The following is a 104,831-nucleotide window of genomic DNA, read 5'->3' on the forward strand; positions in this document are numbered from 1 at the left end:
ATTCCTCACCCGTCCGCCACTCGCCACCCATAAGAGCAAGCTCTTACTGTGCTGCCGTTCGACTTGCATGTGTTAGGCCTGCCGCCAGCGTTCACTCTGAGCCAGGATCAAACTCTTCACTTAAAATTACATGCCCGAAGGCAAATACTTTAGCTGCAGAAGTCCAACCACTGGCAACTTATCGCTTGCAAAGCAATTAATATGTTGCTTGATTAAACGTCTGCAAGATGGACAATCATCCTTCCTGCAGGCGTCCGCACAAATTACCTGCGCACACTGTCAAAGAACATTGGGAAGTGGCCTCAGCGCCGCTCCCGTCAGCTTCGTCGTTTCCGCCGAAGCGAGCCGCCCATTATAGCGGACTTTTTCTTGCCGTCAACACCTCATTTCGAGGTGGTTGACGCTGCTTCGTTTGAACCCGAAGGTTTTCTGCGAAGCGAGCCGGCCATATTAGCAGGCTTTTCGTCCTCGTCAACCCCTCGTGAAGAGGACGTTGCCGCCGCTGCACCTCCATCCGCCGTAGCGTCTTTCCGTGTAGCGAGCCGCCCATCATAGCCGGCTTTTTCGTTTCGTCAACACCCTGTGATGTTTTCGATTCGCCTCGTTCGTTGTTGCGATGCTTCGAGAAGCGCCGCCGTGCTGAGCGAGGCCGCGCAGTTTATCGAGACCACGCAGAAGTGCAAGCACTTTTTTGACATTGGCATGACATCGACTCCTATCCACGCGGGTACGGCACGCGCTGCGCACTCTGGCCAGTTCCCGCACGCATGCAGGCTGCAAGTTCACCGATCGACATCCAGAAACGTGACGCTGCGGTATCGATCGCTGGTTGGCTAGATGAAAATGCATGTGTCTAGACAGAGAGCGCCCTCATGCCCGCTTCCCGCAATCTGCTTCGCGATCTATCCCTGCCTGCGATGGCCGCCGGTTTTGTCACCGTGCTGGTGGGATTCGCCAGCTCTGCGGTGATCGTGTTCGAGGCAGCGCGCCATCTGGGCGCCGACCAGGCACAGCTTGCGTCGTGGATGTGGGCGCTGGGCATCGGCATGGGCGTGACGTGTATCGGCTTGTCGCTGCGCTACCGCGCGCCGGTGGTCACGGCCTGGTCCACGCCGGGTGCGGCGATGCTGATCGGCAGTGCGGCCGGGGTGCCATTACGCGAGGCGGTCGGTGCGTTTGTGGTGGCCGCGGTATTGGGGATGGTGGCCGGGTTTTCGGGATTCTTCGAACGGGCGATCCGGCGGGTTCCGATCTCCCTTGCCTCCGGGATGCTGGCCGGCGTGCTGTTGCGCTTCGGCCTGGACATCTTTGTGGCCATGCAGAGCCATGTGTTGCTGGCGCTGGCGATGTTGGCGACCTATCTGGGCGGGCGGCGCTGGTTTGCGCGCTATGCGGTGATTGCGACCTTGTTGGTGGGTATTGCGATCGCCGCCAGCAGCGGACTGCTGCGGCTGGGGGCCGTACACCTGCAACTGGCCCACCCGGTGCTGGTGGTGCCGTCGCTATCGTGGGCGGCGCTGTTCGGCCTGGCGATTCCGTTGTTTGTGGTGACCATGGCCTCGCAGAACGTGCCGGGCGTGGCGGTGATCCGGGCGTCCGGCTATGCGGTGCCGATCTCACCGACGGTCGGCTGGATCGGTGTGGTCAATGCAGTGCTGGCGCCGTTCGGCGGCTTTGCATTGAATCTGGCGGCGATTACTGCGGCGATCTGCATGGGCCGCGAAGCGCACGAAGATCCGGCTCGGCGCTACACCGCTGCGGTCAGCGCGGGCGTGTTCTACGTGGTGGTGGGGTTGTTCGGTGCGACCGTGGCAGCGGTGTTTGCGGCCTTCCCACGTGAACTGGTGATGGCGATCGCCGGGATCGCGCTATTAGGCACTATCGGAAATAGCCTGGCGGCGGCATTGCGCGAGGACAGCGAGCGCGAAGCGGCGTTGATCACCTTTCTGGTCACCGCCTCCGGGCTGACGCTGGGCGGGATCGGCGCGGCATTCTGGGGCTTGGTGGCCGGAACGATCACATTGCTGGCATTGCGGACGAAAGCAGCGCCTTAGCACGCGTGCCCGCTGATGGAGCGAGGTGCGGCAGGCGCATGCGCTGGCCATGCGGGTTGATCGCAGCGCCCTTAGCCCTTACTCCGGGTCGCGCAACTGCAGCAGCCAGTGCGCGGTGATGCTGCTGGGGCTGGGCAAGGGTTCGAGATGGAACTGGCGATACACCGGTGCGCCATCACGGGTGCGCAGCGGCAAGGTGACATAGGCGGCGCGGCCCAGGCGCAGCGCCTCTTCGAGCAGTTCGACCTTGCCACGGGCGGCATCGTCGTCCAGCAGGGCAAGGATGTCGCAACCGATCAAGTCGGCCACTTCGGTCTGGCTGAGTTCGGCGAACGCCGGGTTGACGAACATCAGCCGGTGCGCGGCGCCCTTGGCACCGCGTTCGATAATGGCCACCCCGTCGCGCAGCCGCGACAGCGAGGCTTCGAGCAGGGTGAAGTCCTGCTGGAAGCGCTTGCGTTCCATCAGTTCGATCAGCACGCGCAGGCTGCGCGCCGATTCCAGATGCAGCGGCGACCAACGCCGTGCGCGGCCGCGCACGGTCTGCTGCCACAGATCGAAACTCTTGCGCGGCGACAGCCGCGAATTGGGGATGTCCTGCAACTTGGCCAGCTGCGGGTTGCCGGCCCATTTGACCTGCTGCACCTGCTCGCGGCGGGTCCACAACAGGGCGCTACGCGATTGCGGCATCAGCGGCACGAAGATGAAACCGGCTGCCAGTGGGGCGAGGTCGGCCAACTCCGGGAACACCTCGCCGATGGCGTCCACATGCAGGGCGCCGACCGCATCCTCGCGCAGGGCGTCGTGGTGTTCGGATTCGAGATGTTCGCGGATGCGGCGCAACGCCTCTGCATCCGGCACGCTGCCATGACGGCTGATTTCATTGCCATGGAAGATCGCCACGCCATCGGCGTCGACCACGTCCATCAGGTCCGGGGCCATGTCGGCGAGCATGTCCACGGTCAGGTGCTCGGCGTCGTTGAAGTCGGTGATCAATTTTTCGCGGATGGTCAGCAGCACCGACTCCAGCCGCGCCCGCCCCACCGCCTGCAGCGCGCCGATGCGCCCGGCCAGCGCGCGGGTCACCGCATCGGTGGCATCGCGCATGGCATGGCTGGTGAAGTGCGGGCTGTAGTGGTGACAGGAAATCAGCCCCCACAGCGCATCGTTGACCACGATCGAGGACACCAGGGTGGCGCTGACGCCCATGTTGGCCAGGTATTCCAGATGCACCGGCGAGACGCTGCGCAGGCTGACATCGCTCAGATCCACCGGGGTGCCCAGGCGCGGATGCAAGGTGGGCTGGATCGGCGACGGCTGGTACCGCACATCGGCGATCTGGCGCACGCGGTTGCGCAGGTATAGCGCACGTGCCTGCGCCGGGATGTCGCTGGCCGGGTAGTGCAGGCCCAGATAGGCCTCCAGTTCGGGCTGGCGCGCTTCGGCGATGACGTCGCCATTCCACTCTTCGTCGAAGCGATACACCATCACGCGGTCGAAGCCGATCATGCTGCGCAGGCCCTTGGCCGCGCGCACCGCCGCTTCGTCGATGCCGGCATCGCGCTCGATGCTGCGCAACAGCGGCAGCGCTTCGCGCAGGGTGACATCCATCAGGCGCGCGTCGCGCGGCTCGATCTCGACCAGCCATTGCTCCGGATACAGATGCCAGGCGGCCACCCAGGGGTGGTCGGTCGGCGCGCTGCGCTGCGGGAAGCGCACATCGGCGTGCAGCAGGTGCTGCGGTTGATCGTCCACTGCGAACGGTTGCGCGTCGGGCAGTTCCAGCACCTGGGTGTACGGCGTGCCCAGCAGGGCATCCATCGGCACGCCGAGCAGGTCGGCGGCGGTGCTGCTGGCCTGCACGATGCGGCCATCGGCCGGTTCGATCACCAGCAACACGCCGTAGGGCTGGATCAGTCCGGGAATATGGATCGGTTCCTGCGCGCAGACATCCATATCCAGAGGTTCGGTGGGCTGATTCACGGCTGCGGCTCCGCTGCGAGGCAGGAATGGAAGTGGGCGAACATGGCCTGCGCGCCGCCGATGGCAGCGTCGCGTGCGGATGGGGTGGCCAGGCGCCGATCCAGCGCTGCCTGGAAGCGGCGCCAGCCGGCCGGGTCGCCGTCGGCCAGCTCGAAATAGCGCAGGGCGCCGGCCAGAGCGGGCTGCTGCTTGCGCAAGTTGCGCGCGATCACCCGTCCACCAAGCTGCGAGCCTTCGATGACGTACAACATGCCCCAGCGCGCGGCATCGTCGGCGCTGGCGGGCAGTGCGGCCGGCAGATCCGGTTGCTGGCCGAGCGCGCGCAGGTCATCGCGCAGTGCCGGCACGCGACGGCGGTAATGCCAGCCGTTGCCGACCAGGGTGGTCAGCCAGTTGCCGAGCTGCGCTTCGAAGCCGGCCAGCAAGGCGTGGTGGCGACGCAGGATCTGCCCATAGGCAGCCGAATCGACCTGCCCCTGCGCTAACGCCTGCATCAGCGGCACCGCTTCGACCAGGCGATGGGCATCCTGGGTGGCATGGCGCAGCGCGAGCGCAGCCGAGGGCGGAACTGCCAGGACGTCGGAAACCATAGGGGCTCAAGGCGGTGCCGCGGCACGAAGGACACCAGACTAGCAGTGCCTGCGCAAATCAGAAAAAGCAGACGCGAGCGCAAGCTGAATAGGTTGGCTTCACGTCTGCGCCGCGGGTGTGGTGCCGGCGCCGCGCGCGGCCCGTTTCCAGGCCATGCCCCAGCCTGCGGCCAGCAGGACAGCAGCCAGCAACCACGGCGCGCCCGGCAGATGCAGCGGCGCACCGCTGCCGATGAACCAGGCGAAGACATTGGCGAACAACAGTGGACCGACGATGCCGGCCAGGCTGACCAGACCGGTGAGCGCGCCCTGCACGCGACCTTGCGCGTCGGCGCCGACCTCACGGGTGATCAGGGCCTGCGCGGACGGTGCGGCAATGGCCCACAACGCACTGATCGGCACACCGATCAGGAAGGCAGTGCCGCTGTCGGCCAGCCCATAGATGATGAAGCCGATCACCCCGCAGCCCAGCCCCAGCAGCAACGCGCGGCGTTCGCCGAGCCGGCGCACCAGGCGGCCGACCAGCAGCGCATTGACGATGATGCTGCAGATACCGACCCCGGCCAGTACCCAGCTCACTTCGCGCGGGCCCCAATGGTATTGGTAACCGGCGAACAGCACGAAAATGCTGGGATAGACGTAATGCGCCAGGTTGGCCAGGAACACCACCGACGCCAGGCCGAACACCTGCGGGTAGCGGCGCAGCAGTTTGAGCGCGCCCAGCGGATTGGCGTGCGACCAGTCCAGCCGCGCGGTGCGGCGTTGGGCGGGCAGCGATTCGGGCAGCACGAACCAGCCATACAGCACGTTCAACAGGGCAAGCCCGGCGGCAAACCAGAACGGCCAGCGCAACCCGATGCTGCCCAGCCAACCGCCGATCAACGGGCCGGCGACAAAGCCGATGCCGAAGGCGGCACCAAGCATGCCGAATGCGCCGGCGCGTTTGTCCGGTGGGGTGACATCGGCGATGTAGGCATTGGCGGTGGAGAAGCTGGCCGAGCACACGCCGGAGATGACCCGCGCCAGCAGCAGCATCGGCAGGCTGTGGGCAATGGCCATCAGGATGAAGTCCAGGCCCAGGCCAAGGCACGAGAGCAGGATCACCGGGCGGCGACCGAAGCGGTCGGAGAGCGCGCCCTGCAACGGCGAGCAGACGAACTGGATGGCAGCGAACAGGAAGCCGAACCAGCCGATCCAGCCGGCGGCCACGACGTAGTCGCCACCGGTGAAGTGGCGCACCAGATCCGGGAGTACCGGAATGATGACCCCGAAGGACAGCACGTCGATCAGGACGGTGATGAAGATGAAGATCAGCGCGGCGCGGCGGCGCCCCGGGACGGGAGCGGAATCGGGAGAGAGGGACATCGCGCGGCGCAGTTGGGCGAAGCGGCGAGTGTAGCGAGGGATTGGGTGGTCGATGCTGGTGGCACGTGGTTGCTGGGAAACCTGCTGTCGTTCGGGCTGCATCAGGCTGCACCCAGACCCTCCCCCCCCCTTCGGGCCACCTTCTCCTCCATGAAGGACGACAATGTCCCGGTGGGAGAAGGATGCGTCGTTCGAGCCCTTCTCTCCCCGGAGCGAGAAGGCACGGCTGGCGCGCCACTGGCGCGCGTGCCCTGGAACGCCCGCACCGTAGGCGCGGCCGGGGCGCGGAGCGGGGGTTGGGGCGAGGGTACGGGGAAAAGCCACCGCAATGATTCCGAGTGCACGAGGCTTCGCACGCACCCTCATCCGCCCTACGGGCACCTTCCCTCCCCATGAAGGGGACAATGTCCCGGTGGGAGAAGGAAGCCTCTGCTGCTTTTATTGGCGTAGAAAGCAGCGCGGGCCTGGGCGGCTACTCGACGCTGATGGTCTGGGTCAGGGTGTGGCTGGCGCCGGGGGCGAGCTCGATGACGTCCGGGCCGGCATTGGCCGCTTCCAGGCAGACGTAGTCGCGCCAGCCCTCGCCCACGTCGGCCATCTTCTTGCCGGCGTCTTCGCCCGGGTTCCAGGCCACCAGCGAGCGGCTGCCTTCGGTGGCGATGACGATGCGGCGACCGAGCACCGGGTCGGTGAGCGTGTAGCGGCCGCCGGCGTTGGTGTAGATGCGGTCGCTACGACCGGGGTCGCGTGGGTCGCGCAGGCTCCAGTCGCCTTGCTGGCGGTGGGCGGTGGCGTAGTTCTCGTATTTATCCAGATAGTCCAGGCCATCCAGGCCCTGCACGCTGACCTTGAGCGCGTCGCCGACACGGAAGTAGTTGTGCAACGCCTGGGTGAAACGCACCGGGGCGACGCTGGTGTTTTCAGTGATCAGGCGTTGCTCCAGCGTGCGGCCGATGCGCAGGGTCATGCGCAGGCGCAGCGCCAGGTCGTCGAAGCGCGGCGGGGTGAGCGTGAGCACCACGGTGCCGTCGTCTTCGCGGTGGCTTTCGGTGAGTTGCCAGGCCACCGTGCGCACGAACCCGTGGGCGGGAACGTCGCCGGCCTGGTCCTGGCGGCCGAAATACGGCCAGCACACCGGCGCACCGCCGCGGATCGGGGTAGGCGGTTGCTGGGCGCTGGGCGAAAGCCACATCACGTCCTGTCCGCCCTCGGGCACGAACGAGAGCAGCTGGCCACCGAACAGGCTGATGGCGGCGGTGGAGAACGGGGTGTCGATCAGCAACGACGGAAACCCATGGAAATCGCCTGTGGTCAGGCCGGTGGTGTCGGACATGGGGGATGCCTTTTGGACGCTGGGGGATTGGGCGAAGGCCGGGTATGCGGCCGGCAGCTTGAACGCGGTGGCGCGCATGGCGGCGGCGCCGGCGACCGGCGGGGCGGCGCGCAACGCGGCGAGGATGCGTTGGCCCGGACGGCCGTCGGCCGGTTGCAGGCCCAGGCGGGTCTGCTCGACCTGGATGGCGCGGCGGGTGGCGCTGCCGACCATGCCGTCGGCCTCGCCGATCTGGTAGCCGCGGGCGAGCAGCAACTGCTGCAGTTCGCGTCGTTCGGGCCGGCCCAGGCCGGGATCGTCGGTAGGCCAGGCCGCGATCAGGCCCGCGCCGCCACGCAGGCGATCGGCGAGCAGGGCGATGGACAGCGCGTAACTTTCGGCGGCGTTGTAGGCGTAGATCGCGTCGTAGTTGCGGAACACCAGGAACGCCGGGCCGGTGGCGCCGGCCGGCAGCAGCAAGGCGGCCGGCGTTTCTGCCGGCAGCCCGGTTGGTGCCAGCGGTTTGCCGTCGGTGCCGAGCAGGCCGGCGCTTTGCCAGGCCTGCAGCGGTTGGCGGCGGGTGCGCCCGGCCTTGCTGGCGTCGAAACCGCGCGGCAGGGTGACTTCCATGCCCCACGGACGGGCGCGTTCCCAGCCGGCCTTGACCAGGTAGTTGGCGGTGGAGGCCAGTGCATCGGGAATGCTGGTCACCAGATCGCGGCGGCCGTCGCCGTCGCCATCCACCGCGATGCGGGCGTAGGTCGAAGGCATGAACTGGGTCTGCCCGAACGCGCCGGCCCAGGAGCCGGTGAGGCCGTCCGCCGACAGATCGCCTTGCTGCAGCAGGCTGAGCAAGGCGAGGAATTCGCCACGAAAGAACGGCTGGCGACGGCCCGCGCACGACAGCGTGGCCAGCGATACCAGCAGCGGGCGCTTACCGGTGACGCGGCCGTAATCGCTCTCCACGCCCCACACCGCCACGATGGTGGCTGGGTCCACGCCGGTTTGATCGGACAGGCGGCTGAGCAGTTCGCGGTGGGTGACCAGCATGGCCTGGCCATCGGTGACGCGCTGGCTGTCGACCAGGCTGGCCAGGTAGTCCCAGATGGGCGTGGTGAATTCGGGCTGCGCATCCAGCAGCGGCAGGACGCTGGAATCGGGCGCCAGCCCGGCGGTGAAGCGCTGAAAGCTGGCAGCGTCCACGCCCTTGGCAGCGGCCTGCGTCTGCAGGCCAGCCAGGCAGCGATCGAAGGCCGGATCGGCGCAGGCCGCCAGCGGCAGCAGTCCCAACACGAACGGCAACGCGCCCCGGGACAGCGTCATGGCGCGATGGCCGGCGGGTGGGCAGACGTCATGCGGTGAAGCGCTCCTGCGCGACAAGTCGGGCCGCCGAGCATAGCCAACCTGGGTGGTGGCAGGCGTGCAGGATGGCGATGCGTGATGCGTGATGCGTTCCTGGGTGAGGCCGGAGGCTCGATGCGAGCGATCGTGCCGCCGCTCCGACTGGCTCAGCTGCCGTCGCCGGCGATCCCGGTCAGCATCGACAGGGCCGGCGCGGTCGGGGCGTTTTCGGTCACTCGGCGGGTGCGGGCATGGCGCGGTGCATCGTGGCGCGGGCCGAAGCGAATCAGCGCGGTGGCCACGCACGCCGGCAGCACGATCGCGAACACGACCGCCGCCAGAAGCACCCATTGCCAGAGATTGAAGGTTGCCATGATCCAAGTCCCCCGCGGCGGAGTTCGCCTGGGCGGCAAGCTTCGGCGATCGGCTGCGAACGCGGCGTCGACAAGTAGGGGAGTGAAGACCGTTCGTCGGGCGAAACAGGCCTGGTGGGCCGCGCATCGAGGGGCGCGCGGCGGCTGGCGACGTCTGGTTGGGTGGGGGGCAACGGTCGACGTGGAGGATCAACGTGCGTCGAGGTAGAACCAGTGACCTGCCTCGCGCACGAAACGGCTGTGTTCGGTCATGCGGACTGCGCTGCCGCCACCGATGCGATAGCGTGCCAGGAAGACCACCTCGGCTGTTTCGGGGCCGGTATCGAGGGTGCGCTGCACGGTCAGGCCAAGCCAGGTGGTGCGCCCGCCTTCGTCCAGCGACAGCGCGGCCGGGCGCGTGGACGGATGCCAGCTGGCCAGCAGGTACGCAGCATCGCGGCGCACGTAGGCGCTGTAGCGCGCGCGCATCAACGTCTCGGCGTCGGGCGCGGCGGCACCGGCGTGATATGGGCCGCAACAACGTGCGTAATCGGCCGGGCGGCCGCAGGGACAGGGGTCGGTGGGTGTGGTCGGCATGCGGGGATTGTGCGGGATGGGATTGGGGATTGGGGATTGGGGATTGGGGATTGCGTTGCGAAGCGGGAAGCGGGAGCGGCGGCTATGCTGTCGCCCCCGTTGCGCGGAGCGTGGTCTTGCTGGAATTGATTCCCACCGAATTGCCGTGGCTGCTGTGCATTGCGTTCGTGGCCGGGTTGGTGGATGCGGCGGTCGGCGGTGGCGGATTGATCCAGTTGCCGGGGCTGTTTGCGACGCTGCCGCAGCAGGCGCCGTCGCTGATTCTCGGCACCAACAAGTTCAGCGCAATGTTCGGCACCGCTGCGTCGGCGTGGCGATACGCGCGCACGGTGCGCTTTCCGTGGCGGCCGGTGCTGTATGCCACCGCCGCGGCGTTTACGTTCTCGTTCCTGGGCGCGACCGCCGTCAGCCTGATGCCCAGGCAGGCGGTGCGGCCGCTGATTCTGATGCTGCTGATCGCGATGCTGATCTACACGCTGGTCAAGAAAGACTTCGGCGCACTGCATCGGCCACGTCAGGTCGGCCGGCGCGAACTGGCCACCGCGCTGGCGATGGGAGCGGCCATCGGCTTCTACGACGGGTTCTTCGGCCCCGGCACGGGCAGCTTCCTGATCTTTCTGTTCATTCGCTTTTTCGGACTGGATTTCCTGCGCGCCTCAGCGGCGGCGAAGGTGGTCAACCTGGCCACCAACCTTGCGGCGTTGTCGTTCTTCTTGCCCAGCGGGCAGGTGATGCTGGCGATCGGCCTGCCGATGGCGGCGGCGAACGTGGCCGGCGCGGTGGCCGGCACACGGATGGCGTTACGCGGAGGCACGCCATTGATCCGCAAATTGTTCCTGGTACTGGTGATCGTACTGATCGGCAAGATGGGCTGGGATCTGCTGCACTAATCACTGGAACCCGCTGCCAACGCAGCGTAGTCGAAACGGCGACGCCACCTGCAGATGGCGTCGCCCGTGCACTGTCTTCAGCGCTTGCCGCGCGACCGCGGGGCGCCTGCCTTGGCGCCGCGCGTTGTGGCCGGTGACGGTTTAGCCACCGCGCGCGTCGAGGTTGTCTTGCCGGCGCCGCGCGCTGGCTGACCAGTCGATGCGGCTGTTGCACGTGGCTTGGCTGCGGCAGTTTTCAATGCCGCAGATGCGGCGGCGACCTTCCTGGATGTGGCGTTGGATGCGCTTGTGGCCGCAATCGGCTTGCCCGGCGTTTTTGAAGACCGAGTGGTCTTGCCCACGTTGGACCTGGATGCGACTCCTGACGACACCGCCGGCACGCCCGCTGGGCGTTTGTCCGATGCCGGCTTGCCAGCCAGAGCAGGAGTGCGCGAAGGCGATTTCTTCGGGCGTTTTGCTTGAGGCTGTGCCGCAGCGCGCGTGGAAGATGCGGTCTTGGCGGTCTTGTTCTGCTTGCTCGTCGTCGCGACTGCCGGCTTGCGCTGACCAGTCTGCGTTTCCTGCGCTGCGGGCGGGGTCTCCTCCGTCGCAGGCGATGCCGTGTGCATTGGGACGCCGTTGGTTGCCATGCCATCTGCGCTTGCAGCGCCCTGCACTCCTGCTGACTCGGCCGCAGCCTCGATCGACGGCGCAGCGTCAGTGGCATCGGCAACTGCCGGCTCATCGCCGCGCGAGCGCTCCGGCAGCTTCAATCGCTGTGCCTGCTCGTCGTATTCGATCAGCAACACGCCGGAGTTATGACGGCCGCTGATTTCGACAAAGCACGCACCACCGATGAAGGGCTCCAAGGTCATCACCGACTTCAACGGCGTGGCCACCACCATCTGGAAGCCGAAGTTCTCGAAGATATTCATCGCCAGTGCGGTGAATTCGTTGTCGGCCTTGTCGAAGGCTTCGTCCAGCACTACCGCGCAGTAGCGCGGCAGTTCGCCGTCTTCGCCGCCGAGCTGGTAACGCAGCGCGGCCGCCAGGCACGTGGTTGCCAGTTTCTGGCGCTGACCGCCGGACTTGCCGGCGCCGCTGCGGTAGATCTCCACCTGCGCGCGCGTCTGTGCGTCCAGTTCCACACCGATGAACTCCACATGCAGGCGCACATCCAGCACCTGTTCGCGCCAGCGGCGTGCCTCCGGTTCCTGCGCGCCCAGGCGTGCCACCAGCGCACGCAAGGTGGAAAACTGCGCTTCGGCCAGGGCACGGTCTTCGGTCTGTTGATGCGACAGCACCGCGCGCAACTGCTGCTGGAATTCCTGCACCTCGGCCAGGCGGCGGTCGCCGACCTCGATGGTCAGCACGGTGTCGCGATTGAACGGCACCTGCTCCAGACTGGCGTTGACCTCGTCCATGCGCTGCTTGATGCCCTTGTGGGCTTCGGCGGTGTGGCGCTGCAAGGCCAGCAGGTTGTTCTTGCTCTGGGTCTGCAACAGGTCGAAGAAACGATGCTCGTGACGCGGCAGGCCATCGCTTTCCAGCCGGTCCAGACGCGCTAGGAAATCGTCGGCGCTGGCAAGGCTCACGGTGAAATCGCCGCTGTCTTCGGGCCATTGCTGGCAATACTTGCGGAAGCACTCCAGCAACTGCGCGCTGAGCCGGCTGTCGCGGCCCTGGCTGTCGGCCAGCTGCTCGGCCAGGCCACGTTCGACCACGCGGAAATGCGCTTCCAGATTGTCCAGCGACAGCGGCGTCAATGCGGCAAGCCGTTCCCGCAAGCCCTGCAACTGGGTGGGCGTGAGCGTGGCGGAACCTGCGCGGCCCGCGCAGGCCGCCTGCTGCTGTTCGAGCCGCACGCGCTCGCGCGCCAGTTGCGCGCGCTCCAGCCGCACATCTTCGTAGGTGCGCTTGGCCTGTTCGCGCAGGGTGCGTGCGGTGTCGATGGCCTGGCCGAGCGCACGCAGGCCGCTGTTGCCTTCGCGCAGCTGCACCAACTGTTCGTCGATATCGCTCAGGCGCTGCAGCTTGGGGCCGACGTCGATCTCGTCCCAGTCGCGCTCCACCAGGGTGTGCGCGGCCAGTTGGCGTTCCTGGTCCTGCTCACGCTGCTTGCGCAGCGCTGCCACATCGGCATCGCAGCTGGCGATGCGCTGAGCCAGCGTCTGCGCTTCGCGTTCGAACACCTTGAGCTTGTCGCGGTTGTCGTGACCGAGCAGCCAACGCTTGCGGTCGTTGACCGCGTGGCGGTCGTCCTTCTCATAGCGATCGCCAGGATGCTTGACCTGGCCCTCGCGGGTGATTGCGCGGTCGGCGTTGCGCAGCGCTGCGGCGTTGTCCACGCAGGCGTAGTCGAAACGGCGGGTCAGCTCGTTGCGCAGCCATTCGGTAAAGGCGTGCTCGCGCAATTGCAGCTTGCCGGGCAGCGCGCCGGGATCGACCCGCCGCGAATGCAGCTCGTCGTTGCGGCGCACACGGAAGTACACCAGGCGCGTACCGATATGGGTGCGGTTGACCCATTCGCTGACCTGCGCGTAATGCCGCTCGTCCACCAGCAGCGATTGCGCAAAGCCGTGCAACACACGCTCGATCGCGCCGCGCCAGGCCGTCTGGTCCTCGCGTACCTGCACCAGCTCGCCAACGAACGGCAGCGCGGCCTCGGCAATGCCGGTGTCTTCGCACAGCCGCGCGCGCAAGGCCTGCATCGGTGCCGGCATGCTCGATGGCGCGCGTTTCAGGGCCTCCAGTTCGGTGCGGATTTCGGCAAAGCGGCGCTCGTCGTCGCGCCGCGCACCCATGCGCTCGGCGATGGCGTCATCCAGCGCGCTGGCGTCGTGCTTGCCGTTATCCAGCACGGTCTGCGCATGCGCAATCTGCGCGGCAAAGCCGCTGGCGCCGGCCGCCAGGGCGGTACCGAGCTGGCGGCAGGCCTGTTCGATCTGTGCACGGCGGCGCAGGCGTTCGTCGCGCTCGCGCTCGACGCGTGCGCGTTCGCGTTCCAGTTCTTCGACCTGCTCGCCCCCGGCGGCGCGCTGCTCGCGCTCCAGGCCGACCAGTTTTTGTTCGTGGTTATCCAGCGATTCGCGGCGCTGGCCTTCTTCGCCGGCCAGTCCACGGTCCTGGTTGTCCAGCTCCTGCAGCCGCTCCTCCAGCAAGGCCAGCCGCTGCTGCTCGCGGTAGCTGTCCACGCCCAGCTGCAACTCGCGCAACTCGCCGACGCTGTGGCGCAGCGCCATCAGCGCCGCGTGGTGCTCGCGCGCAGGGGTCAGGGTTTCCACCTGGCGCCGGGCGGTGACCACCGCATGGTGCGCGCCATCGAGCTCGGCAAAATCTTCCACCAGCCGGTCGGCCGCTTCGAAGGTCCGCGGCTCGTCCAGCATGAAACCGCGCAGGAATGCATTGAGATCGCCCAGGTTCTTGGCCGACTGGGTCTTGTGCAACAGCCGCAGCGCCATCTCGTTGCCGATGCCCAGCGCATGCCGGAAGCGTTCGGCATAGCCGGCGAAGCCGTCGAAATGCGCAACTTCATCGCCCAATCGCGCCTTGAGCTTGCGCAGGTCGAGATCGAAGCCATCCAGCTCGGTCGCCACGTCGAAACGGCGTGGCGCGACCATGTAGTGACGCCGCACATCGGCCGCCGCGTTACCGCTGCCGGCGATCCAGAACAACCGGATCAGGCTCACCGTCTGGCCATGCGCGTTCGCGTACTCCAACACCAATGCGGTCCAGGTGGCGCCCTTGCGCAGGTATTGCGTGGCGATTTCGCCGGACGCGCTGTCCTGCTGATCGGCCCACGCACCGCGTACATACGACACCAGACTCCGATCGCGCCCACTGCGTTCGGCTTCGCGCGCGGCAGCGTTGAAGTCGACGATGCTCGGCGGCGTCAACAATGCCGACATCGCATCCAGCAAGGTGGACTTGCCCGAGCCCGAACGCCCAACGAACAGGAAGCCCTTCTGCGCGATTGGCACTTCGGTCAGCCCATTGAAGGTGCCCCAGTTGTGCACCTGCAAGCGCCGCATGCGGAACTGCTGCGCACGTTGCTCGGCGAGCGTCTCGGCAAACAAGGAGGCACCCGGCTGCGCCGGCGACAGATTGGACTGGGAATTCATTGCTCACTCACCAAAAACGAAACGAAAGAGACGCCAAGGACAGACCATCACGAGCGGTGAAGCAGTTCCTTGTGGTGCGGTGTTACGGGAAGAACTTGAGCAGGGTAGCGAATGGAGTGCATGGACGGCCTCGCGACCAGGGTCGTTCCTACACAAACAGGTGCCTTGGACCGGGTTGTGCGAAGGTCGCGCGCATGCGACAGAAAATTGCGGTCCTTGGAGCACCTGCACCACCCACTTTTTCGACATCGGCCGATCGCGACCACCATCACCCCGTCTCCGTTACCGCATCCCAGCCTTACTGCTTTGCTGTTGCTGTTGCTGTTGCTGTTGCTTCTGCAGTTTGCATGTCGGGGCCCCATGCCGCAGCGGCAAGGCCGGCAGAGACAACCCGCAGGGCGGCGCGCATGGATGCGCGACGTTTTTGTAAGGGACATGGATGTCCCTTACAAAAATTTCTGCCGGACTTGCGCACCCGCAGCGCCGCAGGCGCGCAGGGCGCGAGGACGGGGTGTGCTTTCTTTTGGTTACTTTTCTTTGCACAAGCAAAGAAAAGTGACTCGCGCCCGCAAGGGCGTGAAAGCTTTGCTCTACCAAATACAACCCGTAACACTTCAAGTACCGCCTGACACCAGCCCCTCATCCGCCCTGCGGGCACCTTCTCCCCCATGAAGGAGGACAATGTCCCGGAGAGAGAAGGGAGATCCAAGAGGCATCAATCCAGCGCAACCTCGCCCTCACGGAGCTCCCGATACGCCACCACCAAGGCCTGCACATCTTCTGCCGAAAATAACAGCTTCAACACCGGCGACACTTCATAGCGCTCCTCGCTGCCGCGCAAGCGCGACAGCAACTGGTTGTCGCGCATCTTGCCGATCGCCGTCATCACCCGCCGCGCGAAGCCCGCCCGATCGGTGGATACGTTCTTTTCGTACACCGACAAGGCTTCCACCAACTGCGCCTCGTCCACCACTGCACGCTCGCCGCGCGTGTCGGCCTCGGCCAGTTGCTGGCGCAGGAACAGCAGCAACACCGACTCGATAAACGTCAGCGGCGCACTGCGCAGCAGCGTGGGCGATTCCAGCTCTGCGGTGTCGGCCTGACGGGTAAAGGCCACCCCGCCCTCGCGGTCGAGCACCAACTCCAGAAACAGTTCGCACAGCACCTGGCGGATCGCCACCTCGTTGCGCAACAACGCCGGCCACAGCGCGCCGTGACGTTGCGCATCGATGCTGGGCCCTGCCAGCAACTGGCACAGCGCACGCCGCGCATCGAACGGCAGCGTGCCGGTGTCGCCCAAAAACAGCTCGCCGCGCGGCTCGGCACTGGATGTTTGCGCCATCGGCATGCGGTCGTCGATGGCCGGCGCCCCGGTGTCCTCGTCGGTGTATAGGCCAGTGTCCTCAGACCAGTTCATTGCGTTTCTCCCGGGTAAACCACACCAAGGGAATGCGTGCGCGCCGCACGGCGCCGTCGCTGCCTTCCCATTGCACCGTTTCCATCTGTCCTTCGATCACCATGCCGTGGCGCGTGCCCAGCGACAGGTATCCGATCACGCTGCCCAGGCCCTGCACGGCCGGGCGTTGTTGCAAGGCGTCGCCGATGGTCAGCCGCGGGCGTTGGCCGAGCAGCTCATGCAGGTCGTTGCGCAGGCTGCGCACATCGATCTCCGATTGCGCGACCAGATCGCCCACGCTGTCCAGCGAGATCTCGGCCGCGTCGGCGGCCTGCACGCGTCCATCGACCTGGGTGAGCCGTGGATCGTGCAGCCGCCATTGCGACAACGAGCGCAGGCGGCTGCTGCTGAGCGGCTGCGTATAGCCGGTGGCGGTGGTGGCGTGCAGGCTGTCGCGCAATTGCAAGGCTTCGCCCTGCGCCTGCTTGAGCAATTGATTGAGCCGGCGCTGTTCCAGATACCCACGGCTTTGCACGAAACCGCGCAGGCTGCGCGCGAAATGCTGCATCACCGTGTGCACCTCGCCACCGCGCTCCAGCAGCGTGCCGGTCAGCCCGCGCAAGAAGGCGCGTTCGCGGCGATCGAGCTTGCGGGCAAACCCACGGGCAAGCAGCGCATCCAGCGCCTGGTCGAGTTGGCTGCTTTGCTGGGTGTCGTTGAGCAGGCTCCAGAACGCCTCGAAGGTGCGCCCGGCTTCGCTGTCTGCAATCACGTCCACGCCGTCGAACAGTTGTTCGAGCACGTCGCCGCGCGCGCCTTCGTCGTCGATGATGCGCTCGCGGAATTGGCGGTTGAGCTGCTCGAAGTCGTCGCGCACGCGATGGAAATCTTCGGCCAGCTCGTCGGAGAGATGGATCAGGTCGCGTGCACGTTCCAGCGCGCGCTTGCCGTCCAGCGCCGCCACGCGGCCGGAGGCCACGCGTTCGATCTCGGCATCGATGCGCGCACGTTCGTCGCGCAGCGCGGCCAGCCGGAGCTCTGGATCGGCTTCGGTCTGTCCGGCCAACTGCACCAGTTGCTGGATCACCAGCGACAGGCGGCTTTCGGTGGCGCTGCTGCTGCTTTCGCGCAGGCCGACGATGAAGCGGATGGCCTGGGTCGCGGCACGCGAGAGTTCGTATTCTTCTTCGGCTGCGCCTTCCGGCAGGCGGCGTTCCAACCAGCCCTGTGCCAACCAATGCGCAAGATACGCCTGTGCGGTGCGCGGCAGTTCACGCGAGAGCTCGTCGGCGCGCAAGGCGTCGAGCTGGCGCTGCAAACGCGCGTGCAACACCGCCGAAGGCAGGCGGCGTTCGCCATCCATCAGCACCGTCTGCAGCAGGCCGATCAGTTCGGGTGCGTGGTCGGCGGCAAGCAGTTTCCATACCGGCTGCTCGCGCAGTTGCCGATAGCCGGCGATACGGGCCTGGTGCTTCATGGGCGCTGCCGCGACTGCCTCAACGCTTGCCGCCCACTTCGATGAACTGCAGGAATTCGGCGCGGGTGCGCGCGTCCTCGCGGAAGCTGCCCAGCATCTTGGAGGTCACCATGCTGACGCCGCGCTTGTGGATGCCGCGGGTGGTCATGCACTCGTGCGCGCCTTCCACCACCACGCCCACGCCAAGCGGCTGCAGCACGTCCTGGATGCATTGGGCGATCTGCGCGGTCATCTTTTCCTGCACCTGGAAGCGGCGCGCATAGCTTTCCACCACGCGCGCCAGCTTGCTGATGCCGACGACCTTGCCACGCGGCAGATAGCCCACGTGCACCTTGCCGATGATCGGCGCCATGTGGTGCTCGCAATGGCTTTCGTAGGAAATGTCGCGCAGCACGATCAACTCGTCGTAGCCGGCCACTTCCTCGAACGTGCGTTCCAGGTATTCGCGCGGTTCGTCCCGATAGCCGCTGAACCAGTCGCCGTAGGCTTCGGCCACCCGGCGCGGTGTGTCCAGCAGGCCCTCACGCGTGGGATCTTCGCCCGCCCAGCGCAACAGGGTGCGCACGGCCTCTTCGGCCTGGGTCTGGGTCACGGGGGAATCGGGCTGGTTGGACTGGCTCATGCGCAGGTTCACCCAAAGGGGGCGAGCATGGTACCTGAGGACTGCCCGGCCGCCCCAGTGGCGGTTGCGCCAGCATGCGGATATTCAGTGACTACTGATTCATTTATGAATTGATAGCATCCTATCTATTATGAAAACCGCTCTTTCTCCACGCGCCCAGCTCAGTTCCGGCCTGCTGGTGGCCGCCCGTCAGTGGCAACGCTTGGCCGACCAGGCGTTCTCCGAGTTCGACCTGTCCAGCGCCTGCACCGGGCCATTGCTGATGATCGGGCGCTCCGGCGGCGGCATCCGTCAGGTGGCGCTGGCCCAGCAACTGGGCATGGAAGGCCCCTCGCTGGTGCGCTTGCTGGACAAGTTGGCCGCGCAGGGCCTGCTGCGCCGCGAGGCCGACAGCAGCGACCGCCGCGCCAACCAGCTGTGGCTCACCGATGCAGGCCAGGCGCTGGTTGGCCAGATCGAGATCCGCCTGGACGCACTGCGTGCGCAGGTGTTTGGCGCACTCAGCGATGCCGACGTGCAGGTGGTACTGACCTTGTGGGAGCAGATCGCGCAGGCGCATGCGCGGCTGAGCCAGGCCGACTGAGTCGGCTGTCGGCGTCGCGCGCGACGCCCGTTGTGCCCTTTCCGATGCCCGTGCGCGCTGCATCGGGTGTTGTGGTTCTTTCTCCAGGATGTGCCCGATGTACGGCGAATTCAGTCTCTACGGTGTGTTCGTACCCACCTTGCTGGCGTTGATGACGCTGGCCTATCTGCTCAACAGAGGCATCGCCGCGCTGCTGACCCGCGCCGGCGCCTACCGCTACATCTGGCACCCGGCGCTGTTCAACCTGGCGCTGTACATCGCACTGCTGGGCGGCCTGTTCTTCCTTACCCGTTGGATGCAATCGTGAAAAAGCTGATCAAGACCGCGGGGCCGGCACTGCTGACCCTGTCAATGGTGGTGGTGGCCGCGTTGGTGTTGCAGCACCTGTGGCGGTATTACATGCAGGCGCCGTGGACGCGCGATGCGCACGTGGGCGCCGATGTGGTGCAGGTGGCGCCGGATGTCTCCGGGCTGGTGGAGTCGGTGGCCGTGGCCGACAACCAGCCGGTGAGGCGCGGGCAATTGCTGTTCGTGGTGGACCGCGCGCGCTACGCGATCGCGCTGGAACAGGCGCGCGCCGCGCTGGCCGAACGCCGGGCCACGCTGACGCAGTTGCGCCGCGAGATCGCGCGCGACCGCAGCCTGCAGGACCTGGTCGCCGCCGAAGATGCCGAAGTGCGCCGCTCCAACGTACAAAAGGCGCAGGCCGCAGTGGCCACCGCGCAATCGGCGGTGGATCTGGCCCAGCTCAACCTGGACCGCACCCAGGTGCGCAGCCCGGCCGACGGTCGCGTCAGCGACCGCACCGTGCGGGTGGGCGACTACGTCAACGCCGGGCGTCCGGTGGTGGCGGTGCTGGACACCGGCTCGTTCCGTGTCGATGGCTACTTCGAAGAAACCCGCCTGCAGGGCGTGCACCCCGGCCAGCGCGTGGACGTACAGCTGATGGGCGAGCCGGTCACGCTGCAGGGGCATGTACAGAGCATCGCCGCCGGGATCGAAGACCGTTACCGCAGCGGCAGCGCAGGCGCATTGCCCAATGTCACGCCGGCGTTCGATTGGGTACGGCTGGCGCAACGCATCCCGGTGCGCATCGTGCTGGATCGCGTACCTGCGCATGTGCAGTTGATCGCAGGGCGCACTGCCACGGTGAGCATTCTGCCCGACACGGCCAATACGGCTCCGGCAACCCCGGCCGTCGCGCCTGCCCGTGTGCAGGCCAAGGCGGCGCCATGAACCGCACGATCTTGCGTCCGCTGGGAGTGGCCGCACTGCTGAGCATGCTCACTGCCTGCAGCACGGTCGGCCCGAACTACGCCGTGCCGGCCGAGTCGGCCTACCGGCGGCCGGCCGCCAATGCCGCCTTTCTGGACACTGGCAACGCGCAGGTGCAACCCGGTGCCGCGCTGCCGGCGCGCTGGTGGGCGCTGTATCAGGACCCGATGCTGGATGGCCTGATCGAGCAGGCGCTGCGCGACAACATCGAGCTGAAGGTGGCCGGTGCCAATCTGCGCCGCGCCGCTGCGGTCTACGAACAGGCCATGGATGCCGGCGGTTTCGATTACGAAGTGGAAGCCGGCGTCAGCCGCGCGCAGGTGTCGGCCGAGGCGTTTTTGCAGGAAGAAAAATTGCCGGTGTTCAACCTGGCCGATGGCAAGTTCGGCGTGTCGTACCAGTTCGATCTGTTCGGCAAGCTGCAACGCGGTGCCGAAGCCGCGCACGCCGACACCCAGGTGGCGCAGGCGGCGATCGATCTGGCGCGCGTCAGCGTGGCCGCGCAGGTGGCCGGCAGTTATGTGGAGATTTGCCACGCCAACCATGAGTTGCAGGTGGCCGAGCATTCGCTGCAGTTGCAGCAACACAGCCGCCAGATCACCCAACGCCTGATCGCGGCCGGTCGCGGCACGCCGCCCGATCTGGCGCGCGCCACCGCACAGGTGGCGATGCTGGAAGCGTCGCTGCCGCCGCTACGCGCGCGCCGCCAGGCCGCCGGTTACCAATTGGCCGCGCTGCTCGGCAAGACCCCCGGCGAGGTGCCGGCCGGCGTGGACAGCTGCGCGCACGCGCCTGCATTGCAGCAGCCGATCCCGATCGGCGATGGGCGCGCGCTGCTGGCGCGCCGCCCGGATGTGCGCCAGGCCGAGCGCCGGCTCGCCGCCGCCACCGCACGCATCGGCGTGGCCACCGCCGAGTTGTACCCGGACATCCGCCTGGGTGGTTCGATCGGCGCCACCGGCCTGCTGGCGGATTTCGGCGAGCCGGCCACGCACGCGTGGTCGTTCGGCCCGCTGATTTCCTGGACGCTGCCCTCCAGCGGCGCACGTGCGCGGGTGCGCGCCACCGAAGCCGGCGCCGACGCTGCGCTGGCGCAGTTCGACAACACCGTGCTGCAGGCCTTGCGCGAAGTGCAGACCACCTTGTCGCGCTATGCGCAGGATCTGGACCGCCTGCATCTGCTGGAACAGGCGCAACAGCAGGCCGAGCTGGCGTCGGCGCAAAACCGGCGCCTGTATCAGGGTGGGCGCACGCCGTACCTGTCCAGCCTGGACGCCGAGCGCACCCTGGCCACCGCCGACATGACCCTGGCCACTGCACAAGCGCAGGTGTCGCAGGACCAGATCCAGCTGTTTCTGGCGCTGGGCGGCGGTTGGGATGCCGACGCCGGGCGCAACCACACCAAGGCTGCGCGATGATTCCGTTGCTGCGCGATCGCCAGGCCTGGCTGTTTTCGGCCAAGACCTTTGCCGCCTCGATCGCGGCGCTGTATGTCGCGCTGGCCGGCAATCTGTCGCGACCGTACTGGGCAATGGCCACGGTCTACATCGTCTCGCAACCACTGCTCGGCCCCACCCGTGCCAAGGGCGTGTACCGCGTGCTCGGCACCTTGCTGGCCGGCGTGGCCACCTTGGTGATGCTGCCGAATCTGGTGGAAACGCCCTTGCTGCTGAGCGCGGCGATGGCGCTGTGGCTCTCGGCATGCCTGTTCCTGGCGCTGCTCAATCGCGGCCCGCGCGGCTATGCGTTTCTGCTGGCCGGCTACACCACCGCGTTCATCGGGTTTCCTGCGGTCACCTCGCCGGAAAGCATCTTCGACACCGTCGTGGCCCGCAGCGAAGAAATCATCCTGGGCACGGTGATGGCGGTGCTCTTCGCGTCGCTGCTGTTCCCGGCCTCGGTCAAGCCGATGCTCACCGCGCGGATCGGTAACTGGATGCAGGACGCGGCGCAGTGGTGCCGCCAGGTGCTGCAGCGCGGCCCATCGCAGGCACCGCGCAATCGGCTGGCGGCCGATCTGGTGCAGTTCGAGGCCTTGATCGCCTTCGTGCGCCACGACGACCCACGCCATGCCGGTGCCGTACCCACGCTGGAGCAGCTGCGCGCACGCATGCTGATGCTGTTGCCGGTGCTGTCGTCGATGGCTGATCGGCTGGATGCGTTGCAGCGCGATGGGTCTGCGTTGCCGCTCGCCACCGCCGCGCTGCTGGAGGACGTCGCAGCCTATGTGGACCAGGGCGAGGAAGCACCCAGCGATGCGGACGTCGGCGCCTTGCGCGCACGCATCGCCGCACTACGCCCGGTGGTGGATCAGGACATCGAACATCTGCTGCTGGCCAGCCTGCTGCTGCGGCTGGAAGAGTTGCTCGACCTGTGGCAGGACTGCCGCGCGCTGCAGCAGGCGGTGGTGCACGGCACGGCGACGCCGGTGCTGCGCGCGATGCCGGCTGCGGCGAGACCACCTGCCACGGCCGAATCATCCGAACTGGCTGACACTGCACAAAGCGAACCTGCTGTGCGTTCGCGCATGCAGCCTTCAGTGCTGCAGCGCCTTACCTGGTCACCGCGCAACACAACCGACGCGCCGGGAGCTGCCAGCACCACCCGCCATATCGATTTCGGCATGGCCGCGTTTTCCGCGCTGAGCGCCGGCTTCGCGCTGATGGCGTACTGCGTGTTGTGGATCGGCATCGGCTGGGAAGGCGGCGGCAACGGCGCGATGATGGCCGCGGTCACTGCTGCGTTTTTCGCCGCCCAGGACGACCCTGCGCCGAGCATGCTGTCGTTCCTGACCTGGGCGGTGGTGGCCAGCGTGGTTGCCGGCATCTATCAGTTCGGCATCTTCCCGGCCATCCACGATTTCCCGACGCTGGTGTTGGTGCTGGCGGCGGGCTTCCTGCCATTGGGCGCGCTACTGCATCGCCCCAAGAGCATGCTGATCGCCTTGCCGCTGGTGGTGAACCTCACCGCGCTACTGAGCCTGCAGAACACCTACAGCGCCAACCTGCAGAGTTTCGTCAACGCGGCGGTGGCGATGGTGCTGGGGATTGGATTTGCCGTGGTGCTGACGCGCTTGTTCCGCTCGGTGGGTGCCGAATGGAGCGCGCGCCGGCTGGTGCGCCAGGGCTGGCGCACGCTGGCCGATGCCGCCGAGGGCCGCGGCGCGCAGGACCGGCAGCACTTCGCCGCCCGCATGCTGGACCTGCTTGGCCTGCTCGCGCCCCGGCTGGCATTGACCCCGGAAGGCAGCGAGCTGGCCTCGGTGGATATGCTCAACGAAGTGCGCGTGGGCTTGAACATCCTGCAGCTGCGCCGCGCACGGCATGGTTTGCCGGCGTCCAGTCGCGATGCGGTGGACGCGATTCTGCGCGATGTGGCTGCGCACTACCGGCGGCAGGTTGCGCAGAAGCGTCCGTTGCATGGGCCGGAATCTCTGCGTGATCGTCTGGATGTTTCCCTGGCGCGCGTGGGCAAAGTGCCGGCAGGCGCGCATCGCGATGAAGCGTTGTTGGGGTTGATTGGTTTGCGTTACAGCGTGTTTGCGCAAAAGGCGCCGCATACCCATGGGAACGCCGACACTCGGCCGCCGTCAGCCCCTCTTCCTACGGGAGAGGGGTTGGGGTGAGGGTACGGGGCGAAGCCCTTGTGTCGTTCCAACTACACGAGGCTTCGCTCGTACCCTCATCCGCCCTTCGGGCACCTTCTCCCGCAGGGAGAAGGAAACAGCCAGCCCGCGCGCACTCATCACCGCTTGCGCTGATGCATCGCCGTTTCGTCGTCCAGCCAGTTGCTGCCCTTGTTGGTCAGGAAGAACATGTAGACCACCAACGACACCGCAATCACCGCCGTCGCATAGATCACGAACTCGGTCACTTGGTTGGTCTTCAGCGAGGCCTGATACAGCAACGGCGCGGTGCCGCCGAACGCCGAATTCGCCAACGCGTAGCCAAGACCGACGCCCAGCGCGCGCACATGCGTAGGGAACAATTCCGCCTTCACCACTGCATTGATCGAGGTGTAGCCGGTCAGGATCACAAAGCCCACAGTGAGAATCACGAACGCGGTCAGCCAGTCGGTCTGCTTGGGCAGTTCCATCACCAGGAACCAGGTGTAGAGCACGCCGCCGATGCCGAAGAACACCAGCAAGGTCTTGCGCCCGACGATGTCCGACAGCCAGCCGCCGACCGGTTGCATCAGCATCAGCACGGTCAGCGCGACCAGGTTGATGATGGTGCCGGCCATCACGTCGCCGCCGGCGAACGCGGTCTGGATCATCTTCGGCCCGGTGACCGAATAGGTGTAGAACGCGATCGTGCCGCCGGCGGTGATCAGGAAGCACAGCAGCAGCGGGCGCCACTGGTTGACGAACAGCTCGCGCATCGAGCCCGACGCCTTGGCCTTGCCGGTGCGCGAATCGGCGATGGATTCGGAGCTCAGCGACTCGTCCATGGTCTGGCGCAGCCAGAACACCACCAACGCACCGATGCCGCCCAGCCCGAACGCCACGCGCCAGCCCCATTCGGAGACCTGCGAGGCATCGAAGAAATGCAGCATCACCAGCAAGGTGGTCTGCGCCAGCACGTGCCCGCCAACCAGCGTGACGTAATGGAACGAGGACAGGAACCCGCGCCGGCCCGGAATCGCCGCTTCGGACATGTACGTGGCGCTGGTGCCGTATTCGCCACCGGTCGCAAAGCCCTGCAGCAGGCGCGCCACCAGCAAGATGATCGGCGCAGCGATGCCGATCGTGGCCACCGTGGGCGTGATCGCAATGACGAACGAGCACAGCGCCATCACCGACACCGAAATGGTCAACGCCAGGCGGCGGCCATAACGGTCGGCGAAACGGCCGAAATACCAGGCGCCGATCGGGCGCATCAGGAACGTCATCGCGAAGATCGCCCACACGAACATGGTGGCGTTCTTGTCTTCCTTGGAGAAGAACTGCGACTCGAAGTAGGTGGCGAACACCGAATAGACGTAGACGTCGTACCACTCGACGAGGTTGCCGGCCGAGCCCTTGAGCGTGTTGGACACCGAGCGGCGAAGGCTACCGGCAGCGGTGCCAGAACCGGCAGCGATCGGAGACGATGGGGGTGCGCTCATGCGGTCAGAACCTCTTCGGTGGGACAGCCCCGGAGTATAGGTGCGCGCTTGTGTGACGCATGTAAGCATTTCGGCGCATATACAGGCCTGGCAACGGCCGGCAGCGGCGCGCGCTTCAGCCCGCTTTCGACGGTCGTCGGTGTGTCGCTTGCGGCTGCGGGCAACAGCACGCACGACCGGGCGACATCGGCAGGCGCCGCAGATTCCGGCAGCGCAGCCTTGAGGCGAATGGGCGCGGCGATCATGGCCGAGGGCTTGCGCCCAGGCCAGCGCCACCATGTGCATCTGTCCGAACAGGCAGACCGCCGCATCGGTGGGGCAGCGCTACGGCGAGCCGGTGGTGCTGCGGGTCGACGCCGGGCGCATGCATCGCAACGGCCTGCCGTTCTTCAAGGCCGACAACGGCGTATGGCTCACCGCGCAGGTTCCGGCAGCGTTCCTGACCCGCCCGCGCTGAGCTGAGGCGCGCCGCTGGCCTGCCGGCCAGCACCTGGGCCGGCACGGAGACGCACAGACGCCGGACGCATCCCCCTTCACGGCCCCCATGACGCCCGGCTTGCCAGAATGCCGGCCGCTTGGGGCTGTCGATGGCAGGGGAACCGGAGTTGGATGCATGACATGGATCATCGTGGCCGCCGTGGCGGTCACCTTGCTGGTGGGGCTGCTGCTGCTCAACTTCGCCACGCCGGAGAAAAAGCTCGAGCACATCCCCAAACACCTCTACGACGTTGCCGATCCGCAATTCAAACGCGAGATGTCGGTGTTGCTGGGGCCGGCCATCCTGCCCGGCAACAGGATCGACGTGCTCAATAACGGCCGCGAGATCTTTCCGGCCATGCTGGAGGCCATCCGCAGCGCGCAGCACACCATCACGTTCGAAACCTATATCTATTGGTCGGGCGAGATCGGCCGAGAATTCAGCGACGCCTTGTCCGAGCGCGCGCGCGCCGGGGTGGATGTGCGGGTCACCATCGACTGGGGCGGCAGCCTGAAGATGGACCATGCACTGGTAGACACCATGACCGAGGCCGGCGTGGACGTGCACCGCTACCGCCCGCTGGCCTGGTACAACCTGCACCGCATCAACAACCGCACGCACCGCAAGCTGCTGGTGATCGACGGCCGTATCGGCTTCACCGGCGGCGTGGGCGTGGCCGACCAGTGGATGGGCGACGCGCAGGATCCGGACCATTGGCGCGACACCCACTACCGCATCGAAGGCCCGGTGGTGGCGCAGGTGCAGACCGCCTTCAACGACAACTGGATCAAGACCACCGGCCGCGTGGTCAATGGCGCCCGGTACTACCCGGCGCTGGAGGCGGTCGGCGACAGCGATGCGCAGTTGTTCGTGGCCTCGCCGGCCGGCGGCAGCGAAAGCATGCACCTGATGTATCTGATCGCCATCGCCGCCGCATGCAGCACCATCGACCTGGCCGCGGCGTATTTCGTGCCCGATGCGCTGATCACCCGCGCGCTGCTGGAAGCGCGCAGTCGCGGCGTCAGCATCCGCGTGCTGCTGCCCGGCAAGCACATCGATGCGGTGTCGGTGCGGCTGGCCTCCAAGGCCAGCTGGGAGCCACTGCTGCAGGCCGGCATCGAGATCCACGAATACCAGCCCACCATGCTGCATACCAAACTGCTGATCATCGACGGCCTGTTGGTCTCGGTAGGCTCCACCAATTTCGACATCCGCTCGTTCCGCCTCAACGACGAGGCCAGCCTGAATGTCTACGACCGCACGCTGGCTGCACGCATGACCGAGGTGTTCGAGCGCGATCTGCAACGCGCCGAGCAGTATTCGCTGGAGCGCTGGCGCGCGCGGCCGTTGCGGCAGAAGCTTGGCGAGAAACTGGTGTTCCCGTTCCGCTCGCAGGTGTGAGCGCGCAGGGCCGATAACGGCGGTGTTAGCGTGCCGCCCCCGCCGCGCCTGCCTGCAAGCGCAGCTGACGCAGGCGCCACCACAGCCCGCCCACGTGCACCAGCGAGTACAGCACCAGTGCCGCGGCGATTCCCAGCGTCAGCGGGCTGGCCTGCGAACCGGCCGCCGCCGCACCGGCAGTGAACGCGCCATCGGCCCAGCGCCAGGCCAGGCGCCCCAGCAGCACCAGCATCAAACCGCCGCCGATCCAGGGATTGGGCGTGTACCAGCCTTGACCATCCACCCATTCGGCATGCGTGTAGCGCAGCGACAACGCACCCAGGCCGATGCCCACCAGCGTGCCTGCGGCAATACCGAGCCGCACCTGCGGCAAGCCGTACACCGCGAACGCCAGTGCTGCCACCGCGATCAGCAGCACGGCGCTGCGCACCGCCGTGGCCACCGGCTTCCATTGCTGCCGGCCGAAGCTGCGCCGGATGCGCCGGTAGTAGAGGTAGCCGATGGCGGCCATCGAGAGATACGGCGTCAGGGGTGCGATGGCAGCGGCGGGCATGGCGAGTCCTTTGCGGATGAGTGGAGCGACCCGCGCAGAATGAAACCAGCCATGGGCACGAACAAGGTGCCAAGTGTCACTTTCTACAGGCGGCAGCACCGCCGGTCGCTGCCCAGACCGTTGCCGCGCAGGCGCTTGCCGCCTGTCCGGTGAACGCCGCGCGGGCACGCCAGCGCCTGCCACACGCGAACAGGAGCGGCGCGGGTAGACTTGCGCAGTGCTCCCCCTCCGCCGTGCCATGTCCGCCATCAAGCAAGACGCCCATACGCTGATCGACACGCTGCCCGAGACGGCTGGATGGGGCGAGGTGGTCCGCGTCGTGGCCGACGCCAGCTTCCTGGCCGCGGTGCAGGAAGGGATTGCCGCTGCAGATCAGGGCGCGTTGACGGCTCCGGCACAGGTGAGCGCACTGTTCGCCGGATGGGGCGTTGATGTTACGGCGTGACTGGACCGTCCCGGCCGCCACGCAGCTTGCACACGCCCAGGATCACTACCACGCGCTCAACCCGACCGCCGCTGCCGCGATGGCGCGGCAGGTGCTGGAAGCCACCCGCACTCTGGCCGAGCAACCAGGCCGCGGCCGCGTTGGCCGCGTGCCCGGCACCCGCGAATGGGTGGTCAAGCAGACCCCGTATGTGTTGGTCTACCGCGTGCGTGACGGCGCCCTGCAGGTGTTGCACGTCCATCTGGATGCCAGCGACTGGCTGCCACGCACCGAACCGCTGATCGAACGCATCGAACCGTGGATTGCCGCGCTGATCAGCGCGCTGCTGCACGTGCTGATGTTGCTGATCCTGCTGTCGGCCTCCACCCCCACCATGACCCCGCCGCAGGGCTCGGCCAGCGGTGGACGCATCAAGGTGGATTTCGTCGGCGACACCTCGCAGCCCGATGAGCCGGTGCCCTCGCCCACCCCGGTGCCACCGACACCCACGCCCGTGCAGCCGCCACCGGCTGCCTCGCCGGTACAGTCCACGCTGGTGCAGCAAGCCAAACATCCGGTGCCGCCGCAGGGCGATACCGCGCAAGGCAGCCTGGCCGAACGCCGCCAGCCGCGTCGCCAGCAACGGCCCACGCCGCCGCAACCGCCCGCACCGCCGGCGGCATCCGCCCAGCGCCGCCCGGATACCTGGACCGGCCGCCCGCCGGGCATGCTCGACGAACCCGCCGACGGCGCCGAAGACGGCATGGCCAACACCCCCACCATCAGCCAGGGCCGCCGCAACGACCGCAACAACGCCCAGCCCAGCCTGGATATCGGCGGCTTCCAGGTCTATTACGACGTGCGCAGCGAAACCCAGCTGCGCGCCTGGAAAGAACAAGGCATGCAGGAAATCGCCATCATCCTGCCCGGCACCCAGCAACGCATGATCTGCCCGCTGGATGTCGCGCTCAAACGCGGCTCCAGCAAATGCCGCCTGCTGCCACCGGATTCGCCGGAGCTGAAGACCATCGGCGACGCGCGCGAGGTCATCAACATGATGGAGGTCTACCGCCAGGGCGAACCGGTCTGGCGTGGGCCGGGGCCGTATCGGTGAGGGGTGGGGTGGGGCCAGGTTGGCCCCGGATTCCACTTACCTGCTAATGCGGGAATGACTGCATCCGATACCGGGCGTGCTGACGTTGCCTGAGTGCTTGCACTTCTCTAAAGTGCAAGCACCCTGATGTCACCGGGAGGGCCATATGCCTTCTTTCACCGTCCGCAATATCCCAGACGACGTGCATCGCGCGATCCGCGCGCGGGCTGCACTTCATGGCCGCAGCACCGAAGCGGAGATCCGCGCAATCCTTGAATTGGCGGCCAAACCCGCAGACCGGGTCAAACTCGGCTCACTGCTGGTGAGCATCGGCCGCGACGCCGGCCTGACCGCAAAAGAGGCCAATGCCTTCGACAAGCTGCGCGGCAAGGCGGCGATCAAGCCGATCGGTCTGAAGTGATCCTGCTCGATACCAATGTCATCTCCGAACTTTGGCGGCCTCAGCCTAATCCGCAGGTCGTCGCCTGGATCGATGCACAAGCTGTCGAGACACTGTTCCTGTCGGTCGTGACGGTGGCTGAACTCCGTTTCGGTATTGCCGTGATGCCCAAGGGCCGAAAGCGATCCACCTTGCATGCTCGGTTGGAGGGCGAGGTATTGCCACTGTTCGACGGGCGCCTGCTCGCATTCGATCTGGATGCATCACACGCATTTGCGGCGCTTGCATCGAAAGCCAGAACCGCAGGACTCACACTCGGGCGCGCCGATGCCTACATCGCTGCAACAGCAGCCGCGCAAGGATTGACCGTTGCCACTCGCGACACGGCACCATTCGAGGCGATGGCGTTAGACGTCATTAACCCTTGGAGTTGATACGACATTTTCGGTCATAAATCGGCATTCGGCATTCGATTTCATTCTCAGACGTTGCCATTAAATACATGATTTCCTTTAATCCGTTGATAAGGGCGTCTAGCTTGCAACCGAACGTTCGTCATCGAATTTTTAGTGCGCTTTCTTTTAAGTGCGCGGACGGAGCAAAGGCGCTTACCGCTTCGCGCACAGCATCTTTATCTGCGGGAGAGACTTTTGGGCCAAGCATCACCTCCATTTCTTCGAAAGCCTCCTCAGAAATCGGAATGTCGATGTAAAGGGATTCTGAGGGATCTGAATGCCGCCCTCCTTTCTCCTGCATCATTTTGAGCAACGCGCTCCTATACTCTGAAGGAGCGCGGGCAAAGCTTAGTTTTGGCCCTTCGGACGCCATTAATACGTAATGCTACTCTTCTTGATCCTCCCATTCTTTGGATTTAATACGCGCAATATCAGAGGCACGTCCAAATAATGTTGTTGATGTTGGGTCGCTGCGAGAAATTTAGCAACTCTACTTCCGGATCATCCACATAAGAAACTGCCCCGCCAAATTTCTCTGCATCCGCAGACGGATCTGGAACAAGTATGTGCCCATTGCCGAAAGGTGTTGTTATGCCAAACGGCGCTTCTACACCATGAATCTTGAATCCATAGCTCTGCGGCACAGATCGCATCCTGCCGTTTTGATGCGTGAACGATTTCGTTCCAAATCACTCCGTTATTGTTGACCACACAAACGGAGACTTTAAGAACCCAATCCGAACACCTCGACTCATATCACCGTAACGGTACCATTTAAGAAAAAGCAGATCGGATGCGCTGACCTCACCTCGCCCACAGGGCGCGCAGCGTCCCGGAAACTGGCTACAGTCCGCACAGGGCCACCAAGCCCACCCCACCCATCCGCTTCCAAGGATCTGCATGTCCCTGCATCGTCTTGCCCCGCGCCTGGGCCTGGCCGTTGGCCTGCTGTGCGCCTGTGCCGTACACGCCGCCGAGCCGGCGCCGGCGCATCGTCTGCTGCGCGTCACCCTGGGCGGGGCGACCGACCAGGCCACGTCCGGGCGCCTGTTGGTGTTCGCCACCCTGGCCAAGGATGCCCAGGCGCAGGCCAAACAAAGCGGGAAAGACGGCAAGGTGGAGGAGGTGAATATGAATCCCTTCCGCCCCACCGCAGTGGCGGTGGCCGCGCAGGATGTCACCGCGCTGGCACCCGGCGGCAGCGTCCAGATCGATCTGGACAATATCGCCTTCCCGCGCGGGTTTTCTGCGCTGCCGGCCGGCGATTATCTGTTCCAGGCCGTGCTCGACCCGGATGGCAGCTATGGCTACAGCGGCCGCGATGGCGGCGATCTGCTGAGCGAGGTCACCGCCGTGACATTGGCCAAGGGCAAGCCGCTGCCGGCGCTGACCTTGAGCAAGCAGGTGCCGGTCTCGGACGATCCGTGGCAGGTCTCGCCACGTGCGCCGCAGGCGGTGCGCGATGCGGTGCCCGAAGCCAGGCTGCATAGCGCCGATGCCTCGATGGTGAGTCCGTCGCTCAGCGCGTTCTGGGGCCGGCCGGTGTCGCTGCGCGCCCGTGTGCTGACCCCGCCCGGCTACAACGCCAAGGCCGCCACGCGCTATCCCACCGTGTATGTCACGCATGGCTTCGGCGGTAACTACAACCGCTTCGCCGGCAGCATTGCATCCACCTGGAGCCTGATGGCGGCCAAGCAGATACCGCCGATGATCTGGGTCTTCCTGGATCAGTCCACGCCCACCGGCACCCACGAGTTCGCCGATTCGGTCAATAACGGCCCGTGGGGCACTGCGCTGACCGAAGAGCTGATTCCGGCGCTCGAGCGCCAGTACAAGATGGACGGCAAGGCCAGCGGCCGCTTCTTGAACGGGCATTCGTCCGGCGGCTGGGCCACGCTGTGGTTGCAGACGCGCTACCCCAAACTATTCGGCGGCACGTGGTCTACCTCGCCGGATTCCAGCGATTTCCGCGACTTCACCGGCCCGAACTTGTACGCGCCCAGTGCCAACGTCTACCGTCGCGCCGATGGCAGCCAGTTTCCGCTGATCCGCGACCACGGCAAGGTGCTGGCCGATCTGGAAACCTTCGCCAAGCTCGAACGCGTGCTCGGCCCGTACGGCGGGCAGCTCACCTCGTTCGAGTGGGTCTTTTCGCCGCGCGGTGCCGACGGCCGCCCGCTGCCGATGTTCGACCGCGACACCGGCAAGGTGGACCCGGCCGTGGTGGCCTACTGGCGTACCCACTACGACATTTCCGCGCGCGTGGCCGCGCAATGGCCCACGCTCAAGCCGGATCTGGACGGCAAGATCCATCTGATCGTCGGCACCGCCGATACGTTCTACCTGGATGGCGCGGCGCATCAATTCCAGGCGGTGCTGGATGGCCTGGGCGCCAGGAGCGATTTTCGCTATCTGGAAGGCCGCACCCACTTCGATCTCTACACCGAGGGCGATGACAACGACGCGCTGATGAAGAAGATTGCCGCAGAGATGTACGCAGTGGCGCGACCGAAGCGGTGAGCGGCTGAGATCACCGCGTTGCACGCAGCGCTACGCGCGTGCACCGCCTGCCGCAACCGCACCGCGCCTGCCAGATCGCATGCGCGGCATTGTCGGTCGGGCATCAGGCAGAGCGCGGCAATTCCCATTCCACCTGCTGGCGCAGCACCAGCAGCAGCACCTGGATGCGCCCGCCACGCACCATCGCTGCAGGCGTCTGGCCGTCGAGGGCATTCATGGGTTGGCGAAACCAGCGGATCAGCCCCTCGTTATTGCCACCGTTCAACGCCCATGCGTGGCAGACGATTTCGCCCAGGTTTTCGATGCCGGCGGTGCCAAGCAACTTGAGGTGTTCGGGGGTGAACGCAAACATCGACAGCACCAGCTCGGCGTCGGCCGCGTTGCCGTGGTCCACCTGCATCTGCTCGCTGTGCGCGGTGCTGTAGAGCGAGCCCTGCGCGCGAAAATCTTCGGCGCGCCGCATGCCTGTAAGCACTGCTGCGATGAGGTCGGCGCGTTCCATGGGTCGTCCAGCTGAGTACGTGCGCGCACGCTAACCGGGCCGCTGCTGCCGCTCAATCGGGAGACTCCTGACAGCCGCCAGGCGCGTCAGCGGCCGTTGCGTCATGCAGCGCGGCGCGGCGGCCGGGCATGGACTGCACGCGCAGGGCCAGGGCATCGCCTGCACGGCGTCGCCCTCACCCGCCTTCTCGGCGCTTAACGCAGGGGTTGCTAGCATCCGGGCGCGTCACTGGCAGCAGCCTGCACGTGAATGGCTGCAGTGTTGGAGTCTCACCTCATGAGGAGTTGTCAGATGCCCTGGAAATCCACCCTTGCCATGCTTGCCCTGTCCACCGCCGCGCTGCCGGCGCTGGCGCAGTCCGACCGTCAGGTGGTCGAAGACATGCTCACCCGCTCGGCCAATGTCTGCCCCGGCCACAGCACCGAACGCACCACACCCACCGTCAAGGCCGTCCCGGTCGGCGCGCTGCGCGTGATGCTGGAACGCGGCCTGGTCATGTGCCCAGACCGTCGCCTGGACGCCGCAGCACCGGCCGTGTTCTACGGGCGCCTGGGCGTGTTCGCCTGGAACCCGGAAGTGAAAGCCGGATCCACCGTCATCGCCAAACAGATCGACAGCATGACCCGCAAGGACGACTACCCCACCGACACCCTGGTGTGGGACGCCAAGGGCAGCGCGCTCACGCAGCAGACCGTGCCGATGTTCGAACCCAGGCCGGGTGCGGCGGTGTTGTACAAGGTGCGTTGAGGCCGACGCGATTGCGCGCGGCGCCCAGTCAGGCCCTGGCGCCCCGCTGCACGCGCGCATCGGCTGCATCGGCCGGGCCATCGCCGCCGAGCCGCCGTTCGTAAATCTCATCGACCACACCGCGCACCGCACGGGCGGCATTGAAGATGCTCTCGCCAAGCACCGAGAGGCTGGTGGCGTCCAGTGGCTTGCCGCTGCAGACCGCCACCATGTCGCTCTGCGCGGTGATCGTGCGCAGCAGTGTGTGGAAACGGTCGATCTGCTACAGGGTCACGCCGAAGGTGAAGGGTTCTGCGTGCAATGGTGCCCGAGCATGGTGCCGGCTGTGGGTTGCAGGGGCTTTCGGAGCAGTCATGGCGTCCGTCCTCGACGTGAGCGGACGGGATGTCCGCAAGGCCACCGTAGCGCGCTTTTTCGGATATCTGAAAACCAGATATCTCGTCTGATTTCTTAGCGAAGCAGGCGCGCGCGTCTCACGCCGATTTTGTCGGTTCGGTCGTGGCGGTGAAGCGCCGCGGCTCACCGGTAATCGGGTCATCGAACGCCAATGTATGCGCGAACAGCTGCAGCGGGCGTCCCGGGTCGTCGGGCCGCTGCGCTTCCAGGGCGGGATAAAACCGGTCGTGCAGGATCGGCGCGCCCAGCGCGGCCATGTGCACACGCAGTTGATGCTTGCGCCCGGTCACCGGCTCCAGCCGATACGTCCAGGTGTCTGCGTTGCGTGCGACCACCTCGATCACTGTCTCGCTGTTCGGTTCGCCCACGCCCTCGCGCATGCGGAAGAACGGCTCGCCCGGCTCCAGCCGGCTGCGGTGCACATACGGAAATCTCAACTCTGGCAGCGGCGCTGCTACCGCCAAGTAGTGCTTGCGGATGCGCCGTTCGCGAAACAAGGCCTGGTAGATCCCACGCGTGGCAGGGTTGGCCGAGAACAGCACCAGCCCCGCGGTTTCGCGATCGATGCGGTGCAACGGTACGAGCGCTGGATTGTCCAGCCGCCGCACCAGTCGCGTCAGCAACGTCTCACGCACGTACGCACCGGCCGGTGCGACCGGCAAGAAGTGTGGCTTGCAGGCCACCACCAACTGCGCGTCGGCATGTACCACGGTCTCGACATACGGAATCACCGGTTCATCGGCGACCTCGCGAAAATAGCGGATGTCCGCACCCACGCGATACGGCGCTGACAGCGCCAGGGCCTGGTCGTTGGCATCGCGCACCAGACCACGCTCAAACCGATTGCGCCAACGCTCGGCCGCGATCGCCGGAAAACAGGCGCACAGCGCATCGAAGACCGAGACCCACGGGCCGGCAGGCAGCTGGAAGCGGCTGGCCGGCGTGCCATCGTGGGTGCGGGGTGCATCGGGCATTGCCGGGATCGCGACAGGATCGAGAGTGCAGCATGGTAACGCGCGATGCGGCAACGCATTGCATGCAGCGGGCGATTGCATGCAGCACTGCAGCATCGGTCGATCGCTGCAGTGGCCAGCTTCCGCATGCGCGAAGCGATGTGCGGCCACGCGATGGCGCCGCATCGACGCGTGGTGTTCTGGAACTTGGGTTGGCATCGCGATGCGTGTGATCGCGCACCATGCCACGCCTCGGTAGCGACGCTCCGGCTTGCAACACATCTGTCATCACCCGTTGACGTTGCGTGCGGGCAACGGACTCCCCTTCGATCCCTTTCTCCAAGCAGGAACATCACCATGCGTTCGACACTTCATGCCACCGTCGTGACGGCAGGGCTTCTTGCCCTGATCACCACCAGTGCGGCCATCGCTGCCGTGCCATCGGTGGCGCAGTGCACCACGCCGCAGCCGTGGGCGCACTCCAATGCCGGCGTGGTGGTCGGCAACGGCACGGCCGCCAGTTGTACCGCCAGCGCACTCGCCACTGCGGTGGCGCAAGGTGGCTATGTCACCTTCAACTGCGGCACGCGTGCGGCCAGCATCGCCGTCAACCAGACCATCAACATCAGCGCCAGCACGCCAACGGTGATCGATGGTCAGGGCAAGATCACCCTGGATGGCCGCCAGGCCGCGCGTATCTTCCAGGTGCAGAACGGCAATGCGCTGTCGGTGCGCAATCTCAAACTGCAGAACGGCAGCTCCGTGCAACCAGCATCCAACACCCAGTACGCGCCCGGCACCTGGGGTGGCGGCGCGATCAAGGTCAGCTACCGCGGCAAGCTGGAAGTGATCAACAGCCAGTTCCTGAGCAACCGCAGCAGCATTGGGGGTGGTGCCATTTTCGCCGGCAGCGATACCGACGTGACCATCGTCAAGAGCTCGTTCTCCAAGAACACCTCATGGCTGGGCGGCGCGCTCTACACGCAGCTCAGCCGTCTGACCATCGTCAATTCCGAATTTGTCGGCAACCAGGCCATCAATGCGCCGGCCGGCTTCCCGGATGCCGACCAGTTCGGCAACAGCGGCGCGATCGACACCGACGGCGCCTCGCTCGCCGGCTACCTCAACGCCACCGCCGGTGGCGCCACGCTCTCGGTGTGCGGCACGGTGGTGCGCAACAACAGCGCGGCCAACAGCGGCGGCGGCGCCACGTTGTGGGCGTATGCACCGGACACCATCGACGTGCGCTACTCCACCTTCGCCAACAACATCGCCTATGGCGGCCCGGCCGGCGGTGCGCGCATCAGCCTGGGCTTCGGCGATACCACACACTCCGGCACCACCATCACGACGCCGGGCATCATCAACGTCGAAGAAACCAGCTTCATCTCCAACCGCGCCGAAAAGAGCAACGCCGGTGCCTTGTACATGGACTGCTACGGCCCGTCCTGCAACGTCAGCAACAGCACCTTCTACGGCAACTACGCCAAGGGTGTGGGCGCGGCGATCCAGCATGTGGGCTGGCAGCCATCCAATGGCGACCAGGGCAAGACCACGGTGCGCTTCAACAACGTCACCTTCGCCGAGAACACACCCGGATCGACGTTGTTCGGCAGCGGCTTCGACATCCGCAACAGCATCTTCTACTCCAAGACCGAGCGCACCTTCTGCAGCGACCAGAGCAGCAACGGCAACAACCTGATCGAGTACTCCGCTGCGGGCGGCTTGTTCCATAGTTCCCTCACCGCCGGCCTGGCACGCGCCACCGATCCGCTGCTGGGCGCACCGGCCGCCAATGGCGGCCCCACGCTCACCCAGTTGCCGGCTGCCAACAGCCCGGTCCGCAACCTCGGCAGCGGCTGTCGCACTATCGACCAGCGTGGTGTTGCGCGTGATTGATACGCCCAGGATTTCCTAGACATCTCAAGGCCATGGAAAATGGCTGATTCGGAGGTGTCCATGAGCAGTAAGCGGTATACGGATGAGTTCAAGATCGAGGCGGTCCGGCAAGTGACCGATCGTGGGTTCAAGGTGGCAGAGGTCGCCGAGCGACTGGGTGTCACCACGCACAGCCTGTACGCTTGGCTGCGCAAGTTCGGCAAGCCCGGCGTAGTACAGCGCGCTGAGGCGGACCAGAGCGCCGAAGTCCGGCGGCTGAAGATCGAGTTGCGCCGGGTGACGGAGGAGCGCGACATCCTAAAAAAGGCCGCCGCGTACTTTGCCAAGGGGTAAAGGCAAAGTACCTCTTCATGCAAGTCCACCGCGAAGAATTCAGGGTGTGCGCGATGTGCCGGGTTTTGCGGGTGAACCGGGCTGGATACTACGCGTGGCTAAAGTCGCCCGACAGTGAACGCGCCAAGGAAGACGAACGCCTGCTGGGGCTGATCAAGCACCACTGGTTGGCCAGCGGCAGTGTCTATGGGCATCGCAAGATTGCCAAGGATCTACGCGATCTGGGTGAGCGTTGCAGTCGCCATCGGGTGCATCGATTGATGCGCACCGAGGGACTGCGTGCCCAGGTGGGCTATGGCCGCAAGCCGCGCTTCCATGGCGGAACGCCGTGCAAGGCGGCAGCCAACCTGCTGGATCGACAGTTCGACGTGACCGAGCCGGACACGGCCTGGGCGAGCGACTTCACCTTCATCCGTACGCATGAAGGCTGGATGTACCTGGCTGTGGTGATCGATCTGTTTTCCAGGCAGGTCGTCGGCTGGGCGATGCGCGATCGAGCCGATACCGAGTTGGTCGTGCAGGCCTTGCTGTCGGCGGTGTGGCGGCGCAAACCCAGCGCTGGTTGCCTGGTTCATTCGGACCAGGGGTCTGTCTACACCAGCGATGACTGGCGCAGTTTCCTGGCGTCCCATGGCTTGGTGTGCAGCATGAGTCGGCGTGGCAACTGCCACGAGCGCGAAGCCTGCCCTTGGGGCACAACGCACCGGTGGAGAGCTTCTTTGGTCTGCTCAAACGCGAGCGGATCAGGCGGCGGATCTACCCCACCAAGGACGCCGCACGCGCCGAGGTGTTCGACTACATCGAGATGTTCTACAACCCACAACGCCGTCATGGTTCAACTGGCGACCTGTCCCCTGTAGAGTTTGAACGGCGCTACGCGCAACGAGGGTCTTGAGTGTCTACGGAACCCTGGGCGTATCAACCACTGCCAAGGGCTTTCATCTCATTCGCGTACACCCACTCACATACCCAAATCAGACAGCCCCGGATGGTCATCCGGGCGACGGCCCAGCGGCCAGTGGAACTTGCGGTCGCTTTCCTTGATCGGCATGTCGTTGATGCACGAAAAGCGGCGCTCCATCAGCCCATCGGCGCCGAACTCCCAGTTCTCGTTGCCGTAGGAGCGGAACCAGTTGCCTGAGTCGTCGTGCCATTCATAGGCGTAGCGCACAGCAATACGGTTTTCGGTAAAGGCCCACAGCTCCTTGATCAGGCGATACTCCAGCTCCTTGTTCCATTTGCGCGCAAGGAACTGCCGCGCTTCTTCCCGGCCGTTGGTGAACTCGGTACGGTTTCGCCATTGGGCGTCGAGCGAATAGGCAAGCGACACTTTGTCTGCATCGCGGGAATTCCAGCCGTCTTCGGCAAGTCGTACCTTGTCGATCGCAGTAATAACGGGGTCAGGTTGACTTTCTGAGTGAACTTGACCCTATTTCCTTGCAGCCTCCCCTGCATGCCAATGACGCGGGCCCGAGCGAGACCGGAGAAACGGAGTCAGGTTCTTAGGTATCCCCACGTTTTTAAAGCACCAGCGTCATCTGCTCACGCACTGCTTCGGGCAGTGTACGTAAGCGTTCTAGCCAGCGTGAGACAGGTTCCATCGGCCAGCGCCTGGCCAGCGCCTGGCGGCCGACACGCAGTGTCGAGTAGAGCTTGCGTGTACTGCTGCGTGGCGATAGCCACTGGGCGATACCGGTGGCTTCGCATCCCAGTCCTGCCAGCCAACTGGCAAAGGTGGCCAGTGTGTTGAGCAACAACAGGATCTGCAACCGCTCGCCGCGACGGGTCAGGCTGTCTTCCATCGCCTGACCGTAGCGATGCGACTTCAGATCACGAAATGCCAGCTCGATCTGCATCCTTCGTGCGTACAGATTGACCAAGTGTTTCGCGCTGGGTGCTTGTAACTGTGGGGAGGCAACGATCAACCACGGCTCGCGTTCACGCGCCGCTGCTTTCAAGCTGGAGGATGCACGCGAGACCTTCGCTGGCGAGCGGCGGTTGCGTTGCTGACGTCCCAGACGTGTCTTGGCATAGAGCACCAGACGGCAATCGAGTGGATCACTGCGATTGGCCTGCATCGGTGGCAATTCGCATGCACGGTTGGACGCCAATGCATGCAGGCGTCGGCTATCGATCCATTGCGCTGCATCATCGGGCACGTCTTGCGGTTTGACCTGCGTGCGTCCGCGAAGACGCCCGACCCAATCCCAGCCCATCGCCGACACCGCGCGAAACCATGGCGTGCGGAATCCGGCGTCCGTGACCAGGATCGGACGCACATCGTCTGGAATCATTCGCCTGAGCTGTTGCAAGAAGCGTTTTTCCGCGCCGGGCGATCCCTGCTGTTTCCCGGCAACCACCATGTCCAGCAAGGTGAGTGTGCGTCCACCGATCGGCACGGCTGCGCGCAGCAGACACCATGACTTGTCCGGCTTCAAATCGCTCCAGTCGATGACGATCACCGGCTGGTCGCCGCGCAACAGCCAATGCGCCATGTCCCGCTCGATCATGGATCGCTCGGCCTGCAACGTGCGATTGCACAGCAGGCGGTCGCATGCCTTGAGGGGCGCACGTACCCGCGTCGCGCCAGGCCACGCGCGTGCGATGTCGATCAGCGTCAGTCGGCCCCCGTGCACTAGCGCTTCAACCGCGCCCAGCAAGGTACGTTGGCGTAACGCATGCATCCCGGAGAGTGAGTTAGACAGGCACTTCTGCAATACTTCGCTGGCGCGCATGGTCGGCACTCTTCTCTGGCTTAATCACCTTGAAGCGTGCCCCATGCGCGCACCTTCTTCCACCGCCTGGCCCACCAAGCGCTTGATCTCGCAGGAAGAAATGTGGGGAAACCTCAGAGTCAGGTTGACTTTTCAGTGAACCTGACTCCGTTTCTTGACTCCGTTTCTTCATTGATACGCGCAGGGTTCCACAGGTACACACCACCCTCATTGCGCGTAGCGCCGTTCAAACTCTCAGGAAACAGGTCGCCAATTGAACCTGGGTAGCGTCGGGAGTGTTGAACATTCCGATGTAATCGAGCGCCTCTGCGCGTACGGCGCCCTTGGGCAATAGGAGCGTCGCCCGATCCTCTCGCGTTCGGGCTGGCCGAAGAAGCTCTCCACCAGGGAGCACTGGCGCTTCCCGCTGGTGGCGACGTCACAGGCATACCGACCGCGGCGCACCCCCATCACGCGTAAGGCACAGTCGCAGCCACAGGGTGCGGTCGAATCACCACCAACGCGTCTCCCGCGGCGACAGGCTTGCCCGCCTTGCAATGCAAGGCCGCGATCGTTCCTGCCTGACTTGCGGCTACCTGGAACTCCATCTTCATGGCTTCCAGGATCACCAGCGGTTCGCCGATCTGGACTTCCTGCCCGACGTCGACAAGAACCTTCCACACATTGCCCCACATGTCGGCCACCACCGCGCTTCCGTCGACAGCCTGCATGACTGCCTCCTCGGCATCCTCCACCGCCTCGACCTTGGGGTCGTTCTGCCACAGCGCCACTTCAGTGGCATAGGCGGTCTGCTGCCGCTCCCGGAATGCTTCGATACTGCTTGCGTCTTGAGCTAACAGCCGCTCGTGCTCGGCCAGATCAAACACGGCATCTTCGACTTTGATGTGCGTGCGGCCGGCACGGAAATCGGCCCGGAACTGATCCAGTTCAACCTCGGTCACCGGATAGAAGCGCACCCGGTCGAAGAAGCGCAGCAGCCAGGGCTCCGCGCCGAACTGGCGGTTTCTCAGGAACTTATTCCAGATCGGCACCGTACGGCCCACGAGCTGGTAGCCGCCGGGCGAGTCCATGCCATAGATGCACATGTACACGCCGCCAATGCCCACCGTGCCTTCAGCCGTGAAGGTGCGTGCCGGGTTGTACTTGGACGTGAGCAGCCGATGGCGCGGGTCCAGCGGCACGGCACAGGGCGCGCCCAGGTACACGTCGCCCAGGCCCATCACCATGTAACTGGCTTCGAAAACCGTCGTGCGAACATCCTCGCGGCGGCTCAGGCCGTTAATGCGCTGGATGAAGTCCACGTTGTTGGGCAGCCAGGGGGCGTCGGCCTTCACCGTCTCGATGTAGCGTGTGACTGCACCCAGCGTGGCCGAATCCTCGAAGGCCATGGGGAGATGCACGATGCGGCTCGGGACCTGAAGACCCTCCACGCCGGGCAATTGCGTTTCCAAGGCGATCAGGCGTTCGACCAGCACCGACTGCGCGATGACGCGGCTGTCGTAGTGAATTTGCACAGAGCGCACGCCGGGCGAAAGCTCATGCACGCCGTCCAGCTTCGCGGCCTTGAGCGCTTCCATGAGCAGATGGACGCGCAGGCGCAGCCGCAGGTCCAGCACGTTGGGGCCGTATTCGAGCAGGATGTACTTGTCTCCAGCCTGCCGGTAGGCCACGGCCGGGCGTTGGCCTTCGGCAGGCAGCTCGGCCAGCACGCATTCCGAGACCGTCGCCGGTGCAGCGGGAAGATCCCGCGCTGACAGGTCCGGCAGCGGGCGCAGCAGGCGGATGGCCTTGTCCTGCGCCTGCTCCAGCGCCAGGGCTTCATCGAAGCCCATGCGCCTGAAGCGGATGGTGTCGCCCGGCTTGACCTGACCCACCTTCCAGAGCTCGGCCTTGGCGATGGTCGCCGGGCACACGAAGCCGCCCAGGCTGGGGCCATCGCAGGTCAGGATCACCGGCGTATCGCCGGTGAAGTTGATGCTGCCGATGGCATACACGCAGTCGTGCACATTCGATGGGTGCAGCCCGGCCTCGCCGCCGTCGCTGCGCGTCCACTTGGGCTTGGGACCCACCAGCCGCACGCCCAGGCGGTTGGAGTTGTAGTGCACCTGGTAGTCGGTCGTGAAAAAGCGGGCGATGCTGTCTTCGCTGAAGAAGTCCGGCGCGCCGTGCGGGCCGTACAGCACGCCGATGTCCCAGTGTTTGCCATAGCTGGGCACCAGTTCGTGCGGTGGCGTGGCCGGCACGCAGGCCGGCGCTGGCGTGGTGCAGACCGCCAGCTCGGGCCGGCTGATGGGCAGCACGTCGCCCACGCGCAGCGTGCGCCCGGCATGGCCGCCGAACTGGCCGAGCACGAAGGTGGATTTGCTGCCCAGGTACTCAGGCACATCGATGCCACGCCGGATCGCGATGTAGCTGCGGCAACCGCTGCTGGCCTTGGCGATGCGCAGCACCTGGCTGGCGCGCACCGCGATGGGCTTCCACCAGGGCAGCGGTTCACCGTCGTCCAGTGTCGCCAGTGCCGGCGCGCCGGTGAGCGCGATCACCGCATCGCCATGGAACTTGAGTGTCGGCCCTTGCAGCGTGCATTCCAGGCCGGCAGCGCTCTCGTGGTTGCCGACGATGCGGTTGGCCAGGCGAAAGGCGTAGTCGTCCATCGGTCCGGAGGGCGGCACGCCGATGTCCCAATATCCGGTACGTCCAGGGTAATCCTGCACGGTGGTGTAGGTGCCCGATTCCAGCACCTCGACCACGGGCGAGACATAGTCGTAGCGGTCCAGCAGCAAAGTGGACACCGTCCCGGCCGAAAATTCCCTGCTTTGCAGGATGCTGCGCAGGTAGTCCAGGTTGGTGGCGCTGCCGTGCAGGCGCGTCAGCTCCAGCGCCATCAGCAACTTCTGGCGGGCTTCCTCGCGGTGCGCCCCGTAGGCGATGACCTTGGCGATCAGTGGGTCGTAGTTGGCAGACACCTCGGTGCCGGTCTGCACCCATGTGTCCACGCGCACGTCTTCGGGGAACTGAACATCGGTCAGTATGCCGGGCGCAGGCTGAAAGCCGCGCACGGGGTTCTCGGCATAGACGCGCACTTCGATGGCAGTGCCCCGCGGCGTGGGCAGATCATCGAAGGATGGCGGCTCGCCAGCGGCAATGCGTACCATCCATTCCACCAGATCCAGCCCGGTGACCGCCTCGGTGATGGGATGCTCGACCTGCAGGCGCGTGTTGACCTCAAGAAAGTAGAAGGCATCGCGCGCAGCGTCATAGATGAATTCCACCGTGCCGGCCGAGACATAGTTCACCGCTTCGCCCAGCTTCACGGCGGCGTCCAGCAAGGCGGCGCGGGTCGCGTCCGGCAGGTGCGGCGCAGGTGTTTCCTCGACCACCTTCTGGTGCCGCCGCTGCAGCGAGCAGTCGCGCTCGCCCAGCGCCACAACGCGTCCCTTGCCGTCGCCGAAGATCTGCACTTCGACATGGCGCGCATTGGCAACGAAGCCTTCGATGAAGACGCCGCTGTCCTTGAAGAAGTTCTGGCCAAGGCGCTGTACCGAATCGTAGGCCGTGGCCAGTTCGGCTGCGTTATCGCAGCGCGAGAGACCGATGCCACCGCCGCCGGCCGTGCTCTTGAGCATGACGGGATACCCGATGTGCTGTGCAGCGACTTTCGCATCGTCCAGACTTTGCAGCAGGCCGGTGCCAGGTGTCAGCGGCACGCCAGCGGCCTCGGCGATCGCGCGCGCGGTGTGCTTGAGGCCAAAGCGGCGCACTTGCTCGGGTGTGGGACCGACGAAGACGACGCCGGCCTCCGCACATTGCTCGGCGAACGTGGTGTTTTCGGACAGAAAGCCATAACCGGGGATGACGGCCCCGGCACCGGTCTTCCGGGCAATCTCCAGGATGCGATCGCCACGCAAATAGGTTTCGGCGGCGCTGCTGCTGCCGCCGCTGTTCAACGCCACAGCTTCGTCGGCGACGCTCACGTGCAGGCTGTCATGGTCAGCGTCGGAATACACCGCGACCGACGTCACTCCCATCTTCTTGAGCGTGCGCGCGATGCGCACCGCGATCTCCCCACGATTGGCGATGAGGATTTTCTTGAACATATGGCGTGCTCCGGGCGATGCAGCGGCTTGGCCTCCGACCGGAGCCCACTGCGAATGGGTAGGTGAAGTTCGGGCGCGATGGCCTAGTTCTTCCGGGCCACGTAAGCACGCCAACCGCCTAGCGCGGTGATGTCCTCCGCCCCCCGCGTGGCCCAGGACTCGCAGATGAAACCCTGGACCGTGCGGCCATCGATCAGATCCAGGCTGCCGATCCCCAAGGGCGATGGGATCAAGGCGACGAAGGAGCCGTAGCGCTCGACCGGCATGGCCCACAGTTCGACCGCGATGGGCGCGCCTTCGCCCGTGCGCAGCATCCCCGGCTTGGGCGGCACGGTCCCGGGCAAGGCATAGAGGCGATACGCCGCCGAGGTGTGCGTGCTCTCCAGCAGCGTGGCGCCGCGCTCGGTGAGCTGCCCGTTCAGAGGCATGCCCGATAGGTGCGCGCCGACGACCGCGACGATGACGTGGCCATCGAGGCTTGGGGCGGCTGGCACATCGACCGGTGGCAGCTCCTGCTGCGAAGCACCGCGCTTCCAGGGCGCTGCCGCCTGCCAGCGCCGGCCGAACGCGATCAGCCGCGCCTCGTGCCAAGCCGGTGCGATCAGCGTGATGCCTGCCGGCAACCCATCGGCGCGCATGCCAGCCGGCAGCGCAATGGCGCTAAAGTCGAGTAGGTTCACGAAGTTTGTGTAGACGCCCATGCGCGCGTTCATCGTCACCGGGTCGGCCAGCAACTGTTCAATGGTGTAGATGCTGGGCGCGGTGGGCACCAGCAGGCCGTCGAGGCCCTGCATCAGCGCTTCGGCCTTGCGTGCCAGCGCCATGCGGCGGTACTCGGCCTTGTAGGCGTCCACCGCGCTGAAGTTCGTCGCCTTTTGAACGATGGCGCGCACCACCGGGTGCACGACTTCTGGCTTGGCGTTCATCAGCTCCTCAATGGCGGCGTAGCGTTCGCCCACCCAGGGGCCTTCGTAGAGCAGCGCAGCGACCTCGAACAGCGGCGCGAAGTCGATCAGCTCCAGTTCCACGCCGATGGTTTCCAACCGTCGCAGCGCATCGGTGTAGACGCGCTCGGCCTGGATATCGCCAAACCAGTCGGGCGAGGCGGGAATGCCCAGCACCGGCTTGGCGGGCCAGCTGGCAGGACGGACCGGTGCCTGACGCGAATACGCATCGGAGGCATCGAAGCCGCCCATCGCGCGCAGCGCTGCATCGGCGTCGTCTACGCTCAGTGCCAGCACCGTGATGCAATCCAGCGTGCGGCAGGCAGGCACCAGTCCGCGGTTGCTGACCATTCCGCGTGTAGGCTTCAGGCCTACCAGGTTGTTGTGGCCGGCCGGCACGCGGCCGGAGCCGGCGGTATCGGTCCCCAGCGCAAACGGCACGAGACCACGAGCCACCACGGAGGCCGAGCCCGAGCTGGATCCACCACTGATGTACTCGGCTTTGAAGGCATTGGGCACCGGGCCATAGGGCGAGCGCGTGCCCACCAGGCCGGTGGCGAACTGGTCAAGGTTGGTCTTACCGATGACCACCGCGCCAGCGGCTTCAAGCCGATCGATCACGGCGGCGTTGTGTGTCGGCTGGTAGGCGAACTCCGGGCAGGCGCAGGTCGTAGGCAACCCCGCGACATCGATGTTGTCCTTCGCGGCGAAGGGCACGCCATAGAGCGGCAGCCTAGACAGGTCGCCGCCAACCTGCATCAGTTGTTGGGCAAGTCCGGCAAGCCGGGACTGCAGGCCGTCCAGGGAAAGCCGGGAAATCCAGGCGACATCACCTTGCGGCAAGCCGGCGATGAGGCAAGACAGCAGTTCGGCAGGAGCGGCGCCCTGCGCATACGCGGATTGCCAATCGGCCAAGGTCCAAAAAGCGGTGTGGGTCATGGTCGCTCGACAAGTTGGATGACCGCGGGAAGCTCCCCGGCATGCGCGGCGACTGGTCGACTCCAGCAACTGATATCCATCTGAGAATTCTTGATGTGATCGCGCATTCCGAATTCCATAGATACGTCAGGTAGCGTAGGAACGGGATTTTTTGCCAGAAGTGGCGACGTTCTTTGCGAAGGGAATCCTCCTGAGTTATCGGAAATGGGGTCAGGTTCTTAGGTATCCCCACGTTTTTAAAGCACCAGCGTCATCTGCTCACGCACTGCTTCGGGCAGTGTACGTAAGCGTTCTAGCCAGCGTGAGACAGGTTCCATCGGCCAGCGCCTGGCCAGCGCCTGGCGGCCGACACGCAGTGTCGAGTAGAGCTTGCGTGTACTGCTGCGTGGCGATAGCCACTGGGCGATACCGGTGGCTTCGCATCCCAGTCCTGCCAGCCAACTGGCAAAGGTGGCCAGTGTGTTGAGCAACAACAGGATCTGCAACCGCTCGCCGCGACGGGTCAGGCTGTCTTCCATCGCCTGACCGTAGCGATGCGACTTCAGATCACGAAATGCCAGCTCGATCTGCATCCTTCGTGCGTACAGATTGACCAAGTGTTTCGCGCTGGGTGCTTGTAACTGTGGGGAGGCAACGATCAACCACGGCTCGCGTTCACGCGCCGCTGCTTTCAAGCTGGAGGATGCACGCGAGACCTTCGCTGGCGAGCGGCGGTTGCGTTGCTGACGTCCCAGACGTGTCTTGGCATAGAGCACCAGACGGCAATCGAGTGGATCACTGCGATTGGCCTGCATCGGTGGCAATTCGCATGCACGGTTGGACGCCAATGCATGCAGGCGTCGGCTATCGATCCATTGCGCTGCATCATCGGGCACGTCTTGCGGTTTGACCTGCGTGCGTCCGCGAAGACGCCCGACCCAATCCCAGCCCATCGCCGACACCGCGCGAAACCATGGCGTGCGGAATCCGGCGTCCGTGACCAGGATCGGACGCACATCGTCTGGAATCATTCGCCTGAGCTGTTGCAAGAAGCGTTTTTCCGCGCCGGGCGATCCCTGCTGTTTCCCGGCAACCACCATGTCCAGCAAGGTGAGTGTGCGTCCACCGATCGGCACGGCTGCGCGCAGCAGACACCATGACTTGTCCGGCTTCAAATCGCTCCAGTCGATGACGATCACCGGCTGGTCGCCGCGCAACAGCCAATGCGCCATGTCCCGCTCGATCATGGATCGCTCGGCCTGCAACGTGCGATTGCACAGCAGGCGGTCGCATGCCTTGAGGGGCGCACGTACCCGCGTCGCGCCAGGCCACGCGCGTGCGATGTCGATCAGCGTCAGTCGGCCCCCGTGCACTAGCGCTTCAACCGCGCCCAGCAAGGTACGTTGGCGTAACGCATGCATCCCGGAGAGTGAGTTAGACAGGCACTTCTGCAATACTTCGCTGGCGCGCATGGTCGGCACTCTTCTCTGGCTTAATCACCTTGAAGCGTGCCCCATGCGCGCACCTTCTTCCACCGCCTGGCCCACCAAGCGCTTGATCTCGCAGGAAGAAATGTGGGGAAACCTCAGGGTCAGGTTGACTTTCTGAGTGAACTTGACCCTATTTCCTTGCAGCCTCTTCCTCTTTGCGTGCCAAAGACGCAGGCCGGAGCCAGACAAAAGCACCGGTGCAGAACCACTGCCGAGGGCTTTCATCTCATTCCTTGGACCCCTTACATGCCCAGATCAGACAGCCCCGGATGGTCATCCGGGCGACGGCCCAGCGGCCAGTGGAACTTGCGGTCGCTTTCCTTGATCGGCATGTCGTTGATGCACGAGAAGCGGCGCTCCATCAGGCCATCGGCGCCGAATTCCCAGTTCTCGTTGCCGTAGGAGCGGACCCAGTTGCCTGACATGGCATAGCCTCCAATCGAAGTGGATACATCGTCGTTTGAGATTGCGGCGGAGCGTCAGGCCGCTAGCGGGTGGCCTGTTTTAGCAATAACTGCGCGATATCTCTTGCGGTGTCTGCGGCGGCATCGACGTTGCGCACCTGGAGCGCCTGCTTCGTGGGCTGATCGTGCATAGCAGCAATACATAGAACCGATCGATCTGCCTCAGCGTGGCGCCGAACCTGTCGCGCGCTAGTTAGTGAACCCTGGCCGCGGTTTTCCCGCCTTTTTCTGTTTGGGCCATGTCGCGCACTCCAGCCGCCTAACGAACGGTCGTCGTAAGCGCCTGGAATGTAGTCCAACGGTCGATCACGACGCCGAACGCTCTACCGTGCAGCGCTGAGACGCTAACTTGTGGCAACAGCTCGGCAGGTGATGCGTTTTCGGCCTTGGCGGGATAAGGCGCGGGAGCAGATGCACAATGGACGTCAACAAGAGTCGGGGCGACTTCTTCTAACCTCATCAACGCTTGCATCGGAAGGCTGGGCGAATGCTCCTTGACCTCCCATACATCCCCCACCCGCCATCCTCGCTGCGGCCTCAACTGGAGAACGCACGATGATGAAGTGGATGGGCACCGCGCTGGCCGCGGCACTGTTGATGAGCGGTTGCGCCAAGGTGGAAGGCGAGAAGTTCGTTGGTCACTGGGTCAACCTGCAGTCGCAGGACGAGACGATGGACATCGAGCGCAATGGCGAGACCTTCATGGTCCGCAGCACCACGCCGAAGTTCTTCAGCCGCCAGCCCAAGACCGAGAGCTACCCGGCGGTCTACAAGGACGGCGCGCTGCAGGTCACCAACGATGGCGAGACGGTGAACTTCGCCATCGACGAGAGCAACGGCCATCTCAACACCGGTGGTGAGCAGTACGAGCGCGTGCCGGCCAAATAAGGCCGCAGCTGTCAGCGGCGCCCGCGTGCACACCTTGACGGTCGCACGCGGGCGTTCGGCAGGTGGGCAGGTGTGTGCCTCCTTCGATGCGGATGAATGCGCCGAAGCGAGCTGGAACAGCACGCTGTTTTCGAGATGGCTGCATGGTGTTGCAGGCGTATAGGATCACGGCCTTGTTCGAGGCCGTGCAATGCGCATCCATTCAAGACACATCCCCCATTTCCGCCTTGCGCGTGCGTCGGTCTTGACGGTGGCGCTTGCCCTGTTCGCTGGCCAGGGGTCTGCGCAGACCGGTAACGGCCCGACGTACGTTGCCCCGACGCCGACGGTTGCGCCGCCGGTGGACCACCCATTTGCCGGGGTGATGCGCGTGGACGTGGATGCCACCGATGTCGCGCGCCGCATCTTCACTGTGCACCAGCAGATACCGGTAGACGGCAGCGGCGCAGTGACGCTGCTGTATCCACGTTGGGAGGCCGCCAGCCACGGGCCCAGCCTGACGGTCACCGATCTTGCCGGCCTGGAGGTCAGTGCAGCGGGGCGCCGCCTGCCATGGCGGCGCGATGGCTATGAGCCGCATGCCTTCCATGTAGAAGTGCCGGCCGGTACGCAGCAGATTGAGGTGCGGTTCCAGATGCTGGCCGGCGGCGAGTTGCTGACACGCGACATCGTGTCCGTGCCCTGGCAGCGGTTGCTGCTGTACCCGGCCGGTTGGTATGCCAGGAACATTCCGGTGGCCGCCATGGTGACGCTGCCGGGCGGGCTGCGGCCGTTCAGCGCCTTGGACGTGGAGCGCGCGGGCGGTACGCACTACGCCTTCAAGACGACATCGCTGGAAACGCTGCTGGATGCGCCGGTGCTCGCCGGCCGATACGCCGCGCAGCTGCCGCTGACCGGGGCGGTGTCGCTGGATATCGTGGCGCAGCGGCCCGCCGACCTGCAGGTGCCGCCCGCACGTGTGGCCGAACTACGTTCGCTGCTTGCGCAGCTCGGCGCGGTGTTCGGTCCGCCGCCGTTTGCACGCTACGCCATCCTGGCGCGGCTGAGCGACGAGGGGTCGGCCGGCGGCGCCGAGCATCGCGCGTCCAGCGAGAACGGTTTGGCGTCGTCGCATTTCCAGGACTGGCCGGGCCAGATCCTCTCGCGCGACCTGATTGCGCACGAGATCGTGCATGCCTGGAACGGCTTTTACCGGACGCCTGCCGATTTATGGGCACCGACGCCGAACGTGCCGGTTTCCGGAAGTCTGTTGTGGATGTACGAAGGACAGACCGAGTTCTGGGGCCGCGTGCTGGCGACGCGTGCCGGCCAGTTCACGCCCGATGAGGTACGCGACCGCCTGGCGCTGGAAGCAGCGGAGATCGCAGCGCGGCCCGGGCGGGCATGGCGCTCTTTGTCCGACGACGTGCACTACCCGGCTTTCATGTTGCGCCAGCCGGTGGCGTGGCGCGACTGGCAACGCCGGCGCGATTACTACTCCGAAGGGGTGATGCTGTGGCTGGCGGTGGATGCCGAACTGCGCACGCGCAGCGGGGGCAAGCGCAGCATCGACGATTTCGCGCAGCGCTTCTTTGCCGGCGCTACGCCGGACGCGCCGACGCGTACCTATACGTTCGAGGACATCTGCGCCACGTTGCATGCGGTGGCGCCAGCCAACTGGGCAGGCTTCCTGCGCGGATGGATCGATGCCCACGACGAACTGGACACCACGCGCGGCCTGACCCAACACGGTTGGTCGCTTGTCTACACCGACACGCCGACTGCGGCATTCGGTGCCAGCGAAGAAGAAGCTGGCGTTGCCGATCTCACCTACTCGATCGGATTGACGGTGCGCGCCGACGGCATGGTGCGCACGGTGGCCTGGAACGGCCCCGCATTCGCGGCCGGGCTGCGGCCGGGCACGCGCGTGTCGACCGTCAATGGAGCGCCGTTCACGCAGGACGCGGTGCGCGATGCGGTGCGCGGCTCCGCACGCCGCCCCATCGTATTGGGCATCGCACAGGACGCGCAGCGTGCGGACGTGCAGATCCAGTACTCCGGACCACTGCGCTATCCACGGCTGGAGCGGCTGGCCAACCGGTCCGACACCCTGGCCAGGCTGCTTGCGCCACGCTGAGGCGATGGGCGCCGGCTGCCGCCACCCGTTGCCACGTACTCCACCGCGCCAGACCCTCTGCCCTTCCATGGCGCACAAGCCTTACAGTGCGCTGGCACGCCGGGTCCGGCGCTGCCCAACCGTTCAATCCAGCAACCACGAGGGTGTCATGAGCAAGGGGATGGACCAGAAGAAGAACCAGAAGAAAGAGCCGACCAAGACGCTGAAAGAAAAGCGCGCGGCCAAGCAGGAAAAGAGGGGCAAGTAAGCGCCTGGCCTGTTGGCAGGCGGACGCAATTGGAGGGGAAGCCCCACCTCGCGCTTCGCGGAGGACGCCGGACGGCGCCACTCCGCGAAAGCTGCGGAGCGCTCAGCGCGCGTGTTGCTCCTCGTCATCGTGGGCGAGCGCGGCCTTGGCCAGCGCCGACAGCAACAGCCTGGCTTTTTCCGGACGCACAACCTCGGCGTGGCCCACGTGCTCCACCGGGCTGGCGCCCTCGCGGTGCATGGGGGTTGGCTGGAACAGCAGGCGCGCAGTGCCGGGCAGCGCTGCCAGCAGGGTCAGCGGATCGTAGAGATTGAGCTTGGTCACCTGCGGCCAGATGGCGTCGAAGCTCATGGCGCCTTGCTGACCCGCTGCCACTGGATCCTGCGGTTGTGCTGCGACGAACGTACGGAAGAACCACGCCGTATCCAGGTCGCGGATCAGGTTGGCCTGGATGCCTTCCCACAGGCCTTTCAAGGCGTTTTTCTGGACATCGCGCAGGTACTCGCCCACGGGGTGGCCATTGCGTGCGATGCCTTCATAGAACGCGGGCGGTACGGCGGCCCTGTAGGCAGCTTCCTTGGTCAGGATGCGCAGAGGAATGCCGAGTTGCTGCGCGCGCCGGTAGAGCGCACGGGCGGCGTGGATGTCGGTGGCGTTGTTGTAGGGGCGCGCATCCGGTTGCACGAAACCATCGGCGTCCCTGGCCGGGTCGATGCCTCCCATGATGGTGATGGACGCGACCTTTTCCCGCACCAGATCGCCCGCCTCGGCGAGCAAGGCGCTGGCATCGGTCATTCCGGCGATGACCACCATGCCGAGCTTGTGGGGCGAGGTCGCCAGACGCTCGCGCATCGCACGGACGCCATCGGTGTGGACGGCGTCCGGCGCCGCACGCAGCGCGTCTCCCTCGGCGAGGAACTTGGAATGCTCCCGGGCCTGCGTGGACGTCATGGGATAGTCCTGACCGCGCGCGACGCGAACATCCGGCAATGCCAGGCGATCGAAGACACCCTTTGCCAGCTGCGCGCGTTGCGATCGCATGTCGGCATCGCCCAGGGTGACGACGACGTCGGTCAGACGCAAAAAGCCTTCGACCTGCAGCTGCTTGGCGATGGTGTAGGTCACGACATCGTCGGGGTCCCTGTTCGGGTCGGTGAACAGCAGCGTGTCGAGCGGCAGCTGCGGCCGGTGCAGGCGCAGCTCCCGCAGTACGGCCGCCTCGGTGGGCGTCAGCACGGGTGCGTCGGCGACGCCGAGTTCTGACAGCATGCTGCGCTGAGCAGGCGTCAATCGCGCGGGCAAGCTCTGCGTGCGTCGGTGCCGTGGTCCGTCCGGGCGGGGAGGACGGCCAATGATGGTCTGCAAGGCGCCCGGCGGCGGCGCGGCGGCGTCTGCGGGGGAATGTGCCGGCACGGCAACGGGTGGGGGATCGCGCAGGTCAACCGTCATGTCTGCGCTGGACAAACCGGCGGTGGATCGGATTCCGGTGGGCTGCATGTAAGGACCTCTGACAGTGAACGGCGGTGCTGGCAGCCCTTGTCGGCAACACGACAGAACCGGTGCTCACGCTCATGCGTGCGCACGCTGCACGAAACAGTCGCGCGTTCGCGCTCACGCGTGCGTCAGTGGCGTCAGCAATGGCGTGCGGCGCGATCACGCGGTCGAGCAGGCGGCCAGGCTCGCAACGTTACCCACGTCCAGCACAGCGCCATGCCGGCGTGGTGAATTCCTGTGTGCGGCGACGAAGAGACACCGACAGGCGCGCCGCCGCATCAACTCAAGCCCACGCCGGTGTTGGCGAGCAGCGCACGCGCCATGCCGAGGTCGTCGTGCTCGCGTGCTTCGCTTGGCACAGGCCGACGCTGAACGATATATCGGGCACTGCCATGGCATCCCACAGCGCCTGCGCGATGCGGTGCTCATTGTGACTGTCTCAGAAGCGTTGGCTTTCCTGGGCACGATCGCTTCTCATACAGCCTCAAGCCACAAGCACGTTTTACCTGTTGCTGCCTCAGAGGCCTTCTTTTCCCTGGCTATCTCTGCGTCTTTTGATACATTTTCCGCATCAGAATAGAGAGCCCTGGATGGGATTGCCCAATGCGGTTGGCGTTGTTGCTCGCAAAGGTGATGCAGCATCCGCAGTGGGTTGCATCTGCTCCGCACCCAGCCGCCATGCCAATCCCGAGATGCGTGCGGCGTGGCGTGCCAGTGCGCTACGGATGACCGCTTCGCTGCCGGCCAGGTGCAGGGCGCGGCGGGCGCGGGTGATGCCGGTGTAGAGCAGTTCGCGGCTGAGTACGCGGGCATCGCGGGTGGGCAGTTGCAGCCAGACCTCGTCGAATTCGCTGCCTTGGGCCTTGTGCACGGTCATGGCGAAGGCGCTTTCGTGTGCGGGCAGTGCGGCGGGGTGGAAGCCGCGCACCTGGCCGTCGCCGTCGCCTTCGAACCAGGCGACCAGGGCGGCTTGCGGGTCGCGCACCGAGGCGGGACTGGCTTCGCTGCGCAGACAGATGCCGACGTCACCGTTAAACAGGCCATGGCGATAGCTGTTTTCGGTGATCAGCAGCAGGCGGCCGTGAAACCAGGGCGAGGCCGCACCGAGGCGGCGGGCACCGGAGCCACTTTCGGCCAACAGTTGTTCGATACGGGCGTTGAGGCCGCGCGCGCCTTGCGGGCCGGCGCGCACCGCGGTGAGCAAGCGCAGGCGGCCGGCCTGGCGCAGGGCATCGGCCGGATCGTTGGTCGCGGTCAGCGCCTGCCAGTGAGCGAGCAAGGCCTCACGGCCCAGGCTCAATGGGTCATCGCCGTCTTCGTGGAAGTGCACGCCTGGCAGCGTGCCGCTGCGCAGTAGCGACAGTGCGGTCTCGGCATCGCCAATGCGAACGGCATCGGCCAGCGGCGCCAGGGCGAAGTCGGCGGCCTGGCGGTAGCCGCGTAGTAAGTGCACGCGGTGGCCGGCGAGGTGACCGACGGGTGTGCTGGCGGCTGGGGCGGTCACCGGCGCGTTGCCCAACAAGGGTTGCAGCGCGCGCGCATCGTCCGGCGGCAGCGTGTCGCCGGGACCGGCGGCCCGCAGGATGGCGGCGAGTACGTCGCCGGCTTCCACCGAGGGCAGTTGGTCGGCATCGCCAAGCAGGATCAATTGGGTGCCATCGGCCACCGCATCGACCAGCTTGCACATCAGCGGCAGGTCGACCATGGACGCTTCGTCGACGACGATCAGGTCGAACGGCAGCGGGTTGTCGGCGTCGTGGCGGAAGTGCGGGGAATCCGGAATCACGCCCAGCAGGCGATGCAAGGTGCTGGCGCCGGTGGGCAGGGCGCTGTGCCAGGAGAAGTCGGTAGGAGCGGTGCCCTCACCCGCCCTGCGGGCACCCTCTCCCGCAGGCGGGAGAGGGGACGCGCCTTGATGTTCTGCGGGCAAGCCCTGCTCGATCGCGCGCGCCAGCGCGATGCGCAGGCTTTCGGCCATGCGCTCGGCAGCGCGGCCGGTGGGCGCGGCCAGCGCGATGCGGGGGGGCGGTTGGCCGGCGGCATGAGCCTGGGCGAGACGCAGCAGCAGCAGACGGGCGATGGTGGTGGTCTTGCCGGTGCCGGGGCCGCCGGTAATCAGCAGCAGGGCGCGGCGCAGCGCCAGCGCGGCGGCCTGGGCCTGGCGATCCTGGCCGGTGGTCGCGCTGGGAAACAGCGCAGCAAACACCGCAGCGAGGACAGCACTCTCGGTCGCTGGCAACGTGTCTGACGCGATGCGGGTCAACCCGGCGGCCAGGCGGGCTTCGTATTCGCGATAGCGGCGTAAGTAGAGCAGGCCGTGCTCAAGGACGAGGGGTGCGTCGCTGGCCGCAGCAGCCAGCGGATCGTCGGGTTGGGCGATCCACGGCGAGGCCTGCAGTTGGGCCATCCAGGCGTCGGCCGCCGGCCAGGCGACGTCTGCATCGACCAGCAGCCGTGGGCGGCGGGGATCGAGGCCGGCATGGCCATTGGCCACGGCCAGCGAGGCCAGCGCAGCGGCCAGCAGCACGGTATCGGGCGTGTCCGGACGCAACCGACGCAGGCTCTGCGCGAACGCGTGGTCGAGCGTGCGCAGATGGCTCTTGGCCTGCAGATCGGCGAGCAGGCTCATGGCATGGCCTCGGCAGCTGCGCGGGCGAACAGGGCGCACAGCGCGTGGGTCAAGCCTGGCGCGCGGCCATGATCGAACGCACTTGTGGAGCGCTTGACGTGCAGAGCGGCACACAGCCTCATGGCACGACCTCGCTAGCTGCGCGGGCGCACAGCGCACGCAGCGCGTGGCCATGATCGAACGCGCATGGATGGCGCTGTTCGTGCGGATCGGCGAGCAGGTTCATGCGAGTGCCTCGGGCGGCGCGCCGGCGAAGAGCGCATCCAGTGACTGCACCAGCGCCGGTGCGAAGCGCCAGGCGTGGATGCCGGGCGCCGGCATGCCCTCGACCGCGGGGCGTGCCGCATCCAGGCCGCGACAGAACAGATAGCGCACGCCGCCGAAGTCACGGGCGTAGTCGTAGGCGTCGCCCAGGCGGAAGCGCAGCCAGCGGTGCAGGGCCACGGTGTAGATCAGCGCCTGCAGTTCGTACTCGCTGTGCGCCATGGCCCGCGCCAGGGCGTCGGCGTCGTAGCTGGGCAGGCGGTTGGATTTGTAGTCCAGCACATACCAGCGCCCGTCCACGCTGTAGGTGAGGTCGATCAGGCCGGTCATCAGGCCTTCCAGGCGCTGGCGCGCGCCGAAGGCCTGGCGGTCGCCGACCACGCCAAACCGATGCAGCAAGGCGAGCAACGCATCGACGCGGGTGGGCCGCATGGCGAAATGGAATTCCATCTCGTTGCGGCGCTGCGGTTCGGGCACGTCGGCCAGGCGGGTGCCTTCGGGCAATGCGACGGTGAGCGTGTGGCCGATCAGCGCGGTGAGCATGCGCAGGCCGTCGTCGAGGTCGTCCTGGGCGTAACCGCCGCGTTGCAGGGCCTCCAGGATGGGTGCGGCCTGGCCGTCGGGCGCGGTTTGGCCCGGCCGCCAGGCCTGCCAGGCGGCGAAGTCGCAACGTTCGAACACGTCGTGCATCACCACGCCGAAGCGGTTGCCGGCAAAGCGCGGATCGAACGGCTCGGCGTCGGTGGCAACGGCCACGGCAACCGCCTCGCTGCCGGACGGTTCATCGCTGCCGCCGCTGCCGACGACGGTGGCGCTGGCCATCGGGTCGGTGGCCGCGCCGGCATCGGCGTTGGCCAGTTGGGTAAAGCTATACACCCACCACTCGGGTGCGATGTGACGCTGCGGATTACGCGCGAGCGGCACCTGCGCCTCGCTCGGAGCCGGCAGCCGCGGCAGGTGGGCCGGCGGCGTGGTGGTGTCCACCACCACGCCGCCCTCGCCCGCCGTGCCCTGCAGCGCATCGAGCGCACGCAGCATGGCCGACAATGCGGTGCGTTCGTGCTGGTGGAACGGGCCGCTGGCGATCCACAACGCGTGCTCGGCGCGGGTGAGGCCGACATAGAGCAGGCGCGCGTCTTCGGCATCCTGCTCCTTCTTCCATTCCTCTTTGATCGCTTTCCATTCCATGGAGTCAACGTCATCAGGCCAATGCAAACAGCGTTTGCCATCCCGATAAACAATCACACGCTTGCCAGGCTTCTGGTCCGGTGGCTTGCGGCCGATGCCGACATACGGCAGGAACACCAGCGGATATTCCAGGCCCTTGCTCTTGTGCAGGGTGACGATCTGCACGCGGCGCGCATCCGATTCCAGCCGCAGCTGCTGGGCGTCGTCGTTGTCGTCGGCATTGGCGATGCGCCGCGACAGCCAGTCGACCAGGCCATGCGGGCCGAGTGCGCGCGCATCGGCTTCCTGCAGCAGTTCGGCCAGTTGCAGATAGTTGGTGAGGCGGCGTTCGCCATCGACCAATGCGAGCAGGCGTTGCCCGTGGGTGGCGCCGAGGTCGCCGATCAGGGCGAGCGGGCCGCCGCGCTGCCAGCGTTCGCGCCAGTCCAGCGCCTGTTGCTGCCAGCGGCGGTGACGCTCGCCGTCGCGTTCAAGTGCGGCGATGGCGATGGCGTCTTCGCCGATCAAGACCGTGGCCAAGGCGGCGCGCAGGCGGCTGTCGTCGCCCGGGTCGAGCAAGGCCTGCAGCAAGGCAAGCAATTCCAGCGCCTCTTCCGTGGCGAACAGGCTTTGCTTGCCGGCGGCCACCGCCGGGATGCCCACCGCGCCGAGCGCCTGCTGGATGCGCGTGGCCTCGCCGTGGCTGCGCACCAGCACGGCGATATCGCCGGCCTGCACCGGGCGACCGCACACCGTGGCCGTGCCGTCGCGGCCACCGGCCAACCAGCCGCGGATCGCTGCAACGCACGCGGCGGTCGCCAGCTCGCGCGCGCGGCCGGCGCTCCAGGGCTTGGGCTTGCCTTTCGCAGGCGGCGGCGGTTCCGGCGCCCGCCACAGCGTCAGTGCCGGCGCAGTGACGCCATCGCGTTGCAGGTCTTCATCGACGCGCTTGGTCCCAGCCCGCACCGGGTGGAAGGCGATGCCGTCGGTGAGGAAGGCATCGGCGTAGCCGGCCTGCGCGTACAGCGCGTCGATGGCCGCCAGCACGCCGGGGCGCGAGCGGAAGTTGTGGCTCAGCGGCGGCGCCCGTTCGGCGGTGACTGCCGCGGCCAGATAGGTGCGCACATCGCCGCCACGGAAGCCGTAGATGGCCTGCTTGGGGTCGCCGATCAGAAACAGCGCCGGTTCCAGTCCGGCGGCTTGTGCGAGCGGGCCTTCGCCGAACACGTTGGAAAAGATCGACCACTGGCGGTCGTCGGTGTCCTGGAATTCGTCCACCAGCGCGATGGCGTATTGCGTGCGCAGGCGTTTGAGCAGGGCGTCGGCCTGTGCGCCCTGCAATGCGTGCGCGACACCATCGACGAGGTCGTCGTAGGTCTGCACGCGGCGTTGCCGCTTGAGCAGCGCCAGCCGTGCGATGGCATCGTCGCGTAGCGCATGCAGCAACGCGATACGGCGGTTTTGCTGCCATTGTTGTACCTGTATGTCAGCTTGTCGCCACACTTGTAACGCATCGAACAAGGGTGAGCACGGTACGCGATCGTGCGCCCCATCCCTGCAAAATTCGCGCATGCGTGCAGGCAGCAATTTGTCTAGATGTGCCTTCTCGTCCAGTATCCAGTGAGCATCGGCAGTACCGTTCCACAACTCTTCAAAAGCCTTGTCAAAACTTGCACGGCGCGCACGGCGACCATCGAAGACCTTGTTGTCGAATGCGGAGGCGATGGCGTCGTAAGCCGTGTCGCCGTGCGCGCGCAGGGTAGCGACCAAGGCTTGCGCGGCAGCTTGGCGGATTGGTGTTGGATCAGGTGCTGGCGTTGAAGGCCTTGGTAGCAACTGCGGGTGCCGCACCAGCGCGCGCAGATCGCTGGCCAAGGCCTCGGGGCCGCCCGACCACAGGGCGATGAGATCTTCGGCCATCACCGCATCGGCGGCGCGCTGCCGCCACAGATCGGCCGCGACTTCGCCGAGCAATTCGCGATCGTTGGCGAGCAATTCCGGCGCAGCGAACGCCTGGCCGCTTTCCAGCGCGTGTTCGCGCAGCACGCGCGCGCAAAAACCGTGGATGGTGAACACCGCAGCCAGATCGATTTCTTCCACCGCCTGCTGCAGGCGGCGACGCAAGGCGGCGGGCGTTTCGCTGGCGCCGGCCAGATGCGTGGCGAGGATGGCGCCGGTGAGCAGCACGTCGGGTGTTGCGTGTAGGAGCGGACCTGGCCGCGACGGGTCGTCGGCAAGGTCGCCCGCGGCCAGGGCCGCTCCTACGAAAGGCGGTGGCGCATCGGGGACCAGGCTTGCGGCCAGCACCAGGCGTTCGCGGATGCGGCGGCGCAGCTCCTGCGTGGCGGCTTCGGTGAAGGTCACCGCCAGGATCTGGCCGATGCGCAAGCCGCGCTCGACCACCAGCCGCGTGAACAGCGTCGCTAGCGTAAAGGTCTTGCCGGTGCCGGCGCTGGCCTCGATCAGGCGCACGCCGTGCAGCGGCAACTGCAGATACGGGTCGGTGACGGGGCTGATGCTCATTCGGCATCCTCGCGCGCGCCGTGCCAGTGTCGCCAGCTGTCGATCACCCGCTCGGTCTCGAGTGGCGCGCCGGTGTTCCCCTGTTCGAGCAATGCGTACACACGATGGCTGGTGGTGGCGAACGCGGCGAAGCGTTGCGCGTCGGCAAACGGGTCGCGGCCGCGGGTGACCAGGCGCAGTTCCGGGCTATGCGATTCGCTCCAGCCAAAGCCCGATTGCCACTGCCCGGCCGCCTCCTTGATGGCCTTGTCCAGGTCGCCGCCGCGCGCGGCCTGGTGATATTTCCAGCTGCTGTACGGCGCGAAGGCCAGCGGTGTCTGCACGCCCTGGCGATACAGCTGCAGCAGCTCGGCCAATGCGGTATGCGCCTGCGTTTGCGACAGCGGTTGTGCATCGATGGGATGCGGGCCCAGGCCGTCGTCGTGTTCGAAGAAACGCACGTACGGCGCGTGTTCGCCGGCGGCGCGCAGCAGCAACCACTCCAAGCCGTGGCGAATGGCGCTGCGCCCGCTGAGCGCGCCGACCTGCACGCGCCCCACGCCGCTTGCGTACCAGCCCGGCACACGGCCGTGCAGTTCGATCTCGCCAATCTGCACCTGCAGCCGGCGCGACTGGGCCGGGGACTCGCCACGCCACTGCCGGAATGCGTCGGCATACGGGCGCAATTGGGCCACGCGCTCGTCGAGCTGGCGCCGCCCCAGCGGGCCGGACGGCAGCAGCGCGCGCGCGCGCAGGCGCTCGTATAGGCCTTCGGTGTCGCCGGCCAATGCAGCTTCGAATACCTGCTGCTGCAAGCCGTAGTGATCCAGCCCGCGCGTGGGGGCGAGCAACGGTTCCAGATCGCTGTCTTCGCCGGCCGGATCGGGCAGGCGCATGCCCAACCGATGACGCAGAAACTGCCCGGCAGGGTCGGTCAGCAAGCGGCGCAGCGCGTCGATGGACATGCTGGCCGGCAAGGCGATCGCTTCGGCCGGCAATGCACCGGCCACCCACGGCGCCAGCGGCTGCCGCTGGCCGACCAGGCTGTCCACCGCCGGCCGCCATTGCCGGCGATAACTGAAACGGCGCGGATCGGCGCCGTCGTCGCCCAGCGCACCGAACGCGGCGGCGGCGAATGGCTGCAACGGGTGCCGCACCACCAGCGTGTCGAGCGCGTTGCTGGCGGCGTGGTACTGCGCAGCGCTCGCCAGCAATTCGCTGACCAGCACCGACGGCTCGCGCACGCTGCCATCGCGCGCATCGGCACCGAGATAGCTGAGGTAAAACACCTCTTGCGCGGAGGCGAACAACTGCAGGAACAGGAAGCGGTCGTCCTCGCGCGTGGAACGGTCGCCGTGCCGGCGACGCTCGGTGCCCAGTTCCGCGGTGAGGCGATTGAGCCCGGCGGCCGGGTCGCGGCGCGGGAAGTCGCCATCGTTCATGCCGAGCAGGCAGATCACGCGGAACGGCAGCAAGCGCATCGGCACCATGCGCCCGAAACTGATGCCGCCGGTGAGCAGCGGCGCACGCGTATCCGAGTCGCCCAGCACCGCGGCGAAATGCGCACGCACCACCTCGGCCGGCACCTTGCCGGCGTACTCGGCGCGCACCGCATCGCGGGCAAACTGGTCGATCAAGGTGCGCAAGCGATCCAGCGCGCGTTGCGCGCGCGGCGCAGTCGGCGTGGCCGGGATCAATGCCTCGAGCAGACCCAGCAAACGCTCGCGCCACTCGACCGGTGTCATCGCGTCGGCCAGCGCGGCTTGATGCCGTTCGAGCACGCGCAACAGCCGCAACAAGGTGTCCAGTGCGGCCAGTGCGCTGCCTTCCAGCTGCGGCCACGGCGCTACCCCATCGATGTCCTCGTCGGCGCCGCTGGCATGGCCGAGCAGCAGCCGGTCCAGCGCGAAACGCCAGGTGTAGGCATCGTCGCCCGGTGCCTGGTGCTGGCGCCGGTGCGCCGCATCCAGGCCCCAGCGCGCGCCGGCCGCGTGCAGCCAATTGCGCAGGCGTTCCAGCCCGGCTTCGTCCAGGCCGGCCGCTTCGGCGATTGGCGCGCTGGCCAGCAGGTCGAGGATTTCATGCAGCCCGAAACGCGCGATCGGCAAACCGAGCAAGGCGAGGAACACTTCGGCCAGCGGTTCGCTCGCCAACGGGCTGGCATCGGCCAGCGCGTAGGGCAGCGCGTCGTCGTTGCCGTGGCTGCCGAACACCGCATCCAGATACGGCACGTACGGGTCGATGTTGGGCGACAGCACCGCGATCTCGCGCGGCTGCAGGGGCGGGTCGAAGCGTGCATCGTCGAGCAGCGCACGCAGTTGGTCGTGCAATACCTGCAACTCGCGCAGCCGCGTGTGGCAGGCGTGCACCTGCAGGCTGGGGTCGTGCAGATTCACCGCCGGCAATCGCGCGTCAGCTGCAGGCCCGCGGCGATGGAACAGATCGCTCTGCATGCGCCGCAACAGGCTGTCGCCCAGCCCGCCATCGGCCAGCGTGCGGCGGCCGGAGTCCAACGGGTCGGCGTAGGCGGCAATTTCCGCCAGCGGGTGCACCACTTCGTAGTCGCCCACCAGCGCCATGAAGTCGCGCCCGGCTGCGCCCCAGGCCTGCAGCAACGGGTTTTCCTGCACCTGCTCGGCGAACAGTTGCACGGCGCCGTCTTCGCGCCGGCGTTGCCGCAAGGTCTGCAGGTCGCCCCAGTAGCCCTGCGTCGGGGTGGGCAGATAGAAGTGCAGCGTACCCACGCGCGCCTGCGTGGCCAGCACGCGCAAGACGTCCGGCGAGATGTTCAAGATGGCGAAGGCGAACACGCGCGGCGGCAGGCCTTGCGGCAACGGACCATCGGCACGCGTGTAGCGGTCCAGATACTGGCCGATGCGCCGTGCACGGTATTGCCGGCCGGCGGCGATGCTGCGCCACAACCGTGCCTGCGGGTCGTCCGGATCGGCGCCCGCTTCCCAGCGCAGCAGCCAGTCGCGGCGCCATGCCTGGTATTTTTCGAACACGCTGCCCAGCTCGCCGGCCAGCGCCCACGGCTTGAGCGCATCGCCATCGGACAGATAGCCGGCCAGTGGCGCCAACGCCGCATCGCTGCCCAGGTCCGATTGCAGGGCCGCATACAATCGCCACTGCGTGGTCGCCATGTCCAGGTCGTCGTCGGCCGCGCCGAGGTTGCGCTCCAGCGCGCGCGCGACGAATTCGCCGGGCGTGAGAAATTCCAGATTCGCCGCAACACCGTGCTCGGCCGCAAGCGTGGACTGCAACCAGCGCCGCATCGCCACCTGTGGAATCAGCACCACCTCCGGCTGCAGCAACGGCTGCCCGGGCATCGGCCGGCGCAACTCCTGCGCGAGCAAGGCAGCCAGGGTATCCAGCGCATTGGATGGATAAAGACGGAAATCGGGCGCGGAAGTGGCGTGCATGCGTGGCGCATTGTGCCGGATGCGCGCGTGAGGCGTTGTTGGCCGCCGTGTCGGCGCCCAGGTGGCCGCGCTGAGCGCAAAGCCGCACGGCATCGCGCACCGGCGCTGCGCGAAAGATGCCGATCGACCGCGCGCGCGGCCCGCTTCAACAACTGCGATCAGGCATCACGCCGCATACGACGCGCTGCCATCGTCACGCGCAAGCCTTGGAACCGCCAAGCGCCGCCCTGCGCCGCGCAGACACGCAGCATCGCCACCGTGGGTGCGCGGCGACGCGCACGCCCTCAAGGCGATGGGCCGGGGTATTCGCCCGGCCCACCGCGTTGCATGACTGCATGGCTTGCAACCCGATCAGTATTTCTTTTCCAGATTGATCATCCAGGTCTGATCGTTGCTGCTGTCGCCGTCGGTGATGCCGCGGTATTCCAGCCGCGTCGACAGGCCCTGTTCGGTCGGCAGCGCCGCACCGATGCCCACCATCAGCCGGTTGCGGTCGAACGCGCTCTGCGCAGTGCGATAGAACGGGGCACCGGTGAGGTCGGCGTAGCTCAGGATCGCATCGCCACGGCCCTGGAAATCCGCGCATGCCGCATCTGATAGGTCTGCTGCGGAAACAAAAAGGCCGAGCCATTGCGAAACAGCAAGAAACCGGTGCACGTTGCGAATTGCGCGCATGCTGCAAGGGCGGCGCTTCCACCAGCACGAACGGCACCTCGCCCTCATTCAATGCGGCAGCAAAGGTCTCGTTGACGCTACCGGCGACGTGTTCAAGCGTCAGCACCTCCATGGAAGGTTCCTGTAGCGACGAAGTAGCATGGATCGTCACGTTTTGTGGCCGGTTCGACAGGATGCCGCTGCCGGCAACGCGACGTGCTCGGCAGATCGTTGCAACAGCGACAGGCAAGACGACGACAGCGCACGGGACCATCTGCAGGTAAACACCGCGCGTCTCGGCAACTGTCGGTTACGTCCCTACTGCGGCGTACGTTCTTGATCCCGCTCGCATGCGTGTGGCCTGGTTGCGTTGCAGGACACGCTGTTACGCAGACGGCGACGCGCAACCCGCACATCGCCGCTCGGTGAATGCGACAATACTGCACGCGCCAGTCTGGTTATGTTCAGCGGTGCGCGGGCTACTCTATCGCGTTGTAATTTTGTTAAAGGCACCGATGACGGCTTCCGCTTCCCCTGTCGTGCAGTTGTCCGGTGTCCGCATCGATCGCGGCGGGCGCACGATCCTGCGCGATGTGTCGCTGGAGGTGCCACGCGGCAGCATCACGGCCGTGCTCGGTCCGTCCGGTAGCGGCAAATCCACCATGCTGGCAGCGCTGACCGGCGAGCTGCGACCGGTCGCCGGCGCGGTCACGTTGTTCGGCAATCCCATTCCCACCGGCAGCCGCGCGCTGCTGGAGATGCGTCGCAACGTCGGTGTGCTGCTGCAGGGCAATGGCCTGCTCACCGACCTCAGCGTGGCCGAGAACGTCGCGCTGCCACTGCGCACCCACACGCGGTTGCCGGCAGCGGTGCTGCAGCGCCTGGTCCAGATGAAGCTGCATGCCGTCGGCCTGCTGGCCGCAGCCGATGCCTGGCCGCGCGAGTTGTCCGGCGGCATGGCGCGGCGCGTGGCACTGGCGCGCGCGCTGGCACTGGACCCGCCGCTGATGATCTACGACGAGCCGCTGACCGGGCTGGACCCGATCGCCTCGGGCGTGATCATGAGCCTGATCCAGCGCCTCAACGACAGCCTGGGCCTGACCAGCATCATCGTCAGCCACCATGTGCACGAGACGCTGCCGATCTGCGAGCAGGCGGTGGTGATCGCCAATGGCGGCATCGTGTTCGCCGGCACGCCTGCGCAGCTGCAGGACAGCACCGACCCGCTGGTGCAGCAGTTCCTGCACGGCCAGCCGGACGGCCCGATCGCCTTCGATGCCGCCCCGCGCCGCGACCGGAGTGCTGCCTGATGGCCTTCGCCGATTCCATTCGCGCCTTCGGCCGCGCCGGCCTGTTTTCGCTGACGGTGCTGCGCGGCTCGCTGCCCACGCGCGATTTCATTGCCGAACTGGTCCGCGAGATCTACAAGGTCGGCGCGCGCTCGTTGCCGATCATTGCGGTGGGCGGCGCCTTCGTCGGCCTGGTGCTGACCTTGCAGGGCTATCGCACGCTCACCACCTACGGTGCATCGGATGCGTTGTCCACGCTGTTGGGCCTGTCGCTGTATCGCGAACTGGCGCCGGTGCTGACCGCCTTGTTGTTCATCGGCCGTGCCGGCAGTTCGATCGCCGCCGAGCTCGGTCTGATGCGCGCCACCGACCAGATCAAGGCGCTGGAACTGATGGCCATCGACCCGGTGGCCAAGGCAGTGGCCCCGCGCTTCTGGGCGGCGGTGCTGACGGTGCCGCTGCTCACCGGCGTGTTCTGCTCGCTGGCCATCACCGGCGGCTATTTCGAAGCGGTGCATGTGCTGGGCATCGACAACGGCACGTTCTGGTCGGGTCTGAGCAATAGCGTGGACTTCTGGGACGATTTCGGCGTGGCGATGCTCAAGTCGGCGATCTTCGGCGGCACCGCGGCACTGGTTGCCGCCTACGTGGGCTTCCATGCCGAACCGACCATCGAAGGCACCTCGGTCGCCACCACCCGCGCGGTGGTGAACGCCTCGTTGCTGGTGCTGATGTTCAACTTCGTCCTTTCTGCAATGTTGTTTAGGTGAGTGGAATAACTATGGCCATGCGTGGACCACGACTCGAATTCGCCGTCGGCGCCTTTTTGCTGCTGACCCTGGCCTCGCTGCTGGTGCTGGCGGTGGCCTCGACCAACCAGCGCTGGGGCTTTGGCTCCAGCCAGTACACGCTGACCGCCCGCTTCAGCCAGATCGGCCAGCTGCGCGCGCAGGCACCGGTGAAGATCGGCGGCGTGACCATCGGCAAGGTGGCCGACATCAGCCTGGACCCGACCAAGTTCGATTCGATCGTGACCCTGTCGCTGGATACCAAGTACAAGGACCTGCCTGCCGACACCTCGGCCGGCATCTTCACCAGCGGCTTGCTCGGTGAGAGTTATATCGGGCTGCAGCCGGGCGGCGACCCGGACACCCTCAAGCCGGGCGACGAAATCGGCTTCACCCAGCCGGCAGTGGATCTGCTGCAGCTGGTCGGCAAATACATGTTCAGTGGTGGTGGCGGCGGCAGCAATGCCCCGGCCGCCGCCAACGGCCAGGCGCCCGCGCCTGCCCAAACCGCTCCTCCCTCTACGGAACCACACCAATGAAGACCACTGTGCTTTCTGCCGTCCTGGCCTCGACCCTGCTGGTGTGCGCACCGGCGACCGTGCTGGCGCAGCCGGCCGCTGCCAGCGCGCCTGCGCAGGGCGCGGCGACCAAGACCGTCATCGACAGCAGCACCCGCATCCTGAGCACGCTGGACCAGCGCCGTGCCGAGTTCCGCAGCAATCCGGCGGCGCTGCGTCAGTTCATCAATGGCGAATTGAACAAGGCCTTCGACCGCGACTACTCGGCCCGTCTGGTGCTGGGTGTGCATGGCCGCGGCGCCTCCGATGCCGACGTCAAGCTGTTTGCCGATGCGCTGGCCGACAACCTGATGCAGCGTTATGGCACCGCGCTGCTGAATTTCGAAGGCAAGCCGACCTTCCGCGCCAAGTCCGAAAGCGCGCTGCCGGGCAACCGCGGCGTCAAGGTGTCCACCGACCTGCTGCGTGCCGGCAACGACCCGACCCCGGTCGATTACCTGATGCGCAATACCGGCGGCCAGTGGAAGATCTTCGACGTGATGATCGAAGGCATTTCCTACGTGCAGACCTTCAAGACCCAGTTCGACGGCCCGCTGCGCGAGAAGGGCATCGCCAAGGTGGCCGCCGAGCTGCGTAGCGGCAACCTGCAGGTCGGTGCGGCACCGGCCAATGGCAACTAATACCGTGCAACGCATGGGCGACACGCTGGTCATCACCGGCGTGCTCGACCGTGCGGCGGTCACCGCGGCCTGGCCGCAGGCGATCGCACAGCTGGATGGCGCGCGCGCGCTGGACCTGTCGGGTGTACAACGCCTGGACAGTGCCGGCGTGGCGATGCTGGCCGAACTGGCTGCCCGGTTGCGCCAAGCCGGCAGCGGCGAAGTGGTGGGCGAGGCGTCCGGCCTGGACGAATTGCGCGCCGCTTACCGGTTGTCCCCCACTCTCGATTTTCAGGCCTGAGCGCCAGCCCATGACCCAGTTCCGTTCTCTTCCGTTGTTGGCCAGCCTGCTGCTGGGTGCCTGCGCCAGCCAGGCGCCCAAATCCGCACCGCCGTCGGGCGGTACCGCCATCGCGCCGGCAGCCGACGCGCCGGTACGCGACGATGCCGGAGTGACCGCGCAGCCGGCCGCGTCCGGGATGGCCGCCCCGGATGCGCTGCCGGCGAGCGCTGCTGCTCCTGCCGATCCGCAAGCCGCTGCGGGCGCCGACACCGCCGCTGCAGGCGCGCCCACCGATGCCGAAAGCGACTTCGACGCGCTGTATGGCCCGACCACCTCGCAAGCAAGCGCCAACGGTACGCCGGCACAACCGGGCGCGGCGCCGGCATACGACCCGTGGGAGCGCTACAACCGCGGCATGCACCGCTTCAACATGGCGGTGGACCGCGGCGTGGCGCGTCCGTTGGCGACGGCCTACACCAAGGTGGTGCCCAGCCCGGCGCGCCTGGGCGTGACCAACTTCTTCGACAACCTGGGCACGCCGCTGACCATGGTCAACCAGCTGCTGCAAGGCCACCCGGTCCATGCGATGCAGTCGTTGGGGCGCTTTGTGATGAACAGCACCCTCGGTGTGGCTGGGCTGTTCGACCCCGCTTCGGCGGCCGGTATCCCGCGGCGCAGCGAAGACTTCGGCCAGACGCTGGGCGCGTGGGGCTGGCGTAACTCGCGCTACTTCGAGCTGCCGTTGTTCGGGCCGCGCACCGTACGCGACACCTTCGGGCTGGCGGGCGATATTCCGCTGTCGTGGATTCGCCAGGTGGACGACGGCGGTACGCGCTTCGCCCTGCAGGGCTTGCAGCTGGTGGACACGCGCGCGCAGCTGATGTCGCTGGATTCGCTGCGCGACCAGGCGCCGGACGAATACGCGCTGACCCGCGATGCGTGGATGCAGCGCCGCAATTACCAGATCACCCGCGATCTGCGCAGCCATCGCGAAAAGAACAACGAGCTGCCGGAATACCTGCGCGACGACAAGGACAATACCGTGCCGGGCAACGCCATGCCGATCCCGAACTGGGTGCGTTGAGCGGTCGGATAGTTGGTCAGTGATGAACGTCGAAGCCCGGGAGCGATCCCGGGCTTTTTTGTGTCAGGCACCAGCCAGACCGGTTGCGACGTAACGGCGAACGCCGCATTGCGAAGCGCCTCGGCATGACAGCGCTGCTAGGTGCCGTCGTTGCGAGGCGGTGTCGGTACCGGTACCGCCGCATCTTGCGCAGCGATGATTTGCCACTGACCACTCCGCTTGATCCAGATATCGGTCCAGACATACCGGCCGGTAGACCCGTCTTTACGGGTCCACGTTTCACTCCCATGCGCGATCGCGGTATCTCCGAAGAACCTGACGTTTATCTCGTCGAGTGTGTTGGAAATGATCTGCTTGGCAGGACCCGTCTCGCGAGTGACCTGGGATTTATCGTATCTGCGGCCCTTGGTGTCAGTCCCGATGAAGTCGTCGGCAAAGTAAATCCTGCGCTTTGACCGATTTCCTGTCACGACAGACTCTGCCCAATCGCGAGAACAGTCGACGATGTACTGCTCTGCCTGCGTGTCAGGGGCGGACGCCGTGCCGGGCACGTGCGAGCAGCCAGTCACCATCGACAACGCGAGCATTGAAGAGCTGAAGAAGTACTTGAAGGTCATTGCCTATTCGCCGGCTCCCGATAAGGACATGACGCGTCATCGCAATGCCGACAGCGCTCTATGAGCGTGTGGCCAGCGCCGCATCAATCGCGGCACGCAAGCGCGCATCGTCGGCAGGAATGTCCGGGGCGAAGCGGTCGATGATCTTGCCGTCGCGACCGATCAGGAATTTTTCGAAGTTCCACACCACGCCCGGCGCGGGGTTGGGGGCGATGCCGTAACCGGCAAGTTTCTCGCGCATCGGGCCCTCGCCGGTGGTGTGCGGATGGGTGCTGGTCAGTGCCCCATACAGCGGGTGCGCCTGGTCGCCAGCGACGGCGATCTTGGCAAACATCGGGAAGGTGACGTCGTAGGTGAGCTGGCAGAACTGCGCGATCTCCGCTTCGCTGCCCGGCTCCTGGCCGTTGAAGTCGTTGGCCGGAAACGCCAGCACTTCCAGGCCCTGTGCGCGCTTGTCGCGATACAGCGCTTCCAGCCCTTCGTACTGCGGGGTCAGGCCGCACTTGGAGGCGACGTTGACCACCAGCAGCACCTTGCCGCGATAGTCCGCCAAGGTGGTGGGCTGGCCATCGATGCGGGTCACGGGAATGTCGTATAGCGTCTGGCTCATCGGTGCGTCCTGGGCGGGGAGAGCCCAGAGCATAAACGGCCACGGTGAGGCGAGCGATGCCGCTGGCTCACGCGGCTGGCAGTTGTCTGCAGCGACGCTCACGGGCCGATCGGCTGACCGGCCCGTCCACGCGCTCGGCCATCTTCGACGCCATCAATCGATGCACAACGCCGCCTGGCCCCTGCCGCCGACCACCGTCTGGCGGCAACCGAAGCGATCGCTGTCGCGCTGACAGGTACCGGTGGCCGCCGCGCCGGTCGGCACGATGCTGGTGGCCAGGCAGTCGCCGCTGCAATCGCTGTCGTCGGTGCAGGTCTTGCCGGCATCGGCATACGGCACGATGCAGCGCGGAATCTGCATGCGGCCGACCGGCCGCAGTTGGCCACCCTTTGCGGTGCATTGGGCAGCATCGGCGGAGACGGTGTGCGGCGGCTGCGGAGCGTTCGCCGCGGCGGCCTGCCTGGTTGCCGGACTATTGCTGCATGCGGTCAGCAGCAGCGCGCAGAGCGCTGCGTGGATCCATCGGGTCGCCATGTTGAGCATCTCGTCTTGAACCAGGTGGGTGCAAGCATCGCGGTGGCGATGTCTGCGTGACGTACTGTCTATCGGCGCAAAAGAGCATGCCGGAGACCTGCATTCGTAGGAGCGCACCCGGGCGCGATGAAGCGTTATCGGTCATGCCTGGTCGCGCCCGGGTGCGCTCCTACGTCATGGTTTGTGGCATCGCCCTACGCAACCGATCACGCCTGCTCGTCGTTGCTGTCGTCTTCGCTGCTGGTGCCGGTGTCGTCGCTGCCATCGTCCAGCAACGCCTGCGACTGCTCGCCGGCCAGTGTTTCCACCCCGCGCAGGCGGCGTTCGATGGTGCGGGTCTTGCGGCTGGCTTCGCCCAGGCTCTTGCCGACGGTGCTGATCTGCCGCTCGGCCTTTTCGAGAATGCCGGCGAACTTGCCGAACTCGCTTTTCACCGCGCCCAGCACCTGCCAGACCTCGCTGGAGCGCTTTTCGATCGCCAACGTGCGAAAGCCCATCTGCAGGCTGTTGAGCAAGGCGGTGAACGTGGTGGGGCCGGCCAGCACCACGCGATGCTCGCGCTGCAGCAGATCGACCAGGCCGGCACGGCGGATCACTTCGGCATACAGCCCTTCGGTGGGCAGGAACATCACCGCGAAGTCGGTGGTGTGCGGCGGGCAGACGTACTTGTCGCTGATCGATTTGGCCTGGATGCGGATGGCGCGTTCCAGTTGCGCGGTCGACTGCTTGATCGCGTCGAGGTCGCCCTTTTCCTGCGCGTCGATCAGGCGTTCGTAGTCCTCGCGCGGGAACTTGGCATCGACCGGCAGCCAGACCACCTGCTCGTCGCCGCGTCCGGGCAGGCGGATGGCGAAATCCACCGCTTCGGCACTGTCGGGCTTGACCCGTACGCCGCGCGCGTACTGCTCCATCGTCAGCGTTTGCTCGAGGATGTTGTCCAGCTGCACTTCGCCCCAGCCACCGCGGTCCTTGACGTTGGTGAGCACGCGCTTGAGGTCGCCCACGCCGGTGGCCAGCTGCTGCATTTCGCCCAGGCCGCGCTGCACCTGTTCCAGCCGTTCGGAGACCAGCTTGAACGAGGCATCCAGACGCGTATTGAGCGTGGTCTGCAGTTTTTCATCGACGGTGGCGCGCATCAATTCGAGCTTGCTGGCGTTGTCGTGTTGCAGATTGGCCAGCTGCTGCTCGAGCGTTGCGCGCATCTCGCCGATGCGCAGTTCGTTGCGCTGGGTGAGTTCGTTCAAGCGCTGGCCCAGCGCTTCGGTGAAGCGCTGTTGCGATTGCCCGGTTTCCTCGCGCCCCTTGCGGGCGTCTTCGGCCAGCGCATCGCGCAGCGCGGCCATGTGGGTGTCGGTGCGCGCGATCAGTTCGGTCAGTTGCTGGCCGAACACCTGGATACGGGTTTCCTGTTGCTGACCGAAGCCTTCGAGCTGGGTGCGCAGTTCGGTGAGCCGCAGGGTCAGCAGCTCGCCGGTGCGTTGTTGCGCAAGGCCGCTTTCTTCGCGCGCCTTGCGGGCATCTTCGCCGAGCGCATCGCGCAGCAGGTCCAGGCGTTGGTCGGTGCGCGTGGACAGCTCGGTGAGGTTGCGCGCGAAGGTTTCCAGGCGGGCGTCCTGCTGCCGCGCCAGGCCTTCGAGTTGCTCGCGCAATTCACCGCGGCCATCGCGTTGCTCGGCGCGCAGTGCATGTTCCAGCGCGGTGGTGGACGGACGTCGCAGCAGCGCCAGCAGCTGCAACACGAGGACTACGACGAGCAGCCCGAGAAGGATCAGGGATTCGGATGACATGCGCGCAGTGTAGCGGCGCTTGTCGCAACAGCTGCGTCACGCCTGCTGGCCGGCGTGATCATGCGCACGCGCTGCAGGAGTCAGCCAGACAGCGGCGACGCGGGCCGCTGTCTGGGCTTGAGGCGTAGGGTCAGAAGCCTTCCAGCACCAGCTTGCCGCGGGTGCGGTGCGATTCCAGCGCGGCGTGGGCGCGGCGCAGGTTGTCGGCGGTGATGCGGCCGTAGTGCTCGCCCAGGGTGGTGCGCAGCACGCCGGTGTCCACCAGCTCGGCGACGCGATTGAGCAGATGGTGCTGGGCGATCATGTCCTCGGTTTCGAACAACGAGCGGGTGAACATCAGCTCCCAGTGCAACGACAGGCTCTTGCGCTTGAGCGGCAGCGCGTCCAGCGTGGCCGGGTCGTCGATCAGCGCCAGCTGACCTTGCGGGGCCAGCACCTCGACCAGCTGCGCGAAATGCTGGTCGGTGTGGGTGAGGCTGGCGACATGCTGCACCTGCGCGATGCCGATCCGCTGCAGGCCCTCGCTCAGCGGCTGGCTGTGGTCGATCACGTGATGCGCGCCGAGTGCATGCACCCAATCCTGGGTTTCCGGGCGCGAGGCGGTGCCGATCACGGTCAGCTTGGTCAGCGTGCGCGCCAGCTGCACCAGCATCGAGCCGACGCCACCGGCCGCACCGACCACCAACAGCGCCTGGCCTTCGCCGCCACCTTCGGCAACGCCGAGCCGGTCGAACAACAGTTCCCAGGCGGTGATGGCAGTCAGCGGCAACGCCGCAGCCGCAGCGTCATCGAGCGTGGCCGGCTTGCGCCCGACCAGGCGCTCGTCGACCAGGTGGAACTCGGCATTGGTGCCCGGGCGGGTCAGCGCGCCGGCGTAGTACACCGCATCGCCGGGGCGGAACAGGCTGACCGCCTCGCCGACCGCATCGACCACGCCGCTGGCGTCCCAGCCGAGCACCCGCGGGGCATCCACCGCGGCGTTGCTACGCACCTTGGTGTCGACCGGGTTGACCGACACGGCGTGGATGCGCACGCGCAGGTCGCGCGGGCCGGGGGTGGGCAGCGGCAGCTCGAGTTCGACCAGCGCGCGCGCATCGTCGATGGGCAGGCCGTGTTGGAGATAGGCGATAGCTTTCATGGCAGGGCGTCGTGCGGGAGGGAGTTGCATGGTCGGCCACCCGGATTCACGGAAAAACCGGCAAACTGCGCAAGCACTTTCACCATTGGAGTGAAGATGGTCCGCTTCGACGACCTGGCGCTGTTCGTACGGACCGCGGCGCTGGGCAGTTTTTCCAGCGCCGCGCGCGAGGCCGACCTGTTGCCGGGCCAGGCCAGCGCGGCGGTGGCCCGGCTGGAGCGCGCGCTGGATCTGCGCCTGTTCGCCCGGTCCACGCGCAGCCTGCGGCTGACCGCCGAGGGCGAGCAGTACCTGCCGTACGCGCGCGGTGTGCTGGAGCTGCTGCGCGACGGGCGCGAGCATGTGCGGGGCCACGACAGTGCGCTGCAGGGCGTGCTGCAGGTGACGGCGCCGTCGGATCTGGGGCGCAACGTGCTGCTGCCGTGGCTGACCGAATTCCGCGCTGCACATCCGAAGCTGACCCTGCGCCTGCACCTGTCGGATCAGGTGGCCGACCTGTATCGCGCGCCGGTGGATGTGGCATTTCGGCTCGGCCGTATCGACGATGCCGAACATGTGGCCTTGCCGGTGGCACCGGACAACCGCCGCGTGCTGGTGGCCGCACCCGTCTACCTGCAGCGCCACGGGCGCCCCGCCACGCTGGATGCGCTGCGCGAGCACGCCTGCCTGCTGTACGTGCTGGCCGGGCGCGCCTACCACCGTTGGCAATTCGACCGGGAGGGCCGCCGCCACGTGGTGCCGGTGCGCGGGGCGATGCTGTGCGACGACGCCGATGTGGTGCGGCGCTGGGCGGTCGCCGGCGAAGGGATCGCCTACAAGTCGTGGCTGGACGTGTGTGCCGACGTGCAGGCCGGGCGGCTGGAGGTGCTGTTCCCCGAGTGCGGCGATCGGCTGCCGCTGCAGCTGGTGTGCCCGCACCGCAAGCAGTTTTCGCCGGCGATCCGGCAATTGCATGCGCTGTTTGCACAGCGCTGCCAGGCGCTGACGGCGTTGTACCCGGTGCAGGCCGGAGGGCTTGGTGTGGGGTGATGCGGTGATCGCAGTGAAGTGATCGGCACGATTGCTTCGATAGACCAAGGTCGTTTCCCGATGCGGTGCGTACGGAGGCACGTCATCGGCATGCCACCGCGCCGTCTGCCACATTCGCGGCACGTGCCATTGCAGCGGCCTTGGCGTTTTCGGTGCGCAGATGATGGCTGTGCAGCTGCGCCATGACGCTGAAATAGTCAGCGCACCTGTTCGATGTCGCATGGCGTGCGGTGCTGCTGCGCGCGTTATTGCCGTGTTCGTTGAAGCGCCCATCACTGCGGCGGTTCTAGCCTGCCGGCATGACCGCACCCAGCCCGGTTCGCATGCAGCGCTATGCCAATCGCAACGGCCACTCGGGCGTGGTGGCCTACGCGCTGGCCGACGACGCCATCGCCGTGCGCTTTCGCAGCGGCGAGACCTATGTGTATACCGCCGACAGCGCGGGCGCCGAGGCCGTGGCGACCATGCAGCGGCTCGCCATGGCCGGGCGCGGGCTGAGCACCTACATCAGCCAGACCGTGCGCGATGCGTACGCGGGCAAGATCGAGCTATAGCGGCGCAGGAGTGCAGCAGTGAGAATGTACTGCGCGCGCTGCTAATTACCGCAGAGTGCGTGCATGCAATTGGCTGCGCACGCTGCATCATGCGCGTGCGGCGTTGCCTGCAGCGCGTATCACCGCCGCCAACTGCCAGCCATCACGCGTGTCACCGAGGAACACATGCTGGAGATTTACGGAAAGCCGAGCTCGATCAATGTGCGCAAAGTGTTGTGGTTGTGCGATGAGCTGGGGCTGGACTACACGCTGCATGCATATGGCAGCGGCTTTGCATCGGTGCAGACGCCGCAATTTCGCGCACTCAACCCCAATGCGCTGGTGCCGGTCATCCGCGAGGGTGAACTGGTGCTATGGGAATCGAACACGATCTGCCGCTACCTGGCCGCGCGCAGCCAACGCCACGATCTGCTGCCGGCCGCGCCCGCCGCGCGCGCACTGGTCGAGCAATGGATGGATTGGCAGGCCACCGAACTCAATACCGCCTGGCGCTACGCATTCATGGCCAGCGTGCGTGGCAGTGCAGCGCATACCGATGCGCAGGCGATTGCGGCGAGCGTGGAGCAGTGGAACCGGCACATGGCGATCCTCGATGCGCAGCTGCAGCGCGGCGGTCCGTTCGTCCTGGGCGCATGCTTCACGCTTGCCGACATCGTGCTGGGGTTGTCGACACAGCGCTGGGTCGCCAGCCCCATCGCGCATGTGCCATTGCCCGCGGTGGCGGCGTATTACGCACACTTGAAAACACGCGCTGGATTTCGGCGCTACGGTTGCACTGCACCGTAATGCCGCACATCGCACTTGTGCGAAGCGAACCAGACCACCGAAGCGATGCATGCAGCACGCTCGCACTGCATTGACCTGGGCATGAGTAGGGTGAGGGTCTGCTTTTGCGAGGCTCACCGATGACCACTGCCACCAACCAAACCCGCCTGCTGGCCCTTTGCCTGTTCGTTTTTCTGGGCACGTTCGCGGCGATCGTCTGGTACGTGATGCGGCCCTACGGCTCGGTGTATTTTTTCCCGGTGCATTTCCTGGTCGGTGCGGCATTGCCGTTTTTGATCTATGCGATCGGCGGAACCCGGCTGTGGTTCTGGATCGGCATGGGCATCACCGCCTTGGTGCTGCTGTGGTTCAACCTGTGGGGCCATGAAGCCAACGGCGCGGCTCCCCAGGTGCTCGACTGGAGCCACTTCGCTGCCGGTGTGGTCGGGCTTGCCGGCGCCTGGGCGGTGCAGCTGATCTATCGCAACGCGCGCCCGCCGCATCGCGCCTCGATTGAGTGAGCGGTGTGTGTGCGATTGCCTGCCGTCAATCGCGCATGCCGTGATGGATGGTTGTGCTTGGCGATGGAAAGGCACGATGCGCCGCGCGTGGGCTGATGCCATCGCGTGCCCACCTTGCCCAGGCACGGCTGCTGCATGACCTTGGACCGATAGCTTTGCTGCGCTGCGTTGGGCGACACTCGCGCATTCTTTGATTCCCGCGAGGTCCGCATGTCGTCTTGGCTCAGGCGCAAATCCATCGATCAGGTCACCGTGCACGAGGCCGGCCGGCAACTGGTCCGCAGCCTGAGTTGGCCGCATCTGATCGCGCTGGGCATCGGCGCCATCGTCGGTACCGGGATCTACACGTTGATCGGCGTGGGCGCCGACAAGGCCGGACCGGCAGTGTTGCTGTCGTTCGTGGCGGCCGGCATCGTGTGCGCCTGCGCGGCGCTGGCCTATGCCGAGATGGCCACGATGATGCCGGCTGCCGGCAGTGCGTATACCTACAGCTACACCGCGCTGGGCGAGAGCATTGCCTGGGTGGTGGGCTGGAGCCTGGTGCTGGAATACTCGCTGGTGGTCAGCACGGTGGCGGTCGGCTGGTCGGGCTATTTCGTCGGTTTCCTGCAATGGTTGGGCGTGGGGTTGCCGCAGGCACTCATTGCCGGGCCGCACGCCGGCGGCATCGTCAACCTGCCGGCGGTGGCGATCACTTTCCTGGTGGCTGGCCTGTTGATGGCCGGCACCAAGGAAAGCGCCACGCTCAACGCGGTACTGGTCGTGCTGAAGATCATCGCGCTGGGCGTGTTCGTGGCCATTGCGCTGCCGGCCTTCAACAGCGCCAACCTGCAGCCGTTCATGCCGTATGGCTTCTCCAAGGCGATGGGCCCCGATGGCATCGAGCGCGGGGTGATGGCAGCGGCGGCGATCATCTTCTTTGCGTTCTACGGCTTCGATGCGATTTCCACCGCGGCCGAGGAAACCAAGAACCCCGGGCGCGATCTGTCGATCGGCATCGTCGGTTCGATGATCGGCTGCACGCTGATCTATGTGCTGGTGGCGCTGGCCGCGGTGGGTGCGATGAGCTTTACCGTGTTCGGCAAGAGCCCCGAGCCGTTGGCGCTGATCCTGCGCGAACTCGGCCACGGCAAGGCGGCCTTGGTGATCGGTGCGGTGGCGATCATTGCGTTACCCACGGTGTTGCTGGCGTTTTTGTACGGGCAGAGCCGCATCTTCTTCGTGATGTCGCGCGATGGCTTGTTGCCGCGCGGCTTGTCCAAGGTCAATGCACGCACCGGCACGCCGGTGGCGATCACGCTGTTCACCGCGGTGCTGGTGGCGGCACTGGCCGGCGTGGCCCGGCTGGACGAAATCGCCGCCTTGGCCAACGCCGGCACGCTGGCGGCGTTCACGGCGGTGGCGGCCTGCCTGTTGGTGTTGCGCGTGCGCGAGCCCGGCCGCGCGCGCGCCTTCCGCACGCCGCTGGCGTGGGTGGTGGGACCGGTGGCGATCGGCGGCTGCCTGTATCTGTTCTGGAGCCTGCCGAGCAAGACGCAGGGCTGGTTCCTGCTGTGGAATGCGCTGGGCGTGGTGGTGTACCTGGCGTATGGGCGGCGGAATAGCCGGTTGAATCAGGCGGGCTGAGCGTCCTTCTCCCTGCGGGAGAAGGTGCCCCGCAGGGGCGGATGAGGGTGCGGGCGTAGCCTCTTGCAGGGGGTAACACGAGGGCTTTGCCTCGTCCCCTCACCCAAACCCCGCGCCCCAGCCCGCGCTTGCAGCGCGGGCGCTCCACCGCACGCGCGCCAGTGGCGCGCAAGCTGTGCCTTCTCGCCCCGGCGGGGGAGGGGCTTTAACGCTGCGCTCTTTTAGCGTTAAACGCTGTTGCCGCTTTTCGCCCGGCAGGGAGAGGGGTTTCAACCGCCGTGGTGTTACTGCGCCTGCGGGGTCGCACAGAACGATGCCGGCAATGCATCCGCTTGCGTACCCCAGCCTTGCGTAGGTGCCTGCTTGGTGAGCGCGAACGCCAGCGTGCCGCCCTGCTGCAGCTGCGCCCAGTCCAGGAATACCTGCGGCTGGGCCTTGCCATTCCAACGCACGTTGTCCACGTATTGCAGCGCGCGGCCGTCGGCGCCGGGGGCGTCGATGCGCAGGCGCTTGCCGTTGCCCAGATTCAGCGTGACCCGCTTGAAACGCGGCGCATGCAGCAGGAATTGCCCGCTGCCCGGCACCGCCGGATACAACCCCAGGGCACTGAACAGATACCAGGCCGACATGGTGCCAAGGTCGTCGTTGCCGGTGACGCCGTTGGGCGCATTGGTAAACAACTGTTGCGCGGCGCGCACCACGGTGGCGGTCTTCCACGGTTGCCCGATCAGCGTGTACATCCAGGGTGCGTGCAGGTCCGGTTCGTTGTTGGGGTTGTAGCGGTACTGGTTGTAGTAGCTGTACGGGCCGACCACCCAGTGCGTGCGTGCGGCAGTGAGCGGATCTTTCAGCAGATCGTCGTAGGCGAAGAAGGCGTCCAGGCGTTTGCCGGCTTGTTGGCTGCCATGCATGGCCTGCAGCATGCCGGGGATGTCCTGCTGCACCAGCCACTGATACTGCCAGGCGGTGCCTTCGTGGAAACCGTGCTCGGAACGTGGGCTGTAGTGATCGTCGGACGGTGCGTACCAGCTGCCGTCTTCCAGCCGCGGGCGCGGGAATCCTGCAAAGCCGGTCTCGGCATCGCGCACATCCGCGTCCCAGACGCGGTGCCAGTTGCCGCCGCGTTTGCGCAGCTGCGCGGCGTCTTCGCCGTGGCCCAGTGCTTGTGCCATCTGCGCGAGCGCGCAATCGGCCAATGCATATTCCAGCGTGGCCGAGCCGCCGTGGTGCGGGTCCACATCCATGCCCTTGGAGGGGAAAGCGCGGTCGTACTGCACGAAACCGTTGGCCAGATAGTTGGCATTGCCCGAGCGCCCAGCGTGGCGCGAATTGATCGGCGGCTGGCCGAAGGCGTTCTGGCGCAACGCTGCATACGCCTCCGCCTCGTTGCCCTGCAACGCGCCGAAGCGCCACAGATCCACCAGGAACGGGGTGACCGGGTCGCCGGTCATGATGTTGGTGTCGAAGTTGGCGTAGCCCCAACGCGGCAGCCAGCCGCCTTGCTGCTGGATCGCCAGCAACGAGCGGCCGATGTCGCGCGCGCGTGTCGGCTGCAGCAGGGCGAGCAGCTGGTTTTGCGAGCGGTAGGTATCCCACAGCGAAAAATACTCGTAGTAGGTCCAGCCATCGGCGCGATGGATCGCGTCGTCGTAGCCGCGATAGCGGCCATCGGCATCGCTGCCGGTCAGCGGCTGCAGCAAGGCGTGGTACAGCGCGGTATAGGCCACGGAACGGTCGTCGTTGCTGGCGCCTTCCACTTGCATGCTGGCCAACGCATTGCGCCAGCCGTTCTGCGCGCGCTGGCGCATCTGTTCAAGACTGAGCAGTTTGCCGCCCTGCATGCCATCGGCACGCAGGTTGCTGCGGGCGCCTTGCGCATCCACATGCGAGATGGCGCTGACCACGGTCACCGCACGCGCGTTCTTGTCTTTGCCTAGCGGGAAGCTGAGCCAGGCGCCGTTGGGTTTGAGTTCGCCGCCCATGCCGTGACGCGCGCCGGGCACGCCGCCCTCTTCGCCCCAGACGCCATGCGCGGTGAACGGGCGATCGAATTCCAGCCGGAACCAGGTGGTGTATTCGTGGCCGCCGCAGAAACTCTGCGTGGTCAGTTTGCCCTCGACCACACGGTCGCCGACGATCTGTAGCTGGCTGCCGATCACCACATGGCGGTCGTTGGCCTGCGCCACGTTGACCAGCACATGGCCGGTGTCGGCACCCGGCGCGAAGGTGTAGCGCTCGGTCGCGGCACGGGTCAGCGCGCTGGCTTCGGCGTCGATGCCACCGTAATCGGTGAGCCGCACCTTGTAATAGCCTGCCTGGCCCACTTCGCCGTCATGCGTGTAACGCGCGGCGTAGCGTTTCTGGTCGAAGGCCTTGGCGTCGTTGGTGTCGAAGTCGCCCCCGGGACCGATACGGCCGGTGACCGGCAGCACCGACACCTGGCCGCCCTGCTCCCAGCAGCCGGCGCCGGACAGGAACGAGTGGCCGAAGCCCCGGATGCTGGGGTCGTCGTAGCGCCAGCCAGCGTAGTGCGCGCCGATCGGGCTGACCTGGATCAGGCCGAATGGCGCCGAGGCGCCCGGATAGGTATTGCCGTCGTCCTTGCTGCCGATGAAGGTGTTGACCTGCGCCGGGTCTTGCGCGGCCAGCGGGCCGGACATGGCCACGCCAAGCAGGCACAGACCGACCGCAGCGCGGCGCCAGAACGGCGTGCGCGCAGCACGCGCGGTAGAACGGTTGGGCGATACGACTGACAGCATGCAGAACACCTTGGGGGAAAGGGCGGCCGAAGCCGCAGATGGAAGGCGCGTGCGTGCCGCTGCAACACGCAGCGAACGACGCACGAACAGACGCGCGCGGGACGATCAACACCACAGCGCCGGCATCGTCATGCGTATGGCAGTGTCTGGAATCGGCAGGCACCCTTGCGTGCCTGCACGGTGCCGGAAGGCACCACCTGACGGCATCCGGTGCGCGCCCGGCGAATTGCCCGCCTCAACAATCGAACACGTTTTTTTTTACATACGTACGGGAGATCAGCCGGCTTGGATCGATCTAAACTTGGGTCGCCATGTGTCCTGTGTTGGCAAAGATTAAGCGTTCGACGCTGTTTGCTGCACACCGCGTCGCAGCAAAGCAGGCGGACCCAAGCGGTTTTCAAACATCCAGATGCCCATCGAATCAATAGGTTGCGATGTTCGCCATATTTCCAGTTGACGGCGCTAACGGATGGGACCGGCTGTAGCCAAGGCGCTGGCCGGTAGGGCGCTTGATCCAAGCCTCCGCGCCATGACTCAGCGCTACTGCGGTAACGGCGTCTTTGCTGATCGGTAAGGACCGCGGTGATGTGCGTAGGCGTTCGTCGCATAGTGCTTGTTGGCGGCGTGCTTGGGCACACGCAGGACGGTCAAATGAGCGACCGTTGGCACTGACGTGTAGTGGTTTGGCCACGCCCTGCCGCGCGGCACCGGCTGCGCACGATGTGACTGGTTCTGCATGCTTCTTCGGATAAATTCGCTCATCCGATGAGAGCGATGGCTAAAGTCCGAGAGCGGAGTCGCTGGCGATACGCGCCCCTTCTCGATTCGACTGCCACAAAAAAACCCGGTCGTGAGACCGGGCTTGGCGGCAAGGCGTCGGTGGAGGGCCGCGCCCGGGTGCGCCGACCTACCAGCGCATGCCTTCGAACGGATTGAAGCTGGTGCTGCCCTTCACCTTGTCCAGGTAGTAAGCGTAGTTGGCGCTCATGCCGCCCAGCAGGGCCAGCGGAATGCTCAGCGCATTGCCGATCGATGCGGGCAGGAACGAGGCCACGATGCCGACCACCAGGCCGATGCCGATCAGGCCCAGCGCCTTGCGCCACAGACCCAGGATGAAGAAATAGATGAAGCCGAAGAACAATGCGTAGAAGTTCATGCCCACCTTGAGCTTCTCGCCGAACGGCAAGGTCTTGAGCGCCTCCTTGTAGGCAGGATCCCTGGGGCCGCCGTGACGGTCGAAGAAGGCGAAGCGGAATTGCCACTTGGGGCCGAGCTGGGTGCGATCGAAGGTATCCATTCCAATCCATGTAGTTGTAAACGTTTACATGATAGGCGAACGCGTATTCATCGGCACGTCCGCGGCCTCTCACATGGGTTCGGTGCAGCTTCCGTCTGCGCAAAGCCTGCGCAGACGGTCAGCGCTGGTCGCTGGTACCCGTGCCGCGGCGGGCGCGGCGCAGCGAGTACAGCGAGTGGTCGGCGCGATCGACCACCGCCGCCAGCGCTTCGCCGTCCTGGCGCAGGGCGGTGCCGAGGGTGAAGCGGATCGGCGCGTCCTCGCTGGCCCCCATGTAGTCGCGCTTCAACGCGTCCAGCTGTGTCTGGCTGGCCTGGTGCAGCAACACCAGGAATTCGTCGCCGCCCAGGCGTACCAGGCGGTCCTGGGTGCGCAGCGGCTGGTTGAGGAACCACGCCATCTGCACCAACACCTCGTCGCCACGCTGGTGGCCATGGGTGTCGTTGACCAGTTTGAACTTGTCCAGATCCACCACGATGCAACCCCAGCGCACGGCGGGGTCGCGCTTGTCCAGCTCGTCCAGGAAGCGGCGGTTGTAGCAGTTGGTCAGCGGGTCGGTGAACGACCATTCCAACAGCTGCTTTTCCTGCCGGTACTGGTTGGTGATGTCCTGGGCATGTGCCAGCACCACCGTGGCGTCGGATTCCACGTCCAGCACGTTGTGGTACTGCCAATGGCGCAGACTGCCGTCGCCGGCCACCAGTTCGATCACGCCCGAATCCTGGCCATCGAGCACCATCCGCGAGAGGTACCCCCGCAAGGCGGCGTGGCGCTCGGGGCGCACGAATTCCACCAGCGAGCGGCCTTCCATCTGCTCGACGCTGCGGCCGAGCGAGCGTGCGGCGGCCGGGTTGATGCTGACCAGCCGGCCATGCATGTCGTGGGTGCAGATCAGGCCCAGGCTGTACTGGAACATCTTGCGGAACTTGCGCTCGCTGGCGGCCAGCGCATCCACCGCCCGATGCCGGTCGGTCACGTCCTGGACCGCGCCGATCAGGCGTTTGCGCCCATCCACATGTTCCACCGAGCCGGTGCTGTGTACCCATAGCCGCCGCCCGGTGGCGCTGGTCAGCGGCAGCTCCAGATCCCAGGACGTGCCGTCCCGCACGCAGGCGTCGACCGCTTCGGTGATGACCGCTCGCGCCTCCAGCGGGTAGAAGCCGATCGCCTCGGTCAGGCTGGGCCGGTAACCGGGCGGAACATCGTGCAGCCGGCAGGTCTGGTCCGACCAGATCAGCGTGCCGCTGGCCACATCCACCTCCCACCCGCCGACCCCGGCCACCCGACCGGTGCGCTCCAGAAACGCCTCGCTCTCGCGCAGCCGCTGCTGCAGCTGGGCGTTGGCCGCCTCACGCTCGAGCATCACGCGGCGTTGCTCCAGGCCTTCGGCAGCCACCTTGGCCAGTTGCTGCAAGGCCTGCAACTGCGCCGGCTCCAGCGCGCGCGGGCGCTGGTCGATCACGCACACGGTGCCCATGCGTAAGCCATCCGGCAGCACGATGGGCGCACCGGCGTAATAGCGGATACCGGGCGCATCGGTGACCAGGGCGTTGTCGTGGAAGCGTGGGTCGGCCGGCGCGTCGCGCACTTCCATCACCGCATCGCCCTGGATGGTGTAGGTGCAGAACGCCAGCTCGCGTGGGGTTTCCGAAACCCCCGGCAGGCCGATGTTGGCCTTCCACCACTGCCGACGTTCGTCCACCAGCGAGACCAGTGCGATGGGGGTACCGGCGATCGCCTGCGCGGCAGCGGCCAGCGCATCGAAGAACGGCTCGGCGGCGGTGTCGACCACCTGCAACAACGCCAGACGTGCCAGGCGCTGGGCCTCGCTGGACGCAGATGACACGACGGTATCGCACTGGTTCAACGGAGCGCTCGCAGCCGGGCAATCCGCGCAGTCTAGCGGACTGCGCATACCCGCCAAGGCGGCGTTGCGTGCGCCACCGCACAGCGCAGCGTTACGGCGGGTGTGGCGTCGCTCGGTCGGGGGCGTGCGCGTCGGTGTTCGCCACGGTTGCGGCGCTGTCGTCGCGCATCTGCAGCGCCAGGTACAGGCGCATGCAGTCGTCGGTGTTGCCCAGGTCCACCGCGCACAGTTCCTGGATGCGCTGCATGCGGTAATCCAGGGTGTTGCGATGAATGCCCAGCGCCTTGGCGGTGGGGGCCATGCGCATGCCGGCGCCGAACCAGACCGACAAGGTCTTCAGCAACTGACTGCGACGGTCCTGCGCCAGCAGTGCCTGCAGCGGCTTGCGCAATTCCTCGGCCTGCCAGGCCTGGCGCAGGTCGTCGACCAGCACCGGCAGGCGGTAATCGTCGTAGAAGAATGCGTCGGCGTGCGGGGTGCGCGCCTTGCCGATGCGCATGGTGGTGCGCGCGATCTGGTGCGACAACGCCAGGCCATTGGACTGCGGAAAATACTGGCCCAGGGCCAGCCGGATCCGTAGCCGGCTGCTGGCGCGCATGCGCTCGAGCAGGCTGTGCGCGCGACGGCGTTGCTCCTCCACGTCCCAGTGGCCACGGCGGTCCAATGCCGGCTTGAGCACCACCAGCTCGTTGAGCGCAGTGGCGGCGATCAGGTTGCCGCGCTCGGGCGTGGACAGCAGGGTGTGCAGGCGCTGCAGTTCCACCAGCATCGCGTCCAGGTCCAGGCTGTCGCTTTCCACTTCGATCACCGCGGCCACGCGCGGCAGCTCCAGCGCGATACCGAGCCGCTCGGCCCAGCCGGCCAGCGCCGGGGTCGGGCCGTCGGGACGGATCAGGCCCAGCGTGACTTCTTCGCGCAGGCGCGCGTCGCGGGCCAGCAGGCGCAGCAACCCGGCCTGTTCCAGCATCGCCTCGGCGGCCATGCGCACCAGTTCGGCCTGTTGCCCGATCCGCTGCGGGTCGCCGGTCAGCCCGACGCAGCCGACGATGCGGCCCTCGGCGATCAGCGGCAGGTTGACGCCCGGGCGCACCGCATCCAGCTGCTGCGCCAGCGCAGCGTCGATCTCCACCCGGCCCTGCCGGGACAGCACCAGCAATGCACCTTCGTGCAGCTGGCCGATCCGCGCCGGCTCGCCGCTGGCGATGATGACGCCGGAGTGGTCCATCACATTGACGTTGCCGTCGATGATGGTCATCGCGCGGTCGACGATGGACTGCGCCAGGGTGCGGTCGAGCGTGAGCATGGGCAGGGGTCTGTTGCCGCGATCAGGGGCGGTCACGGTGGCATGTTCGCTGCGCGCGTGTTCGGCAGGTGTGTGACGGGAGGAGTTGCGGCCGATGCCCGGGATCGGTGCGAAGAATGCTGACCGCCTTCGCGGTTCGTTAGGCCTGCAGTGGGCGCGCCCCCTGTCCGGGAGGCCGCCGCGCACGCGAGCGCATGCGCCCCGCCCGTCCGAGCCACCGGGCGCCGCCGTCAGCCCCGCTCGCCCTCCGACCGGACCTGTGCCAATGCGCCGCCCAGCTGCAGCGTCGCCGCCACGTTGCGCGCGGCGATGCGCACGTTGCTGGCGGCGTCGGCCAAGGCCTGTTCCACCGTGCAGGCGCGATGCACCACCGCGAACATGGCATCGATGCCGTGGCCGTGCAGCAGCGCGGCACCATTGCCCAGGCAACCGGCGATGGCGATCACCGGTTTGGCATGCCGTTGCGCCACCCGCGCCACGCCGATCGGGGTCTTGCCGTGCAGGCTCTGGCTATCGAGACGGCCTTCGCCGGTGATGACCAGATCGGCCTGCGCGACCAGCGCGTCCAGCCCGAGCGCCTTGGCGACGATCTCCACGCCGGGCCGCAGCTGCGCGCCCAGATACGCCACCAAGGCCGCGCCCAGGCCGCCGGCCGCGCCGCCGCCGGGCAGCGCGTGCAACCGCACGCCCAGGTCGCGCTGCAGCAGGTCGGCGTAATGCTGCAGGTTGCGATCGAGCTGGCGCACCATGCTGGGGGTGGCGCCCTTCTGCGGACCGAACACCGCCGAGGCGCCGGTCGGCCCGATCAGTGGGTTGTCCACGTCGCAGGCCACTTCGAACTGGCAATCCTGCAGCCGCACATCCATGCCGTCGGTGTCGATGCGCGCCAGCGCGGCCAGCGCGCCGCCGCCCGGCCCGATCGCCTCGCCCTGGCCATCCAGCAACCGCACGCCCAAGGCCTGCGCCAGGCCGCTGCCGCCGTCGTTGGTGGCGCTGCCGCCGATGCCGATGATGAAACGCCGTGCGCCGGCGTCCAAGGCGGCCAGGATCAGCTCACCCACGCCTGCGGTGCTGGTGCGCAGCGGCGCGCGCTCGGCCGGCGGCAGCAGCGCCAGCCCGCTGGCGGCGGCCATTTCGATCACCGCGGTGCGGCCGTCGCCGGTCAGGCCGAAGAACGCCTGCACCGGGGCGCCGAGCGGGCCGCTCACGGTGCAGGCGATCACCCGCCCGCCGGTCGCGGCCACCAGCGCGTCGACGGTGCCTTCGCCGCCATCGGCAACTGGCACCTTGCGGTACTGCCAGTCGGGGAATACCTCGCGAAAGCCCGCCTCGATCTGCGTCGCCACGTCCAGCGCGGACAGGCTTTCCTTGTACGAATCGGGGGCAATGACGATCTTCATGCGGACACTCGCTGGGACGGGCACATCACTGGTTCACCGCGCGCGCCGGCACCCGCAGCACCAGCGCGGCGCCCAGCAGCATGGCGCCGGCCAGCACGTACAGCGCCACTTCGGTGCTGTGGGTGGTGTCCTTGATCCAGCCCACCAGATACGGGCTGACGAAGCCGGCGACCTGGCCGGTGGAATTGATCAGCGCCAGTCCACCGGCGGCGGCGGCGACAGTGAGAAAGCCGTTGGTCAGCGGCCAGAACAGCGGCAAGCCGCTGACCGCCCCCATCGTGGCCAGGGTCATGCCGAACAAGGCCAGGCCCAGGTTGTCGCTGACGCTGGCGGCAATGCACAGGCCGGCCGCGCCCATCAGCAACGGAATCACCAAGTGCCAGCGACGTTCGCCGCGGCGGTCGGCCGAACGGCCCATCAACACCATGAACACCGCCGCGGCCAGGTACGGGATGGCGCTCATCAGACCGATGCGGATCGGGTCGGTGACGCCGCTGCCCTGGATGATCGAAGGCAACCAGAAGTTGATCGCATACACCCCGCTCTGGATGCAGAAATACACCGTGCCCAGCAGCCACACCGCCGGGTTACGCAGCACCGCGCCCAGCGAAGTGGACGCACCGGCCGGCTTGCCGGCTTCGTCCTCGGCCAGCACGCGTGCCAAGGCCTGTTTTTCCTGCGGGTTGAGCCAGCTGGCCTGTTGCACGCCGTCGCTGAGCAGGAACCACACCCCGATGCCCAGCACCACGGTCGGCAGGCCCTGCAGCAGGAACATCCATTGCCAGCCGGCCAGGCCGCCCTGCCCGGCCGAGAAGTGACCCAGGATCCAGCCGGACAACGGCCCGCCCAGTACCCCGGAGATCGGGATCGCCGACATGAAGACGGTCATGACCCGGCCATGCCGGGCACGCGGGAACCAGCGCGTCAGGTACAGCACGATGCCGGGGAAGAAGCCCGCCTCGGCCGCACCGGTGAGCAGGCGCAGGGTGTAGAAGCCGGCCGGGGTGCGCACGAACAGCAGGCAGGTGGAGAGCAGGCCCCAGCTGACCATCATGATCGCCACCCAGCGCCGGGCACCGATGCGCTGCAGGATCAGATTGCTCGGCACCCCGCAGGCCAGGTAACCGATGAAGAAGATGCCCGCGCCCAGCCCGTACACGGTCTCGCTCATGCCCAGGTCGCCCAGCATCTGCAGTTTGGCGAAGCCGACGTTGACCCGGTCCAGGTAATTGAACAGGTAGCAGACGAACAGGAACGGGATCAGCCGCCACAGGATCTTGCGGTAGGTCGGGCCCATGCCATCGGAGGGCGGCAGGGGCCGGGTGGCTTGGGTCATCGCACGCTCCAGCAGTCGGTAGGCCCACCGGCACGCAGTGCCCTGGCATCGGCACCACACGGGGGTCGGCGCATTCTAGTTGGAGCTTTTTCCCGGAAGCATCGTCAGCCTGCTACCTGTCTGCGGGCATGAAGACGCCGGTTTTTGTGCAACTGCCCAAATCAGCCACAATCGCTCCAGGCGTGTGCCGGACTCGTAACGCAACAGCAACCATGCTGTTGGTGCAGGGCTGGCCGCCCCGGTGCAGCGACGGCGACCGGTCGACCACTTGCCTGACAACTAGCGCCGGCGCGCTCCGCGTGCGCCCTAATCATCCAATCCGGCGAAGAAGCCAGTCGCGGCGACGCGCCTTACCCCAGCCCTGCACCCACAACCAAGCCGGCGCCCCGCCGCCAGGCCCATGCAGAACCAGCCCCGCACGACAGACCGCCTCGGCTTTGCGAATCCCGATTCCCAAATCCCGCGCTCTACCGATTCCCCACTCCCGATTCCCCATTCCCCGCCGCGTACGCCTGCGCCTGGTCCATCACGCGCAAGAGGTTGCCGCCCCAGATACCGGCGATCTGCTGCTCGGTGTAGCCCTTGCGCAACAGCCACGCGGTGATGCGCGGCAGGTCGGAGACATCTTCCAGACCCACCACCCCGCCGCCGCCGTCCCAATCCATGCCGATGCCCACGTGCTCGGGCCCGACCACTGCCAGGATGTGCTCAAGATGCGCGAAGAAGTCTTCTTCGGTGGCGCGCTTGATCGGGTAGCGCGCATCCAGGTCCTTCAGCGCGACGCTGAGCTTGGTGCCGTCGGCGATCTTGACGTGCTCCCAGCCGCCGTACTGGTCGGTGAGCGCCTTCTCGGCGGCCTTGCGCTCGGGGCTGGCGCCGCTGTCCACCAGGTAGCCGCCGTAGGAATTGACCTGGATCACTCCACCATGCGCGGCCAGCACCTTCAGGCGTGCATCGTCGATGTTGCGCGGGTGGTTGTAGACCGCACGCGCACCGCTGTGCGAAAGCACGATCGGCACCGGCGACAGCGCAATCAACTGGTCGAACACCGCATCGGAGGCGTGCGATTGATCGATCACGATGCCCAACGCCTGCGCCTGTTGCACCAGCTGTTTGCCGGCCGGGCTCAGGCCGTTCCACTGCGCGCCCTTGGGGTCGGTGGCCGAGTCGGCGAACTCGTTGTTGAGAAAGTGCACGGTGCTCATCAAGCGCAGCCCCTGCGCGTAATAAAAACGCAGCAACGTAGGATCGGCCACCAGCGGGCTGGCGTTTTCCATGCTGATGTACACCACGCGCTTGCCGGCGGCCTTGATGCGCGCGGCATCGGCCGGCGTGGTGGCCAGTGCAAAACGCTGCGATTGCGCGGCCACCAATGTGTGGATCCTCAGCAAGCGCTGCAGACCGGCATCGCGATCGTCCAGGTGCGCGGCCGCACTGCGATCGCCCTGTCCCGTGTAGACCGCCCAGAACCCGCCATCCAGCGCGCCTTCGACCATGCGCGGGTAATCCACCTGCGACAAGCGGTTACCCCTATGCGCCTGCAATACGTCGAAGTCGGCGCGCTCCAGATTGGCCGGCGTGTCCAGATGCGAATCCAGCGTGACCAGGCGTTTCTGCAGGGCGGTGGCGCGCGCCAGTTCGGCCTTGGAAAACTCCAGCGCTTGTGCAGGCAGCGCAGCGGCCAGCAACAACGCGACAGACAGCGAAAGCGAACGCAGGTGCATGCGATCTCACAGGCAGTGGGGGTGAGCCGATCATAGCGGCTGGCCGCACGCGCACTACGGCCACATCTAGGATGCTGCAGCGCTGCGGTCGATCCGCACGGCGTGGCGGGCGATACGCGCGCTGCAAGCGCAGTTCTGCGGCGATTCCGATGGCGTGAGCCCGCGCGATGCTGTCGAGCCACGCCCGCCATGCCGGCAACCACGGCGCGACCAGCCGCTGGTCATCACGCATCGATTTGGTCCGCCTGGCAGCCCAGCGCGCGGAGACCGCCACGCGCGCGCATCGCTCAGTCGTCCAGTTCTGCCAGCCGCGCGCGCACGCTGTCCACATCGATGTGTTCGCGCACATGCGGCCACTGCCGTGCCCACACCGAACGGAACACGATCCACGCACCGAACACGCCCAGGCAGGTCGAGCCCAGCGCCAGCAGCAACGGGTGCAGCGGCGAACCGTCGCCAGTCTGGAACAGGTACATGAAGGCCCCGGAAAACAGCAGCCAGACCCCGAACACCGGCCAGTTGCTGGCCAGCAGGCTGGCATTGGGCCGCTCGATCTGCCGCAGCAAGCGGCGCAGGGCCTTGCGTTCGTCTTCGTCGCTGGAGGTCATCGGCTGCCGGCTCCTGGTTGCATGTCTGCGTTGACCTACTGCTTGCCGGCGATGGCATCGCGCCGCGAAAGACGCTGCCTGCAATGCCGCAGACCGCGTCCTCCGCCACCGAGCGCGCTTACACCACGCGGCAGAAAACGGCTTTCAAATAACGCGATTCCTGCACGTGCGCCATGAACGGGTGGTCCGGGCCGGCACCGGCCACTTTCAAAATCTGGATGGTGCGCCCGGAGAAATACGAGGCGCGCCGCAGCATGTCCAGGAACTCCTGCTCGGCCACCAGGCCGGTACACGAGAACGTGGCGAACAGGCCGCCGGGCTTGACCACGCCCAAGGCCAGCTTGTTCATGTCCAGATACTTCTTCAGCGCCGGAATCACCTGCTCGCGGTCGCGGGTCATCTTGGCCGGGTCCAGGATCACCACATCGAACTGCTCGCCGCGGTTGGCCGCATCGCGCAGCCACGGAAAGATGTCGGCCTGCACGAACTTGGGCCGCACGTTGTTGAGCTTGGCGTTGCCCTTGGCAATGGCGATCACGTCTTCGTCGATGTCCACGCCCAGCACTTCGGCCGCACCGCGCGCGGCGGCATACACCGCAAAGCCGCCGGTGTTGCAGCACAGGTCCAGCACGCTCTTGCCTTCGACCTGCTCGCTCAGCCACTGACGGTTGTCGCGCTGGTCGGCGAAGAAACCGGTCTTGTGCGCACCGGCCGGGTCGGCGCGGAACTTGATGCCGTGCTCGGTGATCACCGCCGCTTCGGTGGTGGTGTTGCTGTGGAAATCGAAGCTTTCCTGCTTCTGCACATGTTCGTCGGCAAAGCTGTGGAAGCGGCAGCCGGGGAACTGTTCGCGCAGCGCCTCGTAGATCCATTCGCGGTGACGGAACATGCCGGCGGCGAAGAACTCCACCACCACCAGGTCGCCGTAGCGGTCCACCACCAGGCCGGACAGGCCGTCGCCTTCGCTATGCACCACGCGCCAGGCGTCGGACACGCCGTCGAGCTTGAGCCAGTCGCGGCGCAGGCTCACCGCTGCGGCGATCTTGCGCGAGAACCAGCCCGCATCCACCGGCACCGACCGGTCGGTTTCCAGGATGCGCACGGCAATGCGCGAATGGCCGTTGTAGAAGCCGCGGCCAATCCATTCCCCGTCCATGCCGACCACGTCGACGATGCTGCCGGGCTTGGGCTTGGCGGCGGGCTTTTCCACCAGCTTCTGGAAGATCCACGGGTGGCTGGAGCGCCAGGCATTCTTGAGACGGACGACGGGGACTGGAATATTCATCGGCCCATTGTATCCGGCTGGATTGACGTGCCAGCGCCGGGCACGCAGAATCGGGCGCAGAAGGGGAGTAGCTCCCAGCGTTGTCGCCGTCATGACGAGCCCGCCATGTGCAGCGCTCCGGTGCAACGGCAACCGGCCCGGCCGGTTGCGAGCGAGACCTTCGCCGCGCAGGCGAAGGTCCGTCACCCGGAATCCACGATTTCCGTGTCACAAGGCCTCAGCCCGCCGGCTGTCCAGGCCGCTTTCACTTTTTCGGGATTCTTATGCAAACCATTGGCAACGTCTGGTTATGGGGTGGCTTCGCGGTGGTGGTGATCGCCGCGCTGCTGATCGATCTGGTGCTGATGCGCCACGGCGGCGCCCACAAGGTCACCTTCAAGGAAGCCACCTGGTGGAGCATCGGTTGGGTGCTGCTGGCGCTGGCCTTCAATGCCGGGCTGTGGTGGTACCTGCAAGGCAGCGTCGGCGACGCCCAGGCCGACCAGATCGGGCTGCAGTTCCTCACCGGCTACCTGGTCGAGAAATCCCTGGCGGTCGACAACATCTTCGTCTTCCTGATGGTGATGACGTATTTCGGCGTGCCCGAAGAACAGCGCCAGCGCGTGCTGATCATCGGTGTGCTGGGTGCCATCGTGCTGCGTGCGATCATGATCTTCGCCGGCTCGATGTTGCTGGCCAAGTTCCATTGGCTGCTCTACGTGTTCGGCGCGTTCCTGTTGCTGACCGGCGTCAAGATGTGGTTCTCCGCCGGCAAGGAGCCGGATCTGGAAGCCAACCCGGTGCTGCGCTGGATGCGCGGGCACCTGCGCCTGAGCCCGCAGTACCACGGCAACCTGCTCAGCGTGATCAAGGACGGCAAGCGCTGGTTCACGCCGCTGTTCGTGGTGCTGATCTTGATCGCGGTGATCGATGTGATCTTCGCGGTGGACAGCATCCCGGCGATCTTCGCCATCACCACCGACCCGTTCATCGTGCTCACCTCCAATGTGTTCGCGGTGCTGGGCCTGCGCGCGATGTTCTTCCTGCTGGCCGGCATGGCCGACCGCTTCCACCTGTTGCCGTATGGCCTGGCGGTGATCCTGGTGTTCATCGGCACCAAGATGATGATCATCGATCTGTACAAGATCCCGGTGCTGGTGTCGCTGGGCGTGGTGGTCGCCATCCTGGTCGCCACCATCGTGCTGAGCCTGCTGCGCCCGCCCAAGCCTGCCGGGCACTGACGGGCCGGGGATTGGGAATCGTGGCGCAGCCTGCACTGCTGGCGACCATGCGCACCGACCATCTCGACAGGCCCTTGCCCGCCCACCGTCGCGGGACCTTGAGCGGCATGGATGCCGCGCCAGAGCTTACAAGGACGTACTTGCAGCGTGTCCCGCGATGGTGGGCGGGCAAGGACCCTGCAGCCAAGCTGCAGATCGACCGCAAGTGGACTTTGCAGATGGCGGATGGCGCGGCACGTGCGGTGCCGCGCCTCATCACTTGCGTCATGCGCGGCAGACGACGCCAGGATTCGGCGGCGGGATTGGATTATCCCGCCGCCGGGCCTGCTTATCCCGAGTTTGAGAGGCTTGTAAAAAACCCGCGCGACGCCATTCGTGAAAGCATGACACCGCATCCTGTTGCCGCCGCCGACACCACCACCCAAGCTCGCCTGGATCGTTCCCGGGTCTTGCGTGCCTTCAATGTGAGCCTTGCCGCCGTGCTGCTGCTGGTGGCGGTGTTCACCGCCCAGGGCATGTTCGACTGGCGCGCCTGGGCGGTGGCGCCGCTGCAGGCCGACGGCCTGCGCGGCATCCTCACCGCCCCGCTGCTGCATGGTTCGCTGGCCCACCTGGGCGCCAACGCCGCCGCGCTGCTGATCCTGGGCACGCTGGCCGGGAGCGTGTATCCGCGTGCCACCGTCATGGCGCTGCCGCTGCTGTGGCTGGGCTCGGGCCTGGGCGCATGGCTGCTGGGCGAGCCCGGCAGCCGGCATCTGGGTGCCAGCGGCGTGACCCACGGGCTGATGTTCCTGGTGTTCGTGCTGGGCCTGCTGCGCCGCGACCGCCCCGCGATCGCCACCAGCATGATCGCCTTCCTGTTCTACGGCGGCATGCTGATGACCATCCTGCCGCACGAAGCCGGCGTGTCCTGGCAATCGCATCTGGGCGGTGCGGTGGCCGGGTTGATCGCCGCCCTGCTGCTGCGCCTGCGCGACCCGCAACAGGCAAAGCCGCGCTACAGCTGGGAAGACGAGGACGAAGACGCTGCCTGGGACGTGAGCAACCCCGAGCACGCGATGCTGGAACCGCCACCGCCGCGTCAGGTGCCCGTGCTGTGGCAGCGCCAGGACGATGGCTCGCAGAGCGTGGTGCTGCATTTCCCACCGCGCGAACGCCCGCCCGGTAGCTGAGACGTTCCAGGCGGCCGCAGAACCGATCAATGCCCTGCCCTGCCCTGCCCCGCGTAGGCGCGTGCCTGCGCGCGATGGGCTTTACCGATACAGCCCCGTCGCGCTCGCGCGCGCTCCTACGCGACGCTGCTCAGGGATGCCCGCTCAATGCACGCCGCGCCAGGCCCGGGTCGTCGGCGAAGAACGCATCGATCCCGGCATCCAGATACGCCTGCAACTCGAGCAACGCACCGGCGTCGTTGCGCTCGGTCACCGCGCCGCTGCTGCGATTGTTGGCGGCGAGAAAATAATTCTCCGGACGGAAGGTGTATGGCTGCACCTGCAACCCGGCCGCATGCGCATCGCGCACCAGGCTGGTGGGCGTACCCAGGCGTTGCTGCGCATCCAGTGGGATGATGCTGCGGATGTCGGGGCCGATCGCATCGGCATAGCGTGCGACCTGCTTCAGGCCGTCGGGCGTGATCATCTGCCCGTAGGTCTTCGGCGCACCGTCCGTGCCGGCATCGGGCAGCGCGATCTGCGCGCCCCCGAGCAACTGCAGCAGACCGATGTTGCTGGTGCGGCCAATCTTGCCGCGCAGATAACGCAGGTTGCCGGTCTCGAACGACTGGATGATCACCGGCGCAGTCAGCGTATAGGCATGCGCCTGCAAGGTGGCCAGCACCTTGTCTTCCATCGGCAGGCCTAGCGCCTTGAAATAACTGGGGTGCTTGATCTCCGGAATCAGCCCGATGGGGCGCCCGGTCGCTGCCGATTCTGCGGCGACGAAATCGATGATCTCGTCGAAGGTCACGATCTGGAAGTGCCCGTCCCAGCGCGTGCCGCGCAGCTGCGGCAGCCGCTCGCGCGCGCGTAGCGTCTTCAACTCGGCCAGGCTGAAATCTTCGGTAAACCAGCCTTCCATCGCCTGACCATCGATGGTCTTGCGCGTTTTGCGCGCAGCGAACTCCGGATGACTGGCCACATCGGTGGTGCCGCCGATCTCATTCTCGTGCCGCGCGATCAGCACGCCATCCTTGGTGGACACCAGATCCGGCTCGACAAAATCGGCACCATCGACAATGGCTTTGGCATAGGAGGCCAGGGTGTGTTCCGGACGCAGCGCACTGGCACCACGGTGCGCAAAGATCTGCACTGTCTTCGCCAGCGGCGCTTCGGCAACCGCCGGGCCGCTCATGCCAACCATCATGGCTCCCACCAACCAGGTACGACCGAACTGCATCATGCATCTCTCCAACGAAAAACAGTTACCGAATCGACGCATGACCGCCAGGCAAGTCTGGTCGATAGGCGGCGGAGGTACGACTGTACATCCCGCTTCCGCTGCATCGTCCGCACCCGCCGGAAAATCACGCGCGAGGTCTTGTTAGCCAGCCTGAAACTGTCTGCGTCGATCGAAACCGGGAATGGGTAAGCAATCGCAAGACCGGCTCTTACGATTCCCGATTCCCGATTCCCGTCCTCAGAACTTCGCATCCAGCGTCAAGAACACCTGCCGCGGCGCACTGGCATGGAAGGCCAGCTGACGCCCGTTCGGGTCGGTGTTGGCGAACGCGGTGAGGTTGGAGGCGTAACGCTTGTCGGTGAGGTTGGTGACGTTGAGCGAGAGCTTGAGCCCCTGCAGCACGCCAACCTGGCCGAAGTCATACCCACCGCCCGCATCGAATGAGGTGTAGCCACCAAAGCCCTGATCGTTGGTGTAGGTGTAGTAGCGCTGGCCGGTGTACTTCCCGCGCAGGTTGAGATTCCACGGCCCGCTATTGAAGGCCAGCTCGCTGGCGAACATGCGCTTGGGCGTGTCGACGGTGTACTTGCCGGCGGTGGGAATCACCACGCCGTTCTGCACGTAGTTGTCGTCGTAGGTCGAACGATTGATCGAAGCCGAGTTGTACCACTGCAGGTAGCTGGTCGGCTTCCAGATCACGGTCAGTTCGCCGCCGCGGCTGCTCACCGAGCCAACATTGAAGAAGCGCGTGGTGCAGGCCGGCGTGGTGCCCTGCTGGATGCTGGCGCACGGATTGAGCGAAAGCAGGCGGTTGTCGAAGGTCACGTCATAGCCGACCAGCGAGGCTTCGAAGCGGTCGCGCACGACGCGATAGCCCGCTTCCAGCGTGCGCGATTTCTCCGGCTCCAATGCGCCGACGCTGGCATCGAACGAGGCTTGGGTCACCAGTAACGGGCCGCCCGCGCCGCCCCCCTGGAACGCTGCAATGTTTTCGGCGTACGAGGCGAACACTTCCTGGCCGTCGGCCAGGCGATAGCCCAAGCCGATCTGCGGCAATACCGATTCGCTGGCCTTGAGCGAGCCGGTGGCCACCGGCGCTTCCACCGCCACGCCCGGCGTCTCGCGCGCGGTCATTTCGGTGCTCGGGCTCTTGATGCCCAGGTCCAGGCTCAGGCGCTGATCCAGGAACTTGAAGTTGCCCTGCACATAGAACTGGCGGGTGGTGATCACGTAGTTCTGCGAGAACAGGCGACGGTTGGGATTCTGCAGGAACTTGTCGTCGCTGACCGGGCCGGTAATCCAGTAGAAGTTGCGCTCCACGTCGTGGTGATTGCGCTCGTACCACAGGCCGGCTTCCAGATGATGCGGGCCCAACTCCCACCCGAGCGAGGCGATGCCGCCGGTGCGGTTGATCCAGTAATTGGTGCTGCGGATCGAGATCGGCAATGCCTCCGGCGTGCCCGGATTGGACGCCTGGCCCGGCGACCACCAGTGGCCCTGGCCCTTGTTTTCATGGTGATAGACCTGCGTGTGCAGGCTGATCGCATCGTTGGGCTGGAAATCGCCGGCCACATAGAACAGGTCGTCGTCGCGCAAGGCACGGCTCTGGTAATACGCATCGTCGATGTTGTCGACACCGCCGCTGAAACCGCAACGCGCGGCATTGCGCGTGGCCGGTGCGCAATACGCTGCGGCCAATGCGCGGTTCCAGTCCGGCGCGTACAGATTCCAGTCCCAGCCCAGGCCACGCGCCATGCCGCTCTTGGACAGGTACGCATAGTCGGCCTGCGAGGTACGCGAGGTATCGGCGAATGCGGTCAGCTTGCCGCCATCGAACTGGTACACGCCCTTGGCATTGAACTGCCGCGTGGTGGTTGGCGATTCCGGGCGCGTCCACATGTCGGCTTCGGCATTGATGCCGGACACATACGCCGAAAACCCGTTGTAATCGCCGGTATCCACGCGCAGGAAGGTGCGGCGGTTGGCATCGGAGCCCACCGTCTGCGACACCTGCCCGCCGAACACGCTGGACGGATCGGCCGAGTAATACTGGATGGTGCCGCCCAGGTTGCTGGTCGACGCGGTGCCCAACGCACCGATGCCGGAGGCCAGCTCCACGCCGCCGAAGTTTTCCGCGATCAACGCGCGGCTGATGTTGAGACCGTTGTAGTTGCCATAGGCGTTGTCGCCCAGCGGCAGGCCGTCGAGCGTATAGCCCAGGCGCGTGCCGTTGAAGCCGCGCAGGCTGATCGTCTGCGATTCTTCGTTGGCCCCGAACGCATCGTTGGATTGCACGTTCACGCCCGGCATGCGGTTGAGCAGCTTCTGGATGCTGGTGCCCGGCGGCAACACCGCAATGTCCTGCTGGGTGATGCGCTGCACCTGGCGCGTTTCGCCCTGGCCGATCACCGACACCGCATCGAGTTGCTGCACGGTCGCACCGGTATCGGCAGACACTTCAAGGTCGGCGGCGTAAGCGGCAGGCGCGAGCACGAGCGCGGCGAGAACGGCGGCACTTAACTGATGGGTCTTGGGCATGAGCGGCGTTGGGGACGAGTCAAGAGATGGCGGCAAGCGTGCGACAGTTGTCTTGCGTCGATGCGACCGAAACATGACAGTGCAACGACAACCGTTTCGCATCCCTCGCCGTTGCTGCGTCGCGTTGGCATGCAGCTGTCATCGAGCCGTCGTAATCTGCGAGCTCTTCCATTTGTGTTGTCTGAGGTTGCTATGTCGCAGCGCATTGCTTGCCACTCTCATCGGACGCTGGTCAGCGTTGCCATCGCCGCACTGTTGATCGGCAGCGGCATCGCAAGTGCACGAGACAAGGCAGCCTCGAAAGATTCGGTGCTCGCCACCGACGCGCATGGGTATCTAGAGAACCAACAACTGCCCGACAGCGTGCAGCTGGTGCCACCGCCACCGCAGGATGGCAGCGCTGCGCTCGCCAACGACGAGGCGGTCGCCAAGGCCATGCTCGCCCTGCGCGGGACACCGCGCTGGGAGCTGGCCGCGCAGGACGCGGTCCTGAGCTTTCCGGCTGCGGCCACGCACTTCAGCTGCGCGCTCGGCATACAGATCGACCAGGCCAGCACCCCGCATCTGATCGGTCTGCTCGAACGCAGCATGCGCGATGCCAGCACCGCCACCAGCGCCGCCAAGGCACGCTACCAACGCCCGCGTCCTTTCATGCGCAACGCGCAACCGATGTGCACTCCGGCCGATGACGCGGCCCTGCGCAAGAACGGCTCCTACCCCTCCGGCCACACCGCCATCGGCTGGACCTGGGGCCTGATCCTGTCCGAAATCGCCCCCGCCCACCGCGACGCCCTGCTCGCGCGCGGCCGCGCCTTCGGCGACAGCCGCCTGGTCTGCAACGTGCACTGGCAGAGCGATGTCATCCAGGGCCGCGTGGTGGGCGCCGCCACCGTTGCCGCCCTGCACGCCAATCCTGCGTTCGAAAAGGACCTGGCCGCCGCACGCCGCGAGATCGAACAGGCGCAGTCCAAGCAGCCGGCCGCGTCATCGGTGGCTGCGTGCAACGCGGAAAGCGAAGCACTCAAGACCGCATTGCCTGGGGTGATGTAGTCCACGGCAAGCGCACGGGCGGTGCGCCTGCGGTGCTCGGACGATGTGCGACAGTTTGCGCCCGCATCGCCGTCCACGCAGCTGATGTGCGGCGGCAGATGCGTTTGGGTGCGGCTGATTCCGACGGTTTCCGCGCGCCTCATCGCGCTGGGCACCACCGCATCACTTGCCGATGCAAAAACTCGAGAAGATCTTGCCGAGCAGGTCGTCGGCGCTGAGCTTTCCGGTGATCTCGCCGAGCGCTTCATGTGCCAGACGCAGTTCTTCGGCAGCCAGTTCCAGTTGTTCGAAACCGAGCTCCAGATCGGCAGCATCGGCGTGCTGTTCGGCGCGACGCAGCGCCTGAACATGCCGCGTGCGAGCAGAGAACTCGCCGTCGACGCTGTCCACGCCATCGCCGAGCGCAAGCGCGCGCAGGCGGATGTGCAATTGCTCCAGTCCTTGTCCGGTCACGGCAGAGACAGCGATCGCATTGGCATCGAGCGATGCGGCATTGCCGAGCAGATCGCATTTGTTGTGGATCCATAGCTGACGCGGCACCGTGTCGATGGCATCGCCGATGGCATCGCGGGCGGCCTGCAGGTCGCGTGCATCCAGCACCACCAGCGCCAGGTCGGCGCGCTCCAGTTCGGCGCGTGCGCGGCGCATGCCTTCGCGTTCGATCGCATCGCCGCCATCGCGCAGGCCGGCGGTATCGACCAAGGTCAACTCGAAACCGTCCAGCTGGATGGCTTCGTGCAAGGTGTCGCGGGTGGTGCCGGCAACATCGGTGACGATTGCGCGGTCGCTTCCGGCCAGCGCATTGAGCAGGGAACTCTTGCCGGCATTGGGCGGACCGATCAACACCGCATGCAGGCCGTCGCGCAACTTACGCCCGCGTTCGGCATCGCGCAGCAGCTGTGCGAGCACGTTGCGCGCCTGACCCAGACCATCGCGTACTTGATTGCCGCCCAAGGTGTCGAGCGGCTCATCGGCAAAGTCGATGGCTGCCTCGACATGGATACGCAGGCGCGTCAGGGTCTCGGCCAGTGCATCGACCCGTTGCGAAAACACGCCGTCCAGTGCGCGCCGCGCGGCGCGTGCCGCCCGCAGGTCGCCGGCCGCGATCAAGTCGGCAATGGCCTCGGCCTGCGCAAGATCGAGCTTGCCGTTGAGAAACGCACGTTCGCTGAATTCGCCGGCGCGTGCCTGACGTGCACCCAGTTCGATGCAGCGGGCAACCAGTTGCCGCAACAGCACCGGGCTGCCATGACCTTGCAGCTCGACGACATCTTCGCCGGTGAAGCTGTGCGGCGCGTTGAACCACAGCGCAATGCCATCGTCGATGACGGCGCCGTGCCCATCGCGAAAACGCGCGTAGTGCGCATGCCGCGGCTGCATCCGCGCAATTCCGAGGTGCGCTGCGATCTGCACCGACTGCGGCCCGGACAAGCGCACGATGCCCACGCCGCCGATTCCGGCAGCACTGGCGATGGCAACGATGGTCGAGGTGGAAGACGACATGGACACTGCTCTATGGTGGATTGAACAAGGACACGTGGATTTTAAACGGCGCGGCCAGCAGTGCCGAGCCACATGTTTGCGGGCACTTTTGAGTCGCCTACCGTTGCGACAATCGCGCTGTCTGGCATCTGCACGCCATGTCGTGTCGCTACTTCAGTCACAACGATTGCAGCTGCGTACGCGCCTGCTCCGCACCACTGCCTTGCGGCTGCAATTCCAGGTACGTGGAATAGGCCTTGCGCGCCTTGTCGCGATCGCCTGCCTTTGCATATGCATCGCCGAGATTGAGATAGGCCACTGCGCGCGAGGGATCGATCTTCAAGGTATTTTCCAGCCAACGCGCCGATTCGGCAAAGCGCCCCTGACGGTAATACACAAAGCCCAGGTTGTTGGCCGCCAGCGCGAAATCCGGGCGTAGCTTTAGTGCTTCGGCAAATTGCTCGGCCGCATCGACATAGCGCTTTTCCTTGTACAACTGCAGGCCGCGTTCGTTGGCCAGTTGTGCGCGTTGGCGATCGCTGCTCTTCACTGCGGCGGGCAACACCAGCGTAGCTTGTCCGCCTTGCAGCGTCTTCACCGTCACCGGCGCCGCAGCCACTGTCGCACCGGCTGCGGCCGACGCAGGGCGCGCTGCGTCCACGCGTCCGTTGAGCGCAATCGCATCGGCCGACAGCTGCGCGGTCTCTGCAGTGAGGAACTCATCGCCGCTGGGAACCTGGAACACGAATTCGCCGCCTTGCGAACCGGGCAGGCTGCCGAATGCCGGCGTCTGCGCCGAGACTGCCGACACCGCAGGCGCCACGTACGCGGCCAGTTCGGTCCCGGTGATCAAGCCGTCGCCATTGAGGTCGCCCTTGCCGGCCAATGCCTGCAACAGCACCCAGGTGAACACCGAATGCCCATTGGGCCCGCTATCGGCCACCTGTTGATCGGCGCCGCCGGCGGTGAGCATCTGGCGCGCGATACGCCGCGCGTTCTCGCGCAGATACGCGCCGGACGTCGGCCCGCCACGCGTCAACCCCAGCCCGCTGTAACACGCATCCATCACGAACAAGACGTGCTTGGCCTGCAGGCTTTCGGCGATGTTCTGCAAATCGCTCATTGCGATCGCATCGCTGGCCAGATGCTGTGGGTCCGAGTCGACCGGAATGATGTAGCCAAGATCGCGACCGGAAGCCAGCCGTCGTGTGGCGCCATGCCCGGCAAAGAACACGAACACGCGGTCGTTGGTTTGTGCACGGCCTTCGCCGAGGCGGTCGTGGAATGCGGCCAGGATGTTGTTGCGCGTGGCCTGCCCGTTCTTGAGCACAATCACTTGCGAGGATGGAAATCCCAACGGCCCGGTCAGGGTACTGGCAATCGCCTGCGCATCGTTGGCGGCATATTCGAGCCTGGGCCACTGCGCGTAGTCGTCGATACCGATCACGATCGCCCACGATTTCGCATAGCCGGTGGTCACCGTGGCATCGGCTAACGCGCTGGGCGCGTGCGCCACCGAAAACTCGCGGCCATTCCAGCCGGCGAACTGGTAACCGTCGGCGATGAGACGATCCAGAATCTGCGGCAGCGCTTTCACTGCGCGGTCGTGGATGTCATGGAACAGCACGATGCCGCGCTGCTCCTTGTTCACTTGATCGAGCACGCGTTGCACGATGGATTCCGGCACCGGGTCGGCCCAGTCCAACGAGTCGATGTTCCACATGATCGATTTCAGGCCGGCCTCGCCGAGCAACTGCAAGCCTTCCGCATTACGTGCGCCATACGGAAACCGGAACAGCGGCGCACGTTTGTCGTCCACCGCACGCAGCAAGGCGTCGGCATCCAGTACCTGGCTGCGTAGTGCATCGCCGGTGGTTTTGGACAACTGTGCGTGCGTCAGGCTGTGGTTCCCCACGGCGTAGCCTTCTTCCATCAGCGTGTGGCTGATCTTTGACAGCGGCGCAAGTTTCGCTTTGCCCTGGGCATCCAAACTGCCGAGATTGCGCCCCACTTCGAAGAACACGCCTGGCACATCGTAGCGCTTGAGAATTGCCACGATCTCTTCGGTGTAGGCCCTGTGCGGGCCATCGTCGAAGGTAAGCACCACCGTCTTGGGCGGCAAGTCGCGGCCGAACACTTCGCTGTCGCTGTCGCGCGCGGCGAACGGGTACGGCTCTACCACGCCATGGTCGCGCAGGATGTTCTCGCGCGTGTACAGCGTGCGCAGATGCGCCACATAGTCGTCCCATTTCTCGCGCTTGGGCACGATGGCGCGGCTGCGGTCGAAACGACTGAAGATCTGCGTCAGCTCCTTGTTGTAGCTACGCTCGATCTCGTCCAGCGCCTCCAGATCCTCGCCGATGCGCTGATGCAGTTTCACCGCCGGCAATGCAGAGTCGCGGCCGATGCGCGCATGTAGATCGCGCAGCACCTCGGCAAATGCCAGGCGGTCGGCATCGAACAGATCCGGCGCAGATTCCACCTCGTCCAGCACCGCGGCAATCGTCGCGAACCGGCGCGCGTCCTGGGAGATCAGCACGGTGTCGAAGGATGCGGCAATGCGCTCGCGCTGCTCCAGGTTTTCATGAAACAACTGCTGGCCCACGCTGCTGGAGGTGGCGCGATCGCGTGGCCTTTGTTTGTCCTCATCGGCCAGCAGCACGATGATGCGGCGGTGCCGGTCCAGTTGTTGGCGCAGTTGCGCGATCAAGGCGGGCGTGGCGTCCCCGGCCGTGCCCGCCTGCGTGCCAGCGCTCGTTGCAGCAGCGGGCTTGGCAGCGGCGGCAGCATCGCTCGCGTCATGCCTGCCGCAGCCGGCCAGCGCCAGCACTCCCATGCAACTTGCGCACAGCAACAGGCGATGCAACGGCGATGTGGTCACGACGGCGTCCTTGGCGAAAGAGACAACAGGCAATAAATGCGGGCTGACATGCAGAAAGCCCGCCTTGCGGCGGGCCTTCTTGAACTTACTTGGCGTTGGCCTGGATGATCTTGCTCGGCTTCTCGCCGTGCTGGCGGATCATCCACCATTGGATCAACAGGCCCAGGCCGCCATTGACCACCCAGTACAGCACCAGGCCGGCCGGCATGAAGGCCATCATGACGCCGAACACCAGCGGCATGAACTGCATCATCTTGGCCTGCATCGGGTCCATGCCCGGGGTCGGGGTCAGCTTCTGCGTCGCCCACATGATCGAGATATTGAGCAACGGCAGGATGAAGTACGGGTCGCGCGCAGTCAGATCCTGGATCCAGCCCAGCCACGGCGCCTGGCGCAGTTCCACCGACTCCACCAGCACCCAGTACAGCGCGAAGAAGATCGGCATCTGGATCAGTAGCGGCAGGCAGCCGCCCATCGGGTTGATCTTTTCCTTCTTGAACAGCTCCATCGTCGCCTGCTGGTACTTGACGCGATCGTCGCCGTAGCGCTCCTTGAGCTGCGCCAGGCGCGGCTGGAAGCGTCGCATCTTGGCGCCGGACTTGTACTGCGCGGCCGACAGCGGATACAGCGCCAGACGCAGCAGCACCACCAGGCCGATGATGGCCCAGCCCCAGTTGTGCAGGAAGCTGTGCAGGTGGCTCAACACCCAAAACAGGCCCTGGCCGATGATGGCCATGATCGAGAAGCGGCTGTAATCGACAACGCGGTCCAGGCCCTTGACGTCTTCCTTGGCGATCAGGCTGACCAGCTTCGGGCCCACCCACAGGCGCGCTTCGGTGCTGGCGGTCTGGCCAGGCGCCACGGTGAAGGCCGGGCCACGCAGCTCGGCCACGTCGCGCGGGCCGTCCTGAGCCAACACATACAGCGAGGCCTGGTCCTTCTGCGGAATCCACGCGGTGAAGAAGTGGTGCTGCAGCAGCGCCACCCAGCCGCCGGTGATCTGGCGATTCAGGCCACCGTCGTCCATGTAGTCCTTGAACGCACGGCGCTCATAGCCTTCCTGCGGGCTGTACCAGGTCGCGCCATTGAAGCTGAAGGAATCCGGATTGGTCATGCCACGGCTGAGGATGGTCGGCACCCGGCTCAGCTTGCGGAAGACGTAGCCGTTCCACGGCGCGCCACTCTTGTTGATCACCTCGTCCTTGATCGAGATGGCATAGCGGCCGCGCTCCAGGGTAAAGGTGCGACGGATCGAGACGCCGTCGGGGCCATTCCAGACGAACGGCACCACCAGCGTGTTCTGGCCCTTGGCCATGTCGAACGTCGTGCCCGGCTGCTCGGCGCGGAAGCCGCCCACGCCCGGCACCGGCGAATGCTCGCTGGCCCAGCCGCTGGTGGCGTTATACGGGTGCGCCGGATCTTCGGTCAGCAGACTGACCGGCGCGGTGCCGTCCTTGGTCTGCGGGAATTGCAGCAGCTCGGCATCGAGCACGCTGCGGCCATCCAGCTTCAGGCGCAGCACGTCCGAGGTCAGGGTCACCACTGGTGCGGCGCCGGCAGCAGCCGGTGTCGCGGCGGTGGTGCTGGTCGCCGGCACTGCACCTGGCGCGCCGGCCTGCGGAATGGCCTGAGCAGCGGGCACATTGGCCGCACTCGGCGTGGCCGCATCCAGATCACGGGCCGCCGGAACCGACTGCGTTGCAGCGACCACAGGCGCATTGGCAGCGGCCTTGTCCTTGCCCCACTCCATCCACAGCAGCGCCGCGACCATCAGCCAGGCAAAAATCAGGAAAACACGGGTCTGGTTCATCGGGCAGCAACTCGCTCAGTCGGAACTACAGTTCCGGCTCTGTCGGGGAAAGGGAGGATGGGTGCACCGTCCTGGCGGGCGGCATTGTGCCGGCCGCAGCAGGCAGGGGCAATGCGCCAGCACGGTGCAGCAGACGCAGGAAAGCGTCGCGAATCTGTGGATTAGTCGCTTTTGCAGCTGCCGAGCGCGCCACGATGACGTAATCGCCACCGGCCAGCTCAGGGAGTAGATGCCGCATGGCGTCACGCAACACGCGCTTGATGCGGTTGCGCCCGACCGCCCTCGTGTCGACCTTGCGCGACACCGCCATGCCCAGGCGCGGCGGCGTGTCGCCGGTGCGCCAGTGCAGGCTCAGGAGTGGGTCCGAGGTGCGACGTGCAGTATCGAATACGATCGTATATTGCGCACGCGTACGAACCCGGGCAGAGCGAGGAAATCGCCTGCACGGGTTCGATGCGTTCACGGTAGGGACTGCCTCGGCCGCAGGGAGCGGCGCGGCAATCAAGCGCTCAGGCGCTTGCGGCCCTTGGCGCGGCGGCGAGCCAGGATTTTGCGGCCGTCGGCGGTTGCCATACGTGCGCGGAAACCATGGTCGCGTGCTCGCTTGAGATTGCTGGGTTGGAAAGTACGCTTGGTGGCCATGGGGCCCTCTGCATGAATGGAGACGAATAGAACCGGCAATTCTATAGGCCTTGCGCGGCGGCGGTCAACACCCTGCTCGCTTTACCGCCGATAAGGACACCATCGGCCTGTGGATTGCCCTGTGAATAACTCTGGGAAAACCCTGCCCTCGGTGCTAGGCTGGTCCATACTCTTTTCACTACCGGGCTGCGAGCACGGCGC

Annotated in this window: 81 protein-coding genes, 1 rRNA gene and 4 pseudogenes (1 of these 86 cut by a window edge); 34 read left to right on the forward strand and 52 right to left on the reverse strand. The window is 66.1% G+C overall.

The features are described from left to right. Positions 1 to 123 (reverse strand): 16S ribosomal RNA (locus tag AMD14_RS21935); it reaches 1,424 nt to the left of the window's first position. A gap of 749 nt (positions 124 to 872) precedes the next feature. Here AMD14_RS21935 and AMD14_RS21945 point away from each other — a divergent pair. Then, positions 873 to 2,054, forward strand: a complete 1,182-nt coding sequence (locus AMD14_RS21945) for a benzoate/H(+) symporter BenE family transporter (RefSeq protein ID WP_011052873.1) — start codon at positions 873 to 875, stop codon at positions 2,052 to 2,054. A gap of 78 nt (positions 2,055 to 2,132) precedes the next feature. Here AMD14_RS21945 and bphP read toward each other — a convergent pair whose 3' ends face one another. The 6 genes from bphP to AMD14_RS21975 form a co-directional block, all read right to left on the reverse strand. Then, on the reverse strand, positions 2,133 to 4,037 hold the full coding sequence (bphP, locus tag AMD14_RS21950; RefSeq protein WP_011052874.1) for a bacteriophytochrome BphP: 1,905 nt from the start codon (positions 4,035 to 4,037) through the stop codon (positions 2,133 to 2,135). Beyond that, positions 4,034 to 4,627 carry a biliverdin-producing heme oxygenase gene (locus AMD14_RS21955; protein WP_015472894.1) on the reverse strand — a complete coding sequence of 198 codons (594 nt, stop codon included), beginning with the start codon at positions 4,625 to 4,627 and terminating at the stop codon, positions 4,034 to 4,036. The genes bphP and AMD14_RS21955 overlap by 4 nt, the downstream gene beginning before the upstream one ends. Positions 4,628 to 4,726: 99 nt before the next feature. Beyond that, positions 4,727 to 5,992 (reverse strand): TCR/Tet family MFS transporter, encoded by a 1,266-nt coding sequence (locus tag AMD14_RS21960; protein WP_011052876.1) that lies wholly within the window; start codon positions 5,990 to 5,992, stop codon positions 4,727 to 4,729. 472 nt (positions 5,993 to 6,464) lie between these two features. Continuing rightward, positions 6,465 to 8,627, reverse strand: a complete 2,163-nt coding sequence (locus AMD14_RS21965) for a lytic murein transglycosylase (RefSeq protein ID WP_011052877.1) — start codon at positions 8,625 to 8,627, stop codon at positions 6,465 to 6,467. A 185-nt stretch (positions 8,628 to 8,812) separates the two neighbouring features. Next, the gene (locus AMD14_RS21970) at positions 8,813 to 9,019 is read right to left on the reverse strand and encodes a hypothetical protein (protein WP_003489363.1); all 207 of its coding nucleotides are present in this window, start codon (positions 9,017 to 9,019) and stop codon (positions 8,813 to 8,815) included. A 189-nt stretch (positions 9,020 to 9,208) separates the two neighbouring features. After that, a complete protein-coding gene (locus AMD14_RS21975; RefSeq protein ID WP_005931279.1) occupies positions 9,209 to 9,595 on the reverse strand; it encodes a YchJ family protein in 387 nt (128 codons plus the stop codon). A 110-nt stretch (positions 9,596 to 9,705) separates the two neighbouring features. Here AMD14_RS21975 and AMD14_RS21980 point away from each other — a divergent pair, with 110 nt between their 5' ends. Next, a complete protein-coding gene (locus AMD14_RS21980) occupies positions 9,706 to 10,485 on the forward strand; it encodes a sulfite exporter TauE/SafE family protein (RefSeq protein WP_005931282.1) in 780 nt (259 codons plus the stop codon). A gap of 77 nt (positions 10,486 to 10,562) precedes the next feature. Here the strand turns inward: AMD14_RS21980 and AMD14_RS21985 are convergent, their stop codons facing one another. The 4 genes from AMD14_RS21985 to folE form a co-directional block, all read right to left on the reverse strand. Beyond that, positions 10,563 to 14,585 carry an SbcC/MukB-like Walker B domain-containing protein gene (locus AMD14_RS21985; protein WP_011052878.1) on the reverse strand — a complete coding sequence of 1,341 codons (4,023 nt, stop codon included), beginning with the start codon at positions 14,583 to 14,585 and terminating at the stop codon, positions 10,563 to 10,565. 715 nt (positions 14,586 to 15,300) lie between these two features. Then, positions 15,301 to 16,002: a DUF4194 domain-containing protein gene (locus tag AMD14_RS21990; RefSeq protein ID WP_015463796.1), complete on the reverse strand. Its 702-nt coding sequence runs from the start codon at positions 16,000 to 16,002 to the stop codon at positions 15,301 to 15,303. After that, on the reverse strand, positions 15,989 to 17,458 hold the full coding sequence (locus AMD14_RS21995) for a DUF3375 domain-containing protein (RefSeq protein WP_011052880.1): 1,470 nt from the start codon (positions 17,456 to 17,458) through the stop codon (positions 15,989 to 15,991). The genes AMD14_RS21990 and AMD14_RS21995 overlap by 14 nt, the downstream gene beginning before the upstream one ends. A 19-nt stretch (positions 17,459 to 17,477) precedes the next feature. Continuing rightward, positions 17,478 to 18,080, reverse strand: coding sequence for a GTP cyclohydrolase I FolE (folE, locus tag AMD14_RS22000; protein ID WP_003489347.1), 603 nt, complete (start codon positions 18,078 to 18,080; stop codon positions 17,478 to 17,480). A gap of 130 nt (positions 18,081 to 18,210) precedes the next feature. Here folE and AMD14_RS22005 point away from each other — a divergent pair, with 130 nt between their 5' ends. From AMD14_RS22005 to AMD14_RS22025, 5 genes are all read left to right on the forward strand, one after another. Further along, complete coding sequence (locus AMD14_RS22005) at positions 18,211 to 18,663, forward strand: MarR family winged helix-turn-helix transcriptional regulator (RefSeq protein WP_005916644.1); 453 nt, start codon at positions 18,211 to 18,213, stop codon at positions 18,661 to 18,663. An 88-nt stretch (positions 18,664 to 18,751) separates the two neighbouring features. Next, entirely contained in the window at positions 18,752 to 18,970 is a 219-nt protein-coding gene (locus tag AMD14_RS22010; protein WP_011052882.1) for a DUF1656 domain-containing protein, read from the forward strand. Next, positions 18,967 to 19,899, forward strand: coding sequence for an efflux RND transporter periplasmic adaptor subunit (locus AMD14_RS22015; protein ID WP_015463797.1), 933 nt, complete (start codon positions 18,967 to 18,969; stop codon positions 19,897 to 19,899). Before AMD14_RS22010 ends, AMD14_RS22015 begins: the two co-directional genes overlap by 4 nt. Continuing rightward, positions 19,896 to 21,356, forward strand: a complete 1,461-nt coding sequence (locus AMD14_RS22020) for an efflux transporter outer membrane subunit (protein ID WP_011052884.1) — start codon at positions 19,896 to 19,898, stop codon at positions 21,354 to 21,356. The genes AMD14_RS22015 and AMD14_RS22020 overlap by 4 nt, the downstream gene beginning before the upstream one ends. Continuing rightward, positions 21,353 to 23,563, forward strand: coding sequence for an FUSC family protein (locus AMD14_RS22025; protein WP_015463798.1), 2,211 nt, complete (start codon positions 21,353 to 21,355; stop codon positions 23,561 to 23,563). The genes AMD14_RS22020 and AMD14_RS22025 overlap by 4 nt, the downstream gene beginning before the upstream one ends. 119 nt (positions 23,564 to 23,682) lie before the next feature. On the opposite strand, the gene AMD14_RS22030 is transcribed toward AMD14_RS22025, so the two are convergent. Further along, positions 23,683 to 25,044: an MFS transporter gene (locus tag AMD14_RS22030; protein WP_005916658.1), complete on the reverse strand. Its 1,362-nt coding sequence runs from the start codon at positions 25,042 to 25,044 to the stop codon at positions 23,683 to 23,685. Between the two features lie 277 nt (positions 25,045 to 25,321). Here AMD14_RS22030 and AMD14_RS22035 point away from each other — a divergent pair, with 277 nt between their 5' ends. Both AMD14_RS22035 and AMD14_RS22040 read left to right on the forward strand, forming a co-directional pair. Further along, complete coding sequence (locus AMD14_RS22035; RefSeq protein WP_011052886.1) at positions 25,322 to 25,501, forward strand: RNA 2'-phosphotransferase; 180 nt, start codon at positions 25,322 to 25,324, stop codon at positions 25,499 to 25,501. 156 nt (positions 25,502 to 25,657) lie between these two features. Then, entirely contained in the window at positions 25,658 to 26,923 is a 1,266-nt protein-coding gene (locus tag AMD14_RS22040; RefSeq protein WP_015463799.1) for a phospholipase D-like domain-containing protein, read from the forward strand. Between the two features lie 25 nt (positions 26,924 to 26,948). On the opposite strand, the gene AMD14_RS22045 is transcribed toward AMD14_RS22040, so the two are convergent. Then, entirely contained in the window at positions 26,949 to 27,476 is a 528-nt protein-coding gene (locus AMD14_RS22045) for a CcdC protein domain-containing protein (protein ID WP_005916668.1), read from the reverse strand. 238 nt (positions 27,477 to 27,714) lie between these two features. Between AMD14_RS22045 and AMD14_RS22050 the strand changes: the two genes are divergently transcribed. The 4 genes from AMD14_RS22050 to AMD14_RS22065 all read left to right on the forward strand — a co-directional run bounded on the left by AMD14_RS22050 (position 27,715) and on the right by AMD14_RS22065 (position 29,827). After that, complete coding sequence (locus AMD14_RS22050) at positions 27,715 to 27,921, forward strand: hypothetical protein (RefSeq protein ID WP_003489327.1); 207 nt, start codon at positions 27,715 to 27,717, stop codon at positions 27,919 to 27,921. Then, positions 27,908 to 29,014 (forward strand): type II toxin-antitoxin system RelE/ParE family toxin, encoded by a 1,107-nt coding sequence (locus tag AMD14_RS22055; protein WP_005916674.1) that lies wholly within the window; start codon positions 27,908 to 27,910, stop codon positions 29,012 to 29,014. The genes AMD14_RS22050 and AMD14_RS22055 overlap by 14 nt, the downstream gene beginning before the upstream one ends. 145 nt (positions 29,015 to 29,159) lie before the next feature. Then, positions 29,160 to 29,414 (forward strand): FitA-like ribbon-helix-helix domain-containing protein, encoded by a 255-nt coding sequence (locus AMD14_RS22060; protein WP_005916676.1) that lies wholly within the window; start codon positions 29,160 to 29,162, stop codon positions 29,412 to 29,414. Next, positions 29,411 to 29,827 carry a type II toxin-antitoxin system VapC family toxin gene (locus tag AMD14_RS22065; protein ID WP_005916679.1) on the forward strand — a complete coding sequence of 139 codons (417 nt, stop codon included), beginning with the start codon at positions 29,411 to 29,413 and terminating at the stop codon, positions 29,825 to 29,827. The genes AMD14_RS22060 and AMD14_RS22065 overlap by 4 nt, the downstream gene beginning before the upstream one ends. Before the next feature lie 121 nt (positions 29,828 to 29,948). On the opposite strand, the gene AMD14_RS24805 is transcribed toward AMD14_RS22065, so the two are convergent. Further along, positions 29,949 to 30,152 carry a hypothetical protein gene (locus tag AMD14_RS24805; RefSeq protein WP_131830033.1) on the reverse strand — a complete coding sequence of 68 codons (204 nt, stop codon included), beginning with the start codon at positions 30,150 to 30,152 and terminating at the stop codon, positions 29,949 to 29,951. Between the two features lie 127 nt (positions 30,153 to 30,279). Then, positions 30,280 to 30,492, reverse strand: coding sequence for a hypothetical protein (locus AMD14_RS24810; protein ID WP_015472901.1), 213 nt, complete (start codon positions 30,490 to 30,492; stop codon positions 30,280 to 30,282). Positions 30,493 to 30,748: 256 nt separating this feature from the next. Between AMD14_RS24810 and AMD14_RS22070 the strand changes: the two genes are divergently transcribed. Continuing rightward, a complete protein-coding gene (locus AMD14_RS22070; RefSeq protein ID WP_015463800.1) occupies positions 30,749 to 32,368 on the forward strand; it encodes an alpha/beta hydrolase in 1,620 nt (539 codons plus the stop codon). Between the two features lie 103 nt (positions 32,369 to 32,471). Here the strand turns inward: AMD14_RS22070 and AMD14_RS22075 are convergent, their stop codons facing one another. After that, positions 32,472 to 32,870, reverse strand: coding sequence for an antitoxin Xre/MbcA/ParS toxin-binding domain-containing protein (locus tag AMD14_RS22075; RefSeq protein ID WP_004429277.1), 399 nt, complete (start codon positions 32,868 to 32,870; stop codon positions 32,472 to 32,474). Between the two features lie 315 nt (positions 32,871 to 33,185). On the opposite strand from AMD14_RS22075, the gene AMD14_RS22080 reads away from it, so the two are divergent. Further along, the gene (locus AMD14_RS22080) at positions 33,186 to 33,617 is read left to right on the forward strand and encodes a hypothetical protein (protein ID WP_005922907.1); all 432 of its coding nucleotides are present in this window, start codon (positions 33,186 to 33,188) and stop codon (positions 33,615 to 33,617) included. 28 nt (positions 33,618 to 33,645) lie between these two features. Here AMD14_RS22080 and AMD14_RS24385 read toward each other — a convergent pair whose 3' ends face one another. After that, positions 33,646 to 33,876, reverse strand: a complete 231-nt coding sequence (locus AMD14_RS24385; RefSeq protein ID WP_223293191.1) for a hypothetical protein — start codon at positions 33,874 to 33,876, stop codon at positions 33,646 to 33,648. Positions 33,877 to 34,090: 214 nt separating this feature from the next. Beyond that, positions 34,091 to 35,152: an RluA family pseudouridine synthase gene (locus AMD14_RS22090; RefSeq protein ID WP_015463803.1), complete on the reverse strand. Its 1,062-nt coding sequence runs from the start codon at positions 35,150 to 35,152 to the stop codon at positions 34,091 to 34,093. Between the two features lie 198 nt (positions 35,153 to 35,350). Between AMD14_RS22090 and AMD14_RS22095 the strand changes: the two genes are divergently transcribed. Together AMD14_RS22095 and AMD14_RS24395 are read left to right on the forward strand one after the other, a co-directional pair. After that, the gene (locus AMD14_RS22095; protein ID WP_171843868.1) at positions 35,351 to 36,865 is read left to right on the forward strand and encodes a choice-of-anchor Q domain-containing protein; all 1,515 of its coding nucleotides are present in this window, start codon (positions 35,351 to 35,353) and stop codon (positions 36,863 to 36,865) included. A 60-nt stretch (positions 36,866 to 36,925) separates the two neighbouring features. Further along, a pseudogene (locus tag AMD14_RS24395) lies at positions 36,926 to 38,093 on the forward strand (IS3 family transposase). A gap of 66 nt (positions 38,094 to 38,159) precedes the next feature. On the opposite strand, the gene AMD14_RS22115 reads toward AMD14_RS24395, so the two are convergent. The 7 genes and pseudogenes from AMD14_RS22115 to AMD14_RS22140 form a co-directional block, all read right to left on the reverse strand. After that, complete coding sequence (locus AMD14_RS22115) at positions 38,160 to 38,591, reverse strand: nuclear transport factor 2 family protein (RefSeq protein WP_040107708.1); 432 nt, start codon at positions 38,589 to 38,591, stop codon at positions 38,160 to 38,162. Positions 38,592 to 38,718: 127 nt separating this feature from the next. After that, positions 38,719 to 39,933 (reverse strand): IS4-like element ISXac1 family transposase, encoded by a 1,215-nt coding sequence (locus AMD14_RS22120; RefSeq protein ID WP_011050083.1) that lies wholly within the window; start codon positions 39,931 to 39,933, stop codon positions 38,719 to 38,721. Positions 39,934 to 40,382: 449 nt separating this feature from the next. Continuing rightward, positions 40,383 to 44,030 carry an urea carboxylase gene (gene uca / locus AMD14_RS22125; protein ID WP_011052894.1) on the reverse strand — a complete coding sequence of 1,216 codons (3,648 nt, stop codon included), beginning with the start codon at positions 44,028 to 44,030 and terminating at the stop codon, positions 40,383 to 40,385. 83 nt (positions 44,031 to 44,113) lie between these two features. Then, complete coding sequence (atzF, locus tag AMD14_RS22130) at positions 44,114 to 45,982, reverse strand: allophanate hydrolase (RefSeq protein WP_234705869.1); 1,869 nt, start codon at positions 45,980 to 45,982, stop codon at positions 44,114 to 44,116. A gap of 167 nt (positions 45,983 to 46,149) precedes the next feature. Next, positions 46,150 to 47,364, reverse strand: a complete 1,215-nt coding sequence (locus AMD14_RS22135; RefSeq protein WP_011050083.1) for an IS4-like element ISXac1 family transposase — start codon at positions 47,362 to 47,364, stop codon at positions 46,150 to 46,152. 24 nt (positions 47,365 to 47,388) lie between these two features. Then, positions 47,389 to 47,607 carry a hypothetical protein gene (locus tag AMD14_RS24815; RefSeq protein ID WP_157882325.1) on the reverse strand — a complete coding sequence of 73 codons (219 nt, stop codon included), beginning with the start codon at positions 47,605 to 47,607 and terminating at the stop codon, positions 47,389 to 47,391. A 17-nt stretch (positions 47,608 to 47,624) separates the two neighbouring features. Further along, positions 47,625 to 47,804, reverse strand: a pseudogene (locus AMD14_RS22140) (DUF1348 family protein); the annotation flags it as partial. Between the two features lie 597 nt (positions 47,805 to 48,401). On the opposite strand from AMD14_RS22140, the gene AMD14_RS22145 reads away from it, so the two are divergent. The 3 genes from AMD14_RS22145 to AMD14_RS25135 all read left to right on the forward strand — a co-directional run bounded on the left by AMD14_RS22145 (position 48,402) and on the right by AMD14_RS25135 (position 51,097). Further along, a complete protein-coding gene (locus tag AMD14_RS22145) occupies positions 48,402 to 48,734 on the forward strand; it encodes a hypothetical protein (RefSeq protein WP_003482333.1) in 333 nt (110 codons plus the stop codon). Positions 48,735 to 48,924: 190 nt separating this feature from the next. After that, complete coding sequence (locus AMD14_RS22150; RefSeq protein ID WP_015472905.1) at positions 48,925 to 50,850, forward strand: M61 family metallopeptidase; 1,926 nt, start codon at positions 48,925 to 48,927, stop codon at positions 50,848 to 50,850. A 67-nt stretch (positions 50,851 to 50,917) separates the two neighbouring features. Further along, complete coding sequence (locus AMD14_RS25135) at positions 50,918 to 51,097, forward strand: hypothetical protein (protein WP_003482327.1); 180 nt, start codon at positions 50,918 to 50,920, stop codon at positions 51,095 to 51,097. A 102-nt stretch (positions 51,098 to 51,199) separates the two neighbouring features. Here AMD14_RS25135 and xopQ read toward each other — a convergent pair whose 3' ends face one another. The 6 genes and pseudogenes from xopQ to AMD14_RS22180 all read right to left on the reverse strand — a co-directional run. Beyond that, the gene (xopQ, locus tag AMD14_RS22155; RefSeq protein WP_011052897.1) at positions 51,200 to 52,594 is read right to left on the reverse strand and encodes a type III secretion system effector XopQ; all 1,395 of its coding nucleotides are present in this window, start codon (positions 52,592 to 52,594) and stop codon (positions 51,200 to 51,202) included. Between the two features lie 568 nt (positions 52,595 to 53,162). Further along, complete coding sequence (recD, locus tag AMD14_RS22160; RefSeq protein WP_011052899.1) at positions 53,163 to 55,220, reverse strand: exodeoxyribonuclease V subunit alpha; 2,058 nt, start codon at positions 55,218 to 55,220, stop codon at positions 53,163 to 53,165. A 222-nt stretch (positions 55,221 to 55,442) separates the two neighbouring features. Beyond that, complete coding sequence (gene recB, locus AMD14_RS22165; RefSeq protein WP_011052900.1) at positions 55,443 to 59,174, reverse strand: exodeoxyribonuclease V subunit beta; 3,732 nt, start codon at positions 59,172 to 59,174, stop codon at positions 55,443 to 55,445. Further along, positions 59,171 to 62,575, reverse strand: a complete 3,405-nt coding sequence (recC, locus tag AMD14_RS22170) for an exodeoxyribonuclease V subunit gamma (RefSeq protein ID WP_011052901.1) — start codon at positions 62,573 to 62,575, stop codon at positions 59,171 to 59,173. Before recC ends, recB begins: the two co-directional genes overlap by 4 nt. Before the next feature lie 351 nt (positions 62,576 to 62,926). Beyond that, positions 62,927 to 63,154, reverse strand: a pseudogene (locus AMD14_RS25725) (hypothetical protein); the annotation flags it as partial. After that, positions 63,151 to 63,362, reverse strand: a pseudogene (locus tag AMD14_RS22180) (DUF6916 family protein); the annotation flags it as partial. The pseudogenes AMD14_RS25725 and AMD14_RS22180, both read right to left, overlap by 4 nt. A gap of 382 nt (positions 63,363 to 63,744) precedes the next feature. Here AMD14_RS22180 and AMD14_RS22185 point away from each other — a divergent pair. The 6 genes from AMD14_RS22185 to AMD14_RS22210 are packed head-to-tail and all read left to right on the forward strand — an operon-like array spanning position 63,745 to position 67,850. Next, positions 63,745 to 64,539 carry an ABC transporter ATP-binding protein gene (locus AMD14_RS22185; RefSeq protein ID WP_011052903.1) on the forward strand — a complete coding sequence of 265 codons (795 nt, stop codon included), beginning with the start codon at positions 63,745 to 63,747 and terminating at the stop codon, positions 64,537 to 64,539. Then, positions 64,539 to 65,288: an MlaE family lipid ABC transporter permease subunit gene (locus AMD14_RS22190; protein WP_003482308.1), complete on the forward strand. Its 750-nt coding sequence runs from the start codon at positions 64,539 to 64,541 to the stop codon at positions 65,286 to 65,288. Before AMD14_RS22185 ends, AMD14_RS22190 begins: the two co-directional genes overlap by 1 nt. 11 nt (positions 65,289 to 65,299) lie before the next feature. After that, positions 65,300 to 65,845, forward strand: coding sequence for an outer membrane lipid asymmetry maintenance protein MlaD (mlaD, locus tag AMD14_RS22195; RefSeq protein ID WP_005912377.1), 546 nt, complete (start codon positions 65,300 to 65,302; stop codon positions 65,843 to 65,845). Beyond that, on the forward strand, positions 65,842 to 66,504 hold the full coding sequence (locus tag AMD14_RS22200) for an MlaC/ttg2D family ABC transporter substrate-binding protein (protein ID WP_003482305.1): 663 nt from the start codon (positions 65,842 to 65,844) through the stop codon (positions 66,502 to 66,504). The genes mlaD and AMD14_RS22200 overlap by 4 nt, the downstream gene beginning before the upstream one ends. Further along, positions 66,494 to 66,784, forward strand: coding sequence for an STAS domain-containing protein (locus AMD14_RS22205; protein ID WP_011052905.1), 291 nt, complete (start codon positions 66,494 to 66,496; stop codon positions 66,782 to 66,784). The genes AMD14_RS22200 and AMD14_RS22205 overlap by 11 nt, the downstream gene beginning before the upstream one ends. A 10-nt stretch (positions 66,785 to 66,794) precedes the next feature. After that, positions 66,795 to 67,850, forward strand: coding sequence for an MlaA family lipoprotein (locus AMD14_RS22210; RefSeq protein ID WP_011052906.1), 1,056 nt, complete (start codon positions 66,795 to 66,797; stop codon positions 67,848 to 67,850). 137 nt (positions 67,851 to 67,987) lie between these two features. Here AMD14_RS22210 and AMD14_RS22215 read toward each other — a convergent pair whose 3' ends face one another. The 5 genes from AMD14_RS22215 to AMD14_RS22235 all read right to left on the reverse strand — a co-directional run bounded on the left by AMD14_RS22215 (position 67,988) and on the right by AMD14_RS22235 (position 72,536). Next, entirely contained in the window at positions 67,988 to 68,467 is a 480-nt protein-coding gene (locus tag AMD14_RS22215) for a nuclear transport factor 2 family protein (protein ID WP_015463807.1), read from the reverse strand. Positions 68,468 to 68,525: 58 nt separating this feature from the next. Continuing rightward, a complete protein-coding gene (locus AMD14_RS22220) occupies positions 68,526 to 69,077 on the reverse strand; it encodes a glutathione peroxidase (protein ID WP_011052908.1) in 552 nt (183 codons plus the stop codon). Between the two features lie 153 nt (positions 69,078 to 69,230). Further along, positions 69,231 to 69,635 (reverse strand): hypothetical protein, encoded by a 405-nt coding sequence (locus tag AMD14_RS22225; protein ID WP_170913646.1) that lies wholly within the window; start codon positions 69,633 to 69,635, stop codon positions 69,231 to 69,233. A 182-nt stretch (positions 69,636 to 69,817) separates the two neighbouring features. Next, the gene (locus AMD14_RS22230; RefSeq protein ID WP_015472908.1) at positions 69,818 to 71,350 is read right to left on the reverse strand and encodes a DNA recombination protein RmuC; all 1,533 of its coding nucleotides are present in this window, start codon (positions 71,348 to 71,350) and stop codon (positions 69,818 to 69,820) included. A gap of 178 nt (positions 71,351 to 71,528) precedes the next feature. Continuing rightward, positions 71,529 to 72,536, reverse strand: coding sequence for a zinc-binding alcohol dehydrogenase family protein (locus tag AMD14_RS22235; RefSeq protein WP_011052911.1), 1,008 nt, complete (start codon positions 72,534 to 72,536; stop codon positions 71,529 to 71,531). Between the two features lie 96 nt (positions 72,537 to 72,632). On the opposite strand from AMD14_RS22235, the gene AMD14_RS22240 reads away from it, so the two are divergent. The 5 genes from AMD14_RS22240 to AMD14_RS22260 all read left to right on the forward strand — a co-directional run bounded on the left by AMD14_RS22240 (position 72,633) and on the right by AMD14_RS22260 (position 77,031). Next, on the forward strand, positions 72,633 to 73,565 hold the full coding sequence (locus AMD14_RS22240; RefSeq protein WP_003482290.1) for a LysR family transcriptional regulator: 933 nt from the start codon (positions 72,633 to 72,635) through the stop codon (positions 73,563 to 73,565). Positions 73,566 to 73,888: 323 nt separating this feature from the next. Further along, positions 73,889 to 74,119 (forward strand): hypothetical protein, encoded by a 231-nt coding sequence (locus AMD14_RS22245; RefSeq protein ID WP_040107826.1) that lies wholly within the window; start codon positions 73,889 to 73,891, stop codon positions 74,117 to 74,119. A 165-nt stretch (positions 74,120 to 74,284) separates the two neighbouring features. Further along, a complete protein-coding gene (locus AMD14_RS22250; RefSeq protein WP_011052913.1) occupies positions 74,285 to 74,905 on the forward strand; it encodes a glutathione S-transferase in 621 nt (206 codons plus the stop codon). Positions 74,906 to 75,024: 119 nt separating this feature from the next. Then, on the forward strand, positions 75,025 to 75,405 hold the full coding sequence (locus AMD14_RS22255; RefSeq protein ID WP_003482285.1) for a hypothetical protein: 381 nt from the start codon (positions 75,025 to 75,027) through the stop codon (positions 75,403 to 75,405). Between the two features lie 210 nt (positions 75,406 to 75,615). Next, positions 75,616 to 77,031 (forward strand): amino acid permease, encoded by a 1,416-nt coding sequence (locus tag AMD14_RS22260; RefSeq protein ID WP_011052914.1) that lies wholly within the window; start codon positions 75,616 to 75,618, stop codon positions 77,029 to 77,031. 284 nt (positions 77,032 to 77,315) lie between these two features. On the opposite strand, the gene AMD14_RS22265 is transcribed toward AMD14_RS22260, so the two are convergent. The 9 genes from AMD14_RS22265 to AMD14_RS22305 form a co-directional block, all read right to left on the reverse strand. After that, positions 77,316 to 79,790: a GH92 family glycosyl hydrolase gene (locus AMD14_RS22265; RefSeq protein WP_011052915.1), complete on the reverse strand. Its 2,475-nt coding sequence runs from the start codon at positions 79,788 to 79,790 to the stop codon at positions 77,316 to 77,318. 907 nt (positions 79,791 to 80,697) lie between these two features. After that, the gene (locus AMD14_RS22270; RefSeq protein ID WP_011052917.1) at positions 80,698 to 81,087 is read right to left on the reverse strand and encodes a DUF2628 domain-containing protein; all 390 of its coding nucleotides are present in this window, start codon (positions 81,085 to 81,087) and stop codon (positions 80,698 to 80,700) included. Between the two features lie 118 nt (positions 81,088 to 81,205). Further along, a complete protein-coding gene (locus tag AMD14_RS22275) occupies positions 81,206 to 82,954 on the reverse strand; it encodes a sensor domain-containing diguanylate cyclase (protein WP_040107710.1) in 1,749 nt (582 codons plus the stop codon). A 91-nt stretch (positions 82,955 to 83,045) separates the two neighbouring features. After that, positions 83,046 to 84,257, reverse strand: coding sequence for a sugar diacid recognition domain-containing protein (locus AMD14_RS22280; RefSeq protein ID WP_011052919.1), 1,212 nt, complete (start codon positions 84,255 to 84,257; stop codon positions 83,046 to 83,048). A 230-nt stretch (positions 84,258 to 84,487) separates the two neighbouring features. Then, entirely contained in the window at positions 84,488 to 85,657 is a 1,170-nt protein-coding gene (locus AMD14_RS22285; protein WP_011052920.1) for a glycerate kinase, read from the reverse strand. Between the two features lie 25 nt (positions 85,658 to 85,682). Further along, positions 85,683 to 86,993, reverse strand: a complete 1,311-nt coding sequence (locus AMD14_RS22290; protein WP_015463810.1) for an MFS transporter — start codon at positions 86,991 to 86,993, stop codon at positions 85,683 to 85,685. 467 nt (positions 86,994 to 87,460) lie between these two features. Beyond that, complete coding sequence (locus AMD14_RS22295; RefSeq protein ID WP_003482262.1) at positions 87,461 to 88,717, reverse strand: dipeptidase; 1,257 nt, start codon at positions 88,715 to 88,717, stop codon at positions 87,461 to 87,463. A gap of 287 nt (positions 88,718 to 89,004) precedes the next feature. Next, positions 89,005 to 89,325: a hypothetical protein gene (locus AMD14_RS22300; RefSeq protein WP_003482258.1), complete on the reverse strand. Its 321-nt coding sequence runs from the start codon at positions 89,323 to 89,325 to the stop codon at positions 89,005 to 89,007. 118 nt (positions 89,326 to 89,443) lie between these two features. Next, a complete protein-coding gene (locus tag AMD14_RS22305) occupies positions 89,444 to 90,610 on the reverse strand; it encodes a class I SAM-dependent rRNA methyltransferase (RefSeq protein WP_003482248.1) in 1,167 nt (388 codons plus the stop codon). Between the two features lie 263 nt (positions 90,611 to 90,873). Between AMD14_RS22305 and AMD14_RS22310 the strand changes: the two genes are divergently transcribed. Further along, entirely contained in the window at positions 90,874 to 91,830 is a 957-nt protein-coding gene (locus AMD14_RS22310) for a TerC family protein (RefSeq protein WP_011052922.1), read from the forward strand. A gap of 383 nt (positions 91,831 to 92,213) precedes the next feature. After that, positions 92,214 to 93,002 carry a rhomboid family intramembrane serine protease gene (locus AMD14_RS22315; RefSeq protein WP_003482239.1) on the forward strand — a complete coding sequence of 263 codons (789 nt, stop codon included), beginning with the start codon at positions 92,214 to 92,216 and terminating at the stop codon, positions 93,000 to 93,002. 130 nt (positions 93,003 to 93,132) lie between these two features. On the opposite strand, the gene AMD14_RS22320 is transcribed toward AMD14_RS22315, so the two are convergent. Then, the gene (locus tag AMD14_RS22320; RefSeq protein WP_015463811.1) at positions 93,133 to 94,227 is read right to left on the reverse strand and encodes a glycerophosphodiester phosphodiesterase; all 1,095 of its coding nucleotides are present in this window, start codon (positions 94,225 to 94,227) and stop codon (positions 93,133 to 93,135) included. A 237-nt stretch (positions 94,228 to 94,464) separates the two neighbouring features. Then, entirely contained in the window at positions 94,465 to 96,765 is a 2,301-nt protein-coding gene (locus tag AMD14_RS22325) for a TonB-dependent receptor (protein WP_011052924.1), read from the reverse strand. A gap of 192 nt (positions 96,766 to 96,957) precedes the next feature. Here AMD14_RS22325 and AMD14_RS22330 point away from each other — a divergent pair, with 192 nt between their 5' ends. Further along, on the forward strand, positions 96,958 to 97,815 hold the full coding sequence (locus AMD14_RS22330; protein ID WP_011052925.1) for an acid phosphatase: 858 nt from the start codon (positions 96,958 to 96,960) through the stop codon (positions 97,813 to 97,815). 162 nt (positions 97,816 to 97,977) lie between these two features. Here AMD14_RS22330 and mnmE read toward each other — a convergent pair whose 3' ends face one another. From mnmE to rpmH, 5 genes are all read right to left on the reverse strand, one after another. After that, the gene (gene mnmE, locus AMD14_RS22335; RefSeq protein ID WP_011052926.1) at positions 97,978 to 99,318 is read right to left on the reverse strand and encodes a tRNA uridine-5-carboxymethylaminomethyl(34) synthesis GTPase MnmE; all 1,341 of its coding nucleotides are present in this window, start codon (positions 99,316 to 99,318) and stop codon (positions 97,978 to 97,980) included. A gap of 157 nt (positions 99,319 to 99,475) precedes the next feature. Further along, entirely contained in the window at positions 99,476 to 102,178 is a 2,703-nt protein-coding gene (locus tag AMD14_RS22340) for a polysaccharide deacetylase family protein (protein ID WP_011052927.1), read from the reverse strand. An 85-nt stretch (positions 102,179 to 102,263) separates the two neighbouring features. After that, complete coding sequence (yidC, locus tag AMD14_RS22350; RefSeq protein ID WP_005921867.1) at positions 102,264 to 103,988, reverse strand: membrane protein insertase YidC; 1,725 nt, start codon at positions 103,986 to 103,988, stop codon at positions 102,264 to 102,266. A 25-nt stretch (positions 103,989 to 104,013) separates the two neighbouring features. Then, entirely contained in the window at positions 104,014 to 104,451 is a 438-nt protein-coding gene (gene rnpA / locus AMD14_RS22355; protein ID WP_011052928.1) for a ribonuclease P protein component, read from the reverse strand. A gap of 38 nt (positions 104,452 to 104,489) precedes the next feature. Beyond that, positions 104,490 to 104,630 (reverse strand): 50S ribosomal protein L34, encoded by a 141-nt coding sequence (rpmH, locus tag AMD14_RS22360; protein WP_002805908.1) that lies wholly within the window; start codon positions 104,628 to 104,630, stop codon positions 104,490 to 104,492. Positions 104,631 to 104,831 lie beyond the last annotated feature (201 nt).

This window comes from Xanthomonas citri pv. citri, assembly GCF_000961215.1.
GTDB classification, from domain to species: domain Bacteria; phylum Pseudomonadota; class Gammaproteobacteria; order Xanthomonadales; family Xanthomonadaceae; genus Xanthomonas; species Xanthomonas cissicola.

What these genes read in the sequence shown, in the direction of transcription:
- AMD14_RS21945 (WP_011052873.1), top strand. Translation starts at nt 873, where the DNA reads ATGCCCGCTTCCCGCAATCTGCTTCGCGATCTATCCCTGCCTGCGATG.
- AMD14_RS21955 (WP_015472894.1), bottom strand. Translation starts at nt 4,627, where the DNA reads ATGGTTTCCGACGTCCTGGCAGTTCCGCCCTCGGCTGCGCTCGCGCTG.
- AMD14_RS21960 (WP_011052876.1), bottom strand. Translation starts at nt 5,992, where the DNA reads ATGTCCCTCTCTCCCGATTCCGCTCCCGTCCCGGGGCGCCGCCGCGCC.
- AMD14_RS21965 (WP_011052877.1), bottom strand. Translation starts at nt 8,627, where the DNA reads ATGACGCTGTCCCGGGGCGCGTTGCCGTTCGTGTTGGGACTGCTGCCG.
- AMD14_RS21970 (WP_003489363.1), bottom strand. Translation starts at nt 9,019, where the DNA reads ATGGCAACCTTCAATCTCTGGCAATGGGTGCTTCTGGCGGCGGTCGTG.
- AMD14_RS21975 (WP_005931279.1), bottom strand. Translation starts at nt 9,595, where the DNA reads ATGCCGACCACACCCACCGACCCCTGTCCCTGCGGCCGCCCGGCCGAT.
- AMD14_RS21985 (WP_011052878.1), bottom strand. Translation starts at nt 14,585, where the DNA reads ATGAATTCCCAGTCCAATCTGTCGCCGGCGCAGCCGGGTGCCTCCTTG.
- AMD14_RS21990 (WP_015463796.1), bottom strand. Translation starts at nt 16,002, where the DNA reads ATGAACTGGTCTGAGGACACTGGCCTATACACCGACGAGGACACCGGG.
- AMD14_RS21995 (WP_011052880.1), bottom strand. Translation starts at nt 17,458, where the DNA reads ATGAAGCACCAGGCCCGTATCGCCGGCTATCGGCAACTGCGCGAGCAG.
- folE (WP_003489347.1), bottom strand. Translation starts at nt 18,080, where the DNA reads ATGAGCCAGTCCAACCAGCCCGATTCCCCCGTGACCCAGACCCAGGCC.
- AMD14_RS22005 (WP_005916644.1), top strand. Translation starts at nt 18,211, where the DNA reads ATGAAAACCGCTCTTTCTCCACGCGCCCAGCTCAGTTCCGGCCTGCTG.
- AMD14_RS22010 (WP_011052882.1), top strand. Translation starts at nt 18,752, where the DNA reads ATGTGCCCGATGTACGGCGAATTCAGTCTCTACGGTGTGTTCGTACCC.
- AMD14_RS22020 (WP_011052884.1), top strand. Translation starts at nt 19,896, where the DNA reads ATGAACCGCACGATCTTGCGTCCGCTGGGAGTGGCCGCACTGCTGAGC.
- AMD14_RS22025 (WP_015463798.1), top strand. Translation starts at nt 21,353, where the DNA reads ATGATTCCGTTGCTGCGCGATCGCCAGGCCTGGCTGTTTTCGGCCAAG.
- AMD14_RS22030 (WP_005916658.1), bottom strand. Translation starts at nt 25,044, where the DNA reads ATGAGCGCACCCCCATCGTCTCCGATCGCTGCCGGTTCTGGCACCGCT.
- AMD14_RS22035 (WP_011052886.1), top strand. Translation starts at nt 25,322, where the DNA reads ATGTGCATCTGTCCGAACAGGCAGACCGCCGCATCGGTGGGGCAGCGC.
- AMD14_RS22040 (WP_015463799.1), top strand. Translation starts at nt 25,658, where the DNA reads ATGACATGGATCATCGTGGCCGCCGTGGCGGTCACCTTGCTGGTGGGG.
- AMD14_RS22045 (WP_005916668.1), bottom strand. Translation starts at nt 27,476, where the DNA reads ATGCCCGCCGCTGCCATCGCACCCCTGACGCCGTATCTCTCGATGGCC.
- AMD14_RS22050 (WP_003489327.1), top strand. Translation starts at nt 27,715, where the DNA reads ATGTCCGCCATCAAGCAAGACGCCCATACGCTGATCGACACGCTGCCC.
- AMD14_RS22055 (WP_005916674.1), top strand. Translation starts at nt 27,908, where the DNA reads ATGTTACGGCGTGACTGGACCGTCCCGGCCGCCACGCAGCTTGCACAC.
- AMD14_RS22060 (WP_005916676.1), top strand. Translation starts at nt 29,160, where the DNA reads ATGCCTTCTTTCACCGTCCGCAATATCCCAGACGACGTGCATCGCGCG.
- AMD14_RS24805 (WP_131830033.1), bottom strand. Translation starts at nt 30,152, where the DNA reads ATGATGCAGGAGAAAGGAGGGCGGCATTCAGATCCCTCAGAATCCCTT.
- AMD14_RS22070 (WP_015463800.1), top strand. Translation starts at nt 30,749, where the DNA reads ATGTCCCTGCATCGTCTTGCCCCGCGCCTGGGCCTGGCCGTTGGCCTG.
- AMD14_RS22075 (WP_004429277.1), bottom strand. Translation starts at nt 32,870, where the DNA reads ATGGAACGCGCCGACCTCATCGCAGCAGTGCTTACAGGCATGCGGCGC.
- AMD14_RS22080 (WP_005922907.1), top strand. Translation starts at nt 33,186, where the DNA reads ATGCTTGCCCTGTCCACCGCCGCGCTGCCGGCGCTGGCGCAGTCCGAC.
- AMD14_RS22090 (WP_015463803.1), bottom strand. Translation starts at nt 35,152, where the DNA reads ATGCGGCGCCATCGCGTGGCCGCACATCGCTTCGCGCATGCGGAAGCT.
- AMD14_RS22120 (WP_011050083.1), bottom strand. Translation starts at nt 39,933, where the DNA reads ATGCGCGCCAGCGAAGTATTGCAGAAGTGCCTGTCTAACTCACTCTCC.
- uca (WP_011052894.1), bottom strand. Translation starts at nt 44,030, where the DNA reads ATGTTCAAGAAAATCCTCATCGCCAATCGTGGGGAGATCGCGGTGCGC.
- AMD14_RS22135 (WP_011050083.1), bottom strand. Translation starts at nt 47,364, where the DNA reads ATGCGCGCCAGCGAAGTATTGCAGAAGTGCCTGTCTAACTCACTCTCC.
- AMD14_RS24815 (WP_157882325.1), bottom strand. Translation starts at nt 47,607, where the DNA reads ATGAAAGCCCTCGGCAGTGGTTCTGCACCGGTGCTTTTGTCTGGCTCC.
- AMD14_RS22145 (WP_003482333.1), top strand. Translation starts at nt 48,402, where the DNA reads ATGATGAAGTGGATGGGCACCGCGCTGGCCGCGGCACTGTTGATGAGC.
- AMD14_RS22150 (WP_015472905.1), top strand. Translation starts at nt 48,925, where the DNA reads ATGCGCATCCATTCAAGACACATCCCCCATTTCCGCCTTGCGCGTGCG.
- AMD14_RS25135 (WP_003482327.1), top strand. Translation starts at nt 50,918, where the DNA reads ATGGCGCACAAGCCTTACAGTGCGCTGGCACGCCGGGTCCGGCGCTGC.
- xopQ (WP_011052897.1), bottom strand. Translation starts at nt 52,594, where the DNA reads ATGCAGCCCACCGGAATCCGATCCACCGCCGGTTTGTCCAGCGCAGAC.
- recD (WP_011052899.1), bottom strand. Translation starts at nt 55,220, where the DNA reads ATGAGCCTGCTCGCCGATCTGCAGGCCAAGAGCCATCTGCGCACGCTC.
- recB (WP_011052900.1), bottom strand. Translation starts at nt 59,174, where the DNA reads ATGAGCATCAGCCCCGTCACCGACCCGTATCTGCAGTTGCCGCTGCAC.
- recC (WP_011052901.1), bottom strand. Translation starts at nt 62,575, where the DNA reads ATGCACGCCACTTCCGCGCCCGATTTCCGTCTTTATCCATCCAATGCG.
- AMD14_RS22185 (WP_011052903.1), top strand. Translation starts at nt 63,745, where the DNA reads ATGACGGCTTCCGCTTCCCCTGTCGTGCAGTTGTCCGGTGTCCGCATC.
- AMD14_RS22190 (WP_003482308.1), top strand. Translation starts at nt 64,539, where the DNA reads ATGGCCTTCGCCGATTCCATTCGCGCCTTCGGCCGCGCCGGCCTGTTT.
- mlaD (WP_005912377.1), top strand. Translation starts at nt 65,300, where the DNA reads ATGGCCATGCGTGGACCACGACTCGAATTCGCCGTCGGCGCCTTTTTG.
- AMD14_RS22200 (WP_003482305.1), top strand. Translation starts at nt 65,842, where the DNA reads ATGAAGACCACTGTGCTTTCTGCCGTCCTGGCCTCGACCCTGCTGGTG.
- AMD14_RS22205 (WP_011052905.1), top strand. Translation starts at nt 66,494, where the DNA reads ATGGCAACTAATACCGTGCAACGCATGGGCGACACGCTGGTCATCACC.
- AMD14_RS22210 (WP_011052906.1), top strand. Translation starts at nt 66,795, where the DNA reads ATGACCCAGTTCCGTTCTCTTCCGTTGTTGGCCAGCCTGCTGCTGGGT.
- AMD14_RS22215 (WP_015463807.1), bottom strand. Translation starts at nt 68,467, where the DNA reads ATGACCTTCAAGTACTTCTTCAGCTCTTCAATGCTCGCGTTGTCGATG.
- AMD14_RS22220 (WP_011052908.1), bottom strand. Translation starts at nt 69,077, where the DNA reads ATGAGCCAGACGCTATACGACATTCCCGTGACCCGCATCGATGGCCAG.
- AMD14_RS22235 (WP_011052911.1), bottom strand. Translation starts at nt 72,536, where the DNA reads ATGAAAGCTATCGCCTATCTCCAACACGGCCTGCCCATCGACGATGCG.
- AMD14_RS22240 (WP_003482290.1), top strand. Translation starts at nt 72,633, where the DNA reads ATGGTCCGCTTCGACGACCTGGCGCTGTTCGTACGGACCGCGGCGCTG.
- AMD14_RS22245 (WP_040107826.1), top strand. Translation starts at nt 73,889, where the DNA reads ATGCAGCGCTATGCCAATCGCAACGGCCACTCGGGCGTGGTGGCCTAC.
- AMD14_RS22250 (WP_011052913.1), top strand. Translation starts at nt 74,285, where the DNA reads ATGCTGGAGATTTACGGAAAGCCGAGCTCGATCAATGTGCGCAAAGTG.
- AMD14_RS22255 (WP_003482285.1), top strand. Translation starts at nt 75,025, where the DNA reads ATGACCACTGCCACCAACCAAACCCGCCTGCTGGCCCTTTGCCTGTTC.
- AMD14_RS22260 (WP_011052914.1), top strand. Translation starts at nt 75,616, where the DNA reads ATGTCGTCTTGGCTCAGGCGCAAATCCATCGATCAGGTCACCGTGCAC.
- AMD14_RS22265 (WP_011052915.1), bottom strand. Translation starts at nt 79,790, where the DNA reads ATGCTGTCAGTCGTATCGCCCAACCGTTCTACCGCGCGTGCTGCGCGC.
- AMD14_RS22270 (WP_011052917.1), bottom strand. Translation starts at nt 81,087, where the DNA reads ATGGATACCTTCGATCGCACCCAGCTCGGCCCCAAGTGGCAATTCCGC.
- AMD14_RS22280 (WP_011052919.1), bottom strand. Translation starts at nt 84,257, where the DNA reads ATGCTCACGCTCGACCGCACCCTGGCGCAGTCCATCGTCGACCGCGCG.
- AMD14_RS22285 (WP_011052920.1), bottom strand. Translation starts at nt 85,657, where the DNA reads ATGAAGATCGTCATTGCCCCCGATTCGTACAAGGAAAGCCTGTCCGCG.
- AMD14_RS22290 (WP_015463810.1), bottom strand. Translation starts at nt 86,993, where the DNA reads ATGACCCAAGCCACCCGGCCCCTGCCGCCCTCCGATGGCATGGGCCCG.
- AMD14_RS22295 (WP_003482262.1), bottom strand. Translation starts at nt 88,717, where the DNA reads ATGCACCTGCGTTCGCTTTCGCTGTCTGTCGCGTTGTTGCTGGCCGCT.
- AMD14_RS22300 (WP_003482258.1), bottom strand. Translation starts at nt 89,325, where the DNA reads ATGACCTCCAGCGACGAAGACGAACGCAAGGCCCTGCGCCGCTTGCTG.
- AMD14_RS22305 (WP_003482248.1), bottom strand. Translation starts at nt 90,610, where the DNA reads ATGAATATTCCAGTCCCCGTCGTCCGTCTCAAGAATGCCTGGCGCTCC.
- AMD14_RS22310 (WP_011052922.1), top strand. Translation starts at nt 90,874, where the DNA reads ATGCAAACCATTGGCAACGTCTGGTTATGGGGTGGCTTCGCGGTGGTG.
- AMD14_RS22315 (WP_003482239.1), top strand. Translation starts at nt 92,214, where the DNA reads ATGACACCGCATCCTGTTGCCGCCGCCGACACCACCACCCAAGCTCGC.
- AMD14_RS22320 (WP_015463811.1), bottom strand. Translation starts at nt 94,227, where the DNA reads ATGATGCAGTTCGGTCGTACCTGGTTGGTGGGAGCCATGATGGTTGGC.
- AMD14_RS22325 (WP_011052924.1), bottom strand. Translation starts at nt 96,765, where the DNA reads ATGCCCAAGACCCATCAGTTAAGTGCCGCCGTTCTCGCCGCGCTCGTG.
- AMD14_RS22330 (WP_011052925.1), top strand. Translation starts at nt 96,958, where the DNA reads ATGTCGCAGCGCATTGCTTGCCACTCTCATCGGACGCTGGTCAGCGTT.
- mnmE (WP_011052926.1), bottom strand. Translation starts at nt 99,318, where the DNA reads ATGTCGTCTTCCACCTCGACCATCGTTGCCATCGCCAGTGCTGCCGGA.
- yidC (WP_005921867.1), bottom strand. Translation starts at nt 103,988, where the DNA reads ATGAACCAGACCCGTGTTTTCCTGATTTTTGCCTGGCTGATGGTCGCG.
- rpmH (WP_002805908.1), bottom strand. Translation starts at nt 104,630, where the DNA reads ATGGCCACCAAGCGTACTTTCCAACCCAGCAATCTCAAGCGAGCACGC.